The sequence below is a fragment of the Streptococcus sp. KHUD_013 genome, from assembly GCF_052588545.1.
This window is the reverse complement of sequence record NZ_CP186264.1, coordinates 978,680-1,094,022: the sequence shown is the minus strand read 5'-3', so window position 1 is coordinate 1,094,022 and position 115,343 is coordinate 978,680. Positions and strand designations below refer to the sequence as shown.

The window sequence follows — 115,343 nt, the reverse complement described above, 5'->3', positions numbered from 1 at the left end:
TGAATCTCTTTTCCCTCAAGTTTTTCTTTTAGTGAGGAGATGCCGTGAATCGGAATACCATCTTTACTTTTAGTGCCGACTAACTCATGATCATCCGTATCAAATGCCATGACAATTTTCATTTTATTTCGCTCATGGAAGCGATAGTGAAGAAGGGCACTCCCCATATTTCCAATCCCGACGATAGCAACATTGGTGATGGAGTTATCATTCAAGAGATCGGCAAAGAAGTTCATTAACTTTTTGACATCATAACCAAAACCACGTCGTCCAAGCTCTCCAAAGTAGGAGAAGTCTCGACGAACAGTTGCGGAATCAATCCCGATGGCTTCAGCAATCTGTTTTGAATTTGCTCGCTCGATTTTCTCTGCATTAAAGCGTTTAAAAATGCGGTAATACAAGGAGAGTCGTTTGGCAGTAGCACGAGGAATTGGATTAGTCTTATCTTGTTTCACAATATCACAACCTTTCAAATCTATTTTATAAAAAGTTTGTGAAAAAAGCAACTATCTTCTACTAAAAAAACACCAAAATGGTGTTTTCTTTGTTAATTGGAATTTCTTAAACTCTGATCGAACTGAATCAGATAGCGATAAAAGTCACCGATTTTTCCAGTGAAAGGTAAGGTATGCTCCTTGTAGGTAACAGAAACAACCTGATAGGAATCTGGAAGGGTCACACAGCCTGAGAAGGCTAATAGACAGTGATCGATGTTATCGTAGCTAACCTGACGTTCTTTTTGGTATGCATCCAAATAGGTGAGGACTACAGGACCATTGGTCATTAGTTTTCAATCCTTTCAAAGATTTCACGTTCAACTAAACTGTCCATGAGGAAGTAGAATTTTTGTTGGATAATCTTGTTTTCTGGGTTTTTAAAAATATTTACCAAACGAAGGCCTGACTTGTCAGTAATGTTAATTTTAAATCCTGTTAAATCCTTATTGATGATAATTTTTAACTTAAAGCCATCTCCACTATTTGGAATAACTTCTAACAAACGATTTAATTCGTAGTTTCCAACCTTTGTTTGTGCAAAGGTATTGTCGCGTAGGGTATATTTTTTAATATTTGGATGGATTGCGTATGTGTAATCGCAGTTTGGTAATGAGACAGATGTTTCAAATGCCATGTAATTCTCCTAAAATTTTGTGAATAGTTGTTATAAAAGTATCGACTTCAGCAGTCGTATTGAATTCGGATAAACTAATGCGAATAGATTCCTTCATGCGAGGTGAATCTTCGCCATAATAAGCTGCAAGGACATGACTTGGCTGAACAGTCCCCGCAGTACAAGCAGAGCCAGTTGAGACTGAAATTCCCGCCATATCTAAACGAAGCAGTAAGATATCATTGCTGATACCGGGGAAGCCAATATTTAAGACATGAGGAAGTTTGGAGTCTGTGCTATTCAGATAGAAATCTAGATCTTCTAGGCCAGTTAGGATACGTTCAGATAAGCTCTGAATATACTGATAATTTGCTTCTAACTGATCAGTTGCCTCTTTGAGGGCTTGAGCCATTCCAGCAATCGAAATCAAGTTCTCTGTACTTGCTCGACGCTTGTCTTCTTGGTCCCCCCCGTGTAAGAGATTGAAAAAGTCAGGCTTTCTAGCATAGAGGATGCCAACCCCTTTTGGCCCATGAAATTTATGGGCAGAGGCGGTTAGAAAATCAATTCCTAGCTCTTCAGGGGCTACAGAAAGCTTACCAACGGCTTGAACAGCATCCACATGAAAAGCAGCAGGATGGTCTTTTAAAAGGTCTGAAATAGCCTTGATGGGTAAGAGATCACCCGTCTCGTTATTGGCATACATGGTGGACACCAAAATAGTATCAGGACGAAGGGCGGCTCGAATATCTTCTGGCCGAATCATTTGATTGACTGGCTGAATAATGGTTACTTCAAATCCATATTCTTGGACCAAGTACTCAATTGGTTCCAGAACGGCATGATGTTCGATAGCCGTGGTGATAATATGCTTGCCTTTCTGTCTGTGTTTGAGACAGTAGCCCTTTATAACAGTGTTATTGCTTTCGGTTCCCCCAGAAGTGAAGGTAATTTGTTGACTAGAGGTTTTTAAACAAGATGCAACGCATTCCCTAGCATCTCTAAGAATCTTTTTTGCTTGGCGACCGTGGGAGTGGAGACTGGATGGATTTCCGAAACTGGATTCCATCGTTTCTGTCATCACCTTGATTACTCCAGGGCTTAGAGGAGTTGTTGCTGCATTGTCAAAATAAATCACGCCATCACCTTATTTCTTGTGGTATGCAAAGAGTGGACTAACAGGTTTACGCTCTTGGATACGAACAAGGGCATCTCCAATCAATTCGCTTGCAGTAATGTATTTTACATTTTTTGGTTTTTGCTCTTTGGTTGCTACAGAGTCTGTAACTAAAAATTCTTTAATCGGTGCTTGGTCTAGTAATTCTGCAGCTCCTTTAACGAAAAGTCCGTGACTAGAAACAGCATAAATCTCAGTAGCGCCATCTCGTTGGACAATTTTTGCAGCTTCAGAGAAGGTTTTTCCTGTATTTAAAATATCATCGATCAGGATTGCTTTTTTTCCCTTGACATCCCCGATGATGTAGCCTTGGTCACGGCTGGCATCGTCTTGGGCGTAGTCAATGATGGCAATTGGGGCATCTAGATATTCAGCAAGATTACGTGCTCGTTTCACTCCGGAGTTTTTAGGACTGACAACCACTACATCTGAACCGGTTAAGCCCTGTTTGATATAGTGATCAGCAAATAGAGGAATCGTGAACAAGTTGTCTACTGGGATATCGAAGAAGCCTTGTACTTGAACCGCATGAAGATCGAGGGTTACAACACGGTCTACACCTGCCTTGACCAACATGTTGGCAACCAATTTTGCTGTAATTGGTTCGCGAGGAGCAGCAGTGCGGTCTTGACGAGCATAACCAAAGTATGGAAGAACGACGTTAACGGTATGAGCGCTAGCTCGTTGGCAAGCATCTACCATGATTAACAATTCCATCAAGTGATTGTTAACAGGGAAGCTGGTAGATTGGATGATATAAATATCATATCCACGGACACTTTCTTCGATATTTATTTGGATTTCACCATCTGAGAATTGACGTGAAGAAAGCTTTCCGAGTGGGATGCCAGCAACTTCCGAAATTTTTTGTGCAATTTCTTGATTGGAGTTGAGTGCGAAGAGCTTCATATTGTTTTTTTCTGACATGTGTTTGATCCTCATTTAGATATTTTTGTCTAGTCTTATTTTAGCAAAAAAATTCAGTAATTTCAGCTTTTTAGCAAACTTTGAGCTAATCTTGCCACTTTACTTTTTGCTGGCTTATATTCAATTTGTTTTTCCTTGAGAAATTCGTGAAAATAAGTTTCATCTGAGGCAGCATCTACCTCCATTTCCAACTCATAGTCCTCAATAGAATTATAACGACTACGGTCAAAGGCTAATAAACCTTTAGGGATTCTTTTCTCACGTCTCTCTGTTTCCAGACTACCCCAGACATCTAAGGCAACTAGTGGAATTCCTAAATCAGTGAGAAAGCTGGCAATCTCACCTTGAGGGAGTTTTTTCTTGGATAGAAAGTCTTCTACCTGATCAAATGTAAGAGCTTGGTTGTATTCAAAATGTCCCGCTTTTTGCGGTACTTTAAGGGTTAGCTCAGCCCGATCAGCTAAGGTACGAATGCGCAAGGCCATCTGATGATTCCGGATGGCTTGGTCGGGCGTATCGATATAGTGATTGGTTTGTCGGATAGGAGGTTGTTCTTTGAAAAAATCCTTAAGAGAGTCGTATTCTTCCTTGGTTAGTAAGGTTTTAAATTCAATTTCTAAATGATTCATAGCTACGTCCTTTTCTTTCGTTTGCAAGCTCTTTATGATATAATGATAGATGTGTTTATTTTATACAAAAAACTTTGAGATGACAAGGTGATTCAATGGCGATTGATTGGGAAAATTTTTTAGATCCCTATATCCAAGCAGTTGGTGAGTTGAAGATTAAGCTTCGTGGGATAAGAAAGCAGTATCGCAAACAACAAAAGCATTCCCCAATCGAGTTTGTGACCGGTCGTGTGAAGCCGATTGAGAGTATTCTCGAAAAAATGGAACGCAGAAGTATTTCTGAAGAGAACCTGGCTCAAGATATGCAAGATATTGCTGGTCTGCGGGTTATGGTTCAATTTGTTGATGACGTAGAAGAAGTCTTAGAAGTTCTTCGTAAGCGTCAAGATATGCGAGTGGTGCAGGAAAGAGATTATATTCGTCACAAAAAGTCGAGTGGCTATCGAAGCTATCACGTTGTAGTAGAGTATCCAGTAGATACCATTAATGGCTATGAAACTATTTTGGCAGAGATACAGATTCGTACTCTGTCTATGAATTTTTGGGCCACCATTGAACACTCATTAAATTACAAATATAAAGGAGATTTTCCGGACGAGATTAAAAAGCGTCTTGAAGTCACAGCGAATTTGGCTTATCAACTCGATGAGGAAATGGGCGCCATTCGTGATGCCATTCAGGAGGCGCAAGCCCTTTTTGATCCTATGCATCGTAAATTAAACGATGGCGTCGGAAATAGTGATGATACAGATGAGGACTACAGGTAAGAAGGTTTCGATTATTCGAAATCGAAAACGCCAGAGCAAAGAGGTCTTTCAACAACTTCGTTATAAATTAAAAAAGAATAATTTTATCTTGACTGAAAAACATCCGGATATCGTGATCTCCATTGGTGGAGATGGCATGTTGCTCTCGGCTTTTCATAAGTACGAGAGTCAATTAGATCGGGTTCGTTTCGTTGGGGTGCATACAGGGCATCTTGGGTTCTATACGGACTATCTAGATGATGAGATTGACAAATTAGTAGAAAATCTTAAGTATGATACAGGTGCCAAGGTATCTTACCCAATCCTGAATGTCAAAGTGACCTTTGAAAATGGCGATACTAAGATTATGCGAGCCCTTAATGAAGCGACAATCAAACGCAGTGACCGAACCATGGTGGCTGACCTAACCATCAATGGCGTTCATTTTGAGCGGTTCAGAGGGGACGGCATTACCGTTTCGACCCCTACAGGCAGTACGGCTTATAACAAATCTTTGGGAGGGGCTGTTCTTCACCCGACCATCGAAGCACTTCAAATTGCAGAAATTGCTAGCCTCAATAACCGTGTGTATCGAACTTTGGGTTCATCGATCATTGTTCCTAAAAAAGATAAGATTGAAATTACGCCAAGCCGGCCTGGTTTTCACATTCTCTCTGTTGATAATTCAACTTATTCGTATCGAAATATCGTCCATATCGAATACCAGATTGATAACCACAAGATCAATTTCGTAGCGAGCCCAAGTCATACCAGTTTCTGGAATCGGGTCAAGGATGCTTTTATTGGAGATATTGACGAATGAGGTTCGAGTTTATTGCAGACGAACACGTCAAGGTCAAAACATTCCTGAAGAAGCACCAGGTTTCAAAGGGGTTATTGGCCAAGATCAAGTTTTCTGGAGGCCAGATTTTAGTAAATGGCATTGAACAAAATGCCATTTATCTTCTCGATATAGGAGATAAGGTAACGATTGATATTCCCTCTGAGGAAGGCTATGAAGCCTTGGAGGCCATTGATCGTGATTTAGAAATCTTGTATGAAGACGATCATTTCTTAGTCCTCAACAAACCGGCAGGAGTGGCATCCATTCCTAGCTCTCTTCATTCCAATACCATTGCAAACTTTGTCAAGGGTTACTACGTTCGAAACCAGTATGAAAACCAGCTGGTTCATATTGTCACCCGTTTAGACAAAGATACCAGTGGGATTATGCTCTTTGCTAAACATGGCTATGCCCATGCCCGATTGGATAAACAACTTCAGGCTAAGACCATTCAAAAACGTTACTTTGCATTGGTAAAGGGGACGGGTGAGTTGGCAAGCAAGGGTGACATCATTGCCCCCATTGCGCGTGATGAAGACTCGATCATTACCCGAAAAGTAGCAAAAGGTGGCAAGTATGCTCATACCAGCTACCAAGTTGTCCAGTCTTTCGGTGATATTCATCTGGTGGATATCCAATTGCATACAGGCCGGACCCATCAGATTCGCGTTCATTTTTCTCATATTGGTTTTCCGCTTTTGGGAGATGATCTTTATGGTGGTTCCTTAGAAGATGGGATCCTTCGACAAGCCTTACATTGCCATTCCTTGGCTTTCTATCATCCTTTTTTGGAAGAAGAACTCCGAATTGAAAGTTCTTTGCCAGATGATTTTAGCCAGGTCTTAAAACAGTTAACAAATATTTAATTTTTTTCAAAGGAGAAACTCATGGAAGTTTTTGAAAACCTCAAAGCCAACCTGGTTGGTAAGAATGCACGTATTGTATTACCAGAAGGTGAAGAACCACGTATTCTTCAAGCAGCAAAACGAATTGTGAAAGAAACAGACGTAACCCCTGTCTTGCTTGGGAATCCGGATAAGATTGGAATTTACCTTGAAATTGAAGGAGTTTTGGATGGATACGAAGTCATCGATCCGCATTCTTACTCAGGTTTTGAAGAGATGGTAACTTCCTTAGTTGAACGTCGCAAGGGTAAAATGACAGAAGAAGAAGCACGCCAAATTTTGCAAGATGATGTCAACTACTTTGGTGTCATGTTGGTACATCTTGGAATTGTTGATGGAATGGTGTCAGGTGCAATTCACTCAACAGCTGCAACCGTTCGTCCAGCACTTCAAATTATCAAAACTCGTCCAAATGTTAGTCGTACTTCAGGTGCCTTCCTCATGGTCCGTGGATCTGAACGTTACTTGTTTGGGGACTGCGCTATTAATATCAATCCAGATGCTGAAGGCTTGGCTGAAATTGCCATCAATTCTGCTATCACAGCGAAGATGTTTGGGATTGATCCAAAAATCGCCATGTTGAGCTATTCAACAAAAGGGTCAGGTTTTGGTGAAAGTGTTGATAAAGTAGTTGAAGCGACCAAAATCGCTCATGAGCTTCGTCCAGATCTTGAAATTGATGGGGAATTGCAATTTGACGCAGCCTTTGTACCTGAAACAGCTGCATTGAAAGCACCAGGAAGTAAGGTAGCAGGTCAAGCCAATGTCTTTATCTTCCCTGGTATCGAAGCAGGTAACATTGGTTACAAGATGGCAGAACGTCTCGGTGGCTTTGCTGCAGTAGGACCAGTTTTGCAAGGGTTGAACAAACCAGTTAACGACCTTTCTCGCGGATGTAATGCAGATGACGTTTACAAATTGACCTTGATCACAGCAGCTCAAGCTGTGGAACAATAAGAATGATTGAAAGGCTTAGGGATTTCCTAGGCCTTTTTATGGTAGAGTCAGAATCTCTAAAGTAGAAGTCATTCTATGGTATACTAGGAATATGATGGATTTAAAAGATTACGGGATTATCATGTGGGAGGAGGAAAAAATTGCCTCTTTCCGAGAAAAGTTATTAGCCTGGTATGATGCCAATAAACGGGATCTCCCCTGGAGACGGACGCAGGATCCTTATAAAATATGGATTTCAGAGATTATGCTCCAGCAGACACGTGTCGATACGGTTATTCCTTATTATGAGCGTTTTTTGGATTGGTTTCCGACCATTGCGGATTTAGCTCAAGCCCCTGAAGAAAAGCTCTTAAAAGCTTGGGAGGGCTTGGGCTATTACTCGAGGGTCCGCAACATGCAGAAAGCTGCCCAGCAAATCATGGAGGACCATGGGGGTGTTTTCCCATCAAGCTATGAGGCTATCTCTAAACTCAAGGGAATTGGACCTTATACAGCTGGTGCCATTGCCAGTATTGCTTTTGGCTTGCCAGAGCCAGCAGTGGATGGCAATGTCATGCGGGTTTTAGCTCGTTTGTTTGAGGTTGACTACGATATCGGAGTTCCGACTAATCGTAAGATTTTTCAAGCCATGATGGAAGTCTTGATCGATCCAGAGCGTCCGGGTGATTTCAATCAGGCTTTGATGGATCTGGGCTCAGATATTGAATCACCAGTCAATCCACGGCCCGAAGAGAGTCCTGTAAAAGAGTTTAGCGCGGCCTATCAGCATGGGACCATGGATCGCTATCCCATCAAGGCTCCAAAGAAGAAACCAGTACCCGTTTATTTAACAGCCTTTATTATAAAGGATAGTCAAGAGCGCTACCTGCTGGAAAAAAATGAGCGAGAGGGACTCTTGTCAGGCTTCTGGCATTTTCCCTTGATTGAAGTGGATAGTCTATCTGAGAACCTGGGCCAATTGTCTCTACTGGATGAGAAGGAACAAGCAGAGAGCAATCTAGAGATTCTCTCCTTTGAACAGGACTATGACTTAGTCATTGATTGGCAAGAGAGAACTTATCCCATGGTCCAGCATGTCTTTTCGCACCGCAAGTGGCAGGTTCAACTTCGGTACGGATTGGTAAAAGAAGGAGAACAAGCAACCAGTGAATCAACTATTTGGTTAAAACCGGAAGAATTTTCGGCCTTTCCTTTTGCCAAACCCCAGCAGAAGATTTGGACGACTTTTACAGAAAATGAAAAATAGCTAGAGAATAATCTCTAGCTATTTTTTTTATAGATGAGCGAATGCTTTGATTTCTTCTTCTGACATGGATGAGTCGCAGCGAACGGTAACTTCACCGGCTTCGACATGTAAAAATCCAGGAACAGTTGGAATGCCATAGGTAGAGCGGAAGACTTGCAAAGCATCCAGTTGACTTGGTTCTTCACTATTAATGAAGTAGATATGAGCTTTAGTTTCGGCTACTACAGTTGCTAATTTAGCAGCGAACTTTCGGCAATATGGGCAAGTCTTGCGTCCAATAAAGAAGGTTGCTGTTTCTTTTTGGTCGATGGCTTCTTGCGCACGCGCAACAGTGGTTACTTCAAGATCTTTAATATCTTCTAAAAATTGTTCCATGAGATTACCTCGCTTTCTTATAAATCTAGTATGCCATAAAGGGCGAAAAAATGCTGTATTTTGATACGAAAAAAAGATGAGATTGGTTGATCTCATCTTTTGTGGTTTCTTATTTTACAAAGGCATTGATTTCAGCTTCGATGTTAGCAATTTTAGCTTGAGAATCTTCGTTGCTTTCACCAACAACGGCAATGTAGAACTTAATTTTTGGTTCTGTACCTGAAGGGCGAACGGCAATCCAAGAACCATCAGCAAGTGTGTATTTCAATACATCACTTGGAGGAGTTGTCAAGGTTGTTACAGTGCCATCAGCAGCAGTAGATGTTTGTGCTTTGAAGTCTTCAGTGATTGAAACTTCTGTTGAGTTAAATTCTTTTGGCCCGTTTTCACGGAATTTCGCCATAATCGCTTTGATTTGCTCAGCACCGTCAACACCAGAAAGTGTAACAGAGATTGTCTTTTCAGCATAGTAGCCGTACTCTTTGTAGATTTCTTCGATACCGTCAGCAAGTGTCAAACCACGAGAGCGGTAGTAAGCAGCAAGCTCAGCAACGACAAGGACAGCTTGAATCGCATCTTTATCACGTACGAATGGTTTAATCAAGTAACCGAAGCTTTCTTCAAATCCCATCATGTAAGTGTGATTGTGTTTTTCTTCGAATTCTTGAATCTTTTCAGCGATGAATTTGAAACCAGTCAAGACGTTAAACATAGTTGCGCCGTAGCTTTCAGCAATCTTCGTTACCAAGTCAGTTGATACGATAGATTTGCAAAGGGCTGCATTTTCTGGAAGAGTGCCAGCATTTTTGTGAGCTTCCAAGATGTACTTAGCCATGATAGCACCGATTTGGTTACCTGAAAGGTTAAGGTAGCTACCGTCTTTTTGAAGGACTTCAACACCGACACGGTCAGCGTCAGGGTCAGTTGCCACAAGAACATCAGCTCCTACTTGGCGACCAAGTTCTTCTGCAAGAGCAAAGGCTGCTTGGCTTTCTGGGTTTGGTGATTTTACAGTTGAGAAGTCAGGGTCTGGAGTTGCTTGAGCTTCAACGACTTGAACAGAGTCAAATCCTGCTTGAGCAAGAGCACGACGAGCCAACATTTCACCAGTACCGTGAAGAGGAGTGTAGACAATCTTCATGTCTTTGCCAAACTCTTCAATCAAGGCTGGGTTGATGTTAACGTCTTTTACTTCTTTGAGGTATTCAGTATCGACAGCTTCACCGATGACTTCAATCAAACCAGATGCTTTTTCAGCTTCAACATCCGCAACTTCTACAGCGAATGGATTGTCGATGGCACGGATGTAGGTTGTCAAAGCGTCCGCGTCGTGTGGAGGCATTTGACCACCATCTTCACCGTAAACCTTGTATCCGTTAAACGGAGCAGGGTTGTGGCTAGCAGTAATCATGATCCCTGCGAAACAGTTTAGGTGACGAACAGCAAATGAAAGTTCTGGAGTTGGACGGAGACTTTCAAAGACATAGGATTTAATACCGTGTTTTGCAAGAACGGCTGCTGATTCAAAGGCAAATTCTGGAGAGAAGTGACGGCTATCGTAGGCGATGGCTACACCACGTTCTTTTTCATTTCCACCTTTAGATTCGATCAAACGCGCCAAACCTTCAGTTGCTTGACGAACAACGTAGATATTAATGCGGTTAGTCCCAGCACCAATCAATCCGCGCATACCAGCAGTACCGAATTCAAGGTTTGTGTAGAAGGCATCTTCCTTCGTTTTTTCATCCATGCTTTCCAAATCACGACGAAGGTAATCTGGTAGGTCCGCGAAATCAGCCCATTTTTGGAAGTTTTCTTGATAAGTCATAGTGCAACTCCTTATTTCTATAAATTAATCGCTTACATTATAGCAAATTTTTTCAGAAAATTCTAGCGATAATTGTAAATCTTTTCAAAAATAAAGGGGGAATTTTGGATAGAAAAAAAAAGGCTGGGACAAAAGTCCTAGCCTCTCAATTATCTTTAGATTGTCGAGCAAGACGCAGTGCTTGAGTGGGCTCTACTACGCTGATTTCATCAGCTTTTACAGCCCTACTCAACTGTGCGGAGGTGGGACAACGAAATCAAATTCTAACGAATGACCGATTTCTGTCCCACTCTCAACTTTTTATTTTAATTTTTCGAGGGCTGGGACAACGGCACTAGTGATCAGAACCGTTGCAATAACTTCGATGAGTGAGTTAGTAGACACAATCAAGCCAAGAAAATGTTGAATTCCTCTCCCAAAGGTATTACCAAAGAAGAGGTAAATCCCGCTTAAAACGAATACAGTATTGGTCATAGATCCGACAATGCCGGCTGTTATTAACCCAGTACGATTGTGCATCCATCGATAGACAAAATAAGGTGTTACCCCGATGAGAATACGCGGTACTATAGCGATGACAAGGGAATAGAGATTTCCGTTTGGCACAAAGGGACTAAATAGATAGCTTGCTGGGGTTAAAACAAGAGTATTCATCGTTAAACTAAAGAGTCCCATAAGCAGTCCTAGAATAGCACCTGTACGAGGTCCATAAATGATAGACGCGATCACGACAGGGATATGAACCAAGGTTGGCTGAATACCTGATGGTACAAAATGTAAGATGAAGGAAGTTGTAAAATGGATGGTAATCATTACCGCGAAAAATATAGCAATGCGTGAAATGGATGAGGATTTTTTCATGAAAGCGACTCCTGTATAGTAGTTAGAATGGTTTCGATAGAAGCTAAAGCTCCAGCCCCTTGATCGCCACAAGCCAGAGTAGCATAGCGAGGTTGAATAATCTGATAGCCGTAGTCTTGTAAGAGTTTTAGATTTCGTTGGGTAGCTGGGTGTTCCAGCATTTTCGTATTCATAGCGGGGGCTAGGATTTTTTTAGTTCCTTGAGGCAAGGCTAGAGCTGTGCTCGTCACCATATTATCCGCTAGCCCTATGGCAAGTTTTGCAATGGTATTGGCACTTGCAGGAGCGACTAGAAAAAGATCAGCCTCTTTCCCCAAGTCAATATGTTGGATTTGTTTTGGATCGTCTTCTGTCATGACCTCTACCAGGACAGCTTGTTTGGAGAGGACCTGAAGTGTTAGAGGGGTAATAAAAGCTGTAGCTGCAGGAGTCATAAGAATCTTTACCTGGTGACCGAGCTTGGTCAATTGACTGGTGAGGTCTGCTGCCTTGTAGGCAGAAATGCTCCCAGTTACAGCCAGTAGTATATTCGCCATAGGTTTTATCCTTTGTTCCTAATGTGATGATAAATTTTTTGAGCAATATCCAATTTCGTTTCGGCTATTTGAGTAGCATCTTTCGTAACTAAGTAAGCTCGATGTTTTCCGTCTTGAATTTCGCTTAAGTCATTGGCAACAATCATTTCTGCCTGATTTTTTTCGAGACTTGCACGAGCAACGGCTAGGAGTTGATCCTGTGCTACACCAACCAGCAGTTTAAAGCCGATCAAGCGAATGTCTGGATTCCACGTTTTTACTAAGGAAATCAACTTAGGATTTTTCTTTAAAAAGAGAACTTGGTAATCTTCCTCTGAAGAAATTTTCGATTCCTGGTTGGTTTGATGAAGAAAATGCTCTAAATTGCTAGCTTCTTTGACAGCCTGAAAGCCTGACATATAGACAGGGCTGTAGTCAGAGACAGCCATAGCATGGATGAGCACCTGGTGAGTTGGAGTTTCTTTTTCAAGGACTGTTTGAAGTTCAGCGACATCTTTGATAAATATCTTTCTTAAATGAGGATGTTCTTTAGGCTGAACCGCAGTTGGAGTTGTCACCAGAGTCACAGAAAAACCTGCCTCTAAAAAACGTTTGGAAATGATTTTTCCAAGTTGACCAGTGGAATGGTTGGTAATCGAACGAACCTGATCAATCTTTTCACTCGTCCCACCGGAAGTAATCAAAATATTCATAGGCTTATTTTACAAGAATTTTATATTTTAGTAAAGCCAAGAACACGGCTCTTGCGATTGTTGGTCAAGGGGATACAAAGGCGGTAGAGTAGACGACGAAGGGACTCATAGTTATTTCATATAGAGGGGTATAAGAAATTGGAATAAAGGCTGAAAAAGCAGAGTTACTAAGCAAAAACCGAACGAATGAGAAAAGTTTGAGATTTAAAATATATATCCTTGTGAAATTTCTGTATAATAGGATTATTAAATAGTGAGGAGATTCAGATGAAGACAGATATCGAGATTGCACAAAGTATTGAATTGAAACCAATCACAGATGTGGTAGAGAAATTGGGTATTCACTTCGATGACCTAGAACTCTATGGAAAGTACAAGGCAAAATTAACCTTTGACAAGATCCAAGCCGTTCAGAAGGAAGAACCAGGAAAGCTCATCTTGGTAACCGCCATTAACCCGACTCCAGCAGGGGAAGGAAAGTCTACCATCACCATTGGTTTAGCAGATGCTTTAAATAAAATTGGCAAACAAACCATGATTGCCATTCGCGAACCTTCTTTAGGTCCTGTTATGGGGATTAAAGGGGGAGCAGCAGGTGGAGGTTATGCACAAGTTCTACCAATGGAAGACATCAACCTTCATTTCACGGGTGACATGCATGCCATTACAACAGCAAATAATGCACTTTCAGCTTTGATCGACAATCATTTGCATCAAGGAAATGAGCTAGGCATTGACCAACGTCGGATTATCTGGAAACGGGTAGTGGACTTGAATGACCGTGCTTTGCGTCACGTATCGGTCGGTCTTGGTGGACCGCTCAATGGGATTCCTCGTGAAGACGGATTTGATATCACCGTTGCTTCTGAGATTATGGCCATCCTTTGCTTGGCGACAGATATTGAAGACTTGAAACGTCGTTTGGCCAATATTGTGATTGGTTACCGTTATGATCGTAGTCCAGTTTATGTCCGCGATTTAGAAGTAGAAGGGGCGCTTGCCTTGATTCTGAAAGATGCGATCAAGCCAAACTTGGTCCAAACCATCTATGGAACGCCAGCCTTTGTTCATGGTGGACCTTTTGCTAATATTGCCCATGGATGTAATTCTGTTTTAGCTACCTCAACCGCTCTTCGTTTAGCCGATTACGTAGTGACAGAAGCAGGTTTTGGCGCGGATTTGGGAGCTGAAAAATTCTTGGATATCAAAACACCAAATCTTCCTGTTAGCCCATCTGCAGTGGTGATTGTCGCAACGATTCGTGCTTTGAAGATGAATGGTGGAGTTGCCAAAGATGCTCTTTCTGAAGAAAATGTAGAAGCTGTTCGTTCAGGTTTTGCGAACTTGGAGCGCCACGTAGAAAATATGCGTAAATTTGGAGTTCCTGTAGTAGTGGCTATTAATGAATTTGTCACAGATACAGAAGCTGAAATTGCAGCTCTGAAAGAACTCTGTGCTTCTATTCAAGTTCCTGTTGAATTGGCGAGCGTTTGGGCTGATGGTGCTGATGGAGGATTGGCCCTAGCAGAAACAGTAGTGGAGACACTTGAAACAAGTCCAGCCAACTACACTCGTCTTTATGATAATGACCTTTCTGTTGAAGAAAAGATCACTAAGATTGCCCAAGAAATTTACCGGGCCGACAATGTTGTCTTTGAGAAGAAAGCCAAAACTCAGATTGCTCAAATCGTGAAAAATGGCTGGGACAAGTTGCCAGTTTGTATGGCTAAGACCCAATATAGTTTCTCAGATGATCCAAGTCTCCTCGGGGCGCCGTCTGGTTTTGACATTACCATTCGCGAATTGGTACCTAAGACTGGTGCAGGCTTCATTGTTGCTTTGACAGGTGAAGTGATGACTATGCCTGGATTACCAAAACGTCCTGCTGCTTTGAACATGGATGTAGCAGAAGATGGGACTGCTTTAGGATTGTTCTAATAAAATATATAGAGGTTGGCGGACAACCTCTATTTTTGTGCTTTTGGGGTATAATAGAGAAATAGAAAGCGAGAAGACCATGCTGAAGATACGACCAGTCACCCTTGAAGATGCTCCTGAACTTGTCAGGATTTATGCTCCCTATGTTGAGAAAACAGCCATCACTTTTGAATACCAGGTTCCGACCATTGAGGAATTTGAAGGGCGTATCGAAAAGATCCTTCAACGTTTTCCCTATTTAGTAGCAGAAGTAGACGGTCAAGTCCTTGCTTATGCCTATGCCTCAAGCTATTATGATCGATCAGCATATGATTGGGCGGTGGAAGTATCCGTCTATGTGGATCAAGATCGTCGTGGGCAAGGTCTGGGTTCTCGATTGTATGAGGCATTAGAGTCGGAGTTGGAGGCGCGTGGTTATTTACGTTTCTTAGCTTGCATTGCCCTGCCAAATCCAGCTAGTATCGCCCTCCATGAGAAACGTGGCTATGTGAAAGTTGCTCATTTTCCTAAAATTGGCTATAAATTTGATCAATGGCATGATATTGTCTGGATGCAAAAGACGATCGAAGGGCCTGTGAAGCCCCTAATGTAAAAATTAGAAGGAGCTTAGCTTTGCTCAATTTCTTTTAAGTTATTTAAAAGGAAGTCTAGAACGAGCCTCTTGACTTTTTTGGGCCGTTCATGGTACACTAAGTTTATGCGATGAGTCGATTGGCTCTTAGGAGCCTTTTGCGCTGAGGAGGTCTACATTTAATTGTAACGCAGGAGCGGACCTTGAACAGTTGTGTGAACCTGCTGTTCTCATCGAAAGATGCCTCGAATCCCTTACCATGTGGTAAGGGATTTTTTTTGTAAAAATTCATAGTAAGCAAATACATAAATTTGTTTGCCTCTTATGACTACCGGTGATATAATGATGTAAATAAATGGATTCATTTGTGTTTGAAAGGAGATGGTTATAGTGTATGATCAAAACAGTCCAAACAACAAGTGGTCACAAGAAACGTTTCAACGTATCAGTGAACTGGAAAAATTAGAACAATATCAAGCTAAGTTGCTCATTATGAAGTAACAAATGAAGAATAATCTTCATTGGAGAAACGCCACTATTCTTGGTGGTATTCTAGCTTTTCTCTCCTTCCAACTTGTTAGATGGCGAGCAGCGATTGTTATCATTCTTCTTGTAGTGGTGTTTTATTATTTACCGGTATACAAAAAACGAAAAGCCTTATTCGGAGATCAGGTTCGATCCAATGAAGAGATTTATATTACAGATTTTCTTTGTCCCATCCTGAAAGAAGTTTTTCCTCAAGCGGAGCTAACTCTGACAGCTGACTACCCAATGAATGTCCTGCAGGTCATTAGTCCGAGATCGACTAAGTTTGATCTCTTTCATCAATTGTCTTTCCATGATGAAAAGAATCTCGTAGTAGCCAATCTCTATGCTTATCATATTGAGACGCGAACAAAGAGAGACTCAAGTGGGGAAACTCATACGGTCAGAGAAGAAGTTGAAGATTTTGCTGGTCAGATTTTTTCTTTAAAAGCTCCTATCTCATTTCCAGGGCACTTGAGAGTTGTTCCAACCAAGAAATCTTTGTTTTTAAAAAGAGAACTAAAAGGTGCCTATCCGGGTGCTGGACCTAATGAAGTTCAAATTGAAACAGAAGATATCCGAAACAATGAAAATTACAATATCTATTGTACAGATGAACTGGCTGCTCGAAAATTCTTAAAACCCAAGATCCTAGAATGGTTTGATCAGCAAATTTCTCAAAATGCTATGTGTGTGTATTTAGTACAAGATACACTCTATATTTCCTTATATACTAACCGCTACCTTTTCCCAACACCGAATAGAAAAGATGCAATCGAAAGTCTTTCGATTGCTGCAGAGTATCAAAAACTCTGTAGGGAGATTGATCTCATTGATGAATTAACCAATATATTTAAAGGAGAATAACTATGTTAGGATTATTTATTGCCATCGTCGTTTTTGCTCTTGTCATTGTTATGTGGTTTATCGGTGAAAGCAATCGCTTGAATCGTTATCAGGTCATGATTGAAGAAGCAAAGAGAACGGTTGATATAATTCTTGTCAAACGCTACGATACCATTTCTGAAATGTTGAAGGCAGCTAAGGCCTACGCCAAACATGAAGAGAAAGTCTTTACCGAATTAGTAGCCCTTCGTCAAGGTGCCTCTATCCAAGAATCCAACCAAGTTATTGCCAATCAAAATGATGTCTTGGCACAAATCCGAGCAGTAGGTGAGAATTATCCAGATCTCTTATCTTCTAACCAATTCTTGGCCTTGCAAAAAGAAATTGCAGACGAAAATGAAGATTTGGCAGCTTCTAAACGTATTGTTAATAGTAATATTAGCCAAATCAACCAAGCAATAGTAACCTTCCCAACTTCACTAGTGGCGGGTATCAAAGGGATGCAACAGGTGCCATTTTTATTGGAAGATACTCAAGGCAAGAAGAATTTGAATGATTTGGATTATGAAATCCATTAATTTTCAATAAAAGCTATTCGATATCTAGAAACTATCCCGGTCTTAGATCGGGATTATTTTGTTTTTATAAGTGTAAAATACACTTTTCATTTGTAGGGAAAAATAGTATAATAGATAAAATTCACAAATTTTTAGAAAATTCCGAAAGAGGTTTTATTATGGGATATACAGTTGCTGTTGTCGGTGCTACAGGTGCCGTTGGTGCACAAATGATCAAAATGCTGGAAGAATCAAGTCTTCCAATTGATAAGATTCGCTACCTTGCATCTGCGCGTTCAGCAGGGAAGGTCTTGCAATTCAAAGGGCAAGACGTGACCATTGAAGAAACAACTGAAGAGGCTTTTGCAGGAGTAGATATCGCTCTCTTCTCAGCTGGAGGATCAACTTCAGCTAAATATGCACCATATGCTGTTAAAGCTGGTGCGGTCGTAGTAGATAACACTTCTTACTTCCGTCAAAATCCAGATGTACCATTGGTTGTTCCTGAAGTAAATGCACATGCGCTTGATGCCCATAACGGAATCATCGCCTGTCCTAACTGTTCAACCATTCAAATGATGGTAGCTCTTGAGCCTGTTCGTCAGAAATGGGGCTTGGACCGTATCATCGTGTCTACTTACCAAGCTGTCTCTGGTGCTGGTATGGGAGCCATTCTTGAAACCCAACGTGAATTGCGTGAAGTATTGAATGATGGAGTGGATCCACGTGATTTGCACGCGGAAATCTTACCTTCAGGTGGCGATAAGAAACATTATCCAATCGCCTTTAACGCCCTTCCTCAAATTGACGTCTTCACTGATAATGACTACACATATGAAGAAATGAAGATGACGAACGAAACTAAGAAAATCATGGAAGACGATAGCATTGCCGTATCAGCAACATGTGTACGTATTCCAGTCTTGTCAGCTCACTCAGAGTCAGTTTACATTGAGACCAAAGAAGTAGCACCAATCGAAGAAGTAAAAGCTGCTATTGCTGCCTTCCCAGGAGCAGTGTTGGAAGATGATGTGGCTCATCAAGTATACCCACAAGCTATCAATGCGGTTGGTTCTCGCGATACCTTTGTTGGTCGTATCCGTAAAGACTTGGATGCTGAAAAAGGGATTCATATGTGGGTGGTTTCTGATAACCTTCTTAAAGGAGCTGCTTGGAACTCAGTTCAAATTGCAGAAACCCTTCATGAACGTGGACTCGTGCGCCCAACAGCTGAGTTGAAGTTTGAGTTGAAATGATTCATTAACTAAATAAAGTGTATAGGGGACAGCTATCAACTTTTGGTGCTGTCCCTCTTCCCTATGGTTGTCTCAAGAAGGAGTATGTATGTCTTATCAAGATTTAAAAAATTGTAGAATGATCACTGCCTTTATCACTCCCTTCCATGAAGATGGTTCGATTAATTTTGAGGCTATTCCTCCGCTTATTGAACATCTTTTGGCTCATCACACAGATGGGATTCTTTTAGCTGGTACCACAGCTGAAAGTCCAACTCTAACACACGATGAAGAATTAGAACTTTTTGCAGCGGTGCAAAAGGTAGTCAACGGACGGGTTCCTTTGATTGCTGGTGTCGGGACCAATGAAACTCGCGACTCGATTGAGTTTGTAAAAGAAGTCGACCAATTTGGTGGTTTTGCTGCCGGATTAGCGATTGTCCCTTATTACAACAAACCTTCTCAAGAAGGTATGTACCAGCATTTTAAGGCTATTGCAGACGCTTCTAACTTGCCAATCATAATCTATAACATTCCTGGGCGCGTGGTTGTCGAAATGACACCAGAAACCATGCTTCGTTTGGCAGAACATCCAAATATCATCGGGGTAAAAGAGTGTACAACCCTTGCCAATATGGCTTATTTAATTGAGCACAAGCCAGAGGAGTTCCTCATTTATACGGGAGAGGATGGAGATGCTTTCCATGCCATGAACCTTGGGGCAGATGGGGTGATTTCAGTAGCATCTCATACCAATGGGGATGAAATGCACGAAATGTTCCTAGCCATTGAAAATAATGATATTAAAAAAGCGGCGGCCATTCAGCGCCAATTTATCCCGAAAGTCAATGCTCTCTTCTCTTATCCAAGTCCAGCTCCAGTTAAAGCAGTCTTGAACTATATGGGCTTTGAAGCAGGGCCAACTCGTTTGCCATTAGTGCCAGCTCCTGCTGAGGAAGCGAAGCGCATTATCAAGGTTGTAGTGGATGGGGATTACCACGCGACCAAAGAAATCATTACGGGAGTTCTTCGTCCGGATTATTGACGTTTTAGATTCTTGACAAATCCCCTATTTATTTAGATAATAGAAGTATATTGATGATCAAGGAGAATAAGATGGAAGTCATTAAACGTAGTGGTGAAGTTGTAGAATTTGATCCAGATAAAATCTATCAAGCTGTTTTGAAGGCAGCACAAACAGTCTATGTCTTGACCGATGATCTTCGCCAAAACTTGGCGCAAGTGACTAAAAAAGTTGTGATGGATTTGGAAGAAGCGAAAGTGGAACGTGCCACAATCAGCATGATCCAATCAATGGTTGAGCACCGTTTACTTGGTGCTGGTTATATTACCATTGCTGAACACTATATTTCTTATCGTTTGCAACGCGATTTGGAACGAAGTGGCTATGGAGACCACATCGCTGTTCACTTGCACTTTGAGCAAATTCGCTAAAATAAGAAACGAAGTTACGGGTGTAGCTTCGTTTTTTTAAGAAAAAATGGGGAGCAGTTTTAAAAGAAAATACTGTATTTCATGGTATAATAGATAGGATTGAATGTTGAAAGGATGTCATATCATGGCGATTATTCAATGGTTTCCTGGACATATGTCCAAAGCTAGAAGACAAGTACAAGAAAATATTAAATTTGTGGATTTCGTGACAATTTTGGTGGACGCTCGTTTGCCTCTATCAAGTCAAAATCCTATGTTAACAAAAATTGTTGGTGATAAGCCTAAGCTGATGATTCTGAACAAGGTAGACTTGGCAGATCCTGTCGCTACAAAAGAATGGCAGGAGTATTTTGAGTCACAAGGGATCAAAACTTTGGCTATTAACTCTAAAGAGCAATCTACGGTTAAAAAGGTTACAGATGCTGCTAAGTCTTTGATGGCCGATAAAATTGCCCGTCAGAAGGAACGAGGGATTCAAATTGAAACCCTTCGGACCATGATTATCGGGATTCCCAATGCTGGTAAATCAACGCTGATGAACCGCTTAGCAGGGAAAAAGATTGCTGTTGTTGGAAATAAACCAGGGGTGACCAAGGGGCAACAGTGGTTGAAAACCAATAAGGACCTCGAAATCTTGGATACCCCAGGGATTCTTTGGCCAAAATTTGAAGATGAAGAAGTGGCCTTGAAGCTCGCCTTAACAGGAGCAATTAAGGACCAGTTGCTTCCAATGGATGAAGTGACCATTTTTGGCCTCAACTATTTTAAAGAGCACTACCCTAAAGAGTTACAAGAACGCTATAAGCAAATGAAATTAGATCAGGAAGCGCCTGAAATCATTATGGAGATGACTCAACGCTTAGGTTTCCGAGATGATTATGATCGCTTCTACAGTTTGTTTGTCAAGGATGTACGTGATGGTCGTTTGGGTCGCTATACCCTTGATCGTGTAGGTGAAGTAGATGCCAACGATTAAAGAAATCAAAGAGTGTTTGTCAACGATTGATAGGCTAGATCATCCCTTATTTGAAGAGTTGATCCTTGATGGTCGAGCGGGCGTTCAAGCGGCTATCAGCAAACGAAAACGCGAACTCCAAAAACAAGTAGACGAAGATTTGCGTTTGGAAAAAATGCTAGCCTATGAGAAAGAACTTTATGCTCAAGGGATTCATCTTATTGCAGGTGTTGATGAAGTAGGGCGAGGCCCTTTGGCTGGCCCTGTCGTCGCAGCAGCCGTCATTCTGCCTGAAAATTGTAAGATTCCAGGTTTAAACGATAGTAAGAGAATTCCAAAATCGAAGCACCATGCTATTTACCAAGCGGTTTTAGATCAGGCTCTCTCTGTCGGGATTGGGATAAAAGATAATCGGGTCATTGATCAGGTTAATATTTATGAAGCAACCAAATTAGCCATGCTTGAGGCTATTCAAGAATTGGACCCTCAACCTCAACACCTCTTGATTGATGCTATGAAATTGGACCTCCCTATTTCTCAGACATCCATCATCAAAGGAGATGCTAATTCTCTGTCTATCGCAGCTGCTTCTATTGTGGCGAAGGTGACACGAGATCAGATGATGGCAGCCTATGACCAAAAGTATCCAGGTTATGATTTTGCTCAGAATGCGGGGTATGGGACAAGCAATCATCTTGAGGGCTTGGAAAGACATGGGGTCACGCCTATCCATCGTCGAAGCTTCGAACCCATTAAGTCCATGACGGATCTTGACTAGGAGGGAAGGAAATGCTATTAGCCTTTGATATTGGAGGAACCTTTATTAAATATGCCTTAGTGGATGAAGCCTATCAGGTGAATGATTCCTCTAAAGTTCCGACACCAGCTACTATTGAGGAATTCTGGGAAGCTCTTGAGCGCGTGATTTGCTTGTTCCAGAATCGAATCACTGGGATCGCCATCTCTTGTCCGGGTGAAATCAATAGTCGACTGGGATTTGTCTTTAAAGGTGGCCTCGTTCCTTATTTAAGGAATATTCCTTTAGCTTCTCGTTTAAATAAGACTTTTCAAGTCCCTGTGACCGTCCTCAACGATGGGGATGCTGCAGGCTTGGCAGAAGCACGAATTGGAAACCTCCAGGATTGTGATTGTGGCGCAACCTTTGTGTTAGGAACTGGGGTAGGCTTAGCCTTGACTTCCAACGGTTCCTTAATTTCCACCTGGAATCTCAAGGATTATCTTCGTTGGCCAAGCTTAGGGGAGAAGCAAGTGACTCCTGAACAAAAGCAATATCAGACCGAGATTTTGCGACATGGGATTTCCAGTTTGGTTCAAAATTTAGGCTCTGCAGTCAATTTTGTGGCTAATGCTAGTCGACTCCTAGAATTGCCTGAAGAAGATGGAGTTCAAGTTTTTGAAGTCCTTGAAGCTGGTTATCATGAGGAATTGCAAGACTTATTTGCTTCTTATTGTCGAGAAATTGCGATCCTAATCTATAACCTTCAGTCTTTGGTTCGGCTTGAAAAAGTGACGATTGGTGGGGGAATTAGTAGTCAACCCCTTCTTTTAGAAGAGATTAACCATCAGTATAAAAGCCTGATGGAGGAAAGTGGGGAGCAACGATTTTCTTTAGTAGAGATTCAAGCAGCTCGTTACCACAACTCAAGTAATCTTTTGGGGGCAGTTTGTCATTTTAACATCTTAGAAAATCATTAAAAAGTTCTATTTTTAGAGCTTTTTTTGTTTTCTTTTACGAATATTATAAATAGATAGTAGAAAAAGAGGTTTACGAATGAAGAAATATGAACTTTATAAATTAAAGGTTGCTGGCCTGTCAAATCTACAGGTTTTTAACATTGTCAATTACTGGGAAATGAATGGGGAGTGGCCCTCTTTAGAATTAATGGCAAAAATTGCAGGTTGTCGCAATCAAACACTATTTATGGAACGGTATATCCGGATTGATGACAAGGTCTTGAGAGAAGAGTTCAAGGAGTTCGATTCGATTTCCATTATGGATCCGGAATATCCTGAAGAACTTCTCTGGATGCATAACCCACCTGTTTTGTTGTTTTACTCAGGCAATATTGATCTTCTTAAACAGCCGAAGATAGCAGTTGTGGGAAGTCGATCCTGTAGCCGCACAGGGATTCAATCCGTCGAGAAAATCATTAACGAGTTAAATAACGAATTGATTGTGGTGAGCGGATTAGCCAAGGGAATTGATGCTGCGGCCCATTATGCTGCAATTCGAAATGGAGGAAAGACAATTGGAGTGATTGGTACTGGCTTAGATGTTTTCTATCCTAGATCCAATAAACAATTGCAGAAGTACATGAGTGGGAGTCATTTAGTGTTAACAGAATACGGTCCTGGACAAGGCCCTCAAAAACATCATTTTCCAGAACGCAATCGGATTATTGCTGGGCTTTCTAGAGCAGTGATTGTGGCGGAAGCGCGGATGCGGTCTGGAAGTCTGATCACCTGCGAGCGTGCTATGGAAGAAGGGCGAGATGTCTTTGCTATTCCTGGTTCGATCTTGGATGGACGTTCAGATGGCTGTCACCACCTCATTCAAGAAGGTGCAAAGCTGGTCACCAGTGGAAAAGATGTCCTAGATGAGTTTGAATTTTAAAATGAGTTTTCCTATAGGAGAACTTCACGGTTGACATCCCGAAAAAAATAGTTTACACTCTATGAGGTTTATTACAAAATAGAGGTAAAAAAGTGGCTACTAAAACAAAAAAGAAAACCACAACAACTAAAAAGAATTTAGTCATCGTGGAGTCTCCTGCGAAAGCGAAGACGATTGAGAAGTATCTTGGTAGAAATTATAAGGTCATGGCCAGCGTGGGTCATATTCGTGACTTGAAAAAATCTACCATGTCTATTGATTTTGAGAACAATTACGAACCAGAGTACATCAATATTCGCGGAAAAGGTCCTTTGATTAATGATTTGAAAAAAGAGGCTAAAAAAGCCAAACAAGTCTTTCTCGCAAGTGACCCGGACCGTGAAGGAGAAGCTATTTCTTGGCATTTGGCGCATATTCTTCAGTTGGATAAGGAAGATAAGAACCGCGTTGTTTTCAACGAAATTACCAAGGATGCGGTAAAAAATGCCTTTCAAGAACCCCGTAAGATTGATATGGATCTGGTAGATGCTCAACAAGCTCGCCGTGTCTTGGACCGGATTGTTGGGTACTCCATCTCACCAATTCTATGGAAAAAGGTGAAGAAGGGACTTTCGGCTGGTCGGGTGCAATCCGTTGCTCTTAAATTGATTATTGACCGGGAGGAAGAAATCAATGCTTTCCAACCAGAAGAATATTGGACAATTGATGGAACCTTTAAAAAGGGGACCAAGCAATTCCAAGCCAATTTCCATGGAATGAATGGCAAGAAGATGAAGCTTCAAAACCAGGAGGATGTGAAAGCTGTACTTTCGCACCTCGATGGGAAAGAGTATATCGTTGAAAAGGTTGAGAAGAAAGAGCGCAAACGTAATGCGCCGCTTCCTTACACAACTTCTTCCATGCAGATGGATGCAGCCAATAAGATTAACTTCCGTACACGTAAGACCATGATGGTGGCCCAGCAATTGTACGAAGGAATCAATATTGGATCTGGTGTTCAAGGTTTGATCACGTATATGCGTACGGACTCGACTCGGATTAGTCCAGTTGCTCAAAATGAAGCAGCTAGCTTTATCGTTGATCGATTTGGAGACAAGTATTCTAAGCATGGTAGCAGGGTTAAGAATGCTTCTGGTGCTCAAGATGCACACGAAGCCATTCGTCCTTCTAGTGTCTACAATACGCCTGAGAAAATTGCCAAGTACCTAGACAAGGACCAGCTTAAGCTCTACACCTTGATCTGGAATCGTTTTGTGGCTAGTCAGATGACGGCAGCTGTTTTTGATACCATGAATGTCCGTTTGGCGCAAAATGGGGTTCAATATACAGCAAATGGTAGTCAGGTGAAGTTTGACGGCTATTTGGCGATCTATAATGATTCGGACAAAAATAAGATGCTACCGGACATGGAAGAAGGGGACACCGTCACTCAGGTCAACAGCAAACCTGAACAGCACTTTACTCAACCACCAGCTCGTTATTCTGAAGCGACCTTGATTAAGACTTTAGAAGAAAATGGTGTTGGTCGTCCTTCAACCTATGCACCGACCATTGAGACCATTCAAAAACGCTATTACGTGAAGCTTGTAGCCAAACGCTTCGAGCCAACCGAATTAGGGGAAATCGTCAATAAACTGATTGTTGAATTCTTCCCAGACATCGTCAATGTGACCTTTACCGCAGAGATGGAAGGGAAGCTAGATGATGTCGAACTCGGGAAAGAACAGTGGCAAAAGGTCATTGATTCCTTCTACCAACCATTTAAAAAAGAAGTAGCCAAAGCTGAAGAGGAAATGGAGAAAATCCAAATCAAGGATGAGGCTGCTGGATTTGACTGTGAGGTTTGTGGAAGTCCGATGGTCATCAAGTTGGGTCGATTCGGTAAGTTCTTCGCTTGTAGCAATTTCCCTGATTGCCGTCATACGCAAGCCATCGTCAAGGAGATTGGTGTGGAATGTCCAGACTGTCACCAAGGCCAAATCATCGAGCGTAAAACCAAGCGGAATCGTCTCTTCTATGGCTGCAATCGTTACCCAGACTGCGAATTCACCTCTTGGGACAAGCCAATTGGCCGTGATTGTCCAAAATGTGGTCACTACCTAGTTGAGAAAAAAGTTCGTGGTGGCGGTAAGCAAGTCGTATGTAGCAACGGCGACTACGAAGAAGAAAAAGTAAAATAAGATTTTAGAATCATGCGATGTCTATTATAACAGCAATTTTAATAAATGTCTGTTATAATAGACATTTTTGTTTTTTTTCGTTATAATAGACACAAGGAGGTGGGCTTATGTATCTTGCTTTGATTGCAGATGTTATTGATTCTAAAATGGTTCAAGAACGTTTTGACCTGCAAAAACAGTTAGAAAAAACGCTTCAAACGATGAATGAACTATTTGGAGAATTCTTAGCATCTAGTTTTACCTTGACCCTGGGTGATGAGTTTCAGGCGCTCTTAAAGGTGGATGCTCCGGTTTTTCAAATGATCGATACCCTGCGTTCTTTACTAACTCCGACTCAACTTCGTTTCGGGATTGGTCTTGGGGAGATTGTAACGGATATTGATCCTTTACAAAGTATCGGTGCGGATGGGCCAGCCTATTGGAATGCACGCGCCGCCATCAATCTGGTTCATCAGAAAAATGACTATGGCAATACCCAGATTTATTTTTTAAGTGGGAAGGAAAAGCAAGACTTCTTTGTGAATGCCCTCATCGCTTCCGGGGAAGCAATTCGTTCGGGTTGGCGTGGCAGTCAGGAAGAAATCCTGCTAGATCTTCTTAAGAGATGTGTATATAGTGAGAATTTTAGTCAGCAGGATTTGGCCCAATCGCTGGAGATAAACCCCAGTGCTCTCTCTAAACGGCTGAAAAGTAGCAGTATCCGTGTTTACTTACGGGGGCGAGCAGCAGCACTAGCGAGTATTCAAAGTTTAGCGAAAGGAGAGGCTTATGACAGGATTATCTAGTATCGTAACAAATCCATACTTGCTTCTCTTGTTGAGTTGTCATTTGTTGTCTGATTATTATTTTCAAAGTCAAAAGATGGCGGACCACAAGGATCAGGATAAGAAGGTGCTCGGGCTTCATATTCTGTATGTAGCTCTGCCTCTATTCGTCGTTTCCCTCTGTCATCTGGATTTGTGGTGGATTTGCTTGATCATTTTGCTGACTCATGCAGGGATTGATTACGGAAAACCTTGGGTGCAGAAGCAATTGAATGTAACAGCCGCATGGACTTTTGCATTGGATCAAGTCTTGCATGTCGGTATCATTAGTTTCCTAGTCCTTTGGGGAGCTAAAAATGGCACGACTTATTTACCTATTGACAGTTTAAAGCTAATCTTTTATGTCCTCCTAGTGGGAAAACCGACCAATATCGTCTTTAAAATTCTTTTTGCTAAGTACCAGCCGACGATGGAGGAGAAAATGGATACCATCACTGGGGCTGGTTCCATGATTGGCTTCTTAGAGCGGTTGATTATCGGTGCCTGTCTCGTCTACGGCCAATTTGCTTCTATCGGTCTGGTCTTTACGGCCAAATCCATCGCCCGCTACAATAAAATTTCGGAGAATCCAGCCTTCGCAGAGTATTATTTAATCGGGTCCTTATTCAGTATCCTATCAGCCCTCTTTGCTGCTTGGTTGTGTCTATAAGAAAACAAATAACAGACTTAGGTCTAAGACAGGAAGGAAAACCCTCCCTGTCTTTTTACTTGGCTTTCTGGTATAATGGACCAAGTAGAAAATTAGAAAGATTTGTGGGTGTCTAACAGTCTAGTGGGGTGGTTTGGATACCCAAAGAGGTATTAGTGTCATGTCTCAATCTTATATCAATGTCATCGGTGCAGGCCTTGCTGGCTCGGAAGCAGCTTATCAGATTGCCCAACAGGGTATTCCGGTCAAGCTTTACGAAATGCGGGGAGTCAAATCTACTCCACAACACAAAACAGACAACTTTGCTGAGTTAGTCTGTTCCAACTCTCTCCGAGGGGATTCTCTAACCAATGCTGTCGGGCTCCTCAAAGAAGAAATGCGTCGTCTGGGGTCTGTCATCCTTGAAGCGGCTGAAGCGACTCGTGTACCAGCTGGTGGAGCACTGGCAGTGGACCGGGAAGGCTTTGCTAGTCGAGTAACGGAAAAGGTATCCCAACACCCACTCATTGAAGTGATTCGCGATGAAATTACAGAATTGCCGACAGACGCGATCACAGTCGTCGCAACGGGCCCTCTAACCAGCGATGCCTTGGCGGAAAAGATCCACGAGCTCAATTGTGGCGATGGCTTCTATTTCTATGATGCAGCAGCTCCAATCATCGATGTCAATACCGTCGATATGAACAAGGTTTACCTCAAGTCTCGTTATGACAAAGGAGAAGCGGCTTATCTCAACTGTCCCATGACCAAACAAGAGTTTATGGACTTCCATGAGGCTTTGGTGAATGCGGAAGAAGCCCCGCTCAACTCTTTTGAAAAAGAAAAGTATTTCGAAGGTTGTATGCCAATTGAAGTCATGGCCAAACGAGGCATCAAAACCATGCTCTATGGTCCTATGAAACCAGTTGGTCTCGAGTATCCAGATGACTACAAAGGACCTCGTGATGGGGAGTTTAAGACCCCTTATGCGGTAGTCCAATTGCGCCAAGACAATGCAGCTGCTAGCCTCTACAATATCGTTGGCTTCCAAACTCACCTTAAATGGGGCGAGCAAAAACGAGTCTTTCAAATGATTCCTGGTTTGGAAAATGCGGAGTTTGTGAGATATGGCGTCATGCACCGTAATTCTTACATGGACTCTCCAAATCTGCTTGAACAGACTTACCGTTCTAAGAAGCAAGCCAACCTCTTCTTTGCGGGGCAAATGACAGGAGTAGAGGGCTATGTCGAGTCAGCGGCTTCAGGTTTGGTGGCTGGGATCAATGCGGCACGTCTTTTTAAAGGAGAAGAAGCAGCGATTTTCCCAGAAACAACAGCGATCGGAAGTTTGGCTCACTATATTACCCATGCCGACAGCAAGCATTTCCAACCCATGAATGTCAACTTTGGAATTATCAAGGAACTAGAAGGTCCACGCATTCGGGATAAAAAGGAACGGTATGAGAAAATTGCCGAACGTTCCTTGCAAGATCTGGCTACATTTATTGGAAAATAAAGTCAATCACTGAAAAAGTTTGGAGAAATCCAGACTTTTTCTTCTAAAAATGGTATAATAAATAAAAATTTAGAATATAGAGAGTTTTCTGACAATGAATAAATCCTACTTTTATTTAGAGATGAAGACACACGAGTTGAAAGTGCCTTATACCGGAAAACTCCGTCGTGTGCGAGTCTTATTACCTAAGAATTATGAAACAGATACAGATCGTCGCTACCCTGTGGTTTATTTCCACGATGGGCAAAACGTTTTGTATAGCAAGGAAGCCTATGCGGGTCATTCTTGGAAGGTCATTCCAGCCATCAAGCGAAATCCAGACATTAGTCGCATGATTGTCGTTGCCATTGATAACGATGGTTTGCAACGGATGAACGAGTACTCTGCCTGGAAGTACAAGGAGTCCAATATCCCTGGTATGCAATTTGGTGGCAAGGGTGTCGAGTATGGGGAGTTTGTCATGGATGTCGTCAAACCCTTTATCGATCAAGAATATCGAACCCTTGCTGATAGAGAACATACAGCCATGATTGGATCTTCGCTTGGTGGGAATATCACCCAATTCTTGGGCCTAGAGTACCAAGACCAAATCGGTTGTCTGGGAGTCTTCTCCTCTGCTAACTGGTTGCACCAAGAGGCCTTTGACCGTTATATCGAGCGGAAGAATCTCTATGCAGATCAACGGATCTACATCTATGTGGGGACTGAAGAGGCGGATGATACAGACAAAACGTTGATGGCGGGGAATATCAAGCAAGCCTATATTGACTCATCCCTTCGGTACTATCATGATGTCATTCAACAAGGGGTTGCTTTGGAAAATATTGCCATTCGGATTCAATCTGGGGCTATTCACCACGAAGAAGCCTGGGCCGAGCATCTACCAGAATGCCTTCGTTTTTTGGCAGAAAAATGGGATTAATAGCCTGTAAATAAAGAAATAAAGAGAAAGAGGGAACTTATGAATATTGAACATTTAAGCCACTGGAGTGGCCAACTCAACCGCGAAATGTATCTGAATCGCTATGGACATGCAGGAATTCCTGTTGTGGTCTTTGCTTCATCAGGTGGGAGCCATAACGAGTACTATGACTTTGGTATGATTGATGCTTGTGCTCAGTTTATCGAAGAAGGTCGGGTTCAATTCTTCACCCTTTCGAGTGTCGATAGTGAAAGCTGGCTTTGTGATTGGAAAAATCCTCATGATCGAGCAGAGATGCACCGTGCTTACGAGCGCTATGTGATTGAAGAAGCCATTCCTTTCATCAAGCACAAAACAGGCTGGTTTGATCCGATGATGACCACTGGTTGTTCTATGGGAGCCTACCACGCGCTCAATTTTTTCTTGCAACATCCAGATGTCTTCAACAAGGTTGTAGCTTTGAGTGGTGTCTATGACGCTCGTTTCTTTGTTGGTGAATTTGGTGGCGATGAAGCCATTTACCAAAATTCTCCATCTGATTATATTTGGCATCAAAATGACGGCTGGTTTATTGACCGTTACCGTCAGGCGGAAATCGTCATTTGTACCGGTCTTGGAGCTTGGGAACAAGATGGCCTACCATCTTTCTACAAACTAAAAGAAGCCTTTGACCACAAAAATATTCCTGCATGGTTTGCTGAGTGGGGCCATGACGTCGCTCACGATTGGGACTGGTGGCGCAAGCAAATGCCTTATTTCTTAGGTCAGATGTATTTATAAGCTAAAAAGGAGGAGACCTCTATGAATTATCTTGTTATTTCACCTTATTATCCGCAAAACTTTCAACAATTTACCATCGAGCTGGCTAACAAAGGCATTACTGTCTTAGGGATTGGTCAGGAGCCTTATGAACAGTTAGACGAGCCATTGCGCAATAGTTTAACAGAGTATTTCCGAGTTGATAACATGGAAAACTGGGACGAAGTGAAGCGAGCAGTAGCCTTTCTTTTCTACAAACACGGGCCAATCGATCGCATCGAATCCCACAATGAATACTGGTTGGAATTGGATGCAGCGCTTCGTGAACAATTCAATGTCTTCGGTGCCAAACCAAAAGATTTGAAGAAAACCAAGTTTAAATCAGAAATGAAAAAACTCTTCAAGAAAGCTGGAGTCCCAGTCGTTCCGGGTGCAGTGGTCAAAGCCGAAAAAGACATTGACAAGGCTGTGAAGAAGATTGGGTTGCCATTAATCGCCAAGCCTGACAATGGGGTAGGAGCAGCAGCAACCTTCAAGCTTGAAACAGCAGAAGATGTGGACCATTTCAAAGCTGAATGGGATGGACATACTGAGTACTTCTTTGAGAAATTCGTCACTTCTAGTGAGATTTGTACCTTTGATGGTCTGGTCGATCGCGATGGCAACATTGTCTTCTCAACGACTTTTGACTATGCCTATACGCCACTTGACTTAATGCTCTACAAGATGGACAATTCTTATTATGTCCTAAAAGAGATGGATCCAAAATTGCGTCAATACGGGGAAGCAATTGTTAAAGCTTTTGGCATGAAAGAACGTTTCTTCCACATTGAGTTCTTCCGTGATGGGGATGACTATATTGCGATCGAGTATAATAATCGTCCTGCGGGTGGCTTTACCATCGACGTCTACAACTATGCTCACTCGATTGATTTGTACCGTGGCTATGCAGCCATCGTAGCCGGAGAACCATTCCCAGCTTCTGAATTTGAACCCCTATATTGCTTGGCTACTTCACGCCGTGCCAATGCAGCTTATGTCCTTTCTGAGGATGAAGTTTTAGCTAAATACCATGACCAATTCCGCGTGAAGAAAGATATGCCTGCTGCCTTTGCCGAGCTTCAAGGGGATTATCTTTACATGTTAACAACTCCAAGTCGTGAAGAGTTAGAACAAATGATTCATGACTTCGGCCAACGCCATCAATAAAATATTCCGATAGGTCTTCCCTATCGGTTTTTTGCTTATCCATAATAAAAACAACTTTGTGAATCTTTTATATAACAGTTTGGAAATTCATATCTATCAGTATTCTAGACGGATTAGTTTGTGAAAGGAAATGAGCATTTATTTTGACAGTGTTTTCATAGTGAGATAGAATAAAATAGAATGAATAATTGCTTAGAAAGGCGAAATAATGGCAACATTAGATAAAAGTCTCTTATTGGATATGTTCCGTAAAATGGAAGAAATCCGTCGCATGGACTTAAAAATTGCACAGTTAGTAAAAAAAGGGAAAGTGCCAGGGATGACGCACTTTTCTGTTGGGGAAGAAGCAGCTAACGTTGGAGCGATGTTGGCTTTAAACGACGATGACCTGCTAACTTCAAACCACCGTGGACATGGACAAGCCATTGCTAAAGGAATCGATTTGAATGGCATGATGGCAGAAATCCTTGGTAAGTATACCGGTACTTGTAAAGGGAAGGGTGGCTCCATGCACATCGCCGACCTGGATGCAGGTAACCTTGGTGCCAACGGTATTGTTGGTGGAGGTATGGGGATTGCAGTAGGAGCTGCTCTTACTCAACAAATGCATAAGACTGGTAAGATTGTTGTCTGCTTCTTTGGGGACGGCGCAACCAACGAAGGTGTCTTCCACGAAGCAGTGAATATGGCTTCTATTTGGAATCTTCCGGTAATTTTCTATTGTATCAATAACGGTTATGGAATCTCTGCTGACATCAAAAAAATGACCAATGTCAAGCATATCCACGAGCGTAGTGCTGCTTACGGCATTCCTGGAATGTTTATTCCTGATGGAAACAATGTTATCGATGTCTATGAAGGATTCCAAAAAGCTGTTGAACACGTCCGCTCTGGTAAAGGTCCTGTCTTGATTGAAAGTGTCACTTATCGTTGGCTTGGTCACTCATCTTCAGACCCTGGTAAATACCGGACCCGTGAAGAAGTCGAAGAGTGGAAGAAGAAAGATCCAATCGAAAACCTTCGCAAGTATCTCCTTGAAAATGAGATTGCGAGCGCAGAAGAATTGGATCAGATCCAAGAAGAAGTAAAAGAAGCAGTGGAAGCTTCAGTGAAATTTGCGGAAGAAAGCCCATTCCCTCCACTCGAATCAGCTTTCGAAGATATTTACGCAGACTAAGGGGGAGTAGAGAATTATGGAAACTAAATTAATGTCTTTCCGCGATACCATTATCCTTGCTATGTCTGAGGAAATGCGTCGCGACGAAAATGTATTGTTGATGGGGGAAGATGTCGGAGTTTTCGGTGGAGACTTCGGAACTTCAGTAGGAATGCTTGAGGAATTCGGTCCAGAACGTGTTCGTGACTGTCCAATTTCTGAGGCTGCGATTTCAGGTGCGGCAGCAGGGGCAGCCATGACCGGACTTCGCCCAATCGTTGATATGACCTTCATGGATTTCTCAGTAATTGCCATGGATGCTATTGTCAACCAAGCTGCGAAGACGCGCTACATGTTTGGTGGAAAAGGGCAAGTACCGATGACCGTTCGCTGTGCTGCTGGTAACGGAGTTGGTTCTGCAGCTCAACACTCCCAATCTTTGGAATCATGGTTCACCCATATTCCTGGTTTGAAAGTTGTTGCTCCAGGAACTCCAGCGGATATGAAAGGGCTACTCAAGTCTTCTATCCGTGATAACAACCCCGTTATCATTCTTGAATACAAATCAGAATTCAACCAAAAAGGGGAAGTGCCAGTTGATCCAGACTACACGATTCCACTTGGTGTCGGAGAAATCAAACGCGAAGGAACTGACGTCACTGTCGTAACCTACGGGAAAATGCTTCGTCGCGTGATGCAAGCAGCTGAAGAATTGGCAGAAGAAGGCATCTCAGTAGAAGTAGTAGACCCACGGACCTTGGTCCCACTCGATAAAGAGATCATCATTAATTCTGTCAAGAAGACAGGAAAAGTAGTCCTTGTCAATGATGCCCATAAAACAAGTGGCTATATCGGTGAAGTTTCAGCTATCATTTCTGAATCAGAAGCATTTGATTACTTGGATGCACCGATCCGCCGTTGTGCGGGGGAAGATGTGCCAATGCCTTACGCACAAAACCTTGAGAATGCAATGATCCCAACAGTTGAAAGTATCAAAGAAGCCATTCGTAAAACGTATAACAAAGAATAATACATAACATAAATTATGTAACATATTCGTGGTTTTATCTTTCATTTTGAAATAGAAAAAATGCGACATGAGTGAGTCGAATCGATGATATTCGACGAACGAATTAGTAAGTCTACTAGGTTGACCGCCTTATAACGGCAACCGTAGCAACTTGAGATACGTGTGTATCCAAGTTGCTTGTAGAATTGAACTCGGGCTAAAGTCTGGGTGAAAAAGATAAACTTTCCTAGAAACTAAAGTTTCTTCGTCAAGTTTCCTATTTTCACTTTGACTTTTGACGCCCTTAGTATCTTGTAACTGAATCCGGACGGAGGACTGTGAAAAAAAGATAGATTTCCTCGTGTTCATCGAACACAGCGTCAATCTCCTATTTTTTCTTTGTCCTCTACGTCCTTAATATCTTATATTAGAGCACGGGCTAAAAGCTCGGAAAAAAGATAAATCTCCTTTACTTCATCGAAGTCTGCGTCGATTTCCTATTTTTCGGTCGCTTTTAAACGCCCTTTGCATCATAAATAGAATAGGAGAGGTCATGGCTGATGATAAGCTAAGAGCGACTCCTGCGGCTAGAAAATTAGCGGATGATCTTGGGATCAACCTCTATGATGTTTCTGGTTCAGGCGCAAACGGTCGTGTCCACAAAGAAGACGTGGAAACATATAAAGACACAAATGTGGTTCGCATTTCACCACTTGCAAAACGAATTGCATTAGAACACAATATTGCTTGGCAAGAAATCCAAGGAACTGGTCATCGTGGCAAGATCATGAAGAAGGATGTCCTTGCTTTCCTTCCTGAGAATATTGAGAAGGATACCATTAAGTCACCTGCTCAAATTGAGAAGGTGGAAGAAGTTCCTGATAACGTGACACCTTATGGGGAAATCGAGCGGATTCCGATGACACCAATGCGTAAGGTGATTGCTCAACGGATGGTGGAATCTTACTTGACTGCACCTACCTTTACATTGAACTATGACGTCGATATGTCTCAAATGTTGGCGCTTCGTAAGAAGGTTTTGGATCCAATCATGGAATCAACTGGCAAGAAAGTCACTGTTACAGATTTGCTTTCACTAGCAGTTGTTAAGACTCTTATGAAATACCCATACATCAATGCTTCATTGACGGAGGATGGCAAAACCATCATCACTCACAACTACGTCAACTTGGCTATGGCAGTTGGGATGGAGAATGGATTGATGACACCGGTTGTCTATAACGCAGAAAAGATGACCTTGTCAGAGTTGGTCGTAGCCTTCAAGGACGTTATCGGACGTACCTTGGACGGTAAATTAGCCCCAAGCGAATTGCAAAATTCAACCTTTACTATCAGTAACTTGGGGATGTTTGGTGTTCAATCTTTTGGACCGATTATCAACCAACCAAACTCTGCCATTCTTGGGGTTAGCGCAACGGTTGAAAAACCAGTTGTAGTTAATGGTGAAATCGTCATTCGTCCAATCATGAGCTTGGGCTTGACCATTGACCACCGCGTTGTCGATGGTATGGCTGGTGCCAAATTCATGAAAGACTTGAAAGCCTTGATTGAAGACCCGATTTCAATGTTGGTCTAATCAACGAGAGAATAGAAACAAGAAAAAGAGGGAAATAAAATGGCCTTAGAAGTAATTATGCCAAAAGCCGGCGTAGATATGACCGAAGGACAAATCGTTCAGTGGAATAAAAAAGTCGGCGAATTTGTAAAAGAAGGAGAAGTTCTCCTTGAAATCATGACAGACAAAGTCAGCATGGAATTGGAAGCAGAAGAAGATGGGTACTTAATTGCTATCCTAAAAGGGGATGGAGAAACTGTTCCTGTTACTGAAGTAATCGGTTATCTTGGTGAAGAAGGGGAAAACATCCCAACCGCTGGAGCAGCTGCACCAGAAGCAAGTCCAGCACCAGCTGCAGCAAGTGCTTCAAACGATGACAATAAGAGCGATGACGCTTATGATATCGTAGTAATCGGTGGGGGCCCTGCTGGTTACGTATCTGCTATTAAGGCAGCTCAATTGGGTGGTAAGGTTGCTCTTGTTGAGAAATCTGAACTTGGTGGAACGTGCTTAAACCGTGGATGTATCCCAACTAAAACTTACCTCCACAACGCTGAAATCATTGAAAATATTGGTCATGCAGCAAACCGTGGTATTATCATTGAAAATCCAAGTTTCTCAGTAGATATGGATAAACTTTTAGAAACTAAATCTAAAGTTGTTAATACCCTTGTTGGTGGTGTTGCAGGGCTTCTTCGCAGCTACGGAGTGGATGTTCACAAGGGTATCGGTACCATTACGAAAGATAAGAATGTCTTGGTCAATGGTTCTGAATTGCTTGAAACGAAGAAAATTATTCTCGCTGGTGGTTCTAAAGTCAGCAAGATTAACGTTCCTGGTATGGAATCATCCCTTGTCATGACCAGTGATGATATCCTTGAAATGAACGAAGTTCCAGAAAGCCTCGTGATCATCGGTGGCGGGGTTGTCGGTATCGAACTTGGTCAAGCCTTCATGACCTTTGGTTCAAAAGTTACGGTTATCGAAATGATGGACCGTATCGTTCCAGCTATGGATGCGGAAGTATCTAAGAACCTTCGCTTGATCCTTGAACGCAAGGGTATGACAATCTTGACGGATACGAAATTGCAAGAAATCATTGAAGAAGATGGCAAACTCCGTATCAAGGTTGAAGGAAAAGATGATATCATCGCAAACAAAGCTCTTCTTTCAATCGGTCGTGTTCCAGATCTTGAAGGAATCGGTGAAGTTGAGTTTGAATTGGATCGTGGACGGATCAAGGTTAATGAATACATGGAAACGTCTGTTCCAGGTATCTATGCGCCAGGTGACATCAACGGTACTAAGATGTTGGCTCACGCTGCCTTCCGTATGGGTGAAGTAGCGGCCGAAAATGCTCTTAAAGGAAATCATGCTGTTGCCAAATTGAACTTGACGCCTGCAGCCATCTACACACTTCCAGAAGTCGCAGCTGTTGGTTTGACAGAAGAACAAGCTCGTGAGAAATACGATGTTCAAATTGGTAAGTTTAACTTTGCGGCGAACGGTCGTGCCATTGCATCAGATGCGGCTCAAGGATTCGTTAAAGTTATTGCAGACAAGAAATACGGTGAAGTTCTTGGGGTTCACATCATTGGTCCAGCAGCAGCTGAATTGATCAACGAAGCTTCTACCATCATTGAGATGGAAATCACTGTAGAAGAAATGCTCAAGACTATTCATGGTCACCCAACCTTCTCAGAAGTAATGTACGAAGCCTTTGCGGATGTACTCGGCTTGGCTGTTCACTCACCTAAGAAGAAATAATACTATTCTTTCAACTAAATTTTCTTAAAGTAGTACGGACGGCAGCGACCTCTCTTAGAGTTCCATGCCTAAAAATTGAGCCACTTGTCTCAATTTTTCCGAGAAATGTAACGAGTTATCGTTACATTTCTTTTTACTACTTCAGAAAATTCAAGTGAAATTCAACTATTTCTGTCTAATGCTTATCTTACTATGAGTAGGATTTATAAAACGAATTTTTGGAATTACTATGAAATACATTATTAATTATTCAAATGATACTGCTTTTAATATCGCTTTTGAAGAATATGCCTTCAAACACCTTTTAGATGAGGATCAAATCTTCCTTCTTTGGATTAACAAACCTTCGATTATCGTTGGTCGTCACCAAAATACCATCGAAGAAATCAACCGTGACTATGTTCGGGAGCATGGGATTGAAGTGGTTCGCCGGATCAGTGGTGGTGGGGCTGTTTACCATGATTTGAACAACCTCAACTACACCATCATTTCAAAAGAAGATGAAAACAAGGCCTTTGACTTTAAGAGCTTTTCAACTCCCGTGATCAACACCTTAGCTCAACTTGGAGTGAAGGCTGAATTCACAGGTCGTAACGACTTAGAGATTGATGGCAAGAAATTCTGTGGAAATGCCCAAGCTTACATCAATGGTCGGATTATGCACCATGGATGCCTTCTTTTTGACGTTGATTTGTCAGTCCTTGCCAATGCTCTCAAGGTGTCTAAAGACAAGTTTGAGTCTAAAGGGGTTAAATCCGTTCGTGCTCGTGTGACCAATATCATCGATGAGTTGCCAGAAAAAATCACGGTTGAAGAGTTCCGTGACTTGCTTTTGGACTACATGAAGAAAGAATACCCCGAGATGACAGAATATGTCTTCTCGGATGAAGAATTGACTGAAATTAATCGTATCAAGGAAACCAAGTTCGGTACCTGGGATTGGAATTATGGAAAGTCTCCTGAATACAATGTCCGTCGTGGCACAAAATTCCCAAGCGGTAAGGTGGAAATCTTCGCTAATGTCATTGAATCAAAAATTCAAGATATCAAGATTTACGGTGACTTCTTTGGTATCGAAGATGTTGCAGCAGTAGAAGATGTTCTTCGTGGCGTTAAATACGAACGTGAAGACGTCCTCAAAGCCCTTCAAACCATTAACCTAGGTCGTTACTTCGCAGGTATCACTGCAGAAGAAATTGCTGAAGCAGTGGTGGAATAAAGTCGTAAGAGATTCGCAGAAGCGGGTCTCTTTTTTGAAACTAGTTTCACATAGAAATTGTTGTTTTACTAAGGATTTTGTAGTATAGTAAAGGTGGAAAAATGTATTCGATTACAAAAATATAAATATGATTTTTTAATACTCAGTAACTACTAAACAACGAAATTAATTGACTAGCTAGGTATTACTTTCCTTTTCTGCTTTAGAAAGTGTGATGATATGAAACGTGTCTTTATTGTTTTATCAAACCTTTTCATCTCTAGCTTTTTGATTTGGATTGCCTTTATTTCTCCAAATACGGTTATCCACAGCAGTCTTCCGGTAGTAGGTGTGCTGAGACGAGAAAAGAGCGTCACATATGAAGACTTATCTTCTAGTTTAGACCGTTTGGCAAGGGAAAATCATAGTATAATTGCCCGTCAGATACAAAGAACAGATTCTAAAGGGCAGGTTGTTTTCACCTATGATATCTACGGAGAGGGAAAACTTCCTCTTGGAATTAAAAGAGAGAAGAAAGAACTGGCTGCCAATGAAAGCCTGGTAGTGAATTATTATGTATTATCAGGTGAATTAGAAACTGAAAAGCTGGATCAAACGCTTCATACTCTTGGTTTCTCACAAACTTTTATAGAGAAACCAAATCCTCTGCAGACCTTTATTGCCTTTTTTGGCTCAGGTTCACAATCACTTGCCTTGGTTATTTTTATCATTAGTTTTAGCGCTTTGACTATTATACAAAAAACACTTGAAATGAGAAGCGCTGGGATTCGATATATCTCAGGAATGAGACGCTTGCAGCTTTTTGGACATTCCTTAAAAGATGATAGTATAGAGTTGCTTTTGGGATGTATTGTCGCAAGTATAATGGGTGCGATTTTGATTTATTCTTTCCAATTAACACCTTTTACCTATTCCGTCATCATTTCAAGTAGTATCATTTACAATGGGATGTTACTTATTTTATCTGCTATCTTATCCTTCATTTTTGCATATAGTATTCAAACAATGCATTTAGTCACCCTTCTAAAAGGGAGAGTTCCATTAAAGCGCATTTTGGTTTTCCTCTTTATTTGTCAATTTCTTGCAATCACTGTCATTGGTCTCTCAATTCATCGTGTCAGCATCTATGGCTCTATCTGGCAGACTTATCAAGAGGGAAGTGAGGCTTGGTCTAAACAGTCGAACTGGGTTCAAATTGGTGTCACTCGGGAGGATTTTTCACAGAAAACAAACAAAGAGACGCAAATTGAGAACAGAGCAAAATGGTCTAAGCTCATCGAGTCTGGTATTGAAAATGGTGGTCTTTTAGCTTATCATAATCTCGTATCTTTTAGTTCAAAAGGAGTTATGACGGATCCTAGTACAGGTAAAGAGTTTTCCATCACAGATTACGATCCTCTTGCACGAACTCTCTATGTAACTCCAAATTACCTCGAAATCCAAGGTGTTCCAGTTTCTCCTGAAGAAAAAGATCACTTAAATCACTTAAAAGCAGGAGAATTTGGTCTCTTACTTCCGGAAAAATTAAAAGGTCGAGAAGAGGAGATGATCAAACGATATGAAGATTATCTATCTCCTCGAGATGATCAAGGAAATATCACCTTATCAATGAAGGCGCAGGTAACGTATATTCCGAATCATCAAAAACGCTTTATCTACAACAACACACCAATCAGCTATAAGCAATTCTTTACAGATCCTGTTTTAGTGGTTATACAACCTGAAAGTTTTGGAGGTTATGAGAATCCATATTTCACCCACCTAAATTCCTACCTTTATTTTAATGGGCTTCAGAATAGTAAGAAGCTAGTCGCTGAGTATAATCTTGAAAAAAGTGTTAGTCAGTACGACTATGCAGTGGACGTTTACCAGCAAATGGCCCAAAACATACAAATAGAAAATCTCATGGCGATTGCAGGAGGAGTCTTTGGTATAGCAACCTCTGTTCTTCTTTTTAACACTATGAATTTCCTATATTTTGAAGAGTTTAGAAAACAAATCTTCTTGAAGAAGATTGCAGGTCTGGGATTTGTAAACATTCACCAAATGATTTTGCTCTCAGAAAGTAGCCTCTTGCTATTAGGAAGCCTCTTGGTATTCATTCTCACTTCGGAATGGTGGATTGCTCTTGTCACTCTCTTTCTATTTATTACTAATGCTTGGTTCATTCTCCTGTACCGGTCTCATAAAGAAGACCACTTGTTAGCCACTGTACTGAAAGGAGCCTAATATGATTAGCGTAGAACATTTAACCAAATCATTTGGCCAACGAACGGTCTTTCAAGATTTGAGCTTGCAATTTACAGAAGGTAAGGTCTATGCTCTGATCGGAAATAGTGGGTGTGGTAAAACAACCTTGCTTAATATCTTGGCGAAGATAGAGCCTTATGAAGAAGGGAATATAAGCTATCAAGGGCAAGAACTGAAACAAATCAAACAGCATCACTTCTTTAAGCGTGAATTAGGTTATCTCTTTCAAAACTTTGGCCTACTTGAAAACGAAACGATCGGTAAAAATTTAGATTTGGGATTGATTGGTCAAAAATTAACGAAAAAGGAGAAGAAGCAGCAAGAAGAAGAAGTACTCAAAAAAGTAGGACTGGCTTACCTTTCTCTGGATCAAAAGATTTATGAATTATCGGGGGGAGAGGCGCAACGTGTCGCATTAGCTAAAGTTATTTTAAAAGATCCACCTTTGATTTTAGCGGATGAACTAACTGCAGCACTGGATCTAGAAACCTCACAAGAGGTGATGGACTTGCTCTTAATGTTAAAGAATCAAGAGCGTATAATCATTATTGCAACCCATAATCCAGTAATTTGGGAAAAAGCTGACGAAGTGGTAAAACTCAACTAGTATATGGCTGAAGAATGGTAGGATCTTCTGTATTATCTTTTATAGTTAGCTATTCATGAGGTAAGAGCTGTTGAAGAAAAAAGATTATGTCAAACAAAAATGTTTAAGATTTTTCATCAAAAGTTAGTTCATGACAAGGCCTCTTTTCTTGATATTCAAAAATAATGAGAGTAGAATATAGAGGAAATCTGAACAAAAAAGGGGATCATATTCGATGATGAAAATTCCAGTTGAAAATCTTGGTCTATTTGAACAGTTAGATCGTATAGTAGTGGCTTTTTTTAGAAAACAACAACCTTCCAGTCCTTATGATTTGAATGTCAGTATTACACAAGGACACCTTGACCAGAAAAAGCAAGAGCTCGAACCATTAGGCTATCAAGCTGTCCAACTACCATTAGGAATGGCTTTAGATAATATCATCCAGCAACCTCATTATAAAGATTTGATCCTTGGCGGACTTGCTCCCGACGAAATTATAGTCAGCAAAGAAGAATTAATGCCTTTAAAAGATATTGTGGATAGTTTTTGTATTATGTACGCTGCAGCGAATAACAGACTGGAAAATAGTAAGGCTTATGAATTAATGAAAGATAAGACGGTTTATTTTATTGGTAAACTATTTACAGATTTTCCAAAAGCCGGTGATGAAATTGCTTATTTAGGAATTGATCGAACAGCGAGCGATGGTACACCATATGAAGCTGTTAAATGCTTTCTAACGAAAGAGAGTGCAGAGAAGTTCAATGGTGAAAAAAGACCTGTCACCCCTGCAAACTTGGCCTATCTAAAATCATTCTGGGGAAAACCAGTTATTATTGAACCACACCGTAATTATTGGATCGAATTTTTATAGAAAGTATAAAAGAGCGGTAGACATTCAAAAAATCTATCGCTCTTTTTAAAACTAATAAATTACATAATTTACGTTATGTAATTTTATAAACTATCCAAGGCATTTTTCTGCTCATCATTAACGATATGCGTATATAAGTCTGTAACTTGGGTGCTAGCATGTCCTAGCTGGTGGCTGACCAAGACCTGTGATTTGGTAGCATCATAGAGACGAGTTGCTAATGTATGGCGAAGCTTATGGGGTGTCACGCGGACTTTGAAGTCTTCAGAATACTTGGCGACCATCTTTTCAACACTAGAAGCATCAATACGGTTTGGAACACCTCGATACAAGGTCAGAAAGAGAGCTGTATCGGTCTTTTCTGTCTTGTACCGTTTGTCTCGAATAGCGAGATATTGCTCCAGATAAGGCTTCGCAAAGGCAGCAACATTGACTGAGTCTCGTTTTCCACCTTTTCGAGTGACGTCAATGACCATCATCTTAAGATTAAGGTCACGAAGGTCCAAATTGACTGCCTCAGATAAACGGACACCAGAGGCAAGAAGGAGTGCGATAATGGCTAAATCTCGCTCTTTATTCTTATTAAAGGAGGATAAGGCGCGATTTGAGAGTGTCTGAGGATACTCCTGGTCGATATAGTTAAGAAAACCTTCTGTTTCATCGCCTAAAAAGAGCTTTTGTTTGATATTTTCAGCCCGTGCCGCCAAAGTTTCTTTCTTTTTCTTGGTAGCAACCTTCTTCATGACGTTGCGGTAGAAATAAGGTTCTCCTTGCTCATTTTCAACTTCCTCAGTCAAGTATTTATAGAGACTGGAAAGTGCAGAAAGGGTACGGTTAATCGTTGTTTGGGAAACCCCGTTTTTTGTCGTATTGGCATTGAGCAGAGGACGTTCACGTAAGTAAAGAATAAAGGATTCCATGTCTTTCTTGGTCATGTGCTCCAGAACGTCTAAAGGGATCTCGGCCATGGTATCAGCATCCGATATACCAGATTCCAAAACCCAGGTAAAAAATCGATCGTATTCCTTTAAGTATTCGTACAAAGTTGTAAAACTGTATGGAACGGCCAGTTTTGATTGGTAATATTCTAAGACGTACCAAGGCATGACTTGTTTGAGTTTATCGATACGTTCTAATAAGATCTCGCGTTTCATGTTTTTCTCCAAATCTTTCTATACTAGTAGTATAGCATAGCCAGATATATTTTTCAAGAAAATTATAGTTTTTCGGAAAGATGTTATAGGGTTTATATAGGACTGTTTTGTATCTCTTTCTATATTAGATCACTTTTAAACACAATAAAATCAGCAAATCACATGGATTTACTGATTGTTTTTTTCTGTAACTTATTTTTCTATATATCGAAATGGAATCTTGCTACCACAGAGCCAATTATAGACTCGATCATTGACTTGAACATTCATGGCCTCGTGAGCATATTCTGGCATGATTAAATGCTCTTTTGGACATTCTAATCGATTATAAATGGCAAACTGCGTTTCAGGATAACAGACATCATCATCTAGTCCGGTAATCATGTGAACCTGTCCTTTGATGCGATGAGCAAAGTTTTTTACATCAATATAGGCCAATGTCTGCATCAAACGATCTTCTGTTTCATGAAATGGATCATGGAACTTGAAATAACGGAAAAGCTCGTCATAAGCCTCGCTGGTGTTCCCAATCTCCAATACTCGTCTGAAATCTGATAAGAATGGATAAATGGCGACTGTTCGTTGTATACGAGGATTCAATCCAGCAGCAACCAGGGCCAAGGCACCACCTTGTGAGGCTCCATAGCTGGCAAGTTTGCTGTCGTCGACTTGAGGAAGGCTGGCTGCTACGATTTCAATTAACTGGTAAAGATCCAAGTAGACATCCTTATAAAAGAGCTCATCCGGACCTTCAACGGCTCCGCGGATAATCTGTCCTTTTACCGTATTACCAAGTGGTGAACGGTCACCGTCTGTTGAATAGCCTGACTGCCCTCTTACGTCCATAGACACAACACCATGGCCGGCTACTGTATAAGCCAGCATATCAGCCCAATCCCAACAACGACCCATATAGCCATGAAAATGGAAAATGACGGGAACCTTTTGATCCGTTTTTGGAAAAACAACCCGCGCATAAACTAGTCCATCTCGTGTTCCTTTAAAGGTTAATTCATAACAAATCACATTTGGAATGCTGAAATCTCGTTCTTCGAGCTTATATTCAGGAAGTTCAGTCATCTTTGCTAGGGCTTGATCCCAAAAAGTATCAAAATCTGCTGGAAGCTCATCCCGTCCCTTGTAATCTTTCATTGTTTCTAATAATTTGGGATCTTTCATAAAATCCTCCTTAAGTATGTGTAATCGCTACCAAAAATGTACCATATTTACTTAAGGATTGCAAGAGAGAAATAAAAATTACATAACCGAAATTATGTAATTTATTTATAGGTTCAAAAATAGACTTAATTGTTTCACTAGATCTGGATTAGTGGGTAAAGCTGAATGATGAGCTTTACGACCGTTTAAATTCACTTCTGTATAGGCTTGTTTCTCAAAAATAGATTTTGCTGCTTGGGCACTAGAAAGGGGAACGATCCCATCTGATTTCCCAGCAAAGCTACCGACAAAGTTAAGGACCTCTACTTCTTTATCTAATCGATGCTTCCATTTTTGAAAATCGTCATACATTTCTTGATTGAATTGGTAAGGACTACCAATAATAACCAGCTTGCTCACGGTTAGTTTTTTCTTTTCTAAAAAGCCACTTTCCAATAAACCAGTCAAAACTAGTCCACCATTGGAGTGCCCGACTGCCTTGAACTCTGTAAAATAATAGTGATCAAGGAGGTAGGTGATGGCGATCTTAAGGGATTCGATTTGCTGCTTGATATTGCTGTAGCCATCTCGATTGTTCTCGAAGCCAATCACAATCATCGGATTCGGCTCTTTCGTATTCAGTCTTCCCTCCATCTCTACAGAGTCATCTTTGTTGACTTTTATTTTTAAAAGACTCTGTTTTTTTCTAGAAAATCGATGGAGCATGCGGATAGTTCCATTGAATCGCTGGATACTGGCTGAACTCCCAGGTACAAAGATGATTGGTCTGATCGGTGGTTTCTTTGACCCTTTAGGAAATTCAAAGGGCTTTCTGTGCGAAGAAAACAGTCTTACAAAGAAACGAATGACTTGTTGAAATAGTTTTTTTAACATCTTTCCTCTAGTAGTAGTTTCTAAAAGAACCCAGAACAGTGTGTTCCAGGCCCTCTTAGAAACGATTATTTCCGTTTTTTCTTATTTTTGCGCATTTGTTTGGCCATCTTGTTCATCGCCCGTTTCATCATAAATTCACCGGCTTTTCCTTTGAGACCACCACCAAACATTTGGCTCATATCAGGCATTCCAGCGCCTCCACCAAGAGCTGAAAAGTCAGGCATGCCACCTTGTCCCATCATCCCTTCAAGAGCAGACATATCAGGCATTCCACCAGGCATATTCTTCGGCATATTATTTGGATTGAGCCCCATTTGTTTCATCATCTTGTTCATATCGCCAGAGAGGACGCCTTGCATCATCTGTTTGGCTTGGTTAAAGTCCTTGATGAATTTATTGACTTCGACAAAGCTGTTTCCTGAACCAGCCGCAATCCGACGACGACGGCTTGGATTTAACAAATCTGGATTTTCCCGTTCAGCTGGTGTCATGGATGATACGATCGCACGTTTGCGAGCAATTTCTCGTTCATCGACCTTGAGGTTCTTCATGGCTGGATTGTTGGCCATCCCTGGAAGCATCTTGAGCAGATCTTCCATTGGTCCCATGTTTTGAACTTGGTCTAACTGATCGATGAAATCGTTGAAGTCAAAGGTGTTTTCCCGCATCTTCTCAGCGAGTTCAAGGGAACGTTTCTCATCGTATTCTTGAGAAGCCTTCTCGATCAGCGTCAGCATATCCCCCATACCGAGGATCCGACCAGACATACGGTCCGGATGGAAGGTTTCGATATCAGTGATTTTTTCACCAGTACCAGTGAACTTGATTGGTTTTCCAGTAATCTGACGGACAGAAAGGGCTGCACCACCACGGGTATCCCCATCAATCTTAGTCAAGATCACCCCGGTTACTTCGAGTTGTTCGTTAAACTCACGCGCCACATTGGCTGCTTCTTGACCGATCATGGCATCGACAACCAAGAGGATTTCATTCGGCTCAGCAAGGGCTTTGACGTCACGCAACTCGCCCATGAGTTTTTCATCGATTTGCAGACGACCGGCCGTATCGATCAAGACATAGTCATTGTGGTTGGCTCTCGCCTGTTCCAAACCTTGGCGAACGATCTCTACTGCAGGCACTTCTGTACCGAGTGAGAAGACAGGGACATTGATCTGCTGCCCAAGCGTCTTCAACTGGTCAATGGCTGCTGGACGATAAATATCGGCCGCAATCATCAAAGGACGCGCATTTTCTTCCTTGACCAATTTGTTGGCCAATTTCCCTGCAAAGGTTGTTTTACCAGCCCCTTGAAGACCGACCATCATGATAATGGTTGGAATCTTTGGAGATTTGATAATGTCTGCTGTCTCAGAACCCAAAATGGCTGTCAATTCTTCATCGACAATCTTGACGATTTGTTGGGCAGGGTTGAGGGTTTCGATGACCTCATGACCTACAGCACGCTCGCGGACCCGTTTGATGAAGTCTTTTACAACAGGAAGGGCAACGTCGGCCTCTAAGAGGGCAAGACGAATCTCTTTGGTTGCCTCTTGGACATCCGCTTCAGAGATTTTCCCTTTCTTACGAAGATTTTTAAAGACGTTCTGTAAACGTTCGGTTAAACTTTCAAATGCCATTATTTTCTCCTATTTTTTCAATTCAGTGGATATCGTCCGAAATGTTGCAAACATTCTAGTTCTTCGGGTGTGACTTCTTTCATGATTTCATTTGGATATCCCAACAGCTAAAACCTATTTGCATAGCCTTGGAGATATCATTGGGCGAGATAATCTGTAGTCGAGTAGGAAATACTTCCTCTGCGACTAATAGTTTGCAAGGTATTCCTTGATAAATGACCAGACTGCCCATAATCACTCCCGATTGTCAATGCTTGATAAAATTTCAACCTGCTCTTGTAGAAAAGTATCTTCCGGATAGCGTTCTAAAATCTGATCAAAAATCTGGCTGCGTACAATGTAGTCAGAGTACATATGCAACTTCATCTCATAATCCTCTAGAATCTTCTCTGTCCGCTTAATATTGTCATAAACCGCCTGACGGCTCACTCCAAACTCTTCCGCAATCTCAGCTAAGCTGTAGTCATCTGCGTAATAAAGCTCGATGTAGTTCATTTGCTTGTCCGTCAAGAGCGCAGCATAAAACTCAAAGAGCGCATTCATTCGGTTGGTTTTCTCAATTTCCATACCTTTCATTATATCAAAAAAGCCCGCCAAAGACTAGCGGGACTTCATGCTTTTTGCCTGTGTTTTTAGGAGTAGACACTATTTTTTATCTAAGCAAAGAATTAGATTTTCAGAGCCAACATATTGACCGTCATACCCGCTGCAGTTCCCATTAAGAAGATGGTATCTCCTTCTTTGACAAGGCCATGTTCCATGGCGTAAGCTAGACCAAAAGGTACAGCTACTGAAACCATGTTTCCGTAATCGCTAACAATGTTAAGATACTGATGGTCTGGTACCCCTAATTTTTCCATGACCAAAGGAAGGGCACGACTGGCTTGGTGAGGAATGATATAGTCTACATCAGCAAGCGATAGGCCGACCTTGTCTTGAAATTCTTGGAACATGTCAGGAATAACACGCGCAGATAGAAGCAAAATCTTCTTCCCCTTCATATCAAACATGAAGTCGGTTTTGGTTGATTCACTATAATGTTTTGGGTGGTAGGCGGTTAAACCACCACGAATCTCTGTATCATGGGCTCCCTTAGACCAGGTCCGTTGAAGGCTTGCCATCACTCCCAGATCTTCTGTGGTACTTTCAAAGATAAAGGCAGCTGCCCCATCACTAAAAAGTTCATAGCTTTCTTTCTGCTTGGGATTGAGACCGAGACTTCCTACTTCACTGGACACAATGAGGACACGCTTGTACTCGCCACCTTCGATCAGATATGAAATGGTACTGAGGGCCGAAATAAAGCTGGTACAAGTGGTATTGATATCCATAGCGGGAATGGTCAAGTCCTTGGCAACCCGTTCATGGATTAGAGCTGCTGTACATGGAATCGGCTGAACCCCTACGGCGCTGGCTGAAACTAGGCAGTCAATATCTGCCATGGTCAATCCTGCCTGCTCTAGGGCCTGTTCAATAGCACGAGTGGCAAGGTCGATCTGAGATTCTTCATCTTCTTTTACTCGGTAGCGTGTCTGATCCTTAAAGGTAACTTGATGCTTGGGTAAGGCTGTTCCATAGCCCTTAATACGAACATGTCTTTGTACACTTGTCATAATGCTTCCTCCTATTTGTGAAGACGTTGTACGCGCTTGAGTTTGCGTGTCGTGTCCCATTGGTAGTCAATAAAAGTGAGTTTGGGCATGATAAAGCCCTTTTGATTTGCTAAGACTTGAAATTGGTTGAGGATAGCCACTTCTATATCAGGTGAACGTTTGCTGAGTGCAACCTGGACTTGTCCATCTTTGGTTTGAGTTACTTGATAGTCTTGAATCCCTTCGACAAAGAGGATACAACGTCGAATGAAGTCTGGATAAACCATCTGTAGCTCGCCGTCTGCTTTTTTGAAATAAAAGATATCGTCCGACCGGCCCTCAATTTTAGCAATCCTTGTAAAGACAGAACCACAATGGCAAGGCTCTGGATCCTCTACCAGAATATCATTGAGCCGGTAGCGGAAAATCGGCTGGCTACTACGTTTAAAATCGGTAATGATAGGATAAAAGCGGTGGTCATCCAAATAGTCTTTTTCCACTGATAAAATGTCCTCGTTGAGGTGCAAGTTCCCCTCAGAACAGGTACAAGCTAAGAAACCTTCTGTTGCTTGATAGACCTGATCGACCTTAGAAAGATGAAACGCCTGACGGATGAGATCCCGGTCCCGATCCTCTAAGATTTCAGCTACGGAAACGACCTTTTGGGGTTGAATCTGTAGGGCCTGATTCTCTAAATACTTGGTTAAATCCAATAAGGTAGAGGCTGGAGCCACAAGGATAGTCGGCTGGTAGTTATTTAAACGTTCTAAATGCTCTTGGCTATCTTTGAAAATATCAAAATATTCTAAGCGAATCAAGGGAGAATTGATGGTTTGATAGAGCTCGTTATCAGCACGGAGGAAAAAGGCAATGCGGTGGCCAAAGAGCTTCCCTTTTGGGAGCATTTTAGCAAGAATAGCTGCTGCCCACATACTACGTTCCGTCTCTGTTGTGATAAAAATGCCTCGGTGGCCGGAGGTACCAGAGGAAAGCCCCACTGCCACTTCTCCTTGCATCTCTGTAAAATCACGAGACTGCTCCCCACGAATGGCCATTTCAAGAGCCTGGTCCCGGTCGATTCCTTGGGTGTTTAACTCATTGAAATGCTCCATCATAAAGGTCTTGTCCATATAGCGGAAGTCCTTTGGAACGCCTTGAGCGAAATAGGGCGAATGTTGGAGTAAGAAGGCCTGGTACTTTTGAAGCTCTTGCTCTTGGTAGCGCTCGAGTTCCTCTCGGTTCTTAAAGCGGTGGCCCCAACGAGTCTGACAAAAGGTTTTAAGAAAGGTCCATTTTTTCATCTAGTATCCTTTCTACACGATTTATTGGATCATGGCTGACAAGAACATCGATCCCTTGATTTAACAAGGACCGCAAGAAATTAACGTTTTCTAAATAGGTCTCAACATTATCCTGAACTTGACTAGGAATCCAGCGCATCTGCTCCGTCAAGGGGAGAAGGTCAATCCCCCAGCAGAGATCAGCTCCGATAAACAATTGATACTCTGGAAGGTAAAGACAACCCTGTCCCTTAGCATGCCCATCATGAGAACTAAGGAGAATACTACCGTCTCCAAAGATATCCTCTGTTGCCGTATAAGGAAAAAGAGGGTTGGTTTCTTGAGGTTGCATGATTTTGACGGATTCTTCAAATTGATCCGGTAAAAACTCTTTAAAAATTAAATCCTTGAAGCTGGGCTTCTGGTAGACCTGATAGGCTCTCTCAGTGACCAAGAAGCGCGCCTGTTTGAAGCAAGCCGCTCCTCCTAAATGGTCTGGATGAAAATGCGAGAGGATGACATAAGAAATGTCATCTGGTGAAATCCCAGTCGCTTGAAGCAAGCAATCAATCTGGTCTTCCTTTTTCATCTGCATAGGAGTGCCGAGGCGGTAATAAAGATAACGGAGTTTGCTTTTGATTTCATAATGATAGCCCGTATCGTAGAGAATATAACCGTGTTCTCGGTGTTTGAGGAGATAGACGCCGGCTGGAAAGACCATTTTCTTCCTTTTCTGTCCCTTAAAGAGCAAGGCCAGATTACTAGTACAATAGCCAGCAGGGAAGTACTTAATGCTTTCGATAATCTTGGACATACTGGGCAATTCCCTCCTTGATGCTGATGCGTGGCTCATAGCCCAACTCCTCTCTTGCTTTTGAAATATCAAGAGTCTGGCTATAACGCAACAGGTAGTAAGTATAGCGAGTTAATGGAGGCTCTCCTTTTAGAGGTAAGATTCGATAAAGAATCTCTAAGATCGAAGCTAACCCACCTAGAAGAAAGGCAGGTAGCTTTTTATAACGAATAGGAAGTCCCAAGCCCTGCAAGGCTTCTTCGATCAGTTCCTTAAAGGGAGTCGGCTCGCCGTTGGTAATATTGTAAACCTGGCCTTCTACCTGATTTGCTTTCAGAGCCAAAGCGATGGCCAAGGCAACATTTTCGACACAGGTCATGTCCATCAATTGCTTGCCTTCCTTGATTAAGGGGATTCCAATTTTTTGGCTTAGCTTGAGAACACGAGGAAGGATGCTGGTATCCCCAACACCAAAGAGCCCACGTGGACGAAGGATGATGCTTGGAACATCCGGGTAAGCAGGAAAGAGCTTCTCTGATAGGAGCTTACTTTTGATGTAGTTGTTTAAATGATTTTCAGCTGGAGCATCTTCTTCCTTGATGTCGATTTGGTCTTTTGGAGCAGCGTAAATACTTGGTGAAGAAACATAGACCAAGCGTCTTATTTTATTAGTTCGACAAGCTTCTAGAACATGCTGGGTACCAAGGACATTAGCTTGGTAAAAACTCTCCCAAGGACCCCAAACAGTGGATAAAGCTCCAGCATGAACGACCATTTCAACGCCCTTGCAGGCCTCTTCTACTGCTTGCTTGGAACTCAGATCTCCTTTGAAAAATTCCACCTGGTCTGAAACCAAGCTTTGTCCTACTGCTTCATTCCGACCAAAAGCACGGACAAAGTAGCCTTCTGTTACTAACTCTTTTACCACATATTTTCCTAGAAAACCTGTTGCTCCTGTTACAAGTACTTTCATAGCGCCTCCTTTTTAACTAAGCGATGAATTTCTTTCTTTAAAATGCTGGTGGCATCATAGATCTGGGCTCTCTTTTGGAGCTCTTTTCTTTTCTTCAAGTAATTGCTTAAAGGCTTGAGCGATCTTTTGACTCTTGTCCATGGGAGCTTGCAAGGCTACTCCTACTTCTACTCCACGAATAGCGTAATCATATTGGTCATAGTCATGCTGGAGGATTAAAGCTTGAATCCCATTTTTGATGCATTGAAAGAAAATCCCTGCTCCATCTGGTTTTCCATAATAGGAGCAACAGTAAAGCCAATAACTTCTGCTACTTTTAGCTTTTGAGGCCCTGTAAAAATCCGAATCTCATAGTTGAGGTCATTCAATAATGGGGCTAAAAGCAAGAGGACAGGATAAAGGTGTCCACTGAGAGGTGCTGCAACAGCATCAATTTTAATTCGAGACATAAAAACTTCTTATAGAATTTACATAATATAATTTATGTAAATCAATTATTTTCTAAGTAAAATTCAAACCGCTCTCCAACATATTGGCTTTTTACATACTCAAAAGCGATACCATTATCAAAATAAGAAACCTGGGTCAATCCAAGGATGGCCTGTCCTTTGGGGATTTCCAGATATTCAGCAATCTTTTCTTTGGCCAATCGTGCATAGATAGTTTGTTGAGATTTACCAATTCGATAGCCGTGCTTTTCCAAGGTTTGGAAGAAATGACTGGTCACTTCTTCTTTCTTGAAGTTCTTGATAAATTTCTCTGGGATGGAGGTAACTTCATAAACGACTGGTACACCATCCGCATAACGAACCCGTTCCATTCGAACAATTGTTTCAGTCTTATCGATACCAAGCTTATCTACTTCTTGAAGGCTAGGAATGGTGCGTTTGTAGGATATAACCTGTGTCGAAGGGATCTTTCCTTGGGCCTTCATGATTTCAGTAAAACTAGTCGTCCCCCGCATCTTTTCCTGGACGCGCGTGCTAGCGACAAAGGTACCACTACCAACACGGCGCTCCAGTACTCCTTCTTCTACCAAGAGGGTAATGGCTTGACGGAGGGTCATCCGACTAACCTGGAACTTCTCAGCCAAGTCCCGCTCACTAGGAAGGCGCTGTCCAATTTTCCAGATTTTCTGGTCAATTTCGGCTTTAATTTGATCGTGAATTTGTATGTAAGCTGGAATCATCTTGCTACTCTTTCTGTGTGTTATAACCTATTGTAGCGCAATTTTGTTAAATCTTCAATCCTAGTCAGTCTTGATTGGTAATGAAGGGGCTTTTGTGTTAGAATAGAGGAAAAGAATTTTCTAGAAGAAGGGGAAAAGATGACAAACCTATCAACTGATTTGCATGATGTTGAAAAAATCATCGTGCTTGACTACGGTAGCCAGTACAATCAGCTCATCTCTCGTCGTATTCGTGAGATTGGTGTCTTTTCAGAATTGAAGAGTCACAAGATTACTGCAGCTGAAGTGCGTGAAATCAATCCAGTTGGGATCGTTCTTTCAGGCGGACCAAACTCAGTGTATGAAGAAGGATCTTTTGACATTGATCCTGAAATTTTTGAACTCGGGATTCCGATTTTGGGAATCTGCTACGGGATGCAGTTATTAACTCACAAGCTTGGTGGGAAGGTTGTTCCTGCAGGTGATGCTGGTAACCGTGAATATGGTCAATCTGAGCTTAGCTTGACGGAGTCTTCTGCTCTCTTTGCAGGCACACCAGACAAACAATTGGTCTTGATGAGCCACGGGGATGCTGTTACAGAAATTCCTGCTGACTTTGTTCGTACAGGTACTTCTGCTGACTGTCCGTATGCATCGATTGAAAACCCAGATAAGAAAATCTATGGTATCCAATTCCACCCAGAGGTTCGTCACTCAGTTCATGGCTATGATATCCTTCGTAACTTTGCCTTGAATATCTGTGGTGCCAAAGGCGATTGGACCATGGATAATTTCATCGAGATGCAAATCAAACAAATCCGTGAAAAAGTTGGAGACAAACGTGTTCTCCTTGGACTTTCTGGAGGTGTTGACTCTTCTGTAGTTGGTGTTCTTCTCCAAAAAGCGATCGGAGATCAATTGATCTGTATCTTTGTAGACCACGGTCTTCTTCGCAAAGGGGAAGCTGACCAAGTGATGGATATGCTTGGTGGTAAGTTTGGTTTGAATATCGTTAAAGCAGACGCTGCCAAACGTTTCTTGGATAAATTGGCAGGTGTATCTGACCCTGAACAAAAACGGAAGATTATCGGTAACGAGTTTGTCTATGTCTTTGATGACGAAGCAAGCAAGCTAAAAGACGTGAAATTCTTGGCGCAAGGAACACTTTATACAGACGTCATTGAGTCAGGTACGGATACTGCTCAAACTATTAAGTCTCACCACAACGTAGGTGGTCTTCCAGAAGACATGCAGTTTGAACTCATCGAACCCCTTAACACTCTTTACAAGGATGAAGTTCGTGCACTTGGTACTGAACTTGGTATGCCAGACCACATCGTATGGCGCCAACCATTCCCAGGACCTGGTCTTGCTATCCGTGTCATGGGTGAAATCACTGAAGAAAAACTTGAAACTGTTCGTGAATCCGATGCGATTCTTCGTGAAGAAATTGCCAAAGCAGGTCTTGACCGCGATATCTGGCAATACTTCACTGTTAACACTGGCGTTCGTTCCGTAGGTGTTATGGGTGACGGTCGTACTTACGACTATACCATTGCCATCCGTGCTATCACTTCTATCGACGGAATGACAGCTGACTTTGCTAAAATCCCTTGGGAAGTCCTTCAAAAAATCTCAGTTCGTATCGTAAACGAAGTTGACCACGTTAACCGTATCGTCTACGATATCACAAGTAAACCACCTGCAACTGTTGAGTGGGAATAAAATGACTTGATAAAATAACGCTTGAAATTATTGATTTCAGCGTTTTTTTATATATGTAAGACAGCGTTTATAATCAAAATAACCTCTACCTCTAGACCAGTTCCAGGCAGTCTATATCAAGGAGCAAAATTTCCTAATTCAAAAAACAAAGAAAATGTAGGCGGAACTTGTGAACTCTATTTGGGTGTTAGATTAATATTAAATAATCTAGAATGAAACAGGTTCTTGTATGAAGCTCGTACTTATGTTATGATAGTTTTAAATCTATTCCTTTTGAGTAAGGAATTCATAAAGTTAGGAGAATCAAATGTCTGAAATTACAGTTTCGCGTCAAACTGGCCTTGTAGGTGTATTAATGAAGGTAAACGTTTATATCAATGGAGAATGTGTTGCCAACTTAAGCAAAGACGAAACCGTTACACTTCCGCTTCCTGAAGGACTTGATATGGTTAAGGTCTACGTAGATCAAAGAGGAGCCTTCACACGTTCTAAGGAAGTGATCGTAAAAGCTGGTCAAACAGCTATTATTAAAGGATCGGCTATGAAAACACTTCTAGGTATTTTCGGAAAAATCTTAGGTATGCCTTATCTCTCAATCGAAGTAACAGATTAAAAAGCCATCATTCGATGGCTTTTTAATGTATGCACACTAATCTTATCTTACATAAAATTATCTCTTTGAATCAATAATGATGATTACTTGTTGTTAAAATTATACGAGCAATTTTGAAATTTCCGCACTAACTTAAGGAAAGTTTCTAAGAATACTTTGTATTTGAACTCAAATCATCCTTATTGTTTTTTTTATATAGTTTATTTCCTCTTGTTTTGTCGAATATGAAAACGATAAACTATTAATCCGATTCCAAGGAGAACCAGGACTCCCAGTCCAATCATAGGATACAAAGGAAGCTTGTTGGTTTCTTTCAGTAGTGTTTCTGTATTGAGCTTGGTATCAATCGTATTAAAGCTATCTCCTGCTTTCTCAATGATATCCTGTTTTAGAGCTTTGAGGGACTTGACAAGGTTTTTATCAGATCTTAGCTGACTATTAGAAAGCTTACTAGCAAAATCAACTAATTGTTTGGTTTGTTCATCCGTTATAGCACCCTCTAATTGATAAGTTTCCAGAATCTTTTTTACCAGCTTTTGGAAATCTTTCTTCTCGAGCTTTTTATCTTGATTGCTTCCTGTTAGAGCTGCGATTTTAAGATCGATGACAGCTACATTGAGCTTATCTTCATGGAAGCCTTTTTTACGGGCACTCTCTTTATAGATCGTTGCAAGCAGGGATAATTCTTCCTGAGCAAATGTTTTGTTTTCATCAGATATGGTGCTACCATTTTGCTCAAGAGAATATGATACCGCTGCAAGAACGCTCAGGCCTGATGCTTCTGTTGGAGACGCAATCGTGATTTCGGCATGTTCTAGCCCAAGAGTGGTCAGTGCATTGCGATGCATATCCGTTGTTACTTCTGTTATATTTTGAGGAGTGACAATGTGCACGCTAATAGGCGCTTTCTTGGCTTGTTTCTGTAGTTTAACGGAGGAATAATGATCTCCGTTCTCATCAATAGTAAAACTAGTATAAGCAGAAGGATTCATGGTTTTCCATTCCTTCTCCTTTTCTTCGTTATACATCAAGAGACTGAGGGTTTGCTCGACTTGAAATTCATCCAATGATGAGCCAATGACATAGTCAGGTTGGCTATATTTTTGATCAATGACTTTCTGAATGGTTGCGTCTGCAAAAACTGCTGAAGAGCTTGCAAGGAGTGCCAACCAGCCAACAATAAAGATTCCAATAAATTTCCTGAATAGTTTCATACCTTCTCCATAACTACTTCTATCATACTAAACCTCTTTCGGACAATAAAAAGGAAGCAGGTTTTATCCCTTTGCCTCCCTTCTAGTCTATCCTTTTTATCTTAAGACTGGCTTACAGCTTCTTTAAAATCAGATGACAGTTTGCTCCATAAAAAACAAGGGATTCTTCCCTTGTTTAGAGCGACTGCTTGTATTAGAACCAGGAAAATAGTTTCATGATGAACTGATTCATTTCAACGAGACGTGAATAATAATAATTTCCTCCATTAACGTAGAGCTCTGAGCCATGTAAAAATGAAATAGGATGGAGATAAAGATAGGTCTTCCCTGTGACATTTCCAAGACTCGGTGCAACCACTTCTTTTGAGTATTTACGGGCTAATTCAAGGCTATTTTTTCCGCCATTTTTTGCTACATATTCAATGTAATCTTGTCCGAAATTATAAGCCTGAACTGCTGTCCAGGGATCAACCTCCTTCTCCTTTGCTTTTCGTAGATTCTCAGAGAGGGTTTGAATTCCTTGGCGGATACTTTCTTTGTTATTGGTGATAGAATTAGTCTGGCCTGTTGCACTTTCACTGGCCTGCATGACATCATCTTCCTTACCCTTGGTCTCTGTATAAATCATAGCAAGGATCAGATCTTCATTCGTACCGGTATCTTCCTCAGCCAGTACTTCACGCACTAAGGTACGATAAGTCATGACTTGTTTGACATCCCGGTGTATCTGATAGCCCTTGTATATGAAAAAGACGAGCAAGAGGCAAAAGAAAATTTTTATTATTCGTTTCATCATTATTTATTCTGAATGTCCTCTATATTCTTGATGAGGATCGAGTAGGTCCCATTTTCATTCTGAATGAACTCTACCGATTCGGCATCTTCGTAAACATGGTTAGGGACCAAAAGCTCAATTCCGTTTGAAAGGGAGAGTTTTTGGTTTTCAAATTTCTTCAATTGGCGGCTGGCATCAATCTCATCGAAGCGAACAGGATCTGGAATAGTCTCTTTCACCTCATCGACAAAGCTGAGTCGAGCCGTTAAGTTGTTATCGAACAAATCATTGGCTAACTTTTCAGGTGACAATTCATTCTCTTCTTCCAGTTGGTTGAAAATTGCTGATTTGACCTTGGATTGGAACTGAAAATCATCTTGTTGGAAATTCTCAGCAATCCGTTGGGCCGTTTTTTCGATTTCTTTGATCGATTTTTTAGGTGAAATCTTGGGTTGCTCCTGGAGGAGATTCTCAGAGAAATAGTTCAAGAAAGCGCCATTGTACTTGATTCGTTTTTCGATCAAATGGTACTTGCGACTTTGAAGATTGATGACCAAGGCTTCATCGGCCCCCGTTCCAAAGCCAGGTAGATTGTTTTGCGTTAGCTTGATTGGGTTATCTACTTCTCCTCCAAGATGGGTCAAGGTTTCCCGTAAGGCGATCCGAAGAAAAGCAAAGTGGTCCACTCCTTCTTTCGAGAATTGGATAAACACCAAATCGTTGGTCTTTTGATTCTCAGAGACGACGAATTCTTCTTTCCAGCGATTGGCTACGGCTACTGAAGTTTCTAGGAGATCATCCGTGATCATCTCAAGGAATGGATTGTCTTCCTCAAAAATGCCGGTCTTGGCCTCATCGGAATAGACTCGCTCAATCTTTTTGCGCAAGTACTCCTCAATTTTTGGGGTGATATTCAGGAATTTGTCTGCTAGATAAAGATCGGTATCATCTGGGCTAAATTGATGAATGATGGCTTTTTTTACGTAAATGTCCATAAGATGGTTTAGTCCTCGTAAAGTGGGAAGGCGTCTGTCAAGGCTTTGACTTGGTTCCGCACTTCTTCTAATACAGCTGGGTTATCTGCGTTTTTCAAGGTTTTGATCATCAGTTCAGCCACTGTACGACTTTCCTCTACTCCAAAACCACGAGCAGTGATGGCTGCTGCCCCAATCCGGATTCCACTGGTCTTGAATGGCGACAAGGTTTCATAAGGAATAGAGTTCTTGTTGAGAGTAATGTTGACTTCATCCAACAAGTTTTGTGCCACTTTCCCATTTTCAACGACTTTCGTCACATCGACAAGGAAAAGGTGGTTCTCAGTTCCGCCTGAAATGACACGGAAATCAGGATCTTGTAAGAAGACATCCGCCATGGCCTGACTGTTTTTAATGACGTTTGCTGCATACTCTTTAAATGCTGGATCCAGTGCTTCCTTGAAGGCTACTGCTTTAGCTGCGATGACATGCTCCAAAGGTCCTCCTTGAATACCAGGGAAGATAGCTGAATTGATCTTCTTGGCCAAGTCTTCATCATTGGTCAAGATCAGGCCTCCACGAGGGCCACGAAGGGTCTTGTGAGTGGTCGTAGTCGTGATATGGGCATAAGGAACTGGACTTGGATGAAGACCTGCCGCTACCAAGCCAGCGATATGGGCCATGTCAACCATGAGCTTGGCTCCTACTGCATCCGCAATCTCACGGAATTTTGAGAAATCAATAATCTGAGAGTAGGCTGATGCACCAGCAACGATGAGTTTTGGCTTCACTTCTTGGGCTTGTTTTAAGATGGCGTCAAAATCCAAAAGTTCTGTCTCAGGATCTACGCTGTAGGACACAAAGTTATATGTTTGCCCTGAGAAGCTTACAGAAGCTCCGTGTGTCAAATGTCCACCAGCAGCCAGATCCATCCCCATAACTGTATCGCCAGGCTCAATCAAGGCCATATAGGCGGCGCAGTTGGCCTGACTTCCTGAATGCGGTTGAACATTAGCGTACTTAGCTCCAAAGATTTCCTTAGCACGTTCGATGGCTAAGCTTTCAACCACATCGACCACATCTGTCCCGCCGTAGTAACGACGACCAGGGTAGCCTTCGGCATATTTATTGGTCAGAATAGATCCTTGAGCTGCCATAACCGCCTTAGAGACGACATTCTCAGAAGCAATCAACTCAATATTGTTTTGTTGACGTTCTTCTTCCTTGGAGATGGCATTCCATAGATCAGCATCATAGGCTTTGTAATCTTCTTTGTCAAAAATCATAGATCTACTCCTTTAAAAAAATTTAATAAAACGTTTTTGTAGCTTATCACAGCTATAATCGACATGCTCGTAAAAAGCATGAGCCTCAGTGCGGTAGTCAGCAGAGTTTAAGCGAATAAAAGCGTATCCTCTTCGTTTGGCTTCTTCTTCTAATCCTTGAAGCAAAATTTTCCCGATGCCTTTCCCTTGCTGATCTGGTAAAACAGCAAGAGCCAGAACATTAAAACCAGGTTCTGAGTAGAGGGATTGGTAAACTTCTGCATGAACATAACCAAGCAGTTGCTGGGTCTCGCTATCTTCAAACCCGATGAAAAAATGGTGGGAATCTTGGATTAATTTAGCTAGCTGCTGGCCTGTTTTCTCAGTAGAAAAAGAGTAGCCTAATGCTTGCTCGTTAATCCGACTTAAAGCTTCCACATCCGTCAATATAAGGTTACGTAACATCTTCTTCCTCCCAGAAAGGAATCTCTGGTACACGCTCAAGGATCTCCGAACGTGTAATAGCACCCTGACGCAAGATTCGGGCTTTAGAACCCGAAAGGTCTAGAATAGTTGAGTCTTGTCCAGTTAGAAAGCTATCGTCTTCAAGTCCTAAAACACCATGGCCAAGTTCCTTAAGAATTTGCTGGCACTGGGTTCCACTAGCTTTCCCTGAGAGATTGGCAGAAGGTCCAATTAAGGGACCTGTTTTACGAATTAATTCTAATGTCTTTGGATGGGCTGGCATCCGAAATCCAACTGTAGCCATTCCAGAATTGATCCAAGCTGGAACCTTTTCATTAGCCTCAAGGATGATGGTTAAAGGGCCGGGTAAGAAACTTGCAATCAATTTGGACAGGTAGGTTGGTTGGTTTTTCGAATAAAATCGAATATCTGCTTCACTGGAAATATTTAGATTCATAGCCTTTTCGCGAGGGCGTTGCTTTAGAGCATATACCTGATCAACTGCTACTTCATCCAGGGCCTTGGCAAAGAGGCCATAGACGGTTTCTGTCGGTAAGACAACTGCGTGACCAGCTTCTAATTCTTTTTCAAATAGATCCATTGTCTACTACTACCATTCTATCTTGTCCAAATTGGTCTTTCAGTACGCAAACTCGTTTGTCGGGAAACGCTTCTTGAAAAAGCTCTTTAACTTTATTTCCTTGCTTATAGCCAATTTCTAGATAGATCTTTCCATCTGGTGTTAAAACACTTGGTGTCTGCTTGGCAATCTTTTCGTAGATGGCATATCCATCACGATCCGCAAAAAGAGCTAAATGGGGTTCAGAGGCTAGTACGTTTGCTCCGACTTCTTCTATATCATCCCGAGAGATATAGGGTGGGTTGGACACAATCAGGTCATAAGGACCTGATAACTGTTCCAAAACATCTGAAGACTTGAAGGAAACATTTGCTTCTAACTGATTAGCATTTTCTTGAGCAAGCTCCAAAGCTTCTTCTGATACATCACTAGCTTGAACCTGCCAGTTAGGTCTAGCGAGGGCTAAACTAATCGCAATGGCCCCACTTCCTGTACCAATATCCAGAACTCGTAAGGCTTCCTCATCGTTTTCCTCCAGTATGAGATCCACCAACTCCTCTGTCTCTGGTCGTGGGATCAGCACGCGCTCGTCAACTGTAAAAACATGGCCACAGAAGTCTGCACTGCCAATAATATACTGGGCAGGCACGTGATGTTTCAGCTGCTCAAAGATGGTTTCAAGCAAGTCCTGGTCCTCTGCTTCCACTTCTTTTTGCAAGGCAAGGACAAAGTCTGTAAAGGTCCAATTTTTTAAAGCCCGATACGCGAAGGAGAGGCTTTCTGCTTCCTCTCCGACGGCTATTAATGCTTCTTCATACTGGGCTAATAATGGTCCTAACAACATTATTTGTTCAACTCTTCTAGTTTTTGAGTTTGATCATACAAGACCAAAGCATCGACCACTTCGTCCAGTTTACCAGATAAGATAGTATCCAATTTTTGAAGGGTCAAGCCAATCCGGTGATCGGTTACACGATTTTGAGGGAAGTTATAAGTTCGGATCCGCTCTGAACGGTCACCAGTCCCGATAGTAGACTTCCGCTCAGCATCTTGCTCGTCTTGGGCAATCTGAGCAAAGTGGTCAGCCACACGCGCACGGATGATCTTCATGGCTTTTTCACGGTTCTTCTGTTGCGTCCGTTCTTCCTGCATCTCTACCTTGATATTGGTCGGCAAGTGGACGATACGAACGGCTGTTGCGACCTTGTTGACGTTCTGTCCACCCGCACCAGATGCGTGGTAGATGTCAATCCGAAGATCTTTTGGATCGATGTCGTACTCAACTTCTTCGATTTCTGGCATGACCAGAACGGTTGCTGTAGAGGTATGGACACGACCTTGGCTTTCAGTCACAGGAACGCGTTGTACCCGGTGGGCACCAGATTCATACTTGAGTTTCGAGTAGACTGATTGACCAGAAACCATGGCCACTACTTCTTTGATCCCGCCAACGCCATTGTAGGAAGCTTCCATGACTTCAAAGCGCCAGCCTTGGCTTTCCGCGTATTTTTGGTACATCTGCAAGAGGTCCCCAGCAAACAACTGAGCTTCGTCTCCTCCTGCTGCCCCACGGATTTCCAAGATAATGTTCTTGTCATCGTTTGGATCTTTTGGAAGAAGTAAAATCTTCAATTTTTCTTCGTACTCTTCTTTTTCAGCCTTAGCATCTTTTAGCTCTTGTTTGGCCATTTCTTCCAAATCTGCATCGCCGCCTGATTCTTTAATCATTTCTTCAGCATCGACGATATTTTGAAGGACTTGCTTGTACTCTCGGTATGCTGTCACCGTATCACGAGTGGAAGCCTCTTCTTTTGAAAGCTCCATAAAGCGTTTGGTATCAGAGACTACATCTGGGTCACTCAATAATTCTCCTAACTCTTCGTATCGGTCTTCTACAGCTTGTAGTTGATCATAGATATTCATGTTTGCTCCTTAAGATTTCTTTTCTTGCTTAATATCTGGATTAAAATAATGCTTGCGGCAAACCGAGATATAGGTCTCGTGTCCACCAATTTGGATCTGCTCTCCATCGTAGACGGGTTTTCCCGCTTGGGTGCGCAAGACCATGGTCGCCTTGCGGGAACAGTATTGGCAGATAGTTTTGATCTCCTCAATCTTGTCCGCTAACAAGAGGAGGTGTTTGGAACCTTCAAAGAGTTCATTTCGGAAATCATTTTTGAGGCCAAAAGCCATCACCGGCACATCCAGTTCATCAACAACCCTAGCCAAGTCATAGACATGGTGACGTTTCAAAAACTGAGCTTCATCGATCAAGACACAATAGGGTTTCTCTTCCAAACTTTGGATATAACCGAAGACATCTGTCTCATCTTCAATGGCCATAGCTTCTCGTTTCATACCGATCCGGCTAGAAACTACTCCAACTCCATCTCGTGTATCGATTGCCGAGGTCATGATGACGACGCTCTTACCTTGCTCTTCATAATTATGGGCCACCTTCAAGATCTCAATGGTTTTCCCAGAGTTCATGGTCCCATATTTATAATATAATTGTGCCATTTTCCTTCTGTTCTCTCTAAAATGTGTTTCATTATATTATAACACGGGCAGTAAATTAGGGCAACTTATAGAGAGGTTCACCATTGGATGATGGACTATGGACGTAGAGTTCTACGGAGCCTTGTTTTTCCTGTTTGCACTAGCAAAAATTGAACTCTGTTGCCACATCATATTTGTTATTTGAGAATAAAAAAAGCGTCTATCATTTCCCTGACAAAATGACAAACGCACGGTGAGAGACCACTTCTCACAAATTAATTATACCATAATAATTGAAGTTATGTAAGTAGGTAGTACTAAATATTGGTAAAAAATTTTTATATGGTTATTAAACTTATACTCGCAACATCTACATAGACTCCTCCTTTTTAGGTGAAATGTGATAAAATAAGGTTAAGATTTATAAAGGAGGTGGCGCAATGCCATTTGTACGTATTGATTTATTTGAAGGGCGCACCTTGGAACAAAAGAAAACTTTGGCCAAGGAAGTAACCGAGGCTGTCGTTCGGAATACAGGTGCACCCCAATCTGCTGTCCATGTCATTATCAATGATATGCCTGAAGGAACCTACTTCCCTCAAGGTGAGATGCGCACTAAATAAGAGAGTGGGACAGAAATCGATAATTCGTTAGAATTCGATTTCGTCGTCCCACCTCCGCACAGTTGAGTAGGGCTGTAAAAGCTGATGAAATCAGCGTAGGAGAGCCCACTCAACCACTGCGTTTTGCTCGATAATCCAAAGACAATTGAGAGGCTAGGACTTTTGTCCCAGCCTCTTTTAGGAAATTTGGTATTTCTTTTGAATCTGCCATAGTCGAAGTTGGTAGCAGATTCCACTCACGACAAGGCTAGAAATGAGGCCAATCCAATAAGCATAGGGACCTAATTTAGTCACATGGTCAAGGAGAATCCCTAGTGGGATAGAGATACACCAATAACTAAAGACTCCTAATAAGAATGGAACGGTTGTATCCTTATAGCCCCGCAAAATCCCTTGTAGGGGGGCCGCAAAGGTATCAGCTACTTGGAAAAAAAGACTATAGGTCATGAAAATAGCTGTTTGTTGCACAAAGACTGGGTCCTTGCCGTATAGCCCTGCTAGTTGGAAGCGGAATGTATAGAGAAAGACGAGGGTGAGAATCGCAAAGCAAAAGGCTGTCAGCCGGCCCAAACGGCAATATTGTTTGACCACTTCTGGTCTTCCTGCTCCCAGTTCGTAAGATACGATAATCGCCATGGTACTGGAGATACTAACCGGAAATGCATACATCAGGGTCGAAAAATTCATGGCCGATTGGTGACTCGCAATGGTTAGTGATGGGAATTTTGCCATTAACAAACCAACCAGCGAGAAGATGATGACTTCTGCAAAAACAATTCCACCAATTGGAAGCCCAAGTCGCAATACTTCTTTCATCCCTTTAAAATCATAAGGCTGTAGCTTCCATAATTGATAAGGAGCTACCTTGGGATGCTTGCATAAGATCAAAATTGCAATAATTAGTAGAACCCAGTAGGCAAGAGAGGTCCCGAGGCCTGCTCCTGCTCCACCCATCTCAGGAACACCAAAGGCTCCATAGATCAGGATATAGTTAAAACAGGCATTCAAAGGCAAGAGCAAGAGCATCAAGTACATGGATAGACGCGTCATCCCTAACGTATCCAGGAAGGTTCGCACGATACTAAAGAGCAACAAGGGTAGGATTCCTAGAGAAAGGAAATATAAGTAGCGAATGGCTATCTGAGCAACAACATTTTCTAAGCCAATCTGCTTGAGTATGATTGGCGCAATCCCCCAGACAAAGCCTATTAAGAGAACAGCCATACCAAATGACATATAAAGAAATTGGTAAAAATCACTAGCAATCCGGTCTTTGTTTCCCTTGCCTAGGTGATGTCCGATAATTGGTGTTAAAGCTGATACAATCCCCGTTAAAAAGGTAAAAAAGGGATTCCAGAGACTTGTGGCAGTCGAGACTCCAGCTAAGTCCAAGGTATTGTATTGTCCCGTCATGGCTGTATCCACAAAACTAGCAGAGTAGTTGGCAAGTTGATAGACCAGGAGGGGGATAAATAGACTGATAAACAAGCGCAAGCGCTCTTTAAAATGATGGGTTAGATACATGGTAGGACTCTCTTCTTATCAAGTTGAAATTTTCTCTTACCACTCTACTATATGTCTCTTTAAATGTCAAAAAAATTAAAAAACTGAAGATCTAACGGATCCTCAGTTTTTTTAGATTATTTTTTATTACGGTTCAAGATGGCGTTCAGAATGATAGCCAAGACACTGGCAACAACAATTCCGTTTGCAAAGAACATTTTAAAGGCACTTGGTAGGCCATTAAAGAGGGTACTGTTGTTCAATCCTACCCCTGCTGCGATTGATACTGCTGCGATGAGGAAATTGTGCTCATTGTGTTCAAAATCAACACGCGCAAGAATCTGCATCCCTTGAATAGAGACAAAACCAAACATGACTAGCATAGCTCCACCAAGTACTGGACTTGGAATGATTTGCGCCAAAGCTCCAAACTTAGGAAGGAGACCAAGAAGAACGAGGAAACCAGCCGCGTAGTAGATTGGAAGACGGGTCTTGATACCAGACAATTTCACCAAGCCGACATTTTGTGAGAATCCAGTGTATGGGAAGGTATTGAAGATACCGCCGAGAAGGACAGCCAATCCTTCAGCACGGTAGCCATTACGAAGGCGCGTGCTATCAATTGGATCTTTTGTAATATCTGAAAGAGCAAGATAGACACCAGTCGATTCGACCATGGAAACAGTTGCGATGATACACATCATGACGATTGAAGTAATTTCAAACTTAGGAGCTCCAAAGAAGAACGGTGTTGGAACGTGAACGACTGGAGCTTGTGCTACAGGTGCGAAGTCCACCAAGCCCATAGAAGCTGCGATGGCTGTCCCAACGATCAACCCAATCAAAATAGAAATGGATTTGATAAAGCCAGTTGTATAGATGTTAACCACCAGAATGATGAGGATGGTAATCACAGCTAAAATCAGACTTTGAACTGTTGGCTCTTCAGCATTGTTCCCCATATTCCCAATCGCTACTGGAATCAATGTCAAACCAATGGTCGTAATGACAGATCCCGTCACAATAGATGGGAAAAGGTTAGCAATTTTAGAGAAGAAACCTGAAACCAGAACCACATAAATCCCGGAAACAATCAAGGCACCAAACATGGCCCCACTACCATGGCTAGCTCCAATCATGCTGAGAGGTGCCACAGACTGGAAGGCAACCCCGAGGACGACTGGAAGACCAATCCCAAAGTATTTGTTTAATTGCAATTGCAGGAAGGTGGCTACCCCACACATAAAGATATCTGTAGAGATGAGATAGGTCAATTGCTGGGCATTATAACCCAAAGCTCCCGCAATCATGATCGGTACTAAAATAGAGCCCGAATACATGGCCAATAGGTGCTGCAAGCCTAGAATGGCTGCCTGTGAATGGTTTTCTTGTTTTTGCATTAGATGTCTGCCTCCTTAAATACAACCTGACCATTTTTAAAACGGTCCAAACGAGCAAGTGAAACAACTGGGTAGCCGAGTTCTTCTAGCAATCCACGGCCATCTTGGAAGGATTTCTCGATGACGATACCGACTGCTTCTACACTGGCACCAGCTTGTTCGATGATCTGGATCAAGCCTTTAGCTGCTTGGCCATTTGCCAGAAAGTCATCGATGATTAATACGCGATCATCTGGTGTTAAAAACTTGCTAGCAATGGAAACCGTACTGGTTACTTGCTTGGTAAAGGAATAGACTTCTGCTGTCAAAATCCCTTCATTCATGGTAATATTCTTGGCTTTTTTGGCAAAGATCATGGGAAGTTCCAAAGCTTCTGCCACATAGAGGGCAGGAGCGATCCCGGAAGCTTCAATGGTCACAATCTTGGTCAGACCAGCATCTTTAAATCGTTCCGCAAAAGCCTTCCCAATTTCTTTCATCAACTGGTAATCCACTTGGTGGGTCAAGAAGGAATCGACCTTGAGGATGTTTTCTCCCAGGATATTTCCGTCTTTTAATATGCGTTCTTCTAAAAATTTCATGTTTTCTCCTAAACAGTTTGGAACAAAAAATAGAGACTTACCAAGTAAGCCTCTACAGAATCCAAGTATCTCTGGATCAATCTAAGACTTACTTATTGTTAGGTGTTCCGGCACCTTGTAGAGACCTTGCGCCAATCCGCAAGATAAATAAGTAATTGTAGTTTTAATGAGAGTCACCATTCCAGATAGAATTCTTTACGATGACATAATCGACATGCTTGAGATCAGCAACCTTGCGTCCTCCAGCATAGGAAATAGAACTTTGCAAGTCTTGCTCCATCTCTGTCAAGGTATCTTGCAGATGGCCTTTGGCTGGTAGGAGGATTTTCTTGCCTTCAACATTTTTATAGGCCCCTTTTTGGTACTCGGAAGCAGATCCATAATACTCCTTAAAGGATTCCCCATCTACTTCAACCGTTTTCCCTGGGCTTTCAATGTGACCTGCAAAGAGAGAGCCAATCATGACCATGCTGGCACCAAAACGAATGGATTTAGCAATATCTCCATGGGTCCGAATGCCACCATCGGCAATAATGGGTTTGCGAGCTGCTTTTGAACACCAACGAAGGGCGGCCAACTGCCAACCACCAGTACCAAAGCCAGTCTTCACTTTTGTGATGCAGACCTTGCCAGGTCCAATTCCAACCTTGGTAGCATCTGCTCCAGCGTTTTCCAATTCACGAACGGCCTCTGGAGTTCCGACATTTCCTGCTATGACAAAGGTATCTGGTAATTCCTTCTTGATATGCTGGATCATTTGGATGACACTATCTGAGTGACCGTGAGCGATGTCGATGGTGATGTATTCAGGTGCATCGTCCTTGAGTTGAGTCACAAAATCGTACTCATAATCTTTCACTCCAACTGAAATGGAAGCAATCAAGCCCTGATCGTGCATCCGTTTGATAAAGGGAATGCGACCAGCTTCGTCAAAGCGGTGCATAATGTAAAAATAGCCCCCTTTAGCCAGTTGTTCGGCCACATCTTCATCCAGGATGGTCTGCATGTTGGCAGGTACGACTGGTAGCTTGAAGGTGTGCTTACCAAACTGAACTGTCGTGTCTGCTTCTGCACGACTTTTGATAATACACTTGTTCGGGATTAGTTGAATATCTTCGTAATCAAAGATTGGAAATTCGTTTAACATACGGATTGAAATCTCGTTTCTAAATTTTAAATCGTGATGGGTCATCACTTCGTCTTCCGACGTTTCCATTCAAGATTATAACAAAGATACGGAGGCGATTCAAATAGAATGCTGATTATATAAATAATGTTCGGAAATTACTAGACTATTGTATAGAACAACTTCTATATATGAGTTATTTATGAACAAATCTGAATCCAAGTGATGATTTCTTTGCTGACAAGCTCAGGAACTGCTGTATAAAAATCGTGGCATAGATCCTTTAAGAGCACCTTCTTGATAGAAGGATCTAAATTTTCAAGTGCTCTAGCTCTCCATTCAGGCTCATCCTCGTATTTAGGACCGATAAACAAGGCCTTGGTATCTATTAGTGGAGCTTGAAAAGATCGGAGCTCTCGTCTGAGTCTCAGCAGGGAAAGAACGGCTTGTGGATCCAAATCCAGTTCATAATGATGTAGTTCAGGATTCCAACGATAACTGGATTGGATGGCCTTTATAGTTGCTGGCGAAGGGTTGTAAGTGTCTCCAAGTTCACTTGCAACAGCTTCCTCTAGAGATGGAAATACCTGTTGCTTCAGATAAGAGAGAGTCTCTTCGATTTCTTGCTCCAGCGATAAGATCTGCTCCATGTCAAGATAGCCACCATCTAGCAAAATCAGGTGGGTAATTTGTGGAACATTGGTTGCTAGGTATCGAGCCAAGTCTCCACCCAGTGAATGGGCAATGATACAAGTCTTTTCATTAGAATCCGCATGTGCTTCAAACCAATCTACTAAATCTTGGGAAGATTCCAGCTTTACCTTATAGGGATCTAGATAGGTGATGGGGTATGGAAAGCAGTGAGCAAATTCGCTTATATGATTTTCGTTACTTCCGAGTCCTCCGATAAAGTAAAACTTCACTCTTTCACCTCTATTTCCTTAATGATTCTGGCTGGATTACCAGCTAGGACTACATTATCCCCGAAGGATTTGGTCACCACTGCTCCTGCTCCAACGACGACATTATCGCCTAAGGTAACGCCTGGAAGGATGATAGCTCCACCACCCGCCCAGAAGTTATCTCCAATCGTTATCGGAGCTCCATATTCTTTTCCTGCATTCCGTTCATGCGGATCTAGGGGATGGAGAGGGGTAAGAAATTGGCAATTGGGACCGATCATGGCGTTATTACCAATCCTGATTGGGCAGACATCCAGCATAGTTAGGTTCCAGTTGGCATAAAAGTTCTCTCCCAAGTGGATATTGACCCCATAGTCACAAGCCAAGAAGGGGTGCAAGGATAGATTTTCTCCAGTAGATCCGAACCAACTTTTTATAAGTTGACTCCGCTTCTCACCGTCTGCTTCTTGGTTAAAGGCAAATTGCTTTGTCCGAGCTTCTTGTGCTAACTTCCTCAATTCTGGATCCATGGGACTGTAAAACTCGCCAGCAATCATCTTTTCATATTCCGTTTTCATAATTATCTCCGTCATATAGTAAAAAACCACTCATAGTGAGTGGGCTTGTTTATCTCTTAATGGTACATCAGGTAGCCATCGAAGAGCTCAAATATTTTTCCTATCGCTCGGAAAACAAGAGCCGCAACAAGGGCAACCAGCAAGAAGTAAGCTACAGCAAAAATCACACTAATGATCATCATGACACACTCCTTTTTAATGTACTTTTTCCACCCTCTATTATACTCCTGGCCAAATTTAGATTCAAGGAAAACGCTATCAAAAGTTGATTTGTTTTCAATTTGTAATTTACAAAAATTTTCAGACGGTTCAATAATAACAAAAAGCAGGATTCATACTTAGATATCGTTTTAACGATCTACTCCTGCTTTTGCTATTATTGAAAATGAAAGAACAAAAGATAGTTCTGTCAGAAAATATCATGAAAGGCAAGCTATTATTCTTCAGTCTTACCAGTCTTTTCTTTGTCCTCTTCTTTTTCAGTAGCACCATTGTTGACGGCTGACTTGAATTCAGAGAACATTTTCCCAAGTGAGTGCCCTAGCTCAGGCAAACGCTTTGGTCCAAAGATTAAGAGGGCTCCCAGGATGATAATAATCAGTCCTGGTGCACCGATATCACGTAAAATTCCCATAATTTATCTCCTTTTTTGTATACGGTTATAGATGATGCGACTGATGCCCAGACTCACTTCATAGAGCAAGATAAGGGGCACGGTCATTGCTAAATCACTGATAAAATCAGCTGGCGTCAGGACGACTGCCAGTACTAGTAAAAGAAAGTAGGCTATTCGACGATAGCGCCTTAACCAGTCTGGCGTTAAGATATGAATCGAGGTCAAAAAGGCTACAAGGACCGGCAATTCAAACAAGACACCCAAAGGTACTGTTGTATGAAAGATGAAGGCCAAGTAGTTCTGTGCCGTTAACTGGATGGTAAACTGGCCTTGTCCCAACTTCAAGAGCACCTCGAGAATAGCTGGACTAACCAGATAATAGCCGAAGAGTAAGCCTAGCAAGAAACAAATCAAACTGGCCGGCACATAGAGCAGAATGGCTCCAGCTTCTCCTTTTCTCAAAGCTGGTTTTACAAATTGCCAGACTTGAAAGAGGGTGAAGGGCAGGGTGATGGTAAAGGCTATTAAGCTCGCCAACTGAAGGTAGATGCTTAAAATGTCATTAGGGCCAAGGACCAAGAGTTTCTCTCGAAATCCAGCCGTCAAAAAGGCATAAAGCTGGTCAGAAAACAAGAGGGCTCCACAAAAGACAACGAAAAAACAAAGGATACAAGCGATGAAGCGTCGTCTAAACTCGCTTAAATGCTCTACAATAGTGAGCTTTCTATCTTCATTTTTCATGCTGCTTCACCGTCACAATCCCGACAATAAGAACGAATAGAACTTGGCAAGCAAGAACTTCCCAGCTCGGATAGATCCCCGCCCAATCAATGGTTGGGAAATCACTCAAGATATGATTGGGTAGCATGTTGGTTAATTGGAGCGCGTGCAGGCTCACCCCTAGCATCTTAAAGGCCAGGGCATAGATCATCCAAGTCAAGATGAAGAAAATCTTATGTGGCTTGACTAGATGGCTCGCCTTGGTCATGAGAATGGCAAGAATGGCTATAACTGCAAGTGCCAAGCCGATCCCTAGGAAGAAATCAAAGGAGCGAATACGAGGGAGGATCCCCACATAGAAAAGGATAGTCTCAGCCCCCTCACGGAAGACAGCTAAGAAACTGAGGGCAAACATAGAAATGAAACTTCCAGTTGCTGTCACAGCCTTCATCTGACTTTCCATGAATTGGTTCCATTTTTTAACGGAGGACTTACGATGTAGCCAAATCCCAATGACAATCATCATGCCTACTGCGATAATCCCTACTGCCCCTTCGATCACCTCACGGTTGGAAGCTGAGGTCACAGCTGGGAATAAGAATTGAAGAGCAACTGCAATGGCTGCACTCGCTAGGATACCTAGGAGAGCCCCTGCATAAACCCATCTCAAGCCTTTGATCAATTTAGCTGACTTGAGAACTGTCACCAAAGCCATGATAATCAAAAGCGCTTCGACTCCCTCGCGTAAGAGAATCAACATAGCGTCAACCGCCGAATAGGATGCGGTGGTATCAATAGCAGACAGATCACTAATCAGAGCTTCCAGTTGCTTTTGATACTTGCTTTCCTTCCCCTTGACCATAATGACAGGACTTTGACTTTCTACCCGCGTATAGAGACTAGGATTGGTCGTGCTGACATCTCCTTCGATCGTTGGCCAAATGGTAATGAACTCCTTCATGACTTGACTAGCTTGGCTAGTGTCATTGGCTTGAAAGAGGCTTAGAGCTTTCTTGAGGAGCTTAATTCCGTCTGAAAGAGTCAGATTGGAGCTTGTCTCCTCAATCTTTTGCCCACTGATAAATTGATCCAGTACATTCTTTAAGTCGTTGTACGAAGATTGGATAGAGTCAAAGTTTGTAGGCTCTGTTTCGATGGCACTTCTCAAGAAGGAAATGGCTGTTTCTACCTTTCCATAATAAGCGGTACTGTGATCTCTGACAACCGCTTCATTCCGGGTCCAGGTATTGTTTAAATCGGCATAAGCCTTTCGTGTCGCTTGGAGATCCTTTGCTGTGATCGCCTCTTGTAGCTTATCAAAGTAAGGCTTCAAACGAGTTTCTAGCTTCTCTTTTTCAGCATCCAGATCGACTGGATTTTGCTCTTTTTCAAAGGCTAGCAAGGAAGTGGAGACAGTCACCAATTGCTTTTCTGTGATCTCACCTTCCAAGTCCAGACTTTTCTGGACTTCTTTTCCTGCCTTGGAATCATGATTGGCTTTCTTAAGAAATTCTTCTTTTATCTCTGCGACAAGAGTGTGAGCTTTTTCTTGATCCTTATCCCGAACTGCTGTCGTTGCATCTGTGATTTTGATAAAGAGATCACTATAAGACTCAGCTTGGACAGGGGTGACGATGAAAAAGAGACAGGCTACTAGGGCGACTAACAATTTATTCAAATAAGTCTTGACCAATGTATCCTCCTTCCTTCACACCTCCGAAACAGGCAAAGAGGCCACTGCCAATATGAGTTACATATTCATTCATCTTATCGTCTGCCCCAAGATTGGTTTGGATTTTTACAAAGCGGTCTGGATCCTTTTGAAAGGCAATAAAAAGCAATCCTGCATCAAACTGCCCCGTTTTCGGATCAATCCCATCAGAGTAAGAATAAGAGCGTCGCAAAATTGGCAGATCCACTTCTTTGGCCAAACGGACATGTGAGTCAACTGGTAAGAGGGAGAGGTCCACTTCGTCAAACTCGTTTTGCTTTCCAAATGGTGCGCCACTTTCTTTATAGCGACCAAAGGTATTTTCTTGCTCCTGCAGGTTGGTCCGGTCCCAGGTCTCTAGGTGCATGATAATCCTGCGGACAGCCATATAAGAGCCGTTTTTCATCCAGTCATTACTATCAGCCCAGACGACCTTGTCGAAATCTTTCTCGGTCGTGACATTGGCAGTTCCGTCTTTGAAACCAAAGAGGTTTCTTGGCGTTTCCATGCGATCCCCAATAGCAGCAAAGCCTGATTGGCTCCACTTCATGGTCACCTTGTTCCGTCCTTTACGGATCAGATTGCGGACAGCATGAAAGGCCACCTGCTCATCATCTGCACATGCTTGGATAACGATATCACCACCCGTATACTGCTCTCTCAACTGTTCCTTAGGAAAAGCTGGCAAATCCCGGAAGAGTTTGGGACGCTTCTTCTCAAGGCCTAGTTTGGTCAAAAAGCTAGCCGAAACACCAAAGGTTAGGGTGAGGCGGTAAGGATTTAGTCCGACTGTTTCCCCAGTATCACTTGGAGGCAAGAGAGCGTTGGATCCATCTTTTTTGACCAGTTCTCCATTGACTAATTTCTGGCTATAATCTGTCCAGTCTTTAAACAACTGAATCAATTCGTTTTTATCTGTCGTCCGGAGATCGAGCACCACAAAATAGATATTCTTCTGCATGGGGGTGGTAATTCCAGCCTGATGCTTGCCGTAAAAGCTAATTTCTTCTTGACCGTCTGCGATATTTTTGGAGCCTTGCTCCTTATTAGCGAAAAAAGCAGAAGCACCGGATAGACCAAGTGCTAAGCCTGCTCCCCCAATACCTGCTTTTTTCAGAAATTCGCGACGATCCATCTTCTTTTCAAAAAATTTTTCGTCTTTTGTCATTGTTATTTACCGTTTAAAATGATTCCCATTTGAGAGAGTGGTTCTCCCAATTTTGTAACTGCTTCTGCTAGTTCTTTGGTATCTTCTTCTGTTAGGTCTGTATATGATTTATAGTTGGAATCATCAGTCATATGTTTGTCTAACAAGTCATTCACCGCCTTGAATTCTGTTTCAAGGGTTTTCACTAGTTTGGCATCCTTCTTCTCAATGAGAGGTTTGAAGAGAGCAAAGATCTTCTCAGCCCCTTCGATATTGGCACGGAAGTCATAGAGATCTGTATGAGAGAAAATTTCTTCTTCCCCAGTGATCTTTTGTGTCGCCACTTCATTCAAGAGGTCAACCGCACCTGTCAACATCAAATCTGGCGTTACTTCTACTGTCGCAATCTTAGCTTTCAACTCTTTGATATCATTTACCAATTGCTCTGCATATTTTTCAGTGCCTTCGGTTGTATTTTGTTCCCAGAGGATGCGTTCGATACGGTGGAAGCCTGACCATCCTTCTTCTGATTTATTTTCATCGACATAGTCAACCAAACGGAAGTCAATCTTGACATCAGACTCCCCAAAGCTTTCAGCAATTGGTTCAGAGCGTTCATAAGACATCCGAATCAAAGGATAGACCTTCTTAGCTTCTTCTAAATCACCACTTTTGAGGACTCTTTGAAATTCCTCTGTATCTTTTAACAACTGATCGATTTGTCCTTGCACAAACTCCTTGTATTCACTTGTCGCCTGGTCCAAGGCTTTTTGGTCCTCTTTAGACAATTTCACTGTCGAAGAGGAACTATTTGTTGTTGTGTTTTTTGAAGATGTATTGGCACAGCCCGCTAATAAAGCGACTGATAAGAGTGTTACTGCAAGTTTTTTCATGAGAATTTCTCCTGGATTCGTTCTTTACGTGGTCTATTATAGCAAAGATTTTCTCATTTTTCAATAATTGTCAGAAAACTTTAATAAAATGAATTAGAGGAGTAATTCTTTCACCCGGCCGATATCTGTCTCTTTTACCACGAGGTAGATGCTATCTCCTAGATAGAGGCGGGTACTACCATGCACCGTACTGTTTTTTCCATTATGCTGATGAGTTGTGATTAGGAGGTCTCTCGGTAGATCTAAATCTCGAACCTGTCGGCCTGCTATTTTCTCTGATACTGGAATTTCGATCAGGGTTAAGACATCTGAACCGCTGGTCACCTCAGGCATCAATTGTTCCAGCATAGCCTCGTAGACAGGGGCCCCTTTTAGCAGATCCATAGTAATGTAAGCTGTCAAAGTCACCAAGCCAATCGGCATCAAGGTTCGTATATCTCCTACCATTTCAGTCACTAGAATCATGGCTGTCAAGGGCGCTTTTGAAATGGCACTGAAATAACCACTCATTCCTAAAATGACAAACAAGGGAAGTTGATTAGAATGTATGAGACCAAACTTTAATAAAACAGCCGCAACCAAGGCTCCTAAAACAGATCCAAGAGCTAGAATCGGAAGAAAGATGCCACCAGGAAGACCACTACCGTAACTAATCATGCTCCAAATAAATCGTATCGCAAAATAGAAGATCAGCATCTGGATACTAAGAGGGACATGCGCTAAGTTCAAAACCAACTGATTTCCACCACCTAATAAGTGAGGGAAATAATAACCGATCGGTAGGATCAAAAGAAAGGCAAAGAGTGGATAGTAAGGAGCAGTCACCTTGAAACAGCTACCAAGCTTTTGATATAGCCGACCAATATTTAAAACAGCAACTTCATAGAAATAACCAGTTAGGCCCAGAAAAATTCCCATGACTAAGAAAATCCAATAGCTGGATAAATCGATATGGGGAATATGGTCTGGCATATTTAATACAGGTGTTTGACCGAAAATATTGAGGGAGACAAAGTTTGCGACCAAACTCGCAGCCAAGGTCGATACCCAGAAGACACGAGAAAAATGATGGTAGACTTCTTCTACTACAAAGAGTAGACCAGCGATCGGAGCGTTAAAGGCTGCTGCCAAACCTGCTGCGGCACCGCTGGCAATCAAGGCTCTTTCTTCTACAGGACTAAGTGCAAGTTTCTTAGCCAGCCCCTTTCCTCCCATGGCGCCAAGTTGGATACTGGGTCCTTCACGCCCCAACATCAGACCACTAGCAATTGCTAAAATCCCTAAAATGTACTTCTGCCAAAGCGTAGCCCACCAGTCTATCTGTAGCAGTCCTTTTAATTCTGCTTCTACTTGAGGAATACCAGATCCTTTAACGTTTTTGTTCTTTTTGATGAGCTGGCTAGCTAGCAAAATAATAAAAAGATACATCGAAAGGATGATGATCCAATTGATCGGACTTCTTCCAAGATCCTTATACAATCCCAGTACAATATGAAAGAGATGCTCAATAAAAAATCGAAAACTCGAGACAATCGCGCCGACTACAAGCCCTACTAAAACACCTCTGCTAACCTGAGACAAAATAGATCTCGAGGTCGATTGAAATTCTCTTTGGATTTGCTGACTTTGTTTCATAAATTCTCTTCAACTCCCAGATTTCTTGCTTTTATTATACTATTTTTCACAGCTCTTGAGTAAGACAACAGCAAAAAAACGCCCAAATGAGCGTTTCTATAGAATGCATTATTTAGCAGTAAGTGCTGCCATAGTAATGTAGTTGTATGGTTTGTTGAAGTGTGGCAAGAAGAATAGATCTGTCAATGCCAATTTTTCAATTGTAACGTGCTCTTGGATTGCCAATGAGAACATGTGGATACCCATTGAGATTGCAGCGTCACGTGATACCATTTGAGCACCAAGGATTTCACGGCTATCTTGATCATAAACGATCTTGATGGCAACTTCATGGTTGTCATGTTTGATAAATTCTGGTTTTTGAAGGTCGTTGAAGCCAGTTTCAACAGCGTTGTAGCCTGCTGCTTTTGCTTTTTCAAGAGTCAAACCAGTTGAAACCATGTGAAGACCATAGATAGAGATACCGTTTGATCCTTGCACACCGATTCCTTCAAGCTCATGTCCACAAGCGTTGTAAGCACCTACGATACCAGTACGTACCGCATTTGATGCAAGAGCAATGTAGCTAGTGTCTTTACGAGCGTTGTCATATACAGTCGCACAGTCACCAACAGCGTATACACCTGGGATTGATGTTTCTTGTTTCTTGTCTACAAGGAAGGCACCGTTGCGGAAGAGTTCGATCTTACCATCAGCAAGAGCTGTGTTTGGACGGAAACCAACAGCAAGAATAACCATATCAACGTCGAATGTTTCTTTGTCAGTTACCAAGCGTTCTACTTTACCGTCACCTTCGATAGCTTTAACAGTTTGACCAAGTGCCAAACGGATGTTGTGTTCTTCCAAGTTTTTAGCCATCATTTGTGTGAAGTCTTTGTCATAGTATCCGTTCAATACTGTGTCAACGATATCAACAAGGACAACTTCTTTTCCAAGACGTTCGAATGCTTCAGCAAGCTCAACACCGATGTAACCACCACCAACAACAGCGATGCGCTCAAGGTGTTTGCTCTTGTCTTCAAGTTTCTTAATAACTTCTTCAGCGTTTTGGTACAATTTAACGAATTGTACGTTTTCAAGAGTCGCTTTGAATTCGCGGTTCCCTTTGGCAATTTCTACACCTTCGATTGGTGGCAAGATTGGTGTTGAACCAGTTGCGAAGATCAATTTGTCATATGATTCTTTGTGTTCTTTACCATCTACTTCTGCAGTTACAACTTTGTTGTCGTAGTCAATTGAAAGAACTGGTGAGTTCATGTAAACTTTAGCGCCTTTAGCTTCTAATTTTTCTTTATCAGAATAGAACAAACCTTCAGGGCCATCGATTTGTTCACCAATCCAAAGAGCCATTCCGCATCCAAGGAATGAGATATTTGAGTTTTGGTCAAAGACAACGATTTCATTTTCGTTTCCAAAATTATCCAACATAGTGTTGATACATGCAGTTCCAGCGTGGTTAGCACCCACAACTACGATTTTACTCATAGAAAAAATCCTACCTTTAATTTTATTTACCATACAATTATAACATGAAAATGATATCGTTTCCAAATTTTTTGCTTACAATTTGTGATATTATTTTCAAATCCATTTGCATAAGTCCTGAAAAATGTCAATAATTTTGCTTGGGGGGATTGTGAAATGGCTTTCTTTTTGATAAACTTGAAGTAGGTGAATATTGGAAAGGTGGTTTACTATTTGTGGAACTAACTAGTCGATCCGAACGCCTAATGGGCTCCACCATAACCGTTTCGATTTCTCATCAACAAGCTGACCAAATACTGGCCGATTGCTTTAGTCTCCTGCGATCCTATGAGCATCGCTTTAGTGCCAATGACCCTTCTTCTGAATTGATGGAGGTCAATCAAAAGGCTGGCATTGAACCCGTAAAGGTTCATCCAGATCTTTTTTCACTGATTGCTCTAGGAACCAGCCATAGTCAGGCGCAAGGAAGTCATTTAAACATTGCGATTGGTCCACTTGTCCAAACCTGGAGAATTGGTTTTTCAGATGCTAGGAAGCCTGATCAATTAGAAATTGAACAAGCCCTAACAGTCATTGACCCTCATCAGATTTGCTTAGATCCGAATCAACAAACTGTTTTTCTCAAAAGAAAAGGGATGAAAATTGATCTAGGCGCTTTAGCTAAGGGATTTAGTGCGGATTTACTAGCTAGTTATCTCAGGAGTCAGGGAATTGAGCAGGCTTTAATTGATTTGGGGGGCAATATCCTTACCCTTGGTCATAATCCTGTCAGTCATCGCCCTTGGCGAATCGGGATTCAAAATCCTCAGCTTCCAAGAGGGGAACATTTACTAGTTCTATCTGTAACTGATAAGTCCGTCGTGACATCAGGGACCTATGTTCGTCACCTCGAGGTTGACGGCCAGACCTTCCATCATATTTTTGATCCTCAAACTGGCTATCCTGTCGAAACAGAACTGGCAAGTCTCACGATTATTTCTGATCGATCAGTCGATGGGGAGATTTGGACCACGCGCTTGTTCGGTGAAGAACCGACCAACATTTTAAATATTGTTGAAACCTTACCTGGCATGGATGCTATTCTAGTCTATCAGTCAGGTCGCCTCGCCTATACCAGTGGGCTACATGATTATTTGTAATTTTAATTTCAGAAAGGAATTTCCATGACAAAACTTATTGCGATCGTTGGAACAAACTCCAAACGTTCAACAAACCGCCAACTACTTCAATACATGCAAAAGCATTTTGCTGATAAGGCTGAAATTGAATTGGTTGAAATCAAAGATATCCCTGTCTTCAACAAGCCAGCCAACAAACAAGTCCCTGAGACTATTTTAGAGATTGCTGCGAAAATTGAGGAAGCTGATGGTGTTATCATTGGTACACCAGAATACGATCATTCCATCCCTGCTGTCTTGATGAGCGCCCTTGCTTGGCTATCTTATGGGATCTACCCACTCTTAAGCAAACCAGTGATGATTACAGGTGCTTCTTATGGTACGCTTGGTTCATCTCGCGCTCAATTGCAGCTTCGTCAAATCTTGAACTCACCAGAAATCAAAGCAACTGTCCTTCCAGACGAATTCTTACTTTCTCACTCCCTTCAAGCATTTGATCAAAATGGTGACTTAGTAGATCTTGACGTCATCAAGAAATTGGATGCTATCTTTGATGACTTCCGTATCTTTGTAAAAGTTACTGAAAAACTGCGCAACGCTCAAGAACTGCTTCGCAAAGATGCCGAAGACTTCGACTGGGAAAACTTGTAAGATAGGAGACATACTAGCATGAAATTTGTAGGACTTGTAGGATCAAACTACGACCAATCATATAACCGCAAACTTTTGGAATTCATCCGTCGTCATTTTAAGATCAAATTTGAATTAGAAGTTCTTGAAATCGATGAAGTTCCAATGTTCAACCAAGATGAAAAATGGGACGAAAGCTTCCAATTGCGTCTCCTTAACAATAAAATTACCCGTGCCGATGGTGTGATTATCGCAACACCTGAACACAACCACACTATTTCAGCAGGATTAAAATCTGTTTTAGAATGGCTTTCCTATGAAGTGCATCCATTTGAAAGCAAGCCTGTCATGATCGTGGGTGCTTCTTACTATGACCAAGGGACTTCTCGTGCCCAAGTCCACCTTCGTAAGATTCTGGATGCTCCAGGTGTCAATGCCTATACCCTTCCAGGGAACGAATTCCTTCTCGGAAAAGCGAAAGAAGCTTTTGACGCAGATGGCAACATCATCAACGAAGGAACTGTAAAATTCCTTGAAACTTGTTTAGATAACTTTGTGAAATACGTAGGAGTCGTTTCTAAATTGAAAAAACCAAAACCAATTGAACCAGAAGATTTGGATTGCGGAAAACCAATCGCTACTACTGTTACCGAGGTCGACCCAGATGATCCAGATTGGGTAGAAAAAGTTGCAGAAATTACAGGGGCTGTATCTGGTGATACATACGTAAAATTGGACCACGGTATCCTGACTGTTAATCAAATCGATATGTTCTTGAAAGCTATGCCTTTCGAATTGACATACGCTGATGATAACAACCAGTTCCTCTACTACAACAATGCCCACCAAGATCCAGATACCATGTTTGCGAAACGCGTGCCACCTCAATCAGGTAGCCGGATGTCAACCGTTCACGGTTCTCTTCCACCAGCACGTATGAAAAACGTTGAATGGGTCATTGGTACTCTTCGCAACGGAAACCAAGAATATGTTCGTACTATTGTTCCAGGATCTCCAGAAGGTGTGATCAATACTCACAACTATCAAGCCATGTATTATGAAGATGGTTCATACGCTGGTATCAACGAAATTGTCTTCAACTTCAAACCATGGTTGGACTGGTACCTTCAAACAACTGGTCAACGTCTTGTAGGCGGTAGCGGACCATTTGCTCCTGCTGGCGGCCATGGGGATGCAGACGCTACTTCAGGTGCTTCAGATGCTGGAGGACACGGTGACGCAGCTGCTGATGCTACATCTGGTGCAAGCAACTAATAAAAAGAGAGTGGGACAGAAATCGGTAATTCATTAGAATTCGATTTCGTCGTCCCACCTCCGCACAGTTGAGTAGGGCTGTAAAAGCTGATGAAATCAGCGTAGTAGAGCCCACTCAACCACTGCGTCTTGCTCGACAATCCAAAGACAATTGAGAGGCTAGGACTTTTGTCCCAGCCTCTTTTATTTCAACTCTTTGATAATCTTCTTAGCATCTTCGTTTGAAATTGCCCCTAATTGAACATGTCCAATCTTTCCTTGGCTATCAATAAAGACTTCCGTAGGGATTGAACGGACTTGGTAATTTATAAAGGCAGATCCATCCGGATTGTACAAAACAGGAACTGATTGATAGTCTTGTTGGGCAAACCATTCAACAAACTCTTCTTCTGTTTTTTCCCCTTGCATCCCTGGTGCCATAACGGTAAGAATCTCAAAGTCCCGGTCCTTTTCTTCGACCAGTTTATTCAGTTCAGGCATACTTTGTCGGCAAGGACCACACCAAGTCGCCCAGAATTTCAAGTAAACCTTTTTGCCTCTATAGTCTGAAAGTTTGACTGTATTCCCCTTCATATCCTTTAGCTCGAAGTCACTAGCTTCTTTTCCTACTAAAGGATGTTTACTTGTGCTAGTATTGGTCATTGATTGATTATCCATGGATTGATTGTTCATGCCGCTTTCGGACTGATTCATAGAGCAAGCAGTCAGAATGGATAGAGAAAGAAGCGAAAAACAGGCGTATTTAATAACTTTCATAATGAGTAAACCTCCATTTAATTTATGAAAAGATAGCAGACAAGCTATTCAATTGTCCCAAGAGTAACAAAATCCCCATAATGATGATGATCAAGCCACCAATCTTCTTCAGTAACAAGAGATGGGGTTTTAAACGATTAAAGTATGGGAGAACAATCCCAGATGCTAGAGCCAAAAGTAAAAACGGAATGGCCATCCCTAATGTATAGATAAAAAGATAGAGAGCACCCATGAGGGCATCTTGACCATTGGATGCTGCTAAGGCAAGTACAGAGCCTAGAACCGGACCGATACATGGCGTCCAGCCAAAGCTAAAACCAAGCCCAAGCAGAAAAGCTGAAAGTAATTCATTCTTGTGCTTGTTGGCTCCGAAATCCATTGTTTTTTGCTTTTCTAAGAAGTTAAAGTGAAAGACTTCCATCTGATGAAGGCCAAGAATAATAATCAGCGCTCCCATCAAGTATCGGAACCAGTTGGTGTACATAATTTGCCCAAGTAGACCTGCCCCGAAACCAATAATAAGGAAAATAACAGAAATCCCTGCGATAAAACACAAGGTCTTTACAAGACCATGCCAGCGAATCTTCTTCCCGAAAATCTGAATGGATTTTTCCTGATCACTTCCTAGCAAAACCCCGATGTATACCGGAAGCAAAGGAAAGACACAGGGAGAGAAAAAGGAGAGAATCCCTGCCAGAAAGACAGTGAAGGAGAAAACGATTTGATTCATAAAACACTCCGTATATTGATATGCTACAACTAGTATAACATTCCAGCTCCTAAATTAAAAATTTCTGCTACGCTTTGATTTCTAATCGATCATTTAGAAACTAGTTTCATAGCCAAACAAAAACTCCAAAGCATATCACTTTGGAGTTCAATTGACGACTTATTATTCTTCTGCGCTTTGTTTATTTGGCAAGAAAAGAGAGAGGACAATACCAACTACTGCTGGGAGTAACCATGGAAGGGACTGGGCAGCAAATGGTAAAGTTTTAATGACGTTTGCCAGACCTGTAAGTTTGAAGGTGCTTGCAAGAACATCTGCAATCGCCACCAAGCTAACTAAGAAAATAGTCAGTTGCATTCCTGGTTTTGATAGTTGAGTAAATTTGTTTACAATCACAATCAACACTATAGTAATGGTGATTGGATAGAGGATCATCAAGACAGGCAATGAATAGGCAATAATGGCGCTCAAGCCAAGATTGGCAATCGCAAAACCAATCAAAGTGAAGACTGTCGCATAGACCTTGTAAGAGATTTTAGGGAAGGTGTTATGGAAGAATTCCCCGGTTGACACGATCAAACCGGCTGTTGTCGTGAAGCAAGTCACCGTCACCATACCCGCAAGGAAGATTTGAGCAGCTGGTCCAAAGATAGCCTTGGTTGCTTCTGAAAGGACATAGACCCCTTTATTGGCATCAGATGCCATTACTTTTGCTGGAATTGGGAAATGATTTCCAAGGTAACCCAAGCCAATGTATAAAATACTAAAGCCAATGGCTACAACAATCCCAACGATCCAGATGGTTTTAATGTATTCTTTCTTGCTGGTGAAACCAAGTTGATTGAGGGTAGTTACCGCAATCACACTAAAGGCCACTGAAGCGAGGGCATCCAAGGTGTTATACCCTTCAAGGAAACCTTGACCAAAGGCAGAGGCTTGGTAGGCTTCTGTTGCAACTTGTGGCGCGTGTCCGCTGTACTTGAGAGCACCTAGGACAACCAATACAACAATCAAGATAGCAAAGACAGGAGTTAAAATCCGACCAATACTATCTAAGATTTTAGAAGGGTGAAGGGCAATCAAATAGGCTAAACAGAAATAAACCAAGGTGAAAACGAAGAGACTAAGTTTTCCACTTGAATTTCCTAACAAGGGGGCAATCCCAACTTCGTAGGAAACGGTAGCCGTTCTCGGAATGGCAAAGAAAGGACCAATAGACAAATACAAAGCTACCAGATAAACGATGGCAAACCAAGGGGCGATTTTACGTGAAATCTCGTGAATATAGCCTTTAGGATTGAGCGTCCCAATGATCAAGGTAATAATCGCAATCCCTACTCCCGACAGGACAAATCCAGCAATAGCTGGCCAAAAATGGATACCCGATTGGGCACCTAGTGCAGGCGGAAAGATTAAGTTCCCTGCACCGAAGAAAATACCAAATAACAGTAAACCTGTTAAGGAACCTTTTCGTAACATGTGTTCTCCTTTATATTTTTCAATCTTATCTAGTATAACAGCTTTCTTCCACCACGGCAATTCTTTTTACTGGAATAATTGCATTTAAAAATAACTTAAGACAAAGAAGACTCTACTGTAGATTCTTATATACTTCTTCATCCATTAGTTAAAAAAGTGCTTCTCTGCTATCTAACAGAGGAGCACTTTTTGTTTTTAATCTTCACTAAAGCGTCGGTATTGGATGCGGAAATCAAAATAATTCTCTTCCTGAAGTTTACGGAAGATATCACGATAGGCCTCCTCATCGAAGCCCTCTCCTCGGTAGAGAATCTCGAAACTAAGGTCTTCGTATTCAAGAAAAGCATTGGCTGTTTTAAAGCCATTTCGGATATAGAAATCCATCCGAGCTTGACGTTGCTCTAGATTATCACATTCTTCATCCAATCGCTCAACTTCTAACAACATGGTCCGTTGGTAAAATTCCACTAATTTTTCAATAATTTCTTGACCATAGCCGTGACTCCGCAAGTGAGGCATAATGGCAAAGAAACTGACGTAAAAGGCCTTAGCATTTGAAATAGCAAAGGCAAATCCGACAAATTCTTCCTCATTGTAAAAAGCGAAAAAGTGAGCGTCATCATTATCCGTATAGCGTAAAAACTCCGATAAAGGAATCCGTTCCTCTTCTGGAAAAGCCTCGATATTTAACCTCTCGACCTTGTCCAAATCTGGGAACGTTTCAGTGATTAATTGGCTGGTTAAGCGCATAAAGCCTCCATTTCTGCTACGATTATAGCAAATAAAACAACAACCTTCAAGAAATCCGACTTCTAACAAAATGAAGTGTTTTGGCTAACAAAAAAGAGCGACGGCTCTTTTTTGACGTTTTTATTGAGCTTCTTCTTTCTTGGAGAATTGGCTCATATACAAGTCGTAATAGAATCCTTGGGCAGCCAAGAGGGACTCATGATTTCCTTGTTCGATGATTTGCCCATCTTTAAGGACTAAAATCTTGTCCGCTTCTTGGATCGTAGACAAGCGGTGAGCAATGACAAAGCTAGTCCGTCCCTTCATCAAGTTCTTCATAGCTTTTTGAATCAAGAGTTCCAGACGCGTATCCACTGAAGAAGTTGCCTCATCTAAAATCAATATCTTTGGATCAGCTAGAAGGGCACGCGCAATGGTCAACAATTGTTTTTGCCCCAAAGAAATATTACTAGACTCCTGGTTCATCTCCATGTTGTAGCCACCCGGAAGGGTCCGGATAAAGTGGTCCACATTGGCGGCCTTGGCAGCAGCGACAATCTCTTCATCTGTCGCATCCAAGTTTCCAAAGCGCAGATTCTCTTTAATGGTCCCTTCATAGAGCCAAGCATCCTGAAGAACCATCCCAAACTGCTTACGATAGTCTTGGCGAGATAGGTCACGGATATCATGACCATCCACTGTAATAGCCCCCTTAGTCACATCGTAGAAACGCATGAGGAGGTTGATGAGGGTCGTTTTCCCTGCTCCTGTCGGTCCGACAATAGCCACCATCTCACCAGGATTAACCTCTAGGTTAAAATCACGGATCAGCGGTTTATCTTCCACATATTGGAAGTCCACATGATTAAAGCTAACCTGCCCTGTCAGTTCTTTGTCCAGAGATTCATTTTTACCGAGCACTTCATCTGGTTCATCAAGGACTTGGAAGACCCGGTCTAGTGAAGATTTGGCACTTTGCAAGATGCCAGCTAACTGGCTCAAATTTTGAATAGGCTGATTGATCTGCCAGACATACTGAACAAAAGCCTGCATATTCCCAACTGTAAGACGACCGGCAAGAACTTGAATAGCTCCGATAACGGCCACCAAAAGATATGTCAAATCAGAGATCGCATTAAGAACTGGCATCATCAGTCCAGAAATAAAATTCGCTTTAAATCCAACTTGTTGGAGACGACGAGTAATGTCACGGAATTCTTCTTGCGATGATTCTTCACGTACATAGAGTTTTAAGACGTTAAAGCCACTCAAGTTTTCCTGAACAAAACCATTTAGAGCCCCAAGGACATCTGCCTGCTCTTTAAAATAAGGCTGGGATTTCTTCATAATAAACTGGGCACCGAAGAAGGTGATCGGAATAGAAGCAATCACGATTAACCCCAAAGTGAGGTTAAGATAAAGCACCATAGCAATAACCAAGCTTAAGGTGAAGATCGCATTAACAATTTGAAGGAAAGACTGTTGCAAGGCATTGGAAACCGTTTCGACATCACTAGTAAAGCGACCGAGAAGATCTCCAAATTGGTGCTGATCAAAGTAAGAAACGGGGATACGATTAATTTTTTCGGATAAGTCATTACGCATATCCTCAATCATGCTTTGAACAGCATTGGTCATGAAGTAATTCGAATAATATGAACCGAGTTCATACAAGACTCCACGGAAGAGATAGACAACCATGACCCAGCCGACATAGCCAGCATTAATCTGAGCTCCTGCAACTCCTCTAGCCATATCTGTCAGGTTAGCAGTTAATTCAGTAATGGCGAGTCCTAGAATATAGGGTTCGATGACACTCATGACCACACTCAGAATTTTTAGAAGAGTAGCGAGAATAACGGCAAAGCGATAAGCTTTTAAGTAGCCCCAAAGGCGTACAAAACTGGAACGTTTTTCTTTCATTTTCTCCTCCCTCCTATTCTTCTGTCAATGATTGATTATTCAACTGTGAGCGGGCAATCTCACTGTAGATTTCATTGGTTGCTAGGAGTTCTTCGTGGGTTCCACGACCAACGATTTCTCCATGATCCAAGACAATGATTTGATCCGCATCCATAATGGTCCCAACCCGCTGGGCTACGATTAAAACGGTCGCATCTCCAGTTACTTCTTTTAGACGTTTTCTCAGCGTGGCATCTGTCTTATAATCCAGAGCAGAGAAGGAATCATCAAAGATATAGATATCCGGCTCCTTAACAACTGCACGTGCAATCGATAAACGTTGCTTCTGACCTCCAGAAAGGTTGCTACCACCTTCTGCTAAATGAGTGTCAAACTGCTCCTCCTTACTCTCGATAAATTCCTTGGCTTGGGCTACATCTGCTGCCTTATCTAACTCCTCAATACTCGCATCTTCCTTACCATAACGGAGGTTTTCAGCAATGGTACCTGTAAAGAGCAAGGCCTTCTGTGGGATAAATCCAATCTTATGGCGCAAGGCTTTAACATTAAAATCACGCACATCCACGCCATCGACCAAGATTTTCCCTAAAGTAACATCATAGAATCGAGGAATGAGCTGAACGAGAGAGGATTTCCCAGAACCGGTCGATCCGATAAAGGCGATGGTTTCACCGGGTTTAGCCTTAAAGGAAATATTGTGAAGGACTGGATTCTCTGTTTCACCAGGATAGGCAAAAGTGACGTTATCAAACTCCAGATAACCCTTGGTTTCTGTCTCAGTTACCCCATTTTCATTTGGATCAATGGAAATGGGCATGTCCATAATCTCTTTCAAACGATGACTGGAGACAGCTGTCCGTGGGTACATGGTAAAGAGATTGGCTAGGAAAAGGAATGAAAGCAAGGCATGGAAACTGTATTCGATAAAGGCGACAAGATTCCCAATTTCTAAGCTCCCATCCCCTAGAGGATCCAAGGCAAACCACACAATAGCTACAATCATCGCAATGATGATTTGAACAAAGAGTGGCTCCGTCAAACCGGTCAGTTTAAAAAGTTTATTAGAGTTGTCCGCATAGACTGCATTGGCTTGGCCAAACTTTTCCTCTTGGAATTCCTCACGTGCAAAAGCACGAATGACACGAAGCCCTGTAAGATTCTCTCGTGCATATTGATTGAGCTTATCTAGGGTTTCCTGCTGCTTCTCTGACAAAGGCTTGGTCTTAACAGCTACATACCAAACCACCACGGCCAAAAGAGGCATCGAAATCGCCACAATCCAGGCAAGAGATGGACTCGTTTGTAAAATCAACAGAATACTCGACACCATCATGATGGGAGTAATGACCCCAAGTTTTAACATCTGGTCAGAAAACTGCATTAGGACAAAAGCATCAGACGTCATCCGTGTCACTAAAGAAGAAACGCCAATCTTTTCATACTCATGGTGAGAATATTCCTGAAGCTTCTCATAAAGATCATTCCGCATATCCATAACCATGGTTGTAGTAATCTTCCCAACCGCATAGGCCAGAACGATTCGACCAAGAATTCCGACGATGATCACACCAAACATAACCCAGGCCCAGAAATAAACACGCTCTATATCTCTCGGATTGATTCCCTCATCAATCATACGGGCCAAAACAGTTGGCAAACCGAGATTAACAATCACAAAAAAGATGGCTGCTGTAAAATTCAAGCACAACCATTTTGGATATTTTCTCAAATAAGACCAAATATATCCCATACCTTTCTCCTCCCTATACAATAAAAAAGCACCGTCAAGTACTTTTTAAATGATTCTAGAAAGCTCACACGCCTTCTTCACAGTAACCTCATTATATCAGAACCCTAGGTGGCTAGCAAGGAAAAGAGCTAATGAAAACCATGAAGAAAAAAGAGGATAGCCTCAGCCATCCCCTCTAGATACGATTATTTCTGACGTTTGAATTTTGCATCTTTGAAGAAAGCAAAAACTTCATAATCACTAGATTCTGCTTTTGATACATCCAAAGTTAAAACATCACCATCAATCTTATACTTGACTTTATCTTTACCACCTTCTGCTGATTCAAGAGTTTTAGCATTTTGATCAGCTTTCAGGTCAATTGTTTTCTTTTTGCTTTCACCAAGAGCTTTCATTTCGATAATCATCTTAGCTTTTGTATCTTTAATTTCAATTGTCATTGTCAAATCAAATTGATCAATCACCTGCTCAAGTTGTTCCTCACTAGCCCCTTGCTTTTTAAGGATGCTTTTAATTTGATCCTTCTCAGCTTTATAGACATATTTCCCATTATCGCTAGTTGTAGAACCACAAGCTACAAGGAAAATCGCACCAACTGCCAACAAAGCAGCAAAGACAAGACGTTTAAAGTATTTCATCAGAAATCTCCCTTTATTTGTTGATAAGGACTATTCTATCAAAAAAATAGAAGTCTAACAACATAATAAATTAGTAAGAACTTGAAAAGATATGGAAATGGCTTGTGATTATAGAATCGCTAAACGAGATTTAAGGGTGAAAGTTTATTGTATGAGTTAAAAACTGTATTTTAACAGTACAATCCTTATTTCATAAAAAAGTAGATAGTCCTATACCATCTACTTTTTATATGTTATTTTTGACGTTTGAATTTTACATCTTTGAAGAAAGCAAATGTTTCACTATCCTCTGCCTCGAATTTACTCAAGTCCAAAGTTAAAACATCCCCGTCAATCTTATACTTGACTTTATCATTACCGCCTTCTTTTGACTCAAGAGTTTTGCTGCTTTGATCAGCTTTCAGGTCAAATGATTTCTTTTGATTATCTCCAAGAGCATTCATTTCAACAGTCATTTTTGCTTCTTTATCTTTAATTTCGATTGTCATTGTTAATGAAATTTGACCAGCAACTTGCTCAAGTTGCTCATCAGTGGCCCCTTCTTCTTTTAGGATACTTTCTATTTTCTCCTTATCTGCATTATAAACATATTTTCCATTGTCGTTAGCTATAGGACTCTTAGAGGTAGAACCCTTAGATGTAGAACTCTTAGATGAAGTAGCCCCCTTAGATGTAAGGGAACTTGCTCGTTTGAATTTTACAGATTTGAGGAATTTCGCCGTATTTTCATCACCAATATTAAGGTTAGGATTTTCAAGCGTTAAAACATCACCTTCGATCTTATATGTTATCTTTTTCTCAGGATCCTCTTCTGACCATATAATTTTTTTCTTTTGATCTACTTTTAAATCTACTGTTTTTTCTTGGTCATTGCCAAAGATACTAACTGAGGCAGACATTGTCCCAGTGTTATCCTTAATTTCTAGTACCAATTTAATTTTTAGCTGATCAACGAAAAGGTTGGCAGCACTATTAGTCCCAGTTTCTTTTTCCACCATTTCTAGGATTTCTTCTGATGTAGGTTCAAATACATAAACACCATTATCGCTAGAGCCACCCCCACTACATGAAGCTAAAAACAAAGCGCTAAAAGCAAACAAAGCAACAAACACCAGACGTTTAAAAATTTTCATAAGTAATCTCCTTTTTACTAATTAAAACTATTTTAACAAATAAATAAAACGTTTTCAATATATTGATTGTTGGAGAATTTTTAATAAGGAATTCTTGAACTTGATAATTATTTACAATTCCTAAAGAAATTAAAAAAACCGAGGTCTAAACCTCGGTTTTCATTTTGATTGGAAACTCTATTATTTAAGAGTAACTGAAGCTCCAGCTTCTTCCAATTTAGCTTTGATTTCTTCAGCTTCAGCTGTAGCAACACCTTCTTTAACAAGTGCAGGTGCTCCATCAACAAGTTCTTTAGCTTCTTTAAGACCAAGACCAGTGATTTCACGCACAACTTTGATAACGCCGACTTTCTTGTCGCCTGCAGATGTCAATTCAACGTCGAATGAATCTTTAGCAGCACCAGCGTCAGCAGCACCAGCTGCAGCAACAGCTACAGGAGCAGCTGCAGTTACACCAAATTCTTCTTCGATAGCTTTTACAAGGTCGTTCAATTCAAGGATTGAAGCTTCTTTAATTTCAGCAATAATGTTTTCAATGTTCAATGCCATTGTTATTTCCTCCAAATAAGTTTTAAATTTTTTATTTATATTTTTTTGTAGCTAGGCTACGCTGCGTAGCTTAAGATTAAGCCGCGTCTTCTTTGTTGTCTGCAACCGCTTTGACTGCAAGAGCAACGTTGCGCACTGGCGCTTGAAGTACAGAAAGGAGCATAGAAAGAAGTCCTTCGCGGTTTGGAAGAGTTGCAAGAGCAAGGATCTCTTCTTTTGATGCGACAGCGCCTTCGATTGCACCACCCTTGATTTCAAGTGCGTCAGCAGTTTTAGAAAAGTCGTTCAAGATTTTCGCTGGTGCGATAACATCTTCATTAGAAAATGCTACAGCAGATGGTCCAACAAATACTGATGCCAATTCTTCAAGACCAGCTTTTTCAGCTGCACGACGTAAGATTGAGTTTTTAATAACTTTGTACTCAACTTCGCTTCCACGAAGCTCACGACGAAGAACTGTATCTTGGTCAACTGTCAAACCACGAGCGTCTACAACGACGATTGATGCAGCAGCTTTCATTTTCTCAGCTACTACGTCAACTAGTTCCGCTTTTTTAGCAATAATTGCTTCACTCATTAGTGTGTTCACCTCCGTAATTATTTTGCTTGGGGAATTTTTCCAAAAGAAAAACGCGCCCAAACCTAGACACGAAAGTACAATACGCTTCTTTTTACATGATACGTTTTGTCCTCGGTAGGATATTTACGAGTCGAGCTCCCCTACTGTCTTAGGCAGTTTTTTCAAACCATTACTTAGTTTATCACATAAAAAAAAAGAATGCAAGTATTTTTGCAAACTTTTTTTAAAAAATATTTAATCTTTATAAATAGTCTTTGTACGATTGAGCCATGCATAGGCCAAGCCCATGAGTACTCCTCCTCCTACCCAGTTACCTACAAAAGTGACAGCGTAATGACGAAGGACATTGAAGAACTCTAAATGAGGCAAATCTTTAGAAATAGAATTAAAGGTAGCCAGTGAGAAAGAAGCAAAGTTTGCCGCAATGTGTTCATTTGTAAGAAATACAAACATATAAATAGCTGACAAAGCCAACAAAACTTTCGCTGTTTCATCTTTAAAGAAAAGGTAGGACAAGATTGCTATGTTAACGAAGATGTTGGCAATAACTCCTTCGAAGAAGACCAATTGATTCGAACGTTGGAGCTTCATCTCTACAACCGAGCCAAGGAAGCCTTTTGGATTTAGGTTTGCAAATGCACTAGTCTGTGAAAAGAGGAAAGCCAGGAACAAAGCACCGACAAGGTTAAAGAATGTACAATAGAGTAAAATTTCTAAAGCTTTTTTCCAATTAATCTTCTTTAAATAAACACCAGCAGTAAGGCACATCATATTGGAAGTCGTTAACTCACTATTTAAGAATAGTAAATAAACCAATCCCCACGCAAAAATAAACGGGAATAAGAAACGACCAGAACCTGGCAAGAAGGTGTTGAGAAGGTCTGCCCCCACAATCCCTACTGCAGTACTCATTGTCAAAAACGCACCCGCAAACATAGATCGAACCGCATAACGAGCTTTAGAAGCTGTATACAATTCTTCCTTCTTCTGACATGCTGCTTCTACCTTAAGAACAAAATTTGATTCTCCCATCTGAATCTCCTTATATATTGGATTTGTGAACTTCTTCATTATATCATAGAATGGAGTTCCTGAAAAGGCTTTCAGAAAAATTTAAGTTAAAATTACTGTGTTCCATAACAAAGATCGATAAAACGATTTAAAACGATGAAATAAAAAAACAGACTATGATAGTCTGTTTATAATTCAATTTAATTCATATATTATAAGAAACGATTCGCCCAAGCGATATCCAAGTTCAATATTTCTTGAGTTGTATATTGTTGGCGATAAGGGTTGTAAACTGTCCCTTCATATCCACCATAAACACTTGGTGAATCATATTGAGTAAGATTGTAAGCTTCAATAATGTGGTTTAATTTTGCATAGTAGCTAGTATCAGTAGCATAAACACCCGTTAAAGCAGCTGTTGCATCCTGATAGCTTGTTGTATTGCTCTTCCAAGCTCCTGCAAAATGACCTTGTTTCAAAACTGCAACGTAGTCTTGTAATGATTCATAGTAGCTAGGGTATGAACGGAAAGCATCATTGATTGTATAGGCATTTCCATTACCATCATCTTCCCAAGTCTGCATCACTGCTGATTGACCTGCATAGCTCCCCTTAATACCAAAAAGGTTATAGTGTGGATACGATGACAAACCAGATTGACCTGATCCACTTTCTAAGATGGCTTGAGCAATCATAACAGATGCATAAAGATCATTTTCTTGACCAAGTTGACGAGCAGATTCACCGATTTGTGAGATGAAAGCTTCTGTTGGATCTGCGTATTGAGAATAAGCCTCGTCGTTAGCCCCAACGTTCCCTACATGCTCACTCATGGCTGCCACTACTGTTCCTACAGCAACCAGAGCCACTAATGATCCAATCAATTTCGATTTATTTAGTATTTTTTTCAATGTGATAATCTCCTAATGTTTTAATGAATAGTCTTTAAGATGATTATAGCACAGAAAAACCCTAAAATGTTGAGTTAAATATTACATTTTAATTACAATATCGAGATAAATCAAACAAATTAATAACAGTCAAGTAATAATACGATTTATTCCGAAAAACTAAAATCAAAAATTGATTCCCAAGCTTCTTCTACTCCAGTTTTATTAACCGATGAGAAGATGATAAAGGTATCTGATTTATCAAAATCCAACTTCTTCTTAATCATGGATTCGTGCTTGTTCCATTTCCCTCTTGGAATTTTATCAGCTTTGGTCGCAACTAAGATAACAGGAATCTCGTAATATTTTAAAAATTCATACATTTGAACATCATCTGCTGAGGGTTCATGACGAAGATCGACCAGGCTGACAACAGCTCTTAAATTCTCTCTAGTTGTCAGATATTCTTCGATCATCTTGCCCCACTTTTCGCGTTCTTTTTTAGAAACACGAGCATATCCATAGCCAGGTACATCGACAAAACGAAGTTTGTCATCGATATTGAAAAAGTTCAACAACTGTGTTTTTCCTGGTTTGCCAGATGTACGGGCCAAGTTCTTGCGATTTAGCATGGTATTTATAAAAGAAGACTTGCCGACATTTGATCGACCGGCAAGTGCAACTTCTGGGATATCATCTTGAGGATAATGGCTTTTATTGGTAGCGCTCAACAAGATATCTGCATTATGAGTATTTACTTTCATAGAATTTCTTTCTAGGCAGTTTCTAAAATTGGCTTTTCAGTTCCCTTAACTGCTTCTTTGGTGATTCGAACCAATTTGACGTCTTCTTGACTTGGAACTTCAAACATCACATCCAACATAGTTTCTTCGATGATGGAGCGTAATCCGCGAGCACCAGTCTTACGTTCAATGGCTTTGCTTGCAATTTCTTCTAGTGCTTCGTCATCAAAATCCAATTCAACGTCATCAAAGGATAAGAGAGCTTGGTATTGTTTCACCAAGGCATTTCTTGGTTCTTTCAAAATACGGACCAGATCTTCAACTGTCAATTGCTCTAATGCAGCAAGAACAGGGAGACGGCCGATTAACTCAGGGATGATACCGAATTTTTGGATATCTTCTGCAATGATTTCTTGCATGTAAGAGCTGGATTCATCAATGGCTTTGTTGTTTTGGCCAAATCCGATAATCTTTTCACCTAGACGTTGCTTCACAATTTCTTCAATCCCATCAAAGGCTCCACCCACGATGAAAAGAATGTTTTTGGTGTCGACTTGGATCATCTCTTGTTGTGGGTGCTTGCGTCCTCCTTGAGGTGGCACGCTGGCAACAGTTCCCTCGATGATCTTCAAGAGGGCTTGCTGTACCCCTTCACCAGACACATCACGGGTGATAGAGACATTCTCGCTCTTCTTAGCAATCTTATCGATTTCATCAACATAGATGATGCCTCGCTCTGCACGTTCAATATCGAAGTCAGCTGCTTGCAACAGCTTAAGAAGGATGTTCTCAACGTCTTCTCCGACGTAACCAGCTTCTGTCAAGGCTGTCGCATCGGCGATAGCAAATGGAACATTTAAGCTCTTAGCAAGCGTTTGAGCCAAGAAAGTTTTTCCTGAACCTGTAGGACCGACCATCAAAATGTTTGATTTTTGTAGATCCACATCGTTGTCTTCTTCACGATTTTCGTGGAAATTAATCCGTTTGTAGTGATTGTAGACAGCTACTGCTAGCGCTCGTTTGGCACGATCCTGACCGATGACATAGTGGTTGAGGATATTGAGGAGTTCGATTGGTTTTGGAACTTCTGAAAGGTCTGACAAGACTTCCTCAGCAAGTTCTTCTCGAATGATTTCTTGAGCTAACTCAACACATTCATTACAGATAAAGGCATTGTTCCCAGCGATAATCTTCTGTACTTCGTCTTGGTTTTTCCCACAGAAGGAACAATAAACCATCATATCGTTTGATTGATTTGTAGGCATTTTCTTCTCCCGATTCTAAAGTCTGTTTGTAATTTATCTAAATAAAGTCATATAAAAGGCGTGAATAGAATTCACAAGATTAGTAAAGGCATTTAACAAGAAGAGCGTGGCTAAGCCATAGCGCTTTTTCCGAAAGGTCTGGGAAGCACATACTAGGCAAATCACGCATAAAACAGCTGTAAAAAAGCCAAAAATACTACGTTCCATGAACTAGTCTTCCTTTCTTTCAAAATGTCTAATGGTAAAGTCGTAAGGGTTTTTTTCATCTTTTTCAATTGTCCGCTCGTCTAGTAAGCGAAACTGATCCCACTGGAAGTCTTCTGGGAAGTAAGTATCACCTTCCAATTCGGCATCGATGACAGTCTGATAGAGCTCCTCTAGATGAGGCGCGAAAAGACGAATGACCTTCTCACCACCGATAATAAAGAGCGACAAATCCTGATCCTTATACCAGTTTAAAACGTCCTCAACTGAGGTTTTTAACAAAACTTTTTCATTCTCTACATCATATTTGTCATCTCTAGAGAGAATGATATTGGTCCGATTTGGGAGGACCCGTTTGTTTAAACCTTCGTAGGTAACTCTTCCCATGAGAATCGCATGGCCTGTAGTCGTTTGTTTAAAGTGCTGCAATTCAGCTGGTAAATGCCAAGGCATCACCTGGTCCTTGCCGATTACCCCATTCTTTGTCTGAGCCCAAATGCCAATTACTTTCTTACTCATTTTTACATCCTTTACACTGATACTTCTATTTTATCAAATTTTTCAAGAAAAGACTGTTTCCAACTATTGCTTCCTTGAGCAAAACTTCTTATTTTTTCCGTCAAAAAAACCGCGATTTCTCGCGGTTTTAATGAGGCAAATCCTAGATCTTAGTCTTCTTTTTTGCGTTTAGCAAGTCCGAATAATGAGAGACCTGTCAAGGCGCTAAGAATAGCAAGACCAGTTTTAGAAGTTTCCTCAGTACCAGTTTCAGGAAGAACTGCTGTTTCATCAGATGGATTGATAAATTTAGTTTCCTTAGTTTCTGGAACTGGTTTTGGATCTGGAGTTGGAACTGGATCTGGAGTCGGTGTTGGTGTAGGAACCGGAGTTGGTGTTGGTGTTGGAGTTGGTGTAGGAGTCGGTGTTGGTGTTGGTGTCACCGTCTTCTTGTAAATGTGTTGAGTATTACCGTTCTCATCTACAATTGTCTTAACAAACTCGTAACCTGGAATATCTTTCTTCGGTTGCTCACCATCTTCTGTTGGATAACCAGGAATTGGTTTTCCATTTTCATCTACGTGTGAAGTTGTAACTTTCTCGTAGACGTGCTCTGTATCACCATTAGGTAATTTCTTGGTTTCAACGAAACGGTAACCTGGAATTTCAGCTTTTGGCTCTTCTCCATCAACTGTAGGATATCCTGGGATTTCCTTACCTTCTTTATCAACAAACTTAGTGATTGGAAGAACAGTCGGTGTATAAGTTGCAGAAGCTTTTGTTCCGTTCACATCTTCACGAACTACTGTCACTGCTGGTGCAGTACCAGTAAATTCAGGTTCTGGAGTGAAAGTTACAGTTCCGTCTGCTGCTACTGTGTAAGTACCAACACCTGGAATCGTCTTCGTAGTTGAGCCATCTTCAAAGGTTGCTGGAACTTCGTCGTTCATTGGTACACGGCTGTCACCTTCGGTGAAGCTTGGTTTACCTGTTTGAGTAGCACCCTTCTTACCAATTGAAGTAACTGGTTCTCCTGTTGGTGCAACTGGAGTCACAGTTGGTGTGTACTTAGCTTTCACAACTGTACCATTCTTATCTTGGCGTTGAACCACGATTCCTGATGCAGTTCCAACAAATGATTTCTCTGGTACGAAGGTTACAGTTCCATCTGGAGCAACTGTGTAAGTTCCTTCTCCTGGAACAACCTTAGTAGTTGAGCCATCAACAAATGTTGCAGGTACATCATCGTCCATTGGTACTGCAGGATTTCCTTCAGTGAAGCTTGGTTTGCCTGTTTGAGTAGCACCTTGAATATCAGTTGATGTAGCTGGTTCTGCTGTTGGAACTACCGGAGTGATGAATGGTGTGTACGTTGTACGTGCAAAGGTACCATTTGCATCTTCCATTGAAACACCTACAGGAAGAACTTCACCTGAGTAAGCTTTGTTAGTTGGGGTGAAGATCACTTCGCCTTTCTCTTTATCAACTGTGAATTTACCGATGATATCGCCATTAGGTGCGAAGGCATCCAATTGGTCAGCTGGGTTACCAGAATCATCGTAAAGTCTCAAGGTTGAAGGGCTCATAGGAGCAATTGGATCCCCTTCAGTGAAGGTTGGTTTGCCTGTTTGAACAATTCCTTGAGGAGCTTTTGATGTAGCTGGTTCTGCTGTTGGAGTAACTGGTGTTACAGTTGGTGTGTAGGTTGCAGAAGCTTTTGTTCCGTTCATATCTTCACGAACAACTGTTACTGCTGGTGCTTCACCTACAAAGCGTGGATCTGGTGTGAAGGTTACAGTACCATCAGCTGCTACTGTGTAAATACCAACACCAAGAATTTCTTTCTTAGTTGAACCATCTTCAAAGGTTGCTGGAACTTCGTCGTTCAAAGGAACATTTTCATGACCAGCTGTGAAGGTTGGTTTACCTGTTTGGGTTTGACCTTGCTTGTCAGTTGAAGTTGCTGGCTCAGCAGTTGGGGTTACTGGTGTTACAGTTGGTGTGTAAGTTGCAGTAACTGGAGTACCGTTCTTATCAACACGTTTCACTGTTACCCCTGTACCTGTTCCAGTGAATGATTTTTCTGGTACGAAGGTTACAGTTCCGTCTGGAGCTACTGTGTAAGTTCCTTCTCCTGGAATTGTCTTCGTAGTTGATCCATCTTCAAAGGTTGCTGGAACTTCATCATCCATTGGAATTGCAGGGTTACCAGGTGTAAAGCTTGGTGTACCTGTTTGTGTTTTACCTTGGATGTCTGTAGATGTTGCAGGTTCAGCAGTTGGTACAACTGGAGTAATCTTAGGTGTGTATGTTGTTTCAGCTGGAGTGCCGTTTGCATCCTTGGCTTGAACCTTAACTGAAACTACATCCCCTGAGTATGACTTATCAGTTGGTGTGAAGGTTACAAGGCCTGTTTCTTTATCAACTGTGAAAGTACCGATTTCTTTACCTTCTGGTGATTTAGCAACTACAGATTCTGCTGGTTGACCATTTTCATCAAGAAGAGTAATGGTATCTTTGTCGATTGGTGCAACTGAGTCACCTTCGGTGAAGGTCACAGTTCCAGTTTGAACCACACCTTGAGGTGCTTCTGATTCAGCCGGAGTTGCTGTTGGTGTTACTGGAGTTACAGTTGGTGTGTACTTAGCTGTTACTGGTGTACCGTTCTTATCTACACGTTTAACAGTCACGCCTGTTCCTGTTCCTGTGAATGATTTTTCTGGTACGAAGGTTACTGTTCCGTCTGGAGCTACTGTGTAAGTTCCTTCTCCTGGAATTGTTTTCGTAGTTGAACCATCTTCAAAGGTTGCAGGTGTATCATCATCCATTGGGACGTTTTCGTTACCTGGTGTGAAGGTTGGTTTACCAGATTGTTCTTGACCTTGTTTATCAGTTGAAGTTGCATCTTCTGCTGTTGGTGTTACTGGAGTTACAGTTGGTGTGTAGGTTGCAGATGCTTTCGTTCCGTTCTTATCTTCGCGGACAACGGTTACTGCTGGTGCAGTTCCTACGAATGATTTTTCTGGTACAAATGTAACAGTACCGTCTGCTGCTACTGTGTATGTACCAACACCTTCTACTGTCTTAGTTGTTGAACCGTCGTCGAATGTTGCTGGAACATCTTCGTTGATTTCAACAGTCTTCTCAACACCATTAACCGTTACAGTTCCACCCTTGAATTCAGGTTTACCTTTTTGAGTAGCACCTTGGATGTCAGTTGTTTCAGCTGGTGTTGCTTCAGGTGTTACAGGTAATACTGTTGGTGTGTAGGTCGCTGAAGCTTTTGTTCCGTTCTTATCTTCGCGGACAACTGTCACGGCTGGTGCAGTTCCTACGAATGATTTTTCTGGTACAAATGTAACAGTACCGTCTGCTGCTACTGTGTATGTACCAACACCTTCAACGGTCTTAGTTGTTGATCCGTCGTCGAATGTTGCTGGAACATCTTCGTTGATTTCAACAGTTTTCTCAACACCATCAACCGTTACAGTTCCACCCTTGAATTCAGGTTTACCTGTTTGAGTAGCACCTTGGATGTCTTTGGTTTCAGCAGGTGTTGCTTCAGGTGTAACTGGCAATACTGTTGGTGTGTAGGTCGCTGAAGCTTTTGTTCCGTTCTTATCTTCGCGGACAACTGTCACAGCTGGTGCAGTTCCTACAAATGATTTTTCTGGTACAAATGTAACAGTACCGTCTGCTGCTACTGTGTATGTACCAACACCTTCTACTGTCTTAGTTGTTGAACCGTCATCGAATGTTGCTGGAACATCTTCGTTGATTTCAACAGTCTTTTCAACGCCATCAACCGTTACAGTTCCACCCTTGAATTCAGGTTTACCTGTTTGAGTAGAACCTTGAACATCTTTTGTTTCAGCTGGTGTTGCAGTTGGTGTTACTGGAACAATCTCTGGAGTGTAAGTTGTATCAACCTTGATTCCGTTTGAGCTTTCAGCTTGAACCTTAACAGGCGTTACTTTACCTGTGTAAGATTTATCAGTTGGTGTGAAGGTTACAGTACCAGTTGCTGGGTCGATCGTGAATGTACCGATTGGTGTTGTTCCATCTTCAGCGTAAGCCGTTGTAGTTGAAACTTCGTTACCGTCTTTATCCAAAAGTGTGTAGCTGTTATCTTTAATAGTAATTTTTTTGTCTTCACCATTTACAGAAACAGTTGTACCCGCAAAGGTTGGAGTACCTGTTTGAGTGGCACCTTGGATATCTTTAGATGTAGCTGGATCTGCTGTTGGTACAGCTGCTTTTACAGTAGGTGTGTAGCTTGCATCAGAAGTAATAGTTGCAGTTTTACCATTTGCATTGGTAACAGTCGCAGTTGCTTGGACTTTAACCCCTTTAGCAGTTCCGACAAAGTCTTTCTCAGGAGTGAAAGTTACTGCTCCTGTAGTAGGATCAATTAAGTATGTTCCTTCACCTTCTACTGTCACAGTTGTTTCATCAGTAGGCTGACCAGTCGCTGGATCCACCAATTTCTTGCTTGTAATTTTTGCAGTCTTGTCACTACTCAAATCAAAAGTTGGTGTTTGTGTTTGAGGAACGTTTTGAACATCCGCAGAAACCTTATCTGTAGGAGTCACTGTGATAGGTGTTACAGTTGGTGTGTACTTAGCTGTTGCTGTCTTGATGTAATCCTGTTGGATCTTACCATCTTTGTTTCTACCAACTGGCGCTGACAATGTAACTTCCACACCTTTTGCTGTACCAGTAAAGCTTGGATCTGGAGTGAAGGTTACTTCACCCGTTGAAGGATTAATCGTATAAGTTCCTTCCCCTTCAACTGTTACAGATGGCGCATCAGTAGTGAGACCTGTGGCAGGATCCACCAACTTAGCAGGATATTCTGCACTTGGAGTGATTGAAATCTTGTCACCATTTGAGTTAGTCTCAGTTGTGTTAAAGGTCGGAGTTTCTTTTTGAGTCGCCCCTTGAACATCCGTCGAAGTTTTGTCTACTCCTTCGATTTCAATTGGAGTGACTGTTGGAACGTATTGACCATCCATGGTATTCAACTGACCATTAATGTTTGGTTCTTGATCTGGGAATTTTGTTGACCAACCAGTATCATAACCGTTGTTATCTGAACGACGGATAGAAATACCATCAGCTGTTCCAAGGAAGTTATCTTCTGGGATAAATTCAACGTCTACGTCCTTACCGTTGGCAGTAATCTTGTACTTACCTTGTCCTGGAACGACATAGTAACCGTCCGCATCAAGAGTTGCACGGTTGCCATCTTTATCAACGATGTATGGTTCTACCGTTTCGTCAATAACGGCACTAGAATTAAGCTCATACTTGTGTTCTCCACGTGCTGTAAAGGTTACAGTTGCAGTTTGCTTCGCCCCTTGAGGACCACTTGTTTCCTTGAATTCCCCTTTTGGTGGGTGCGTAATTTGAGTTCTGAAGTCTTCCACTTCCCCTGAGAAGGCCATACCAGTTGGGCTCTCAATCTCGGTAGCTTTCTTGGCAATACGAACACGAGCACCTAGTTCTTTAACGCTAGGGTCGATATAAGTCTTGCTATTTGCAAAGGTCAACTCAACAGTACCATCTTTGGTAATGGTTGCTAGATTCGAACGCTCATCTTCATCAAAGGTTCCATTTTGGTTAAAGTCTATCCAACCGTAGATATAAGCTTCTGAAGCTCCATCTGTATGGGCTTCTATTGACAGCTTGTAGTTACCTGGGCGTGTACGATCCATCTTGATCATCTCATTGGTTGTACCTTTAAGCTCATCTGGAAGCAATTGGTCAATTCCTTCATCGGCCGTAGTTGCCTTATCATCACCGAACCAGTCGAGAGTCGTATTCTCATCCATATCTGGGCTCACATTACCAAGATACGGTTGATTTACTTTAGCGCCAGTAACACCGTCTACAGTTGCAATGGTATGCATAGCTTTGCCGTATGACTCAGGAGCATCTCCTTCATCAATTGGGAAGAATCCAAGCATAGCTGATTGTTTACCGCCAGAAGCGATGTAAAGTCCAACTTCAGAGGCACCACGTGTCATCACGAGTGGAACAGTATAATTACCTGCAGAAATGTTTGGTCCAAAGATACCAGTTCCTAGACCACCAGTTACTTGGTCAGGATTTCCGAAATATTTCCAAGCTACTGGTTTCTTTTCTGGTCCAACTTGATCAGAATCACGAAGTTGTCTTAGGTTAATGTTATTATATTTAGGTTTAGGCCCCAAAAGGTTATCTGTATCTTGCGGAACGTAAGTTTCAGAGGTGGCTGGTCTGTTAAACTTCTTCCATTCCCCAATGTGCTGCCAACCTTCACCATTGGTAGTAAACATAACAAATTCACCAGGGTTAGCAGATTCGCCATCAGCCATGACAATAGCTGGCTTCACTGCCTTGCCACGGAAGGTTGCAGAGATTTCAAATTGAACCCCAATATTCCCACCATTATATGCAGAACCCATGGTCGTCTTCTTGTTTTTGGTATCAACGTTTTCTAGTTTGATTTCAGTCCAACGGTTTTGAGCATCAGCGATAACGTCGGCTTCTTTGCCATCATTAAAATATTGCTTAGCAATTGGTGAAGTAACTTTACTTACATAGCCATTTTTAGCATTTGGGTCATAAGTTGCTTTTTCGGCTTCTGTAGCCCCTTGCTCTTCCATCCGTTTTTTATAGAGTTCAGTTGCTTGGAATGGTTTCAAAGATTTAACTTTTACAGTGACTACATAGCCAGGCATGATTTCCTTGGTATAAGTAGCCCCAACTTGAAGCGCTAAGCTCTCTTCTAACTCATTTGGCTTCAATTCATTTTTAGCGACCTGGATTGTTTTTGCCCCTGTCCAGTTGGCTACATCTCCAAAGTCCAACCAAGCGATTTGGCTAGTCATAGATTTGGCATCAACATCTGTTGTAAAGCCAGGTTTTTCAACTTTCGGAGTTGAAGTTGCGTCTTCAACGTCATCCCCGATCAAGCTTTCGTCATTAGGATCACCGATTGCACGGCGAGTACGACGGCGAGAAGTGTTGGCTGTCTCTTCCGTTGCGACTGTATTGTTTGCTGTTACACCTTGTCCAGCTGAAAGAGTTGGTGTTTCTTTTTTATCTGCACTTGTTGAAGCTGCTTCTACTGCCTTGTTTTCTGGTGTAGCAGCTTCCAAGCTTGGTGTTTCGGAAGTAGTGCTGCAGTTGATGTTGCTGAAGCTGCTGTACTCGTGCTGCTTGCTTCACTAGTTGAAGCCGCTGTTGAAGTTACAGCTGGGCTTGCTTCATAAGTTGTTGCAGCTGTACTTGTTGTTTCAGCTGCTGAAGTAGCTGTTAAAGTTGCGGGCGCTTCTGATGTTGTTGCAACAGTTGCTGGGTTCTCTGCGTTTTCATCGGCTGCTACGCTAGAAGCTGTACCAACCATCACGAGTGTTCCTAAAAGGACAGAGCAAACTCCGACATTCAATTTACGAATCGAGAATCTGCTAATGCGATCATTAAATAAATCCTTGCCCATTATAATCCTCCATATTTATTTACAATTAATAAGCTAATTTATTGGCCTACATTTTAAACCTTAAATATTCTATCAGATTAATTTAAAATATCAAAACGAAATGTCTTGAAAAACAAGTCATTTTTTAAAAATTTGATGATATTACTAACCGGTAGGTTTAAAAAATAGGAAGTAGAATCCATTTTTATGAAAAAATCATAACTTTCTTCCTAATTATATGGTGTTTGCTAAGTAGCATTTCTAAATTGCCAAATCAAACTTCAACTGAGGTTTGACAGGATCATAGTCCTCCAGTACAAAATCCTCAGCTTTGATTCCGAAGAAATTAGTGCCATCTGGAACATTCAAGACCAAACGAGGCTGGCAATCAGAGGGCTCACGCCGGAGCAATTCCTCTGCCTGTTCGAATTGGTTATCATAGATGTGGAGATTGTTGATGAAGTAAAAGAACTTGCCAACCTTCCAGCCAAAGTGCTTGGCAATCATCATCTGAAGGGCCACATACTGCATGGCATTGATATGGTGCGCTACCAACATATCATTCGAACGTTGGGTCAGAGTTGCATCCAGATAGATTTCCCCATCAACACGCCGAACATCAAACATGGTTTGAAAAGCACAAGGCAGGAGCCCTTCTGACTCTTCAAAAGCTTGGTAATCCCAGAGGGAAATGATATTGCGACGATTCCAAGGATTGGCTTCCAGCTGTTTGAGAATCTTGTTGATGATGTCGTGCTTTTTAACAACAGCACCATAGCGCTCACCAATCGTTCCCGTGTCTCCCACTTCCCAATCATTCCAGTAGCGGACCTGGTACTTATCATTTAGGAGCTCCAAACTATTGGACTGATCCTGGTAGATCCAGAGCATTTCCTTGATGGCGGACTTTATGGCAATAGGACGAAGAGTCGTAATCGGGAACTCGCCCTTGGCCAAATCGAACTCCATAAAAGCCCCAGTGATGTACTTGGAGTTGGCGGTTGTGCCATCCTTGTACTTAGGGCGAGCTTGCTCAGACCAGACGCCTTCTTCCATAATTCTTCGAATATTTTCTTTAAAAAGGATATCTGCTTTTGTCATTCAATCTCCTTAAATACTGTAATACCTACATTATAACACAGTATAAATAAAAAGGAAGTGGTAAAGAACTTCTTACTATAAATAGAGTTGAAAAGGTTCCCCAAACCTTTTCAATCTTCCAACCCCCGTATAGCTCCAACAGTCTGGGAGACTGTTGGAGGTTGCGGATAAAGGAAACATTGTTTCCGTCATCAAAGCTCATCTTTGAAGCTTAAAAAGCGTACAAAGACTTAGGACACTTGCTTCGCAAGTTCAATCCGCCACCTCAAAGCAGTGCTTTGAGCAATCAACCACTGCGTCTTGCTGCTATTACTATCAAACATCAAAGGCTGGACATTTTTTGCCCAGCCTCTTTCAAATAAATTCTATTGTAGGACAAGTGATGCAGCACCAATCACACCTGCATCATTTCCAAGATTAGCAAGCACCAGTTGGGTTGAGGTCCGAACTTGTGGGAAGGTATTTTCATCAAAGACTTTTTGAACCCCATCCAAGAGGAATTGACCGGCTGCTGATACACCACCACCAATGACAATGTTGGCTGGGTTCAAAACACTAGCGATGTTGGCACAAGCAATACCCAAGTATTGAGAGAAATGACGGTAGACAATCAAGGCCAACTCATCCCCTTCTTTAGCCAAATCAAAGACAGTCTTAGCCGTGACATCTTCTCCATCGTCAATCAAGCGTTTCAACTCTGCATCTCCTGCATATTCATCTGCATAGCGACGAGTCAAATTGACAATACCAGTCGCTGAAGCAACTGTTTCCAAGCAACCTTTCTTACCACAGGTACAATCAAAAGGACGATCAAAGTCTACTGTGATATGGCCAAGCTCACCAGCTACACCACCAGCACCGTGCAAAAGTTTTCCTTCTGCTACGATACCGCCACCAACACCAGTTCCAAGTGTCATGAAGACGACATCTGGTTGATTTTCACCAGCACCTTTCCAGCGTTCCCCAAGGGCAGCTACGTTGGCATCATTATCGATGAAGAAAGGAATTCCCAAGGCAGATTCAATATCTTTCTTGATGGGTTGTACAGTTTTCCAGTTAAGGTTGTAAGCTCCAACGACAGTTCCTTCGAAGCGATCCACTGCACCAGGAGATCCCATACCAATTCCAATAAAATCTTCTGCGGATAAGTTTAACAACTCCAAGTGGTGTTGAATGGAAGCGATGATATCAGGAACGATGTGGCTTCCTTCGTCAAGGATGTTGGTCTTGATAGACCACTTCTCTTGAATCTCTCCTTCTTGCGTCAAAATGGCAAATTTAACAGATGTTCCACCTAAGTCAATACCAATAATTTTTTTGGACATTTTATACTCCTTTGTTCCTATTCTCTTGACACTAGTATACCAAAATGTGAAAAGGGTTTCAATTGTTTTTCAAGAATTCTCTCAATTTCATTTGCAAAAAAAGAACCTGTCTGCAAAAACACAGACAGATTTCTTTACTCTTCGTTATGAAGTTTTAAAAAGAGCCTCAAGGATTGAACGCCAATTATGAAGAAGAACAATCCCAAAATATGTAACAAGAAGACACTAATAGATAGAGGACTAACAATGAGAAACAGTCCTGTAAACAGTTGAATAAGCCCCCAAAAAGTAAACTTCTTGGATAATTCTTCAGATCGTTTGGAAAGATAGTGAGCCTTACGCAAACTCAAAGCAGACTTATATAAGAGCCAAATTCCAAGTGTAATCGGAAAGACAATCGGCAAGGTCTTGTAGCCATATAGTAAGAGATACACTGCAAAGACTAGCGAGACCACGCTTTGAAATAAATAGGGATCCGACAAGGTCGCTTGGGTCCGTAGACGGTAGTAACGTGATAAGCGCGAAACTGAAATCAAGAAAAAGCCCAGAGAAATCAACCAACTAAAGGTGGCAATTTTTCCGATTGGATTCACAAAGAGAATAAAACCAATGCCACAAAATAAAAATGATGACAATAACAGACTGTATTTGCTAATATGATGCATTCTTCCTCCTTTAGTTTTCTGCCAACTCACTCAAGTGCTCATACCGTTCATACTTGGCTAAGAGCCGCTCGTTTTCTTCATCCATCTGACGTTGGAGACTGGCCAACTTACCGAAGTCAGAACCATTCTCATTCATCTCAGTCTCGATGGTTGCGATTTTGTTTTCAATCTCTTCAATCTCACTCTCAATGGTCGCCCACTCCTGCTTTTCCTGGTAGCTCATCCGTTTCTTTTCTTCCCGGACTTTGACTACCTTTTCTTTTTCAGGTTTGCTACTTTCGACAACCATTTCTAGCTCAAACTTTTTCTCATCTAAGTAATCCGTATAATTTCCAAAGAATTCGCGGATGCCACCATTTTCAAAAGCTAAAATTTTTGAAGCAACCTTATCTAGAAAATAACGATCGTGGCTAACGGTGATGACTGGCCCACCAAAGCCTTGTAGGAAGTTCTCTAACACTGTCAAGGTCGCGATATCCAAATCATTGGTCGGTTCGTCCAAGAGTAAGACATTAGGTTTTTCGATGAGAAGTTTCAAGAGATAAAGACGCTTCTTCTCCCCACCAGAAAGTTTCTCAATCAAGGTACCATGGGTCGAACGCGGAAAGAGAAATTGTTCCAGCAACTCAGCAATCGATGTAGATCCTGCACTAGTCTTGACTTCTTCTGCTACTTCTTGTAGGAAGTTAATCATCCGCTTACTTTCATCTAAACCTTCGATCTGCTGCGAGAAGTAAGCAATTCGTACCGTTTCTCCGATAACGACCTTTCCAGCAGTCGGTTGGAGTTTCCCGGCAATCAGATTGAGCAGGGTCGATTTCCCAACACCATTATCACCTACAATTCCAATCCGATCCTTGTTTTGAACCAATAGGTTAAACTGCTGCAGAATCGGCCCTTGGTCATAGGCGAAATCGACATCTTGAAATTCAATGACTTTCTTACCGATCCGACTAGTTTCAAAGGACATTTCCAAATCTGTTTCTGTCGTCTGGTGGGATAGATCCTTCTTGAGGTCGTGGAAGCGATTGATCCGCGCCTGTTGCTTGGTAGCACGCGCCTGCGGTTGGCGACGCATCCAGGTCAGTTCTTGCTTATAGAGTTGTTGCTTCTTGTGAAGAAGAGCCGCATCCCGTTCGTCCTGCTCAGCTTTTAAGCGAACGTAATCCTGATAATTTCCTTGGTATTCGATTAGACCGCCACGATCCAATTCGAAAATACGAGTTGAAATATTATCCAAGAAATAACGGTCATGGGTGATGAAAAGTACGGTTTTCTTAGAGTTCTTCAAGAAGTTAGTCAACCATTCGATGGTATCAATATCCAAATGGTTGGTCGGCTCATCTAACAGCAACAAATCATGGTCTCCCAAGAGAACCTGTGCTAGCTGGACACGGCGTCGCAGTCCACCAGACAAACTCCCCACCTTAGCAGACAAATCCTGAATCCCCAGCTTGGTCAGGACTGTTTTGACTTGGCTTTCGATTTCCCAAGCATTGAGAGAGTCCATCTCCGCCATGACTTTTTCCAGTTTCGCTTGCTGACTCTCATCGTACTGGCTCGTCAACAACTCATATTGACGAATCAATTGGAGCTCTTTCACATCCTCTGACAAGACTGTATCAAGGACAGTTTTGATATCATCAAATTGAGGTTCTTGGGTCAGATAACCAATCTTATAGTCATTCTTTGCAGAAAAAGGGGAACGATCTCCGTCATAGCCTGCACGACCCGACAAAACATCTAAGAGAGTTGTTTTCCCTGTCCCATTGACCCCGATTAGTCCAATCCGATCCAGCTCATGAATGATAAAAGAAATATCTTTAAAGACCGTCTTATCCCCGACGGACTTGGTTAGTTTTTCAACAATAAAATCGCTCATGCTTCCCCCTTCTTGGCTTCAAGATAGCGGCTCAAAAAATCTCCAATCGCTTGTTTGTCGTTCCCTAATTCACCATCTACAATGGCCCATTCAATGGCAGAAAGCACTTGTCCCAGACCCGGACCTGGTTTTAAGCTGTATTCCTTCATCAACATCCCACCATTGACTACGATTTCGTGCTTATCATGAATAGCTAGAGAATCATACAATTCTTCGATAACTTGGAAATCTACGGGCAAGCCATGAGCCTGACGCAATTCTTCCGCTGACAAGAGAAGGCTACGGTCATAGCGATAGACATCCCGACGATTTAAACTATCCTTTTCACGCAAACGGTAGATTTCAACCAACTGCTCCACCTTCTTAGCGAAGTCACGAGAGGTTTTCCATTTCTTGAAAAAAGCAGAGAGCTTATTCTCATCTAGGGTCAAGAGTAAAGCAGCCCAAGCTTGCTCGGAACTCGTAAAGGTATAATCCATGGACAGCTGGAACAGTTTCTCTAGTGACGATTGGCTATTTTGTAAGAGAGGGAGGTACTGATAGCTTTGGCTAGCAATCACACCCTCTAAGCCCTTGCGCCAATAAGGAGCTAAGAGGAGCTTATCCAACTCAATAAAGACGCGTTCGACAGAGATTTTCTCCAACAAAGGAGCGCAATCTGTCATGGCCTTAAAGGTTGCTTCTTCTAGATCAAAACCAAGACTGGCCTGAAAGCGAAAACCACGCATGATCCGAAGAGCATCTTCGTTAAAGCGTTCTGTCGCTACACCAACAGCGCGCAAAATTCGGTTCTCCAAATCTTCCAGTCCATCAAAGAGGTCAATAATTTCCCCTTCTTCACTCAAGGCAAAGGCGTTGACGGTAAAATCGCGTCGCTTGAGATCTTCTTCTAAGGAACGGACAAAATTAACTGCACTGGGTCTTCGAAAGTCTACGTAGACATCCTCTGTCCGAAAGGTGGTAATTTCATATTCTTGATGATTCTCAAGAACCAGGACCGTCCCGTGTTCAATCCCGACATCAATGGTCCGCTCGAAAATAGCCTTGGTCTCTTCCGGGTAAGAGGAAGAAGCGATGTCTACATCGTGGATGGGACGACCTAAAATAGCATCCCGTACAGAGCCCCCGACGAAATAAGCTTCATATCCAGCTTTTCGAATCTTTTCTAATATTGGCAAAGCCTCCTGAAATTCAGAAGGCAGTTTTTTTAATCTCATAATAGATGTTCTAAACCATAGACAAGCTCATGACGCTTGACTACTTCTTTTACTCCTAGATTGACCCCTGTCATGAAGGACACCCGATCGTAGGAATCGTGGCGTAAGGTCAATCCTTCTCCTTGACTACCGAAAATCACTTCTTGATGGGCTACCAGACCAGGCAAACGAACCGAATGGATGTGCATGCCTTGGTAGTTGGCACCGCGAGCCCCTGGAAGACTCTCTTCTTCATCTGGCGCTCCCTGCTCTTGTGGTTGACGGACCTGACTGATCAGCTCAGCTGTCTTCACAGCAGTCCCACTCGGTGCATCCTTCTTCTTATCATGATGCAACTCGATAATCTCTACATTTGGGAAATACTTAGCTGCCTGCGCTGCAAATTGCACGAGCAAGACTGCACCAATAGCAAAGTTTGGCGCGATAAGGCCTCCAAGATTCTTCTCACGAGACAATTCAATCAAATTAGTGATTTCTTCTGTTGTAAATCCAGTTGTCCCAACCACAGGAGCTAGTCCATGCTCCAAAGCAAAGCGGGTATGTTCATACGCCACTTTAGGGATGGTGAAGTCAATCCACACATCCGCATCCAGCGACAAAACCCCTTCTTTGTCATGAAAGACCGGAACACCCGCCAGCTCGTTTTCAGAAGCATGGGGATCAATCAAGCCAACTAGTTCAAGCTCCGGGTCTTCTAACACCATGTGATAAGCCGCTTGGCCCATCTTCCCTTTAAAACCTGCAATCACTACTTTAATTGGCATGTTTTCTCCTTATACTTTCGGTACAAAACTGATAGCAACACTGTGATTTCCTAAGTGCGTACCAATGACACTGCCAAAGGTCGCAAATGGAATCTCACCAGCAAAACCGTCTTGATGAAGAATATCGCGAAGCGTTTCTGCTTTATCCAGTGCATTCCCATGAATGATAATGATCTGATAGTCTTTATCCGCAGTTCCTTCTTTGACAATCTCAGCTAAGCGTTTGATGGCTTTTTTCTCAGTCCGGACTTTCTCGTATACCTCGATCACACCTTCCTCGTTAAAATAGAGGATGGGCTTGATACTGAGGAGATTCCCTAGAATCGCCGCTCCATTGGAAAGACGACCCCCTTTGACCAAATGGTTGAGATCATCGACCATGATGTAGGCAGAAGTCCCATCGATTTGTGTCTGGATGTTGGCTAGAATTTCATCAAAAGAACGGCCTTCATCAGCCCATTTAACGGCTTCTTCAGCCATCCACCCAAGAGGGGCACTGGTAATCTTAGAATCTGGAAAAGCAATGGTCATGTTCGGAAACTCATCCTTCAAATACTGGATATTCTGATAAAATCCTGAAATGCCAGAAGATAAGAAAATCCCTAAAACATGGGTATAGCCTTTAGCCTCTAGTTGCGGTAAGAGTTCTTCTAATTCCGCGATACTAGGTTGGCTCGTTTTCGGAAGTTCAGACGAAGCTTCCATCTTTTGATAGAACTCTTTTGCCGTCAGATTTTTACCTTCTACGTAAGATACTCCATCAATGACAACTGGAATATCTAGGACAAATAAATTATCGTGTCCTCTTGATTCATCTGATAGATAGGCAGAAGAATCTGTGATGACTGCTAATTTCATGCATTAAAACTCCAAATTAATCCCTGGTAAATCAAGGGCGATTTCAGTTACCTCATAAGTCAAACGATTCAGCATATTCAAGCAAGGACGAGCTAATTCTTCCACTTCTTCTTTGCTGAATTCGCTTGGCTCGCTAACCAAACGATTGTGAATGTGGTTGATTTGGGTAATGGTCCCGCTGATGACAAAGCCATCAAAGACAATCATATAGGTCAAAATAACGATTAAAGAGGTTGTCTTTAACTCTGTATCGCGTTGAATCAATTGAAAGTTGACGTCTACTTTTGTCTCGGGAGTTCCATTTTCTTTTTCCCATTCAAAGTTACGAGCATCATAATGATACTGGCTGACGAATTCTTTTTCACGTTGGATATCCATACTTGTTCTCCTAAAAATAAGCGTTATGAAAATTATACCATAAATTAAATCAAGATTCTATTGCAGAACCATGTCTTTTCACACTGTTTTCTATCAAAGAAAGAAGAAAAAAGGTTGGGCATTCCCAACCTTTTAGCATGTTTAGTTTTTAGGTTTGCGAAGAAATCCAAACAAGATACCACTGACGACTGCACCGATCAATACGAACAAGATGTAAAGAAGTGGATTTGATGTAAGAGCGATAACGAAGATTCCTCCGTGAGGAGCCATGAGTTTCAAGCCTGCAAGGCCAACAAGAGCACCTGTCAATGCTGAACCTACGATGAAGCTAGGAATAGCACGAGCTGGGTCAGCCGCACCAAATGGAATGGCACCTTCTGTGATAAAGGAAAGTCCCATAACAATGTTAGTCAAACCAGAATCGCGTTCTTCTTTAGTAAATTTGTCTTTGAACAAGACAGTTGCTACAAAGACTGCCAATGGAGGAACCATACCAGCTGCCATAACTGCCGCCATAACAGTAGAACCACCACCAGAAAGAGCTGATGCTGTCAAAGTACCTGTACCAAATACATAAGCAGCTTTGTTAACTGGTCCACCCATATCGACAGCCATCATACCACCGACAAGAAGACCAAGAAGGACTGCTGAACTTCCTCCAAGATTTGTAAGGAAAGTATTCATTCCAGTGTTAATAGCTGACATTGGAATGTTCAATACAAACATAATTGCTGCGGTAAATCCAACACCAAGCAATGGCAAGAGTAGGATTGAACGGATACCGTCGAGTGTACGCGGAAGACCTGCAAGAACTTTACGAAGAACAAGAATCACTCCACCTGCAAGGAAACCACCAACCAAGGCTCCAAGGAAACCGGAACTTTGTGCGGCAGGAATAGTTGCTTTAGTAGCTCCGTATGCAACATTTCCAAAGGCTGCACCACTGTCAGCAATCGCTCCTGCTACAAAACCAGCTACCAAACCTGGTTTTTCTGCAATAGAGAATCCAATAAATCCTGCAAGAATTGGCAACATGAAACCAAAGGCAGCTTTACCAGCAGTCATGAAATAAGCAGCAGGTTGATTATAAGAACCAAGTTGTTTCAATGACTCTATATCAGTCGGCACACCCATAACTTGGTCAATCAAGAAGGCAAGGGCGATCAAGATACCACCACCGATAACGAATGGAAGCATTTGAGAAACCCCACTCATCAAGTGTTTGTAGAAGGCTCCACCCAAGCTTAATTTTTCTTGGCTAGCGCTAGCTTGTGCAGCATTTTCAGCGTGGAAGACTTCTGCTTTGCCATCCAAGATGGTTTGGATCAATTCTTCTGTCTGACGGATACCTGCTGCGACTGGTTTAGAGATCAATTTTTTGCCATCGAAACGAGCGGTTTCAACTGCTTTATCCGCTGCAATGATGACCCCTTCAGCTTTTGCGATTTCTTCAGCTGTCAAGCGATTGCCGACACCAGATGCACCGTTGGTTTCAACGCGGACCGTAACACCCATTTCTTCCCCTTTTTTGATGAGGGCTTCTTCTGCCATGTAAGTGTGGGCGATCCCTGTTGTACATGCTGTAACAGCAACGATGAGAGGTTTGTCAGACAAAGTTGCTTCTTTGACTGCTTCTGCTTTTTTCGCTTCTTCAACTGCAGCTTCTTGCTCTTCTGCATCAAAGGCAGCGATAACTTGATCAGGAGTGCTTGCTTGGCGAAGTTTGTCCGCAAATCCTGGTTTCATCAAGTACTTAGACAATTCAGCAAGGGCTGCCAAGTGAGTGTCATTTGCTCCTTCTGGTGCGGCGATCATGAAGAACAAGTCTGTTGGTTGTCCATCAAGCGATGCATAGTCCACACCCTTATTTGATTTTGCGAACAAGACTGTTGCTTCTTTGACAGCTTCGTTTTTGCTGTGAGGCATAGCAATTCCATCACCCAAACCAGTTGAAGTTTGTGCTTCGCGGTTCATGATTCCAGTTTTAAAAGTTTCAAAATCTGTCACCACACCATTGTCAACGAGTGATTGGACCATTTCATTGATCACACCCTCTTTATCTGTTGCCTGAAGGTCAAACAACATCACGTTTTTATTTAAAACGTCTTGAATTTTCATAGTTTTTCTACCTCTACTTTTTCATAAGTTTCTTTTATATAGTCAGCTGTCGCCAAATCATCTGAGAAGGTAGTCGCTGTTCCACAAGCCACGCCCCATTTGAAGGCTTCGATGACATTTCCTGTTGTTGCGAGCTTCCCAGTGAAGCCTGCTACCATGGAATCTCCAGCCCCGACAGAGTTCTTCACTTGACCTTTGATTGGTTTTGCAAAGTAAGTACCGCTTGGACTGACAAGGAGAGCACCATCACCCGCCATAGAAATAATGACGTTTTGTGCACCCTTGGCCAAGATTTCTTTGGCGTAGCGTTCAATTTCTGGCAATTCCGTCAAGGTAACGCCAAAAATAGCTCCCAACTCATGGTTGTTTGGTTTGACCAATTGGGGATTGAACTCCAAGGAATCAATCAAGGTTTGCCCTTCAAAGTCACAAACGACTTGCGCACCTGTCGCACGAGTTGCTGCAATCAATTGTTTGTAAACAGCATTCCCAAGTGAAGATGGGGCAGATCCTGCAAAGACTACCACATCATCTGCTGTTAAGCTCGATAAGATGTTGAGCAATTCTTGCAACTGAGCTTCCGTCACTTCTGGACCATTCCCATTGATCTCTGTTTCCTCATCGGCTTTGATCTTGACATTGATCCGTGTATCTTGGTCCACTGTCACAAAGTTGGTTGAAATAGCTTCGCTGGTCAGTACGTCTTCAATGAAGCGTCCTGTGAAACCACCGATAAATCCAGTCGCTGTGTTCTCGATATCGAGACGCTTTAAGACACGACTGACATTGATTCCTTTACCACCGGCGAATTTATCTTCCGAAGCCATCCGATTGACCGCCCCTGTCTCTACATGATCGAGACGGACGATGTAATCAATCGCTGGATTTAATGTAACTGTATAAATCAAACCTCAATAACCTCCGTTTTTTCTTTTAATTTAGAAAGGATTTCCGTATCTGAAGCATTGGTAATGATGGTTGCTTTCTTCACTGGAGCTACCTTAACAAAAGATGTCCGCCCAAGTTTTGACGAGTCTAGAAGAATGTAAGTATTCTTTGCATTCTCTAAAATGGCCCGTTTGACGGCCCCCTCTTCAAGATCCGGTGTGCTGTACGACTCTAGGTCGACGCCATTCATCCCAATAAAAGCTCGATCGAAACTTAACTGACCGATTTGATTCAAGGCCATCCCGCCGATGCTAGCGTCAGTCGAAGTTTTGACCATCCCCCCGATGATGACCGTCGGAATATCTCTCTCCACTAAACTCGCTGCATGGTGAATGGAATTGGTCACAACTGTAACGGTTGGATTAGCCAATTCATTAACTAATAATTCATTGGTAGTTCCCGCATCGATAAAGACAACTTCAAAATCTTTGATCAATTCAGCTGCTTTTTTTGCAATAGCAGTTTTTTCTTGCACGTTTTTGATTGCTTTATCTTTATTGCTTTCTTCTTCCTGCAAGGAATGAAGACTTTCAGCTCCACCGTGAATCCGTCTTAGTTTATTCTCAGCTTCTAATTCATCTAAATCGCGCCGAACCGTTGATTCTGAAGAGTTTAACTCTTGAACCAAATCTTCAATAGAGACGATTCGCTCTTTGATAACCTTTTCTAAAATGATATGTTTTCGTTCAGATTTTAACATATAACCTCCTTTCGGAAACGATTACAAGGACTATTATACTCTCTTATCTTTCAAAGTCAAGCACTAATTATCATTTTCTTTCACTTTCTATCAATTTCTTTAAAATCGTCCATCATTCTCTCTTTAAATCTAGCTACTTAACGCTTGAACAATTCCTCCATCCCCCCTTAAACTCTGCATCAGTTTCTGACAGAACAAAAAAGGTATCACTAGGATACCTTTGAATGGAGACAAACTATTATTATAAATAAAACAGCTAGTACTTTAAAAAAATGACTTATTGTGCTATTTAAGAAGATTAAAACTTTCCGCCG

Annotated in this window: 109 protein-coding genes, 2 pseudogenes, 1 riboswitch and 1 other annotated feature (1 of these 113 cut by a window edge); of the genes and pseudogenes, 37 read left to right on the top strand and 74 right to left on the bottom strand. The window is 41.8% G+C overall.

What is annotated here, in order from left to right; all coding sequences use genetic code 11:
- From ACOXXR_RS05085 to ACOXXR_RS05060, 6 genes are all read right to left on the bottom strand, one after another.
- A protein-coding gene (locus ACOXXR_RS05085) for a redox-sensing transcriptional repressor Rex (protein WP_154852809.1) crosses the window boundary here: on the bottom strand, positions 1-455 show its 5' portion. The gene continues 190 nt to the left of window position 1, outside the view; the window shows 455 of its 645 coding nt (coding positions 1-455); its start codon is at positions 453-455; its stop codon lies off the left edge, out of view.
- 92 nt (positions 456-547) lie between these two features.
- Positions 548-784 carry a DUF4649 family protein gene (locus ACOXXR_RS05080; RefSeq protein ID WP_445278190.1) on the bottom strand — a complete coding sequence of 79 codons (237 nt, stop codon included), beginning with the start codon at positions 782-784 and terminating at the stop codon, positions 548-550.
- A complete protein-coding gene (locus ACOXXR_RS05075) occupies positions 784-1,131 on the bottom strand; it encodes a DUF1831 domain-containing protein (protein WP_445278189.1) in 348 nt (115 codons plus the stop codon). The genes ACOXXR_RS05080 and ACOXXR_RS05075 overlap by 1 nt, the downstream gene beginning before the upstream one ends.
- On the bottom strand, positions 1,121-2,248 hold the full coding sequence (locus ACOXXR_RS05070) for a cysteine desulfurase family protein (RefSeq protein WP_445278188.1): 1,128 nt from the start codon (positions 2,246-2,248) through the stop codon (positions 1,121-1,123). The genes ACOXXR_RS05075 and ACOXXR_RS05070 overlap by 11 nt, the downstream gene beginning before the upstream one ends.
- A gap of 9 nt (positions 2,249-2,257) precedes the next feature.
- Entirely contained in the window at positions 2,258-3,214 is a 957-nt protein-coding gene (locus tag ACOXXR_RS05065; RefSeq protein WP_445278187.1) for a ribose-phosphate diphosphokinase, read from the bottom strand.
- Positions 3,215-3,276: 62 nt separating this feature from the next.
- Entirely contained in the window at positions 3,277-3,843 is a 567-nt protein-coding gene (locus ACOXXR_RS05060; RefSeq protein WP_445278186.1) for a CYTH domain-containing protein, read from the bottom strand.
- A 95-nt stretch (positions 3,844-3,938) separates the two neighbouring features.
- Between ACOXXR_RS05060 and ACOXXR_RS05055 the strand changes: the two genes are divergently transcribed.
- The 5 genes from ACOXXR_RS05055 (at position 3,939) to mutY (ending at position 8,541) form a co-directional block, all read left to right on the top strand.
- Positions 3,939-4,610 (top strand): GTP pyrophosphokinase, encoded by a 672-nt coding sequence (locus ACOXXR_RS05055; protein ID WP_023026784.1) that lies wholly within the window; start codon positions 3,939-3,941, stop codon positions 4,608-4,610.
- A complete protein-coding gene (locus tag ACOXXR_RS05050; RefSeq protein WP_445278869.1) occupies positions 4,594-5,412 on the top strand; it encodes an NAD kinase in 819 nt (272 codons plus the stop codon). Before ACOXXR_RS05055 ends, ACOXXR_RS05050 begins: the two co-directional genes overlap by 17 nt.
- Positions 5,409-6,299, top strand: a complete 891-nt coding sequence (locus ACOXXR_RS05045; RefSeq protein ID WP_023026786.1) for an RluA family pseudouridine synthase — start codon at positions 5,409-5,411, stop codon at positions 6,297-6,299. The genes ACOXXR_RS05050 and ACOXXR_RS05045 overlap by 4 nt, the downstream gene beginning before the upstream one ends.
- Before the next feature lie 21 nt (positions 6,300-6,320).
- Positions 6,321-7,295, top strand: coding sequence for a phosphate acetyltransferase (gene pta / locus ACOXXR_RS05040; protein ID WP_023026787.1), 975 nt, complete (start codon positions 6,321-6,323; stop codon positions 7,293-7,295).
- A 91-nt stretch (positions 7,296-7,386) separates the two neighbouring features.
- The gene (gene mutY, locus ACOXXR_RS05035; protein WP_048715943.1) at positions 7,387-8,541 is read left to right on the top strand and encodes an A/G-specific adenine glycosylase; all 1,155 of its coding nucleotides are present in this window, start codon (positions 7,387-7,389) and stop codon (positions 8,539-8,541) included.
- 27 nt (positions 8,542-8,568) lie between these two features.
- Here mutY and ACOXXR_RS05030 read toward each other — a convergent pair whose 3' ends face one another.
- From ACOXXR_RS05030 to ACOXXR_RS05010, 5 genes are all read right to left on the bottom strand, one after another.
- On the bottom strand, positions 8,569-8,916 hold the full coding sequence (locus ACOXXR_RS05030; RefSeq protein WP_048715945.1) for a thiol reductase thioredoxin: 348 nt from the start codon (positions 8,914-8,916) through the stop codon (positions 8,569-8,571).
- A 109-nt stretch (positions 8,917-9,025) separates the two neighbouring features.
- Positions 9,026-10,744 carry a phospho-sugar mutase gene (locus ACOXXR_RS05025; RefSeq protein WP_048715947.1) on the bottom strand — a complete coding sequence of 573 codons (1,719 nt, stop codon included), beginning with the start codon at positions 10,742-10,744 and terminating at the stop codon, positions 9,026-9,028.
- A gap of 300 nt (positions 10,745-11,044) precedes the next feature.
- On the bottom strand, positions 11,045-11,605 hold the full coding sequence (locus ACOXXR_RS05020; RefSeq protein ID WP_117744225.1) for an ECF transporter S component: 561 nt from the start codon (positions 11,603-11,605) through the stop codon (positions 11,045-11,047).
- Complete coding sequence (coaC, locus tag ACOXXR_RS05015) at positions 11,602-12,141, bottom strand: phosphopantothenoylcysteine decarboxylase (protein ID WP_445278185.1); 540 nt, start codon at positions 12,139-12,141, stop codon at positions 11,602-11,604. The genes ACOXXR_RS05020 and coaC overlap by 4 nt, the downstream gene beginning before the upstream one ends.
- Positions 12,142-12,146: 5 nt before the next feature.
- The gene (locus ACOXXR_RS05010) at positions 12,147-12,833 is read right to left on the bottom strand and encodes a phosphopantothenate--cysteine ligase (RefSeq protein WP_048715952.1); all 687 of its coding nucleotides are present in this window, start codon (positions 12,831-12,833) and stop codon (positions 12,147-12,149) included.
- A 267-nt stretch (positions 12,834-13,100) separates the two neighbouring features.
- Here ACOXXR_RS05010 and ACOXXR_RS05005 point away from each other — a divergent pair, with 267 nt between their 5' ends.
- The 26 genes from ACOXXR_RS05005 to ACOXXR_RS04880 all read left to right on the top strand — a co-directional run bounded on the left by ACOXXR_RS05005 (position 13,101) and on the right by ACOXXR_RS04880 (position 42,028).
- Entirely contained in the window at positions 13,101-14,771 is a 1,671-nt protein-coding gene (locus tag ACOXXR_RS05005) for a formate--tetrahydrofolate ligase (protein ID WP_048788993.1), read from the top strand.
- Between the two features lie 79 nt (positions 14,772-14,850).
- On the top strand, positions 14,851-15,363 hold the full coding sequence (locus ACOXXR_RS05000; RefSeq protein ID WP_048715955.1) for a GNAT family N-acetyltransferase: 513 nt from the start codon (positions 14,851-14,853) through the stop codon (positions 15,361-15,363).
- Positions 15,364-15,846: 483 nt separating this feature from the next.
- Positions 15,847-16,734 carry a DUF3137 domain-containing protein gene (locus ACOXXR_RS04995; protein ID WP_445278184.1) on the top strand — a complete coding sequence of 296 codons (888 nt, stop codon included), beginning with the start codon at positions 15,847-15,849 and terminating at the stop codon, positions 16,732-16,734.
- Between the two features lie 2 nt (positions 16,735-16,736).
- Positions 16,737-17,291, top strand: a complete 555-nt coding sequence (locus ACOXXR_RS04990) for a LemA family protein (RefSeq protein WP_048715957.1) — start codon at positions 16,737-16,739, stop codon at positions 17,289-17,291.
- A 158-nt stretch (positions 17,292-17,449) separates the two neighbouring features.
- A complete protein-coding gene (locus tag ACOXXR_RS04985; protein ID WP_048715959.1) occupies positions 17,450-18,526 on the top strand; it encodes an aspartate-semialdehyde dehydrogenase in 1,077 nt (358 codons plus the stop codon).
- An 88-nt stretch (positions 18,527-18,614) separates the two neighbouring features.
- Positions 18,615-19,550: a 4-hydroxy-tetrahydrodipicolinate synthase gene (gene dapA, locus ACOXXR_RS04980; protein ID WP_048715961.1), complete on the top strand. Its 936-nt coding sequence runs from the start codon at positions 18,615-18,617 to the stop codon at positions 19,548-19,550.
- Positions 19,551-19,621: 71 nt separating this feature from the next.
- Positions 19,622-19,960: an ATP cone domain-containing protein gene (locus ACOXXR_RS04975; protein WP_006597242.1), complete on the top strand. Its 339-nt coding sequence runs from the start codon at positions 19,622-19,624 to the stop codon at positions 19,958-19,960.
- Between the two features lie 124 nt (positions 19,961-20,084).
- Positions 20,085-20,936, top strand: coding sequence for a ribosome biogenesis GTPase YlqF (gene ylqF / locus ACOXXR_RS04970; protein WP_048715962.1), 852 nt, complete (start codon positions 20,085-20,087; stop codon positions 20,934-20,936).
- Entirely contained in the window at positions 20,923-21,693 is a 771-nt protein-coding gene (locus tag ACOXXR_RS04965) for a ribonuclease HII (RefSeq protein ID WP_129822075.1), read from the top strand. The genes ylqF and ACOXXR_RS04965 overlap by 14 nt, the downstream gene beginning before the upstream one ends.
- A gap of 11 nt (positions 21,694-21,704) precedes the next feature.
- On the top strand, positions 21,705-22,631 hold the full coding sequence (locus ACOXXR_RS04960; RefSeq protein ID WP_048715966.1) for an ROK family protein: 927 nt from the start codon (positions 21,705-21,707) through the stop codon (positions 22,629-22,631).
- A gap of 76 nt (positions 22,632-22,707) precedes the next feature.
- A complete protein-coding gene (dprA, locus tag ACOXXR_RS04955; protein WP_445278183.1) occupies positions 22,708-23,550 on the top strand; it encodes a DNA-processing protein DprA in 843 nt (280 codons plus the stop codon).
- Between the two features lie 92 nt (positions 23,551-23,642).
- The gene (gene topA / locus ACOXXR_RS04950; protein ID WP_445278182.1) at positions 23,643-25,730 is read left to right on the top strand and encodes a type I DNA topoisomerase; all 2,088 of its coding nucleotides are present in this window, start codon (positions 23,643-23,645) and stop codon (positions 25,728-25,730) included.
- A 107-nt stretch (positions 25,731-25,837) separates the two neighbouring features.
- On the top strand, positions 25,838-26,515 hold the full coding sequence (locus ACOXXR_RS04945; protein ID WP_445278181.1) for a SatD family protein: 678 nt from the start codon (positions 25,838-25,840) through the stop codon (positions 26,513-26,515).
- Complete coding sequence (locus tag ACOXXR_RS04940) at positions 26,499-27,203, top strand: DUF3307 domain-containing protein (protein ID WP_048715974.1); 705 nt, start codon at positions 26,499-26,501, stop codon at positions 27,201-27,203. The genes ACOXXR_RS04945 and ACOXXR_RS04940 overlap by 17 nt, the downstream gene beginning before the upstream one ends.
- Positions 27,204-27,363: 160 nt before the next feature.
- Positions 27,364-28,698: a methylenetetrahydrofolate--tRNA-(uracil(54)-C(5))-methyltransferase (FADH(2)-oxidizing) TrmFO gene (trmFO, locus tag ACOXXR_RS04935; protein WP_445278180.1), complete on the top strand. Its 1,335-nt coding sequence runs from the start codon at positions 27,364-27,366 to the stop codon at positions 28,696-28,698.
- Positions 28,699-28,792: 94 nt separating this feature from the next.
- The gene (locus ACOXXR_RS04930; RefSeq protein WP_414256475.1) at positions 28,793-29,620 is read left to right on the top strand and encodes an alpha/beta hydrolase; all 828 of its coding nucleotides are present in this window, start codon (positions 28,793-28,795) and stop codon (positions 29,618-29,620) included.
- Between the two features lie 39 nt (positions 29,621-29,659).
- Complete coding sequence (locus ACOXXR_RS04925) at positions 29,660-30,400, top strand: esterase family protein (protein WP_445278179.1); 741 nt, start codon at positions 29,660-29,662, stop codon at positions 30,398-30,400.
- A 21-nt stretch (positions 30,401-30,421) separates the two neighbouring features.
- Positions 30,422-31,588, top strand: a complete 1,167-nt coding sequence (locus ACOXXR_RS04920; RefSeq protein ID WP_445278178.1) for an ATP-grasp domain-containing protein — start codon at positions 30,422-30,424, stop codon at positions 31,586-31,588.
- Positions 31,589-31,796: 208 nt separating this feature from the next.
- Positions 31,797-32,765, top strand: a complete 969-nt coding sequence (locus tag ACOXXR_RS04915; protein WP_195611183.1) for a thiamine pyrophosphate-dependent dehydrogenase E1 component subunit alpha — start codon at positions 31,797-31,799, stop codon at positions 32,763-32,765.
- 16 nt (positions 32,766-32,781) lie between these two features.
- The gene (locus ACOXXR_RS04910; RefSeq protein ID WP_445278177.1) at positions 32,782-33,774 is read left to right on the top strand and encodes an alpha-ketoacid dehydrogenase subunit beta; all 993 of its coding nucleotides are present in this window, start codon (positions 32,782-32,784) and stop codon (positions 33,772-33,774) included.
- A gap of 532 nt (positions 33,775-34,306) precedes the next feature.
- Positions 34,307-35,350 carry a dihydrolipoamide acetyltransferase gene (locus ACOXXR_RS04905; RefSeq protein ID WP_445278176.1) on the top strand — a complete coding sequence of 348 codons (1,044 nt, stop codon included), beginning with the start codon at positions 34,307-34,309 and terminating at the stop codon, positions 35,348-35,350.
- 39 nt (positions 35,351-35,389) lie between these two features.
- A complete protein-coding gene (lpdA, locus tag ACOXXR_RS04900) occupies positions 35,390-37,096 on the top strand; it encodes a dihydrolipoyl dehydrogenase (RefSeq protein ID WP_215194491.1) in 1,707 nt (568 codons plus the stop codon).
- A 229-nt stretch (positions 37,097-37,325) separates the two neighbouring features.
- Positions 37,326-38,315, top strand: a complete 990-nt coding sequence (locus ACOXXR_RS04895; RefSeq protein WP_445278175.1) for a lipoate--protein ligase — start codon at positions 37,326-37,328, stop codon at positions 38,313-38,315.
- A gap of 219 nt (positions 38,316-38,534) precedes the next feature.
- Positions 38,535-40,544 (top strand): DUF1430 domain-containing protein, encoded by a 2,010-nt coding sequence (locus tag ACOXXR_RS04890; RefSeq protein ID WP_445278174.1) that lies wholly within the window; start codon positions 38,535-38,537, stop codon positions 40,542-40,544.
- 1 nt (position 40,545) lies between these two features.
- A complete protein-coding gene (locus tag ACOXXR_RS04885; RefSeq protein WP_445278173.1) occupies positions 40,546-41,172 on the top strand; it encodes a putative bacteriocin export ABC transporter in 627 nt (208 codons plus the stop codon).
- 214 nt (positions 41,173-41,386) lie between these two features.
- The gene (locus ACOXXR_RS04880; RefSeq protein ID WP_445278172.1) at positions 41,387-42,028 is read left to right on the top strand and encodes a hypothetical protein; all 642 of its coding nucleotides are present in this window, start codon (positions 41,387-41,389) and stop codon (positions 42,026-42,028) included.
- Positions 42,029-42,111: 83 nt separating this feature from the next.
- Here ACOXXR_RS04880 and xerS read toward each other — a convergent pair whose 3' ends face one another.
- The 12 genes and pseudogenes from xerS to ACOXXR_RS04820 form a co-directional block, all read right to left on the bottom strand.
- Positions 42,112-43,182 carry a tyrosine recombinase XerS gene (gene xerS, locus ACOXXR_RS04875; protein WP_003001539.1) on the bottom strand — a complete coding sequence of 357 codons (1,071 nt, stop codon included), beginning with the start codon at positions 43,180-43,182 and terminating at the stop codon, positions 42,112-42,114.
- 192 nt (positions 43,183-43,374) lie between these two features.
- Positions 43,375-44,361 carry an acetylxylan esterase gene (locus ACOXXR_RS04870; protein WP_445278171.1) on the bottom strand — a complete coding sequence of 329 codons (987 nt, stop codon included), beginning with the start codon at positions 44,359-44,361 and terminating at the stop codon, positions 43,375-43,377.
- 105 nt (positions 44,362-44,466) lie between these two features.
- Positions 44,467-45,234 carry an alpha/beta hydrolase gene (locus ACOXXR_RS04865; RefSeq protein ID WP_445278170.1) on the bottom strand — a complete coding sequence of 256 codons (768 nt, stop codon included), beginning with the start codon at positions 45,232-45,234 and terminating at the stop codon, positions 44,467-44,469.
- 65 nt (positions 45,235-45,299) lie between these two features.
- Entirely contained in the window at positions 45,300-46,871 is a 1,572-nt protein-coding gene (gene ffh / locus ACOXXR_RS04860) for a signal recognition particle protein (RefSeq protein WP_414363197.1), read from the bottom strand.
- A gap of 17 nt (positions 46,872-46,888) precedes the next feature.
- Positions 46,889-47,103, bottom strand: a pseudogene (locus tag ACOXXR_RS04855) (2-oxoglutarate:acceptor oxidoreductase).
- A 2-nt stretch (positions 47,104-47,105) separates the two neighbouring features.
- Positions 47,106-47,438 (bottom strand): putative DNA-binding protein, encoded by a 333-nt coding sequence (locus ACOXXR_RS04850; RefSeq protein WP_003001435.1) that lies wholly within the window; start codon positions 47,436-47,438, stop codon positions 47,106-47,108.
- A gap of 101 nt (positions 47,439-47,539) precedes the next feature.
- A complete protein-coding gene (locus ACOXXR_RS04845; RefSeq protein ID WP_129269149.1) occupies positions 47,540-48,484 on the bottom strand; it encodes a 3-oxoacyl-[acyl-carrier-protein] synthase III C-terminal domain-containing protein in 945 nt (314 codons plus the stop codon).
- Between the two features lie 11 nt (positions 48,485-48,495).
- The gene (locus tag ACOXXR_RS04840; RefSeq protein ID WP_414260562.1) at positions 48,496-49,764 is read right to left on the bottom strand and encodes a F390 synthetase-related protein; all 1,269 of its coding nucleotides are present in this window, start codon (positions 49,762-49,764) and stop codon (positions 48,496-48,498) included.
- A complete protein-coding gene (locus ACOXXR_RS04835; protein WP_414260560.1) occupies positions 49,742-50,557 on the bottom strand; it encodes an MBL fold metallo-hydrolase in 816 nt (271 codons plus the stop codon). Before ACOXXR_RS04835 ends, ACOXXR_RS04840 begins: the two co-directional genes overlap by 23 nt.
- On the bottom strand, positions 50,532-51,509 hold the full coding sequence (locus ACOXXR_RS04830; protein ID WP_129269155.1) for an NAD-dependent epimerase/dehydratase family protein: 978 nt from the start codon (positions 51,507-51,509) through the stop codon (positions 50,532-50,534). The genes ACOXXR_RS04835 and ACOXXR_RS04830 overlap by 26 nt, the downstream gene beginning before the upstream one ends.
- Before the next feature lie 257 nt (positions 51,510-51,766).
- A pseudogene (locus ACOXXR_RS04825) lies at positions 51,767-51,958 on the bottom strand (glycosyl transferase); the annotation flags it as partial.
- A 41-nt stretch (positions 51,959-51,999) separates the two neighbouring features.
- Positions 52,000-52,698, bottom strand: coding sequence for a GntR family transcriptional regulator (locus ACOXXR_RS04820; protein WP_048716017.1), 699 nt, complete (start codon positions 52,696-52,698; stop codon positions 52,000-52,002).
- A gap of 138 nt (positions 52,699-52,836) precedes the next feature.
- On the opposite strand from ACOXXR_RS04820, the gene guaA reads away from it, so the two are divergent.
- Both guaA and ACOXXR_RS04810 read left to right on the top strand, forming a co-directional pair.
- The gene (gene guaA, locus ACOXXR_RS04815) at positions 52,837-54,402 is read left to right on the top strand and encodes a glutamine-hydrolyzing GMP synthase (protein WP_048691204.1); all 1,566 of its coding nucleotides are present in this window, start codon (positions 52,837-52,839) and stop codon (positions 54,400-54,402) included.
- A gap of 307 nt (positions 54,403-54,709) precedes the next feature.
- Entirely contained in the window at positions 54,710-55,015 is a 306-nt protein-coding gene (locus ACOXXR_RS04810; RefSeq protein WP_048716018.1) for a hypothetical protein, read from the top strand.
- Positions 55,016-55,215: 200 nt separating this feature from the next.
- On the opposite strand, the gene ACOXXR_RS04805 is transcribed toward ACOXXR_RS04810, so the two are convergent.
- From ACOXXR_RS04805 to ACOXXR_RS04765, 9 genes are all read right to left on the bottom strand, one after another.
- Entirely contained in the window at positions 55,216-56,229 is a 1,014-nt protein-coding gene (locus tag ACOXXR_RS04805) for a DUF1002 domain-containing protein (protein ID WP_048716020.1), read from the bottom strand.
- A gap of 193 nt (positions 56,230-56,422) precedes the next feature.
- Positions 56,423-57,025 (bottom strand): lysozyme family protein, encoded by a 603-nt coding sequence (locus ACOXXR_RS04800; RefSeq protein ID WP_048716022.1) that lies wholly within the window; start codon positions 57,023-57,025, stop codon positions 56,423-56,425.
- Positions 57,025-57,999: a nucleoid-associated protein gene (locus ACOXXR_RS04795; protein ID WP_287515606.1), complete on the bottom strand. Its 975-nt coding sequence runs from the start codon at positions 57,997-57,999 to the stop codon at positions 57,025-57,027. Before ACOXXR_RS04795 ends, ACOXXR_RS04800 begins: the two co-directional genes overlap by 1 nt.
- A gap of 8 nt (positions 58,000-58,007) precedes the next feature.
- Positions 58,008-59,264: a serine hydroxymethyltransferase gene (gene glyA, locus ACOXXR_RS04790; protein WP_414279361.1), complete on the bottom strand. Its 1,257-nt coding sequence runs from the start codon at positions 59,262-59,264 to the stop codon at positions 58,008-58,010.
- 12 nt (positions 59,265-59,276) lie between these two features.
- Positions 59,277-59,708: a GNAT family N-acetyltransferase gene (locus ACOXXR_RS04785; RefSeq protein WP_129269163.1), complete on the bottom strand. Its 432-nt coding sequence runs from the start codon at positions 59,706-59,708 to the stop codon at positions 59,277-59,279.
- The gene (locus tag ACOXXR_RS04780; protein WP_129269165.1) at positions 59,698-60,309 is read right to left on the bottom strand and encodes an L-threonylcarbamoyladenylate synthase; all 612 of its coding nucleotides are present in this window, start codon (positions 60,307-60,309) and stop codon (positions 59,698-59,700) included. The genes ACOXXR_RS04785 and ACOXXR_RS04780 overlap by 11 nt, the downstream gene beginning before the upstream one ends.
- On the bottom strand, positions 60,296-61,132 hold the full coding sequence (gene prmC, locus ACOXXR_RS04775; protein ID WP_129269167.1) for a peptide chain release factor N(5)-glutamine methyltransferase: 837 nt from the start codon (positions 61,130-61,132) through the stop codon (positions 60,296-60,298). Before prmC ends, ACOXXR_RS04780 begins: the two co-directional genes overlap by 14 nt.
- The gene (prfA, locus tag ACOXXR_RS04770; RefSeq protein ID WP_023026823.1) at positions 61,132-62,211 is read right to left on the bottom strand and encodes a peptide chain release factor 1; all 1,080 of its coding nucleotides are present in this window, start codon (positions 62,209-62,211) and stop codon (positions 61,132-61,134) included. The genes prmC and prfA overlap by 1 nt, the downstream gene beginning before the upstream one ends.
- A 9-nt stretch (positions 62,212-62,220) precedes the next feature.
- Positions 62,221-62,808: a thymidine kinase gene (locus ACOXXR_RS04765; protein WP_129269169.1), complete on the bottom strand. Its 588-nt coding sequence runs from the start codon at positions 62,806-62,808 to the stop codon at positions 62,221-62,223.
- Between the two features lie 419 nt (positions 62,809-63,227).
- Here ACOXXR_RS04765 and ACOXXR_RS04760 point away from each other — a divergent pair, with 419 nt between their 5' ends.
- Positions 63,228-63,410, top strand: coding sequence for a 4-oxalocrotonate tautomerase (locus tag ACOXXR_RS04760; protein ID WP_125417130.1), 183 nt, complete (start codon positions 63,228-63,230; stop codon positions 63,408-63,410).
- A 177-nt stretch (positions 63,411-63,587) separates the two neighbouring features.
- Here the strand turns inward: ACOXXR_RS04760 and ACOXXR_RS04755 are convergent, their stop codons facing one another.
- The 14 genes from ACOXXR_RS04755 to nox all read right to left on the bottom strand — a co-directional run bounded on the left by ACOXXR_RS04755 (position 63,588) and on the right by nox (position 77,707).
- Positions 63,588-64,934 (bottom strand): MATE family efflux transporter, encoded by a 1,347-nt coding sequence (locus ACOXXR_RS04755; RefSeq protein ID WP_445278169.1) that lies wholly within the window; start codon positions 64,932-64,934, stop codon positions 63,588-63,590.
- 116 nt (positions 64,935-65,050) lie between these two features.
- On the bottom strand, positions 65,051-66,313 hold the full coding sequence (locus ACOXXR_RS04750; protein WP_048691230.1) for a nucleobase:cation symporter-2 family protein: 1,263 nt from the start codon (positions 66,311-66,313) through the stop codon (positions 65,051-65,053).
- Positions 66,313-66,894 carry a xanthine phosphoribosyltransferase gene (locus ACOXXR_RS04745; RefSeq protein ID WP_414260546.1) on the bottom strand — a complete coding sequence of 194 codons (582 nt, stop codon included), beginning with the start codon at positions 66,892-66,894 and terminating at the stop codon, positions 66,313-66,315. Before ACOXXR_RS04745 ends, ACOXXR_RS04750 begins: the two co-directional genes overlap by 1 nt.
- 75 nt (positions 66,895-66,969) lie before the next feature.
- Positions 66,970-67,065: riboswitch (purine riboswitch) on the bottom strand.
- Positions 67,058-68,041, bottom strand: coding sequence for a GMP reductase (gene guaC / locus ACOXXR_RS04740; RefSeq protein ID WP_048716041.1), 984 nt, complete (start codon positions 68,039-68,041; stop codon positions 67,058-67,060). It overlaps the preceding riboswitch by 8 nt.
- Before the next feature lie 179 nt (positions 68,042-68,220).
- Positions 68,221-68,943 carry an alpha/beta hydrolase gene (locus ACOXXR_RS04735; RefSeq protein WP_129822045.1) on the bottom strand — a complete coding sequence of 241 codons (723 nt, stop codon included), beginning with the start codon at positions 68,941-68,943 and terminating at the stop codon, positions 68,221-68,223.
- Positions 68,940-69,500 (bottom strand): sugar O-acetyltransferase, encoded by a 561-nt coding sequence (locus tag ACOXXR_RS04730; protein WP_129822044.1) that lies wholly within the window; start codon positions 69,498-69,500, stop codon positions 68,940-68,942. Before ACOXXR_RS04730 ends, ACOXXR_RS04735 begins: the two co-directional genes overlap by 4 nt.
- A 56-nt stretch (positions 69,501-69,556) precedes the next feature.
- The gene (locus tag ACOXXR_RS04725) at positions 69,557-69,682 is read right to left on the bottom strand and encodes a hypothetical protein (protein WP_023023285.1); all 126 of its coding nucleotides are present in this window, start codon (positions 69,680-69,682) and stop codon (positions 69,557-69,559) included.
- Between the two features lie 254 nt (positions 69,683-69,936).
- Complete coding sequence (locus tag ACOXXR_RS04720; protein WP_048716047.1) at positions 69,937-70,134, bottom strand: twin-arginine translocase TatA/TatE family subunit; 198 nt, start codon at positions 70,132-70,134, stop codon at positions 69,937-69,939.
- 3 nt (positions 70,135-70,137) lie between these two features.
- Positions 70,138-70,857, bottom strand: coding sequence for a twin-arginine translocase subunit TatC (gene tatC, locus ACOXXR_RS04715; RefSeq protein ID WP_445278168.1), 720 nt, complete (start codon positions 70,855-70,857; stop codon positions 70,138-70,140).
- Positions 70,847-72,529, bottom strand: coding sequence for an FTR1 family iron permease (locus tag ACOXXR_RS04710; protein WP_445278167.1), 1,683 nt, complete (start codon positions 72,527-72,529; stop codon positions 70,847-70,849). Before ACOXXR_RS04710 ends, tatC begins: the two co-directional genes overlap by 11 nt.
- Entirely contained in the window at positions 72,507-73,715 is a 1,209-nt protein-coding gene (gene efeB / locus ACOXXR_RS04705) for an iron uptake transporter deferrochelatase/peroxidase subunit (RefSeq protein WP_445278166.1), read from the bottom strand. The genes ACOXXR_RS04710 and efeB overlap by 23 nt, the downstream gene beginning before the upstream one ends.
- A 2-nt stretch (positions 73,716-73,717) precedes the next feature.
- Complete coding sequence (gene efeO / locus ACOXXR_RS04700) at positions 73,718-74,587, bottom strand: iron uptake system protein EfeO (protein ID WP_023026835.1); 870 nt, start codon at positions 74,585-74,587, stop codon at positions 73,718-73,720.
- Between the two features lie 93 nt (positions 74,588-74,680).
- Positions 74,681-76,222: a ClC family H(+)/Cl(-) exchange transporter gene (locus ACOXXR_RS04695; protein WP_129822040.1), complete on the bottom strand. Its 1,542-nt coding sequence runs from the start codon at positions 76,220-76,222 to the stop codon at positions 74,681-74,683.
- Positions 76,223-76,330: 108 nt separating this feature from the next.
- Complete coding sequence (gene nox / locus ACOXXR_RS04690; protein WP_154852931.1) at positions 76,331-77,707, bottom strand: H2O-forming NADH oxidase; 1,377 nt, start codon at positions 77,705-77,707, stop codon at positions 76,331-76,333.
- A gap of 245 nt (positions 77,708-77,952) precedes the next feature.
- Between nox and ACOXXR_RS04685 the strand changes: the two genes are divergently transcribed.
- Genes ACOXXR_RS04685 through ACOXXR_RS04675 form a run of 3 tightly spaced genes read left to right on the top strand, consistent with a single transcriptional unit; the run spans position 77,953 to position 80,730 of the window.
- Positions 77,953-78,846, top strand: a complete 894-nt coding sequence (locus tag ACOXXR_RS04685; protein WP_445278868.1) for an FAD:protein FMN transferase — start codon at positions 77,953-77,955, stop codon at positions 78,844-78,846.
- Positions 78,847-78,870: 24 nt separating this feature from the next.
- Positions 78,871-79,476: an NADPH-dependent FMN reductase gene (locus ACOXXR_RS04680; RefSeq protein WP_048788871.1), complete on the top strand. Its 606-nt coding sequence runs from the start codon at positions 78,871-78,873 to the stop codon at positions 79,474-79,476.
- A gap of 18 nt (positions 79,477-79,494) precedes the next feature.
- Positions 79,495-80,730 carry an NAD(P)H-dependent oxidoreductase gene (locus tag ACOXXR_RS04675; protein ID WP_445278165.1) on the top strand — a complete coding sequence of 412 codons (1,236 nt, stop codon included), beginning with the start codon at positions 79,495-79,497 and terminating at the stop codon, positions 80,728-80,730.
- A 183-nt stretch (positions 80,731-80,913) separates the two neighbouring features.
- Here ACOXXR_RS04675 and ACOXXR_RS04670 read toward each other — a convergent pair whose 3' ends face one another.
- From ACOXXR_RS04670 to ACOXXR_RS04535, 28 genes are all read right to left on the bottom strand, one after another.
- Positions 80,914-81,486 carry a TlpA family protein disulfide reductase gene (locus tag ACOXXR_RS04670; protein ID WP_154852940.1) on the bottom strand — a complete coding sequence of 191 codons (573 nt, stop codon included), beginning with the start codon at positions 81,484-81,486 and terminating at the stop codon, positions 80,914-80,916.
- Positions 81,487-81,508: 22 nt separating this feature from the next.
- Positions 81,509-82,216 carry a thiol-disulfide oxidoreductase-associated membrane protein CcdA2 gene (gene ccdA2, locus ACOXXR_RS04665; protein ID WP_023023299.1) on the bottom strand — a complete coding sequence of 236 codons (708 nt, stop codon included), beginning with the start codon at positions 82,214-82,216 and terminating at the stop codon, positions 81,509-81,511.
- Positions 82,217-82,378: 162 nt separating this feature from the next.
- Positions 82,379-83,695, bottom strand: coding sequence for a branched-chain amino acid transport system II carrier protein (brnQ, locus tag ACOXXR_RS04660; RefSeq protein ID WP_414280674.1), 1,317 nt, complete (start codon positions 83,693-83,695; stop codon positions 82,379-82,381).
- A 195-nt stretch (positions 83,696-83,890) separates the two neighbouring features.
- Positions 83,891-84,445, bottom strand: a complete 555-nt coding sequence (locus tag ACOXXR_RS04655; RefSeq protein ID WP_048716068.1) for a GNAT family N-acetyltransferase — start codon at positions 84,443-84,445, stop codon at positions 83,891-83,893.
- 120 nt (positions 84,446-84,565) lie between these two features.
- Entirely contained in the window at positions 84,566-86,347 is a 1,782-nt protein-coding gene (locus tag ACOXXR_RS04650; RefSeq protein WP_445278164.1) for an ABC transporter ATP-binding protein, read from the bottom strand.
- A gap of 13 nt (positions 86,348-86,360) precedes the next feature.
- Positions 86,361-88,097: an ABC transporter ATP-binding protein gene (locus ACOXXR_RS04645; protein ID WP_123160268.1), complete on the bottom strand. Its 1,737-nt coding sequence runs from the start codon at positions 88,095-88,097 to the stop codon at positions 86,361-86,363.
- Positions 88,098-88,282: 185 nt separating this feature from the next.
- The gene (locus ACOXXR_RS04640) at positions 88,283-88,735 is read right to left on the bottom strand and encodes a hypothetical protein (RefSeq protein ID WP_023023308.1); all 453 of its coding nucleotides are present in this window, start codon (positions 88,733-88,735) and stop codon (positions 88,283-88,285) included.
- A gap of 233 nt (positions 88,736-88,968) precedes the next feature.
- Positions 88,969-89,868, bottom strand: a complete 900-nt coding sequence (locus tag ACOXXR_RS04635; protein ID WP_243635752.1) for a hypothetical protein — start codon at positions 89,866-89,868, stop codon at positions 88,969-88,971.
- 180 nt (positions 89,869-90,048) lie between these two features.
- Positions 90,049-90,417 (bottom strand): 50S ribosomal protein L7/L12, encoded by a 369-nt coding sequence (gene rplL / locus ACOXXR_RS04630; protein ID WP_001196965.1) that lies wholly within the window; start codon positions 90,415-90,417, stop codon positions 90,049-90,051.
- Positions 90,418-90,493: 76 nt separating this feature from the next.
- Positions 90,494-90,994 (bottom strand): 50S ribosomal protein L10, encoded by a 501-nt coding sequence (gene rplJ, locus ACOXXR_RS04625; RefSeq protein WP_006596316.1) that lies wholly within the window; start codon positions 90,992-90,994, stop codon positions 90,494-90,496.
- Positions 90,995-91,032: 38 nt separating this feature from the next.
- Positions 91,033-91,168 (bottom strand) — a sequence feature (ribosomal protein L10 leader region).
- Between the two features lie 63 nt (positions 91,169-91,231).
- The gene (locus tag ACOXXR_RS04620) at positions 91,232-92,029 is read right to left on the bottom strand and encodes a formate/nitrite transporter family protein (RefSeq protein ID WP_445278163.1); all 798 of its coding nucleotides are present in this window, start codon (positions 92,027-92,029) and stop codon (positions 91,232-91,234) included.
- Between the two features lie 191 nt (positions 92,030-92,220).
- The gene (locus ACOXXR_RS04615; RefSeq protein ID WP_445278162.1) at positions 92,221-92,919 is read right to left on the bottom strand and encodes a glucosaminidase domain-containing protein; all 699 of its coding nucleotides are present in this window, start codon (positions 92,917-92,919) and stop codon (positions 92,221-92,223) included.
- A 146-nt stretch (positions 92,920-93,065) separates the two neighbouring features.
- Complete coding sequence (gene yihA, locus ACOXXR_RS04610; protein ID WP_120701913.1) at positions 93,066-93,662, bottom strand: ribosome biogenesis GTP-binding protein YihA/YsxC; 597 nt, start codon at positions 93,660-93,662, stop codon at positions 93,066-93,068.
- Between the two features lie 11 nt (positions 93,663-93,673).
- A complete protein-coding gene (clpX, locus tag ACOXXR_RS04605) occupies positions 93,674-94,906 on the bottom strand; it encodes an ATP-dependent Clp protease ATP-binding subunit ClpX (RefSeq protein WP_445278161.1) in 1,233 nt (410 codons plus the stop codon).
- 210 nt (positions 94,907-95,116) lie between these two features.
- Positions 95,117-95,629, bottom strand: a complete 513-nt coding sequence (locus ACOXXR_RS04600; protein ID WP_270285406.1) for a dihydrofolate reductase — start codon at positions 95,627-95,629, stop codon at positions 95,117-95,119.
- 149 nt (positions 95,630-95,778) lie between these two features.
- Positions 95,779-102,753 carry a CshA/CshB family fibrillar adhesin-related protein gene (locus tag ACOXXR_RS04595; RefSeq protein WP_445278854.1) on the bottom strand — a complete coding sequence of 2,325 codons (6,975 nt, stop codon included), beginning with the start codon at positions 102,751-102,753 and terminating at the stop codon, positions 95,779-95,781.
- Positions 102,720-103,094, bottom strand: coding sequence for a YSIRK-type signal peptide-containing protein (locus ACOXXR_RS04590; RefSeq protein ID WP_445278853.1), 375 nt, complete (start codon positions 103,092-103,094; stop codon positions 102,720-102,722). The genes ACOXXR_RS04595 and ACOXXR_RS04590 overlap by 34 nt, the downstream gene beginning before the upstream one ends.
- A gap of 240 nt (positions 103,095-103,334) precedes the next feature.
- Complete coding sequence (locus ACOXXR_RS04585; protein WP_223356846.1) at positions 103,335-104,174, bottom strand: thymidylate synthase; 840 nt, start codon at positions 104,172-104,174, stop codon at positions 103,335-103,337.
- A 365-nt stretch (positions 104,175-104,539) separates the two neighbouring features.
- Positions 104,540-105,499, bottom strand: coding sequence for an ROK family glucokinase (locus tag ACOXXR_RS04580; RefSeq protein ID WP_293874632.1), 960 nt, complete (start codon positions 105,497-105,499; stop codon positions 104,540-104,542).
- 134 nt (positions 105,500-105,633) lie between these two features.
- Positions 105,634-106,164 (bottom strand): DUF308 domain-containing protein, encoded by a 531-nt coding sequence (locus ACOXXR_RS04575; protein WP_445278852.1) that lies wholly within the window; start codon positions 106,162-106,164, stop codon positions 105,634-105,636.
- A 10-nt stretch (positions 106,165-106,174) separates the two neighbouring features.
- On the bottom strand, positions 106,175-108,046 hold the full coding sequence (locus ACOXXR_RS04570; protein WP_445278851.1) for an ABC-F family ATP-binding cassette domain-containing protein: 1,872 nt from the start codon (positions 108,044-108,046) through the stop codon (positions 106,175-106,177).
- Complete coding sequence (locus tag ACOXXR_RS04565; protein WP_445278850.1) at positions 108,043-109,263, bottom strand: CCA tRNA nucleotidyltransferase; 1,221 nt, start codon at positions 109,261-109,263, stop codon at positions 108,043-108,045. The genes ACOXXR_RS04570 and ACOXXR_RS04565 overlap by 4 nt, the downstream gene beginning before the upstream one ends.
- Positions 109,260-110,027 (bottom strand): 4-hydroxy-tetrahydrodipicolinate reductase, encoded by a 768-nt coding sequence (dapB, locus tag ACOXXR_RS04560; RefSeq protein ID WP_445278849.1) that lies wholly within the window; start codon positions 110,025-110,027, stop codon positions 109,260-109,262. The genes ACOXXR_RS04565 and dapB overlap by 4 nt, the downstream gene beginning before the upstream one ends.
- Before the next feature lie 9 nt (positions 110,028-110,036).
- On the bottom strand, positions 110,037-110,885 hold the full coding sequence (locus ACOXXR_RS04555) for a DegV family protein (protein ID WP_445278848.1): 849 nt from the start codon (positions 110,883-110,885) through the stop codon (positions 110,037-110,039).
- Between the two features lie 3 nt (positions 110,886-110,888).
- Positions 110,889-111,263: a DUF1149 family protein gene (locus ACOXXR_RS04550; RefSeq protein WP_006596301.1), complete on the bottom strand. Its 375-nt coding sequence runs from the start codon at positions 111,261-111,263 to the stop codon at positions 110,889-110,891.
- 141 nt (positions 111,264-111,404) lie between these two features.
- Positions 111,405-113,381 (bottom strand): PTS fructose transporter subunit IIABC, encoded by a 1,977-nt coding sequence (locus ACOXXR_RS04545; RefSeq protein WP_445278847.1) that lies wholly within the window; start codon positions 113,379-113,381, stop codon positions 111,405-111,407.
- Positions 113,378-114,289, bottom strand: coding sequence for a 1-phosphofructokinase (gene pfkB, locus ACOXXR_RS04540; RefSeq protein WP_445278846.1), 912 nt, complete (start codon positions 114,287-114,289; stop codon positions 113,378-113,380). Before pfkB ends, ACOXXR_RS04545 begins: the two co-directional genes overlap by 4 nt.
- Positions 114,286-115,029, bottom strand: a complete 744-nt coding sequence (locus tag ACOXXR_RS04535; protein ID WP_445278845.1) for a DeoR/GlpR family DNA-binding transcription regulator — start codon at positions 115,027-115,029, stop codon at positions 114,286-114,288. Before ACOXXR_RS04535 ends, pfkB begins: the two co-directional genes overlap by 4 nt.
- Between the last annotated feature and the right edge of the window lie 314 nt (positions 115,030-115,343).

Coding starts and splice junctions, on each gene's coding strand:
- ccdA2 (WP_023023299.1), bottom strand. CDS start 82,216: ATGAATCAAATCGTTTTCTCCTTCACTGTCTTTCTGGCAGGGATTCTC.
- ACOXXR_RS04915 (WP_195611183.1), top strand. CDS start 31,797: ATGGCAACATTAGATAAAAGTCTCTTATTGGATATGTTCCGTAAAATG.
- ACOXXR_RS04545 (WP_445278847.1), bottom strand. CDS start 113,381: ATGAAAATTCAAGACGTTTTAAATAAAAACGTGATGTTGTTTGACCTT.
- lpdA (WP_215194491.1), top strand. CDS start 35,390: ATGGCCTTAGAAGTAATTATGCCAAAAGCCGGCGTAGATATGACCGAA.
- ACOXXR_RS04960 (WP_048715966.1), top strand. CDS start 21,705: ATGCTATTAGCCTTTGATATTGGAGGAACCTTTATTAAATATGCCTTA.
- ACOXXR_RS04640 (WP_023023308.1), bottom strand. CDS start 88,735: ATGAAATACTTTAAACGTCTTGTCTTTGCTGCTTTGTTGGCAGTTGGT.
- ACOXXR_RS04680 (WP_048788871.1), top strand. CDS start 78,871: ATGACAAAACTTATTGCGATCGTTGGAACAAACTCCAAACGTTCAACA.
- dapB (WP_445278849.1), bottom strand. CDS start 110,027: ATGCCAATTAAAGTAGTGATTGCAGGTTTTAAAGGGAAGATGGGCCAA.
- ACOXXR_RS05055 (WP_023026784.1), top strand. CDS start 3,939: ATGGCGATTGATTGGGAAAATTTTTTAGATCCCTATATCCAAGCAGTT.
- ACOXXR_RS05010 (WP_048715952.1), bottom strand. CDS start 12,833: ATGAATATTTTGATTACTTCCGGTGGGACGAGTGAAAAGATTGATCAG.
- ACOXXR_RS04895 (WP_445278175.1), top strand. CDS start 37,326: ATGAAATACATTATTAATTATTCAAATGATACTGCTTTTAATATCGCT.
- ACOXXR_RS04870 (WP_445278171.1), bottom strand. CDS start 44,361: ATGAAAGATCCCAAATTATTAGAAACAATGAAAGATTACAAGGGACGG.
- ACOXXR_RS04925 (WP_445278179.1), top strand. CDS start 29,660: ATGAATATTGAACATTTAAGCCACTGGAGTGGCCAACTCAACCGCGAA.
- ACOXXR_RS05065 (WP_445278187.1), bottom strand. CDS start 3,214: ATGTCAGAAAAAAACAATATGAAGCTCTTCGCACTCAACTCCAATCAA.
- ACOXXR_RS04620 (WP_445278163.1), bottom strand. CDS start 92,029: ATGGGAGAATCAAATTTTGTTCTTAAGGTAGAAGCAGCATGTCAGAAG.
- ACOXXR_RS04550 (WP_006596301.1), bottom strand. CDS start 111,263: ATGGATATCCAACGTGAAAAAGAATTCGTCAGCCAGTATCATTATGAT.
- ACOXXR_RS05045 (WP_023026786.1), top strand. CDS start 5,409: ATGAGGTTCGAGTTTATTGCAGACGAACACGTCAAGGTCAAAACATTC.
- ACOXXR_RS04965 (WP_129822075.1), top strand. CDS start 20,923: ATGCCAACGATTAAAGAAATCAAAGAGTGTTTGTCAACGATTGATAGG.
- dprA (WP_445278183.1), top strand. CDS start 22,708: ATGAAGAAATATGAACTTTATAAATTAAAGGTTGCTGGCCTGTCAAAT.
- ACOXXR_RS04725 (WP_023023285.1), bottom strand. CDS start 69,682: ATGATGATCATTAGTGTGATTTTTGCTGTAGCTTACTTCTTGCTGGTT.
- ylqF (WP_048715962.1), top strand. CDS start 20,085: ATGGCGATTATTCAATGGTTTCCTGGACATATGTCCAAAGCTAGAAGA.
- ACOXXR_RS04635 (WP_243635752.1), bottom strand. CDS start 89,868: ATGAAAATTTTTAAACGTCTGGTGTTTGTTGCTTTGTTTGCTTTTAGC.
- ACOXXR_RS04985 (WP_048715959.1), top strand. CDS start 17,450: ATGGGATATACAGTTGCTGTTGTCGGTGCTACAGGTGCCGTTGGTGCA.
- ACOXXR_RS04570 (WP_445278851.1), bottom strand. CDS start 108,046: ATGAGCGATTTTATTGTTGAAAAACTAACCAAGTCCGTCGGGGATAAG.
- ACOXXR_RS04565 (WP_445278850.1), bottom strand. CDS start 109,263: ATGAGATTAAAAAAACTGCCTTCTGAATTTCAGGAGGCTTTGCCAATA.
- ACOXXR_RS04695 (WP_129822040.1), bottom strand. CDS start 76,222: ATGAAACAAAGTCAGCAAATCCAAAGAGAATTTCAATCGACCTCGAGA.
- coaC (WP_445278185.1), bottom strand. CDS start 12,141: ATGGCGAATATACTACTGGCTGTAACTGGGAGCATTTCTGCCTACAAG.
- ACOXXR_RS04585 (WP_223356846.1), bottom strand. CDS start 104,174: ATGACAAAAGCAGATATCCTTTTTAAAGAAAATATTCGAAGAATTATG.
- ACOXXR_RS04590 (WP_445278853.1), bottom strand. CDS start 103,094: ATGGGCAAGGATTTATTTAATGATCGCATTAGCAGATTCTCGATTCGT.
- pta (WP_023026787.1), top strand. CDS start 6,321: ATGGAAGTTTTTGAAAACCTCAAAGCCAACCTGGTTGGTAAGAATGCA.
- ACOXXR_RS04580 (WP_293874632.1), bottom strand. CDS start 105,499: ATGTCCAAAAAAATTATTGGTATTGACTTAGGTGGAACATCTGTTAAA.
- ACOXXR_RS04650 (WP_445278164.1), bottom strand. CDS start 86,347: ATGAAAGAAAAACGTTCCAGTTTTGTACGCCTTTGGGGCTACTTAAAA.
- ACOXXR_RS04885 (WP_445278173.1), top strand. CDS start 40,546: ATGATTAGCGTAGAACATTTAACCAAATCATTTGGCCAACGAACGGTC.
- ACOXXR_RS05025 (WP_048715947.1), bottom strand. CDS start 10,744: ATGACTTATCAAGAAAACTTCCAAAAATGGGCTGATTTCGCGGACCTA.
- ACOXXR_RS04805 (WP_048716020.1), bottom strand. CDS start 56,229: ATGAAACTATTCAGGAAATTTATTGGAATCTTTATTGTTGGCTGGTTG.
- ACOXXR_RS04670 (WP_154852940.1), bottom strand. CDS start 81,486: ATGAAAGTTATTAAATACGCCTGTTTTTCGCTTCTTTCTCTATCCATT.
- ACOXXR_RS05060 (WP_445278186.1), bottom strand. CDS start 3,843: ATGAATCATTTAGAAATTGAATTTAAAACCTTACTAACCAAGGAAGAA.
- ACOXXR_RS04850 (WP_003001435.1), bottom strand. CDS start 47,438: ATGGAAATTGAGAAAACCAACCGAATGAATGCGCTCTTTGAGTTTTAT.
- yihA (WP_120701913.1), bottom strand. CDS start 93,662: ATGAAAGTAAATACTCATAATGCAGATATCTTGTTGAGCGCTACCAAT.
- ACOXXR_RS04535 (WP_445278845.1), bottom strand. CDS start 115,029: ATGTTAAAATCTGAACGAAAACATATCATTTTAGAAAAGGTTATCAAA.
- brnQ (WP_414280674.1), bottom strand. CDS start 83,695: ATGTTACGAAAAGGTTCCTTAACAGGTTTACTGTTATTTGGTATTTTC.
- ACOXXR_RS04835 (WP_414260560.1), bottom strand. CDS start 50,557: ATGTCCAAGATTATCGAAAGCATTAAGTACTTCCCTGCTGGCTATTGT.
- ACOXXR_RS04785 (WP_129269163.1), bottom strand. CDS start 59,708: ATGTTACGTAACCTTATATTGACGGATGTGGAAGCTTTAAGTCGGATT.
- guaC (WP_048716041.1), bottom strand. CDS start 68,041: ATGTTAAACGAATTTCCAATCTTTGATTACGAAGATATTCAACTAATC.
- ACOXXR_RS04655 (WP_048716068.1), bottom strand. CDS start 84,445: ATGCGCTTAACCAGCCAATTAATCACTGAAACGTTCCCAGATTTGGAC.
- ACOXXR_RS04840 (WP_414260562.1), bottom strand. CDS start 49,764: ATGAAAAAATGGACCTTTCTTAAAACCTTTTGTCAGACTCGTTGGGGC.
- ACOXXR_RS05075 (WP_445278189.1), bottom strand. CDS start 1,131: ATGGCATTTGAAACATCTGTCTCATTACCAAACTGCGATTACACATAC.
- ACOXXR_RS04675 (WP_445278165.1), top strand. CDS start 79,495: ATGAAATTTGTAGGACTTGTAGGATCAAACTACGACCAATCATATAAC.
- xerS (WP_003001539.1), bottom strand. CDS start 43,182: ATGAAACGCGAGATCTTATTAGAACGTATCGATAAACTCAAACAAGTC.
- dapA (WP_048715961.1), top strand. CDS start 18,615: ATGTCTTATCAAGATTTAAAAAATTGTAGAATGATCACTGCCTTTATC.
- trmFO (WP_445278180.1), top strand. CDS start 27,364: ATGTCTCAATCTTATATCAATGTCATCGGTGCAGGCCTTGCTGGCTCG.
- ACOXXR_RS05000 (WP_048715955.1), top strand. CDS start 14,851: ATGCTGAAGATACGACCAGTCACCCTTGAAGATGCTCCTGAACTTGTC.
- ACOXXR_RS04890 (WP_445278174.1), top strand. CDS start 38,535: ATGAAACGTGTCTTTATTGTTTTATCAAACCTTTTCATCTCTAGCTTT.
- tatC (WP_445278168.1), bottom strand. CDS start 70,857: ATGAAAAATGAAGATAGAAAGCTCACTATTGTAGAGCATTTAAGCGAG.
- ACOXXR_RS04685 (WP_445278868.1), top strand. CDS start 77,953: ATGGGCTCCACCATAACCGTTTCGATTTCTCATCAACAAGCTGACCAA.
- ACOXXR_RS04880 (WP_445278172.1), top strand. CDS start 41,387: ATGATGAAAATTCCAGTTGAAAATCTTGGTCTATTTGAACAGTTAGAT.
- glyA (WP_414279361.1), bottom strand. CDS start 59,264: ATGATTTTTGACAAAGAAGATTACAAAGCCTATGATGCTGATCTATGG.
- ACOXXR_RS04730 (WP_129822044.1), bottom strand. CDS start 69,500: ATGAAAACGGAATATGAAAAGATGATTGCTGGCGAGTTTTACAGTCCC.
- ACOXXR_RS05050 (WP_445278869.1), top strand. CDS start 4,594: ATGAGGACTACAGGTAAGAAGGTTTCGATTATTCGAAATCGAAAACGC.
- ACOXXR_RS04750 (WP_048691230.1), bottom strand. CDS start 66,313: ATGCAAAAACAAGAAAACCATTCACAGGCAGCCATTCTAGGCTTGCAG.
- ACOXXR_RS04795 (WP_287515606.1), bottom strand. CDS start 57,999: ATGGACATTTACGTAAAAAAAGCCATCATTCATCAATTTAGCCCAGAT.
- prmC (WP_129269167.1), bottom strand. CDS start 61,132: ATGTTGTTAGGACCATTATTAGCCCAGTATGAAGAAGCATTAATAGCC.
- ACOXXR_RS04905 (WP_445278176.1), top strand. CDS start 34,307: ATGGCTGATGATAAGCTAAGAGCGACTCCTGCGGCTAGAAAATTAGCG.
- ACOXXR_RS04760 (WP_125417130.1), top strand. CDS start 63,228: ATGCCATTTGTACGTATTGATTTATTTGAAGGGCGCACCTTGGAACAA.
- ACOXXR_RS04720 (WP_048716047.1), bottom strand. CDS start 70,134: ATGGGAATTTTACGTGATATCGGTGCACCAGGACTGATTATTATCATC.
- ACOXXR_RS04820 (WP_048716017.1), bottom strand. CDS start 52,698: ATGATTCCAGCTTACATACAAATTCACGATCAAATTAAAGCCGAAATT.
- ACOXXR_RS04745 (WP_414260546.1), bottom strand. CDS start 66,894: ATGAAATTTTTAGAAGAACGCATATTAAAAGACGGAAATATCCTGGGA.
- ACOXXR_RS04780 (WP_129269165.1), bottom strand. CDS start 60,309: ATGGATCTATTTGAAAAAGAATTAGAAGCTGGTCACGCAGTTGTCTTA.
- ACOXXR_RS05030 (WP_048715945.1), bottom strand. CDS start 8,916: ATGGAACAATTTTTAGAAGATATTAAAGATCTTGAAGTAACCACTGTT.
- ACOXXR_RS04645 (WP_123160268.1), bottom strand. CDS start 88,097: ATGGGATATATTTGGTCTTATTTGAGAAAATATCCAAAATGGTTGTGC.
- rplL (WP_001196965.1), bottom strand. CDS start 90,417: ATGGCATTGAACATTGAAAACATTATTGCTGAAATTAAAGAAGCTTCA.
- ACOXXR_RS04765 (WP_129269169.1), bottom strand. CDS start 62,808: ATGGCACAATTATATTATAAATATGGGACCATGAACTCTGGGAAAACC.
- ACOXXR_RS04975 (WP_006597242.1), top strand. CDS start 19,622: ATGGAAGTCATTAAACGTAGTGGTGAAGTTGTAGAATTTGATCCAGAT.
- guaA (WP_048691204.1), top strand. CDS start 52,837: ATGACAAACCTATCAACTGATTTGCATGATGTTGAAAAAATCATCGTG.
- rplJ (WP_006596316.1), bottom strand. CDS start 90,994: ATGAGTGAAGCAATTATTGCTAAAAAAGCGGAACTAGTTGACGTAGTA.
- efeO (WP_023026835.1), bottom strand. CDS start 74,587: ATGAAAAAACTTGCAGTAACACTCTTATCAGTCGCTTTATTAGCGGGC.
- ACOXXR_RS04865 (WP_445278170.1), bottom strand. CDS start 45,234: ATGTTAAAAAAACTATTTCAACAAGTCATTCGTTTCTTTGTAAGACTG.
- ACOXXR_RS04810 (WP_048716018.1), top strand. CDS start 54,710: ATGTCTGAAATTACAGTTTCGCGTCAAACTGGCCTTGTAGGTGTATTA.
- ACOXXR_RS04575 (WP_445278852.1), bottom strand. CDS start 106,164: ATGCATCATATTAGCAAATACAGTCTGTTATTGTCATCATTTTTATTT.
- ACOXXR_RS04555 (WP_445278848.1), bottom strand. CDS start 110,885: ATGAAATTAGCAGTCATCACAGATTCTTCTGCCTATCTATCAGATGAA.
- ACOXXR_RS04930 (WP_414256475.1), top strand. CDS start 28,793: ATGAATAAATCCTACTTTTATTTAGAGATGAAGACACACGAGTTGAAA.
- ACOXXR_RS04800 (WP_048716022.1), bottom strand. CDS start 57,025: ATGATGAAACGAATAATAAAAATTTTCTTTTGCCTCTTGCTCGTCTTT.
- ACOXXR_RS04940 (WP_048715974.1), top strand. CDS start 26,499: ATGACAGGATTATCTAGTATCGTAACAAATCCATACTTGCTTCTCTTG.
- prfA (WP_023026823.1), bottom strand. CDS start 62,211: ATGAATATCTATGATCAACTACAAGCTGTAGAAGACCGATACGAAGAG.
- efeB (WP_445278166.1), bottom strand. CDS start 73,715: ATGACAAAAGACGAAAAATTTTTTGAAAAGAAGATGGATCGTCGCGAA.
- ACOXXR_RS05080 (WP_445278190.1), bottom strand. CDS start 784: ATGACCAATGGTCCTGTAGTCCTCACCTATTTGGATGCATACCAAAAA.
- ACOXXR_RS04830 (WP_129269155.1), bottom strand. CDS start 51,509: ATGAAAGTACTTGTAACAGGAGCAACAGGTTTTCTAGGAAAATATGTG.
- ACOXXR_RS05005 (WP_048788993.1), top strand. CDS start 13,101: ATGAAGACAGATATCGAGATTGCACAAAGTATTGAATTGAAACCAATC.
- ACOXXR_RS04990 (WP_048715957.1), top strand. CDS start 16,737: ATGTTAGGATTATTTATTGCCATCGTCGTTTTTGCTCTTGTCATTGTT.
- ffh (WP_414363197.1), bottom strand. CDS start 46,871: ATGGCATTTGAAAGTTTAACCGAACGTTTACAGAACGTCTTTAAAAAT.
- nox (WP_154852931.1), bottom strand. CDS start 77,707: ATGAGTAAAATCGTAGTTGTGGGTGCTAACCACGCTGGAACTGCATGT.
- ACOXXR_RS04910 (WP_445278177.1), top strand. CDS start 32,782: ATGGAAACTAAATTAATGTCTTTCCGCGATACCATTATCCTTGCTATG.
- mutY (WP_048715943.1), top strand. CDS start 7,387: ATGATGGATTTAAAAGATTACGGGATTATCATGTGGGAGGAGGAAAAA.
- ACOXXR_RS04755 (WP_445278169.1), bottom strand. CDS start 64,934: ATGTATCTAACCCATCATTTTAAAGAGCGCTTGCGCTTGTTTATCAGT.
- ACOXXR_RS04600 (WP_270285406.1), bottom strand. CDS start 95,629: ATGAGTAAGAAAGTAATTGGCATTTGGGCTCAGACAAAGAATGGGGTA.
- ACOXXR_RS05020 (WP_117744225.1), bottom strand. CDS start 11,605: ATGAAAAAATCCTCATCCATTTCACGCATTGCTATATTTTTCGCGGTA.
- clpX (WP_445278161.1), bottom strand. CDS start 94,906: ATGCCTACAAATCAATCAAACGATATGATGGTTTATTGTTCCTTCTGT.
- ACOXXR_RS04845 (WP_129269149.1), bottom strand. CDS start 48,484: ATGACAAGTGTACAAAGACATGTTCGTATTAAGGGCTATGGAACAGCC.
- ACOXXR_RS04995 (WP_445278184.1), top strand. CDS start 15,847: ATGAAGAATAATCTTCATTGGAGAAACGCCACTATTCTTGGTGGTATT.
- ACOXXR_RS04945 (WP_445278181.1), top strand. CDS start 25,838: ATGTATCTTGCTTTGATTGCAGATGTTATTGATTCTAAAATGGTTCAA.
- ACOXXR_RS04920 (WP_445278178.1), top strand. CDS start 30,422: ATGAATTATCTTGTTATTTCACCTTATTATCCGCAAAACTTTCAACAA.